The sequence below is a fragment of the Streptomyces anulatus genome (genome assembly GCF_000721175.1).
Lineage (GTDB): Bacteria > Actinomycetota > Actinomycetes > Streptomycetales > Streptomycetaceae > Streptomyces > Streptomyces anulatus_C.
The window spans coordinates 1-83,892 of the sequence record NZ_JOEZ01000042.1; the positions used below are offsets into that span (position 1 = coordinate 1).

General features: G+C 71.6%; 75 protein-coding genes and 6 pseudogenes. 27 read left to right on the forward strand and 54 right to left on the reverse strand.

Going from position 1 to position 83,892, the window contains the following annotated elements; translation table 11 throughout:
* Positions 1-124, forward strand: a pseudogene (locus IG90_RS46385) (IS630 family transposase); the annotation flags it as partial.
* A 61-nt stretch (positions 125-185) separates the two neighbouring features.
* Here the strand turns inward: IG90_RS46385 and IG90_RS0133950 are convergent.
* Complete coding sequence (locus IG90_RS0133950; protein WP_030593573.1) at positions 186-899, reverse strand: antibiotic biosynthesis monooxygenase; 714 nt, start codon at positions 897-899, stop codon at positions 186-188.
* Positions 900-1,064: 165 nt separating this feature from the next.
* On the opposite strand from IG90_RS0133950, the gene IG90_RS0133955 reads away from it, so the two are divergent.
* Positions 1,065-1,838: a phosphodiesterase gene (locus IG90_RS0133955; RefSeq protein WP_030593576.1), complete on the forward strand. Its 774-nt coding sequence runs from the start codon at positions 1,065-1,067 to the stop codon at positions 1,836-1,838.
* A gap of 27 nt (positions 1,839-1,865) precedes the next feature.
* On the opposite strand, the gene IG90_RS0133960 is transcribed toward IG90_RS0133955, so the two are convergent.
* Positions 1,866-2,513 carry a DUF4232 domain-containing protein gene (locus IG90_RS0133960; protein WP_233436165.1) on the reverse strand — a complete coding sequence of 216 codons (648 nt, stop codon included), beginning with the start codon at positions 2,511-2,513 and terminating at the stop codon, positions 1,866-1,868.
* 147 nt (positions 2,514-2,660) lie between these two features.
* Between IG90_RS0133960 and dapA the strand changes: the two genes are divergently transcribed.
* A complete protein-coding gene (gene dapA / locus IG90_RS0133965; protein ID WP_030593580.1) occupies positions 2,661-3,542 on the forward strand; it encodes a 4-hydroxy-tetrahydrodipicolinate synthase in 882 nt (293 codons plus the stop codon).
* A 300-nt stretch (positions 3,543-3,842) separates the two neighbouring features.
* Here the strand turns inward: dapA and dapD are convergent.
* The 3 genes and pseudogenes from dapD to IG90_RS0133980 all read right to left on the reverse strand — a co-directional run.
* Positions 3,843-4,718, reverse strand: a pseudogene (gene dapD, locus IG90_RS0133970) (2,3,4,5-tetrahydropyridine-2,6-dicarboxylate N-succinyltransferase); the annotation flags it as partial.
* Positions 4,719-4,908: 190 nt separating this feature from the next.
* Positions 4,909-5,406, reverse strand: a complete 498-nt coding sequence (locus IG90_RS0133975) for a TetR/AcrR family transcriptional regulator (RefSeq protein ID WP_245170743.1) — start codon at positions 5,404-5,406, stop codon at positions 4,909-4,911.
* Positions 5,406-5,732: a DMT family transporter gene (locus IG90_RS0133980; RefSeq protein WP_030593583.1), complete on the reverse strand. Its 327-nt coding sequence runs from the start codon at positions 5,730-5,732 to the stop codon at positions 5,406-5,408. The genes IG90_RS0133975 and IG90_RS0133980 overlap by 1 nt, the downstream gene beginning before the upstream one ends.
* Before the next feature lie 288 nt (positions 5,733-6,020).
* Between IG90_RS0133980 and IG90_RS0133985 the strand changes: the two genes are divergently transcribed.
* Positions 6,021-7,007: a DUF7847 domain-containing protein gene (locus IG90_RS0133985; protein ID WP_030593586.1), complete on the forward strand. Its 987-nt coding sequence runs from the start codon at positions 6,021-6,023 to the stop codon at positions 7,005-7,007.
* A gap of 25 nt (positions 7,008-7,032) precedes the next feature.
* Here IG90_RS0133985 and IG90_RS0133990 read toward each other — a convergent pair whose 3' ends face one another.
* The 9 genes from IG90_RS0133990 to IG90_RS0134030 form a co-directional block, all read right to left on the reverse strand.
* Positions 7,033-7,398, reverse strand: a complete 366-nt coding sequence (locus tag IG90_RS0133990) for a VOC family protein (protein WP_030593588.1) — start codon at positions 7,396-7,398, stop codon at positions 7,033-7,035.
* A 73-nt stretch (positions 7,399-7,471) separates the two neighbouring features.
* Positions 7,472-7,810: a metal-sulfur cluster assembly factor gene (locus IG90_RS0133995; protein ID WP_007448467.1), complete on the reverse strand. Its 339-nt coding sequence runs from the start codon at positions 7,808-7,810 to the stop codon at positions 7,472-7,474.
* Positions 7,807-8,262, reverse strand: a complete 456-nt coding sequence (gene sufU / locus IG90_RS0134000; protein WP_164493966.1) for a Fe-S cluster assembly sulfur transfer protein SufU — start codon at positions 8,260-8,262, stop codon at positions 7,807-7,809. The genes IG90_RS0133995 and sufU overlap by 4 nt, the downstream gene beginning before the upstream one ends.
* A gap of 10 nt (positions 8,263-8,272) precedes the next feature.
* Complete coding sequence (locus IG90_RS0134005; protein WP_030593592.1) at positions 8,273-9,541, reverse strand: cysteine desulfurase; 1,269 nt, start codon at positions 9,539-9,541, stop codon at positions 8,273-8,275.
* Positions 9,538-10,329, reverse strand: coding sequence for a Fe-S cluster assembly ATPase SufC (gene sufC, locus IG90_RS0134010; RefSeq protein WP_030593594.1), 792 nt, complete (start codon positions 10,327-10,329; stop codon positions 9,538-9,540). The genes IG90_RS0134005 and sufC overlap by 4 nt, the downstream gene beginning before the upstream one ends.
* A gap of 7 nt (positions 10,330-10,336) precedes the next feature.
* Entirely contained in the window at positions 10,337-10,654 is a 318-nt protein-coding gene (locus IG90_RS0134015; protein WP_014045252.1) for a bifunctional 3-phenylpropionate/cinnamic acid dioxygenase ferredoxin subunit, read from the reverse strand.
* Positions 10,654-11,835: a Fe-S cluster assembly protein SufD gene (sufD, locus tag IG90_RS0134020; protein ID WP_030593597.1), complete on the reverse strand. Its 1,182-nt coding sequence runs from the start codon at positions 11,833-11,835 to the stop codon at positions 10,654-10,656. Before sufD ends, IG90_RS0134015 begins: the two co-directional genes overlap by 1 nt.
* A gap of 99 nt (positions 11,836-11,934) precedes the next feature.
* Positions 11,935-13,356 (reverse strand): Fe-S cluster assembly protein SufB, encoded by a 1,422-nt coding sequence (gene sufB, locus IG90_RS0134025; RefSeq protein WP_030593600.1) that lies wholly within the window; start codon positions 13,354-13,356, stop codon positions 11,935-11,937.
* The gene (locus IG90_RS0134030) at positions 13,353-14,096 is read right to left on the reverse strand and encodes a helix-turn-helix transcriptional regulator (protein WP_030593603.1); all 744 of its coding nucleotides are present in this window, start codon (positions 14,094-14,096) and stop codon (positions 13,353-13,355) included. Before IG90_RS0134030 ends, sufB begins: the two co-directional genes overlap by 4 nt.
* Positions 14,097-14,232: 136 nt before the next feature.
* Between IG90_RS0134030 and IG90_RS0134035 the strand changes: the two genes are divergently transcribed.
* The 3 genes from IG90_RS0134035 (at position 14,233) to IG90_RS0134045 (ending at position 17,011) form a co-directional block, all read left to right on the forward strand.
* The gene (locus IG90_RS0134035) at positions 14,233-15,174 is read left to right on the forward strand and encodes an ABC transporter ATP-binding protein (protein ID WP_030593606.1); all 942 of its coding nucleotides are present in this window, start codon (positions 14,233-14,235) and stop codon (positions 15,172-15,174) included.
* Entirely contained in the window at positions 15,171-15,938 is a 768-nt protein-coding gene (locus IG90_RS0134040) for an ABC transporter permease (RefSeq protein ID WP_030593609.1), read from the forward strand. Before IG90_RS0134035 ends, IG90_RS0134040 begins: the two co-directional genes overlap by 4 nt.
* Positions 15,939-16,024: 86 nt before the next feature.
* Complete coding sequence (locus tag IG90_RS0134045) at positions 16,025-17,011, forward strand: COX15/CtaA family protein (RefSeq protein ID WP_030593612.1); 987 nt, start codon at positions 16,025-16,027, stop codon at positions 17,009-17,011.
* 268 nt (positions 17,012-17,279) lie between these two features.
* Here IG90_RS0134045 and IG90_RS42820 read toward each other — a convergent pair.
* The 3 genes and pseudogenes from IG90_RS42820 to IG90_RS0134055 all read right to left on the reverse strand — a co-directional run.
* Positions 17,280-17,515: pseudogene (locus IG90_RS42820) on the reverse strand (amidohydrolase); the annotation flags it as partial.
* Between the two features lie 86 nt (positions 17,516-17,601).
* A complete protein-coding gene (locus IG90_RS0134050) occupies positions 17,602-17,979 on the reverse strand; it encodes a hypothetical protein (RefSeq protein WP_030593615.1) in 378 nt (125 codons plus the stop codon).
* A 127-nt stretch (positions 17,980-18,106) separates the two neighbouring features.
* A complete protein-coding gene (locus IG90_RS0134055; protein WP_078841978.1) occupies positions 18,107-19,006 on the reverse strand; it encodes a heme o synthase in 900 nt (299 codons plus the stop codon).
* A gap of 286 nt (positions 19,007-19,292) precedes the next feature.
* Here IG90_RS0134055 and tkt point away from each other — a divergent pair, with 286 nt between their 5' ends.
* The 6 genes from tkt (at position 19,293) to IG90_RS0134085 (ending at position 26,313) form a co-directional block, all read left to right on the forward strand.
* On the forward strand, positions 19,293-21,380 hold the full coding sequence (gene tkt, locus IG90_RS0134060; RefSeq protein WP_030593620.1) for a transketolase: 2,088 nt from the start codon (positions 19,293-19,295) through the stop codon (positions 21,378-21,380).
* A 34-nt stretch (positions 21,381-21,414) separates the two neighbouring features.
* Entirely contained in the window at positions 21,415-22,533 is a 1,119-nt protein-coding gene (tal, locus tag IG90_RS0134065; protein ID WP_030593622.1) for a transaldolase, read from the forward strand.
* A gap of 5 nt (positions 22,534-22,538) precedes the next feature.
* Positions 22,539-24,071, forward strand: a complete 1,533-nt coding sequence (gene zwf, locus IG90_RS0134070; protein ID WP_030593624.1) for a glucose-6-phosphate dehydrogenase — start codon at positions 22,539-22,541, stop codon at positions 24,069-24,071.
* Positions 24,068-25,099, forward strand: coding sequence for a glucose-6-phosphate dehydrogenase assembly protein OpcA (gene opcA, locus IG90_RS0134075; protein WP_030593627.1), 1,032 nt, complete (start codon positions 24,068-24,070; stop codon positions 25,097-25,099). The genes zwf and opcA overlap by 4 nt, the downstream gene beginning before the upstream one ends.
* Positions 25,096-25,878, forward strand: coding sequence for a 6-phosphogluconolactonase (gene pgl / locus IG90_RS0134080; protein ID WP_030593630.1), 783 nt, complete (start codon positions 25,096-25,098; stop codon positions 25,876-25,878). Before opcA ends, pgl begins: the two co-directional genes overlap by 4 nt.
* Before the next feature lie 72 nt (positions 25,879-25,950).
* Positions 25,951-26,313 carry a VOC family protein gene (locus IG90_RS0134085; RefSeq protein ID WP_030593633.1) on the forward strand — a complete coding sequence of 121 codons (363 nt, stop codon included), beginning with the start codon at positions 25,951-25,953 and terminating at the stop codon, positions 26,311-26,313.
* A 45-nt stretch (positions 26,314-26,358) separates the two neighbouring features.
* Here the strand turns inward: IG90_RS0134085 and IG90_RS0134090 are convergent, their stop codons facing one another.
* From IG90_RS0134090 to uvrA, 16 genes and pseudogenes are all read right to left on the reverse strand, one after another.
* On the reverse strand, positions 26,359-26,883 hold the full coding sequence (locus tag IG90_RS0134090) for a hypothetical protein (RefSeq protein WP_030593635.1): 525 nt from the start codon (positions 26,881-26,883) through the stop codon (positions 26,359-26,361).
* Between the two features lie 123 nt (positions 26,884-27,006).
* A complete protein-coding gene (locus tag IG90_RS0134095; RefSeq protein ID WP_030593638.1) occupies positions 27,007-28,518 on the reverse strand; it encodes a PH domain-containing protein in 1,512 nt (503 codons plus the stop codon).
* Positions 28,515-29,021 carry a PH domain-containing protein gene (locus IG90_RS0134100; RefSeq protein ID WP_030593641.1) on the reverse strand — a complete coding sequence of 169 codons (507 nt, stop codon included), beginning with the start codon at positions 29,019-29,021 and terminating at the stop codon, positions 28,515-28,517. The genes IG90_RS0134095 and IG90_RS0134100 overlap by 4 nt, the downstream gene beginning before the upstream one ends.
* 4 nt (positions 29,022-29,025) lie before the next feature.
* Positions 29,026-30,690: a glucose-6-phosphate isomerase gene (pgi, locus tag IG90_RS0134105; protein ID WP_030593643.1), complete on the reverse strand. Its 1,665-nt coding sequence runs from the start codon at positions 30,688-30,690 to the stop codon at positions 29,026-29,028.
* A 420-nt stretch (positions 30,691-31,110) separates the two neighbouring features.
* Positions 31,111-31,285 (reverse strand): annotated as a pseudogene (locus tag IG90_RS42825) (RNA polymerase-binding protein RbpA); the annotation flags it as partial.
* A 157-nt stretch (positions 31,286-31,442) separates the two neighbouring features.
* Positions 31,443-31,679 (reverse strand): preprotein translocase subunit SecG, encoded by a 237-nt coding sequence (gene secG, locus IG90_RS0134110; RefSeq protein WP_030593646.1) that lies wholly within the window; start codon positions 31,677-31,679, stop codon positions 31,443-31,445.
* A 115-nt stretch (positions 31,680-31,794) separates the two neighbouring features.
* Complete coding sequence (tpiA, locus tag IG90_RS0134115) at positions 31,795-32,571, reverse strand: triose-phosphate isomerase (RefSeq protein ID WP_030593650.1); 777 nt, start codon at positions 32,569-32,571, stop codon at positions 31,795-31,797.
* Positions 32,572-32,577: 6 nt separating this feature from the next.
* Positions 32,578-33,789 carry a phosphoglycerate kinase gene (locus IG90_RS0134120; RefSeq protein WP_030593653.1) on the reverse strand — a complete coding sequence of 404 codons (1,212 nt, stop codon included), beginning with the start codon at positions 33,787-33,789 and terminating at the stop codon, positions 32,578-32,580.
* A 122-nt stretch (positions 33,790-33,911) separates the two neighbouring features.
* Positions 33,912-34,922, reverse strand: a complete 1,011-nt coding sequence (gene gap / locus IG90_RS0134125) for a type I glyceraldehyde-3-phosphate dehydrogenase (RefSeq protein WP_030593655.1) — start codon at positions 34,920-34,922, stop codon at positions 33,912-33,914.
* A gap of 271 nt (positions 34,923-35,193) precedes the next feature.
* Complete coding sequence (gene whiA, locus IG90_RS0134130; protein WP_003969868.1) at positions 35,194-36,183, reverse strand: DNA-binding protein WhiA; 990 nt, start codon at positions 36,181-36,183, stop codon at positions 35,194-35,196.
* Positions 36,174-37,208 carry a gluconeogenesis factor YvcK family protein gene (locus IG90_RS0134135; protein ID WP_030593657.1) on the reverse strand — a complete coding sequence of 345 codons (1,035 nt, stop codon included), beginning with the start codon at positions 37,206-37,208 and terminating at the stop codon, positions 36,174-36,176. The genes whiA and IG90_RS0134135 overlap by 10 nt, the downstream gene beginning before the upstream one ends.
* Positions 37,205-38,197: an RNase adapter RapZ gene (rapZ, locus tag IG90_RS0134140; protein WP_078585508.1), complete on the reverse strand. Its 993-nt coding sequence runs from the start codon at positions 38,195-38,197 to the stop codon at positions 37,205-37,207. Before rapZ ends, IG90_RS0134135 begins: the two co-directional genes overlap by 4 nt.
* Positions 38,194-40,236 carry an excinuclease ABC subunit UvrC gene (gene uvrC / locus IG90_RS0134145; RefSeq protein ID WP_030593663.1) on the reverse strand — a complete coding sequence of 681 codons (2,043 nt, stop codon included), beginning with the start codon at positions 40,234-40,236 and terminating at the stop codon, positions 38,194-38,196. Before uvrC ends, rapZ begins: the two co-directional genes overlap by 4 nt.
* A gap of 118 nt (positions 40,237-40,354) precedes the next feature.
* Positions 40,355-40,958 (reverse strand): annotated as a pseudogene (locus tag IG90_RS46390) (hypothetical protein); the annotation flags it as partial.
* 126 nt (positions 40,959-41,084) lie between these two features.
* A complete protein-coding gene (locus tag IG90_RS0134150) occupies positions 41,085-41,513 on the reverse strand; it encodes a Rieske (2Fe-2S) protein (RefSeq protein ID WP_030593666.1) in 429 nt (142 codons plus the stop codon).
* A gap of 237 nt (positions 41,514-41,750) precedes the next feature.
* Positions 41,751-44,792 carry an excinuclease ABC subunit UvrA gene (uvrA, locus tag IG90_RS0134155; RefSeq protein WP_030593668.1) on the reverse strand — a complete coding sequence of 1,014 codons (3,042 nt, stop codon included), beginning with the start codon at positions 44,790-44,792 and terminating at the stop codon, positions 41,751-41,753.
* 176 nt (positions 44,793-44,968) lie between these two features.
* On the opposite strand from uvrA, the gene IG90_RS0134160 reads away from it, so the two are divergent.
* The gene (locus IG90_RS0134160) at positions 44,969-45,658 is read left to right on the forward strand and encodes a maleylpyruvate isomerase family mycothiol-dependent enzyme (RefSeq protein ID WP_030593672.1); all 690 of its coding nucleotides are present in this window, start codon (positions 44,969-44,971) and stop codon (positions 45,656-45,658) included.
* A 10-nt stretch (positions 45,659-45,668) separates the two neighbouring features.
* Positions 45,669-46,325 carry an MBL fold metallo-hydrolase gene (locus IG90_RS0134165; RefSeq protein WP_030593674.1) on the forward strand — a complete coding sequence of 219 codons (657 nt, stop codon included), beginning with the start codon at positions 45,669-45,671 and terminating at the stop codon, positions 46,323-46,325.
* A 116-nt stretch (positions 46,326-46,441) separates the two neighbouring features.
* On the opposite strand, the gene IG90_RS0134170 is transcribed toward IG90_RS0134165, so the two are convergent.
* From IG90_RS0134170 to IG90_RS40025, 5 genes are all read right to left on the reverse strand, one after another.
* Positions 46,442-47,461, reverse strand: a complete 1,020-nt coding sequence (locus tag IG90_RS0134170; RefSeq protein ID WP_030593677.1) for a TerC family protein — start codon at positions 47,459-47,461, stop codon at positions 46,442-46,444.
* Between the two features lie 239 nt (positions 47,462-47,700).
* Positions 47,701-49,683 carry a TerD family protein gene (locus tag IG90_RS0134175; RefSeq protein ID WP_030593681.1) on the reverse strand — a complete coding sequence of 661 codons (1,983 nt, stop codon included), beginning with the start codon at positions 49,681-49,683 and terminating at the stop codon, positions 47,701-47,703.
* A gap of 360 nt (positions 49,684-50,043) precedes the next feature.
* Positions 50,044-50,622, reverse strand: a complete 579-nt coding sequence (locus tag IG90_RS0134180) for a TerD family protein (RefSeq protein WP_030593684.1) — start codon at positions 50,620-50,622, stop codon at positions 50,044-50,046.
* Positions 50,623-50,824: 202 nt separating this feature from the next.
* The gene (uvrB, locus tag IG90_RS0134185) at positions 50,825-52,954 is read right to left on the reverse strand and encodes an excinuclease ABC subunit UvrB (RefSeq protein ID WP_030593687.1); all 2,130 of its coding nucleotides are present in this window, start codon (positions 52,952-52,954) and stop codon (positions 50,825-50,827) included.
* A 39-nt stretch (positions 52,955-52,993) separates the two neighbouring features.
* A complete protein-coding gene (locus IG90_RS40025; protein ID WP_233436164.1) occupies positions 52,994-53,848 on the reverse strand; it encodes an MHYT domain-containing protein in 855 nt (284 codons plus the stop codon).
* A gap of 229 nt (positions 53,849-54,077) precedes the next feature.
* Between IG90_RS40025 and IG90_RS0134195 the strand changes: the two genes are divergently transcribed.
* From IG90_RS0134195 to IG90_RS0134205, 3 genes are all read left to right on the forward strand, one after another.
* On the forward strand, positions 54,078-54,950 hold the full coding sequence (locus tag IG90_RS0134195) for a glycerophosphodiester phosphodiesterase family protein (protein WP_030593690.1): 873 nt from the start codon (positions 54,078-54,080) through the stop codon (positions 54,948-54,950).
* Between the two features lie 108 nt (positions 54,951-55,058).
* On the forward strand, positions 55,059-55,616 hold the full coding sequence (locus tag IG90_RS0134200) for a methylated-DNA--[protein]-cysteine S-methyltransferase (RefSeq protein ID WP_030593692.1): 558 nt from the start codon (positions 55,059-55,061) through the stop codon (positions 55,614-55,616).
* A gap of 102 nt (positions 55,617-55,718) precedes the next feature.
* Positions 55,719-56,993 carry an MFS transporter gene (locus IG90_RS0134205; protein WP_030593695.1) on the forward strand — a complete coding sequence of 425 codons (1,275 nt, stop codon included), beginning with the start codon at positions 55,719-55,721 and terminating at the stop codon, positions 56,991-56,993.
* Between the two features lie 63 nt (positions 56,994-57,056).
* Here IG90_RS0134205 and IG90_RS0134210 read toward each other — a convergent pair whose 3' ends face one another.
* On the reverse strand, positions 57,057-57,419 hold the full coding sequence (locus IG90_RS0134210) for a cupin domain-containing protein (protein WP_030593696.1): 363 nt from the start codon (positions 57,417-57,419) through the stop codon (positions 57,057-57,059).
* A gap of 104 nt (positions 57,420-57,523) precedes the next feature.
* Here IG90_RS0134210 and IG90_RS0134215 point away from each other — a divergent pair, with 104 nt between their 5' ends.
* Both IG90_RS0134215 and IG90_RS0134220 read left to right on the forward strand, forming a co-directional pair.
* A complete protein-coding gene (locus IG90_RS0134215; RefSeq protein WP_030593698.1) occupies positions 57,524-58,459 on the forward strand; it encodes a pseudouridine-5'-phosphate glycosidase in 936 nt (311 codons plus the stop codon).
* The gene (locus IG90_RS0134220; protein ID WP_030593701.1) at positions 58,456-59,370 is read left to right on the forward strand and encodes a carbohydrate kinase family protein; all 915 of its coding nucleotides are present in this window, start codon (positions 58,456-58,458) and stop codon (positions 59,368-59,370) included. Before IG90_RS0134215 ends, IG90_RS0134220 begins: the two co-directional genes overlap by 4 nt.
* Before the next feature lie 103 nt (positions 59,371-59,473).
* Here the strand turns inward: IG90_RS0134220 and IG90_RS0134225 are convergent, their stop codons facing one another.
* Positions 59,474-60,121 (reverse strand): nucleoside/nucleotide kinase family protein, encoded by a 648-nt coding sequence (locus IG90_RS0134225; RefSeq protein ID WP_030593703.1) that lies wholly within the window; start codon positions 60,119-60,121, stop codon positions 59,474-59,476.
* 47 nt (positions 60,122-60,168) lie between these two features.
* Positions 60,169-60,861, reverse strand: a complete 693-nt coding sequence (locus IG90_RS0134230) for a winged helix-turn-helix transcriptional regulator (protein ID WP_030593705.1) — start codon at positions 60,859-60,861, stop codon at positions 60,169-60,171.
* A gap of 85 nt (positions 60,862-60,946) precedes the next feature.
* Here IG90_RS0134230 and IG90_RS0134235 point away from each other — a divergent pair, with 85 nt between their 5' ends.
* Positions 60,947-62,158 (forward strand): pyridoxal phosphate-dependent aminotransferase, encoded by a 1,212-nt coding sequence (locus tag IG90_RS0134235; RefSeq protein WP_030593707.1) that lies wholly within the window; start codon positions 60,947-60,949, stop codon positions 62,156-62,158.
* A 27-nt stretch (positions 62,159-62,185) separates the two neighbouring features.
* On the opposite strand, the pseudogene IG90_RS47210 reads toward IG90_RS0134235, so the two are convergent.
* The 5 genes and pseudogenes from IG90_RS47210 to IG90_RS0134260 form a co-directional block, all read right to left on the reverse strand.
* Positions 62,186-62,345 (reverse strand): annotated as a pseudogene (locus tag IG90_RS47210) (VWA domain-containing protein); the annotation flags it as partial.
* Positions 62,346-62,751: 406 nt separating this feature from the next.
* Positions 62,752-63,483 carry a DUF7873 family protein gene (locus IG90_RS0134245; protein ID WP_030593709.1) on the reverse strand — a complete coding sequence of 244 codons (732 nt, stop codon included), beginning with the start codon at positions 63,481-63,483 and terminating at the stop codon, positions 62,752-62,754.
* A 43-nt stretch (positions 63,484-63,526) separates the two neighbouring features.
* Positions 63,527-64,879 (reverse strand): SWIM zinc finger family protein, encoded by a 1,353-nt coding sequence (locus IG90_RS0134250; RefSeq protein ID WP_030593721.1) that lies wholly within the window; start codon positions 64,877-64,879, stop codon positions 63,527-63,529.
* Positions 64,876-67,899 carry a DEAD/DEAH box helicase gene (locus tag IG90_RS0134255; protein WP_030593724.1) on the reverse strand — a complete coding sequence of 1,008 codons (3,024 nt, stop codon included), beginning with the start codon at positions 67,897-67,899 and terminating at the stop codon, positions 64,876-64,878. The genes IG90_RS0134250 and IG90_RS0134255 overlap by 4 nt, the downstream gene beginning before the upstream one ends.
* A gap of 175 nt (positions 67,900-68,074) precedes the next feature.
* On the reverse strand, positions 68,075-68,953 hold the full coding sequence (locus IG90_RS0134260) for a slipin family protein (protein ID WP_030593726.1): 879 nt from the start codon (positions 68,951-68,953) through the stop codon (positions 68,075-68,077).
* A gap of 233 nt (positions 68,954-69,186) precedes the next feature.
* Between IG90_RS0134260 and IG90_RS0134265 the strand changes: the two genes are divergently transcribed.
* On the forward strand, positions 69,187-69,540 hold the full coding sequence (locus IG90_RS0134265) for a hypothetical protein (protein WP_030593728.1): 354 nt from the start codon (positions 69,187-69,189) through the stop codon (positions 69,538-69,540).
* Positions 69,541-69,571: 31 nt separating this feature from the next.
* Here the strand turns inward: IG90_RS0134265 and IG90_RS0134270 are convergent, their stop codons facing one another.
* A complete protein-coding gene (locus IG90_RS0134270) occupies positions 69,572-70,270 on the reverse strand; it encodes a class I SAM-dependent methyltransferase (RefSeq protein WP_030593731.1) in 699 nt (232 codons plus the stop codon).
* A gap of 128 nt (positions 70,271-70,398) precedes the next feature.
* On the opposite strand from IG90_RS0134270, the gene IG90_RS0134275 reads away from it, so the two are divergent.
* Entirely contained in the window at positions 70,399-70,755 is a 357-nt protein-coding gene (locus IG90_RS0134275) for a DUF6343 family protein (RefSeq protein ID WP_030593734.1), read from the forward strand.
* A 27-nt stretch (positions 70,756-70,782) separates the two neighbouring features.
* Here IG90_RS0134275 and IG90_RS0134280 read toward each other — a convergent pair whose 3' ends face one another.
* From IG90_RS0134280 to IG90_RS0134290, 3 genes are all read right to left on the reverse strand, one after another.
* Positions 70,783-71,151 carry a tetratricopeptide repeat protein gene (locus IG90_RS0134280; RefSeq protein WP_030593737.1) on the reverse strand — a complete coding sequence of 123 codons (369 nt, stop codon included), beginning with the start codon at positions 71,149-71,151 and terminating at the stop codon, positions 70,783-70,785.
* A 101-nt stretch (positions 71,152-71,252) separates the two neighbouring features.
* Entirely contained in the window at positions 71,253-71,855 is a 603-nt protein-coding gene (gene coaE, locus IG90_RS0134285; RefSeq protein ID WP_030593740.1) for a dephospho-CoA kinase, read from the reverse strand.
* A gap of 31 nt (positions 71,856-71,886) precedes the next feature.
* The gene (locus IG90_RS0134290; RefSeq protein WP_030593743.1) at positions 71,887-72,825 is read right to left on the reverse strand and encodes a PAC2 family protein; all 939 of its coding nucleotides are present in this window, start codon (positions 72,823-72,825) and stop codon (positions 71,887-71,889) included.
* Positions 72,826-73,183: 358 nt separating this feature from the next.
* On the opposite strand from IG90_RS0134290, the gene IG90_RS0134295 reads away from it, so the two are divergent.
* Positions 73,184-74,143, forward strand: coding sequence for a right-handed parallel beta-helix repeat-containing protein (locus IG90_RS0134295; RefSeq protein ID WP_030593746.1), 960 nt, complete (start codon positions 73,184-73,186; stop codon positions 74,141-74,143).
* Between the two features lie 103 nt (positions 74,144-74,246).
* On the opposite strand, the gene rpsA is transcribed toward IG90_RS0134295, so the two are convergent.
* On the reverse strand, positions 74,247-75,767 hold the full coding sequence (gene rpsA / locus IG90_RS0134300; RefSeq protein ID WP_030593748.1) for a 30S ribosomal protein S1: 1,521 nt from the start codon (positions 75,765-75,767) through the stop codon (positions 74,247-74,249).
* Positions 75,768-76,176: 409 nt separating this feature from the next.
* Here rpsA and IG90_RS0134305 point away from each other — a divergent pair, with 409 nt between their 5' ends.
* Together IG90_RS0134305 and hrpB are read left to right on the forward strand one after the other, a co-directional pair.
* Positions 76,177-77,016 (forward strand): class I SAM-dependent methyltransferase, encoded by an 840-nt coding sequence (locus IG90_RS0134305; RefSeq protein WP_030593750.1) that lies wholly within the window; start codon positions 76,177-76,179, stop codon positions 77,014-77,016.
* Positions 77,017-77,076: 60 nt separating this feature from the next.
* Positions 77,077-79,590, forward strand: a complete 2,514-nt coding sequence (hrpB, locus tag IG90_RS0134310) for an ATP-dependent helicase HrpB (RefSeq protein ID WP_030593753.1) — start codon at positions 77,077-77,079, stop codon at positions 79,588-79,590.
* Here hrpB and pgfA read toward each other — a convergent pair.
* From pgfA to IG90_RS0134325, 3 genes are all read right to left on the reverse strand, one after another.
* Positions 79,577-80,542 (reverse strand): cell envelope lipid trafficking protein PgfA, encoded by a 966-nt coding sequence (pgfA, locus tag IG90_RS0134315; RefSeq protein ID WP_030593756.1) that lies wholly within the window; start codon positions 80,540-80,542, stop codon positions 79,577-79,579. The two genes, hrpB and pgfA, sit on opposite strands and share 14 nt — an antisense overlap.
* Positions 80,543-80,569: 27 nt before the next feature.
* Positions 80,570-80,707 (reverse strand): SPW_0924 family protein, encoded by a 138-nt coding sequence (locus tag IG90_RS43990; RefSeq protein ID WP_106973016.1) that lies wholly within the window; start codon positions 80,705-80,707, stop codon positions 80,570-80,572.
* 157 nt (positions 80,708-80,864) lie between these two features.
* Positions 80,865-82,715 (reverse strand): lytic transglycosylase domain-containing protein, encoded by a 1,851-nt coding sequence (locus tag IG90_RS0134325; protein ID WP_030593759.1) that lies wholly within the window; start codon positions 82,713-82,715, stop codon positions 80,865-80,867.
* Positions 82,716-82,901: 186 nt separating this feature from the next.
* Here IG90_RS0134325 and IG90_RS0134330 point away from each other — a divergent pair, with 186 nt between their 5' ends.
* Positions 82,902-83,792, forward strand: a complete 891-nt coding sequence (locus tag IG90_RS0134330) for a DUF4184 family protein (protein WP_030593762.1) — start codon at positions 82,902-82,904, stop codon at positions 83,790-83,792.
* Positions 83,793-83,892 lie beyond the last annotated feature (100 nt).

The following is an 83,892-nucleotide window of genomic DNA, read 5'->3' on the forward strand; positions in this document are numbered from 1 at the left end:
CATCCGCAACTGGATCGCAGCCTGGAACACCGATCCGAAGCCCTACGTCTGGACCAAGACCGCCGACGAGATCCTCGAACGCCTCGCCTCATATCTGAACAGAATTCCTGACTCAGAAGACTAGGGCGTGTTTCGAAAGTCCCGCCTGCTCGGCCGGGCGGACGGCGCTCCTTTCGAAACACGCCCTACACGCCCGCGCCCGGTTCCATGCTGAGGGCGGGGGTGTAGCGGTTCACGCCACCTCCGGTCATGCCCGGGTACTTCTGGACGCGTTCCCAGAGCGGGGACGGGGATCCGACGCCCTCTCCGGGGGCGGCGAGGGCCGCGATGTGGTGTTCCGCGCTCTCCCACTCGGCGTAGTTGAGGACCCGGGTGCCGTCGGTGCTGATGTGGAAGTGCGCGGCGATGCCGCCCTCGGGCATGTCGACGTCGTCGCCGAGCGCCTCGAACACGGCGTCCACCCAGTCGCGTTGCCGGGCCGGATCGGGCCCGTCGAACTCGGCGTCGACGATGACGACGCAGCCGGGCCGGCGGGTGTCGCCCTCGGCCCGGAGTCCGGAGCGGTACAGCTCGTACGTGTGCAGTGCGATGCGTTCGATGCCGGGGACGGCGGCGTCGATCTCGGCGTTGCGGTCGTCGCGGTGCTCCCGTACGAAGTCCTGGTAGGCCTGTTCGCCGGTCCATTGGGAGTAGTGCAGCAGGGTCGCGCCGTCCTCCCCCGCGTGGACGCTGTAGGAGAGCAGCCCGGGGTGCGGCCATTCCCGGCTCTCCCAGGCCTTCCGGACGGCGTCGACGGCCTCTTGCTGCCGCTGCGGTGTACCGACGTCCCAGGTGCTGGCCTTGGCGATCGCGGCATCGCTGCGGGCCGGGTCGGGGCGGTCGGTGAAGTGCGTGGTCATGGCGGTGTTTCCCCTCTCACGCGCGCCGGTCGGTGCGTCGTGGTCACCACCGTGGCACCTCAAGTCCGGTCGAGGTCAAGGCCGTTCCGGCCGGCGCGCCCGCCGTCCCGTTCGCCCACGGCGTGGCGCGGGTGCGGCCGGAGGGAGCGGGGAAGGGTGAGGGACATGACTCCCTCCGTGGCGCACCCCAGCGACCCGCACCTCACCACCGGGCCCGGAGCGGCGGCCCCCGCGGCGGGGTTGCGGGCCGCCCTGCGCCGGGTGCTCGCCCTGGACCCGCTCCCGGACTGTGCCGTGATCACCGGCGATCTCACCGAGCGCGGGAGGCCCGACGAGTACGCGGCCCTGCGCGAGGTGGTCGGCGCGTTCCCGCTGCCGCTGCACCTGGTGGCGGGGAATCACGACGTGCCGGAGGCGCTCGTGGGTGTGTTCGGCGAGACGCGTTTCCTGGGCGGGGGGATGCTGACGTCGTACGTGGTGGAGCACCCGGGTCTCACGGTGGCGGTCCTGGACTCGCGGGTCGCCGGTGCGCCCGGCGGGCGGCTCGGTCCCGGTCAGTTGTCCCGGCTGGACCGGGCCCTCGCCCGGAGCCCCGGTGTACCGGCCCTCGTCTGCCTGCACCATCCTCCGGTGCATGTCGGCATTCCGTTCCTGGACGCCATGGGTCTGGCGGACGGGCCCGCGCTCGCAGAGGTGGTCGCCGCGCATCCCCGGGTCGCCCGGGTGCTGGCGGGCCATGTGCACCGCCCGGTCACGGCGTCGTTCGCGGGCAGCACGGTGGCCGTCGCGCCGAGCACGTACCGGCAGAGCGGGCTGGTGCTGCGGGAGGGCGTGCCCGGCTGTCCCGACGAGCCCGCCTCGTTTCTGCTGCACCTGATGCCGGAGGGGCCGCCCGGCACTGCCTGGGTCACCCACACGGTGCCGGTGGGCGGCGGGTGAAGGACCGGGCCGGCCCCGCCTGGGCGGTCACTCGGGCGGCTCCGCCCGCCAGGCCGTGGTGTTGAGTTCGTCCATCAGCCGGATGTCGTGGCCCTCCAGCGGGAAGACCCGCGCCGGGAGGCCGGGGGCGGCGGAGACCGCCAGGGCGTCGCCTTCGACGAGGTCGCCGCCCTCAGGGGTGGAGACCCAGGCGAGGATCGACTTCACGGTGAGGCCGGGGTCCAGCAGGAGCTTCTTCGGGCCCGGGTCGTTGCCGAAGTACGAGCCGTCCTCGTTGACCTTGACGGGGAGGGGGCGGCCGTCCTCGCCGAGGGCCCGGAGCCAGGGGTAGCCGTCGACGGCGTAGGGCTTGCGGCCGCAGTTGGTGAGGGTGAGCACGACGGCCCGGTGCATCATTCCGGTCTCCACCGGCCCCATGTCCACCACGACCCCGGAGGCGGGGCACTTCCCGGGCGGGGCGGAGGCCGGGGTGCGGGTCTGCGCGGGGGCACCCTGAGCCGGAGCGTCCCGCGCGGAAGCCTCCGCCCGGGGCGCGGAGGCGGACGGGGCTGGGTCCCGTTCGCCCTCGCCGGCCGGGACGAGGAAGCCGGAGCAGCCGGTCAGCGCCATCAGCATGGCCGTCGGCAGGACGACGGAGGCCTGTCTCCGCACCCGTATCCGTACCCGTACACCCATGTCCCCCACCCCTCGCCGCATCCTGCCGTCCGTGCGTTCGATCATGTCAGAATCCGCCGCCCCCTCCGGACCCTTCAGCATCCCTTGCCGGTTGCCCCAAGAAGATCTAAGTGGACCTACACGGTTCCGGGAGCCGACACTTCGGGCATGACCGCCACCGCACCGCGCCCCTTCGGCCGCACGCTCTGCGCCATGATCACGCCCTTCACCGCCACCGGGGCCCTGGACCCGGACGCCGCCCGTGCGCACGCCGCCCGCCTGGTGGCGGAGGGCTGCGACGGGATCGTCCTCAGCGGCACCACGGGCGAGTCCCCCACCACGACGGACGCCGAGAAGTCCGCTCTGCTGCGGGCCGTCCGGGCGGAGGTCGGCGACGGGGTGCCGCTGCTCTCCGGCGTCGGGGGCCCGGACACCGCGCACACCCTGCGTCTGGCGCGGGAGGCCGAGGAGGCGGGCGCGGACGGGCTGCTGGTGGTGAGCCCGTACTACAGCCGCCCCCCGCAGGCCGCCGTCGAGGCGTACTTCCTGCGGGTCGCGGACTCCACCGGCCTGCCGCTGATGCTGTACGACATCCCCGGCCGCACCGGCACCCGGATCGAGCCGGAGACCCTGCTGCGGCTGGCGGAGCACCCGCGGGTGGTGGCGGTGAAGGACTGTTCCTACGACCTGCTCGGCGCGACGAAGGTGATGGCCCGTACCTCGCTGGCGTACTACTCGGGCTGCGAGGAGCTGAACCTGCCGCTGTACGCGGTGGGCGGCGCGGGCTATGTCAGTACGGTCGCGAACGTGGCGCCGCGCCGGATGCGGGCGCCGCTGGACGCGTTCGACGCGGGCCGTACCGACGAGGCGGCCCGGCTCAACGGGCTCACGGTGCGCCTCACCGAACTGATGATGGCGAGCGGCCTCCCCGGAACCGTCACCGCGAAGGCGCTCCTGGACGCGGGACCGGTCCGGGAACCGCTGCAGCCCGCCGGGAGCGGGGCGGCCGACGGGCTGCGTGCGGCGTACGAGGAGCTCCTCGCGGCCTGAGGCCTTGCCGTACGACCAGTGCCGTGACGGGCGACGTTCGCCCCGTCACGACGCCCGGTGGCACGCACGCTCACCGCACCGCACGAAACCCGAGTACGTCCAGTACGAGGGCTTCCGGCCGGCACACCGGGAGCACGCACCGGACGCCACTCCTCGACGGGCGAACGTTTCCTGCCACGGCACTCGGGCGTGTTTCGAAGGAGCGCCGTCCGCCCGGAGGGCGGGCTCGGCGGCGTCTGGTGCGTGCGATCGCAAGGCGGAGGGTCGCCCCGATACCGGATGTGTCGGGGTGATCCCGACGGCCTTGACGACCTGGCCGTCCGGCAGCGTGACCCGCGTGCCGGCGGTGACGTACAGACCGGCCTCGACGACGCACTCGTCGCCGAGCGCGATCCCGACGCCCGCCTCCGCGCCGATCAGGCAGCGCTCGCCGATGACGATGCGGACGTTGCCGCCGCCGGAGAGGGTGCCCATGGTGGAGGCGCCGCCGCCGATGTCGGAGCCGTCGCCGACGACGACGCCCGCGGAGATCCGGCCCTCGACCATGGAGGTGCCGAGCGTGCCCGCGTTGAAGTTGACGAAGCCCTCGTGCATGACGGTGGTCCCGGCGGCGAGGTGGGCGCCGAGCCGGACCCGGTCGGCGTCGGCGATGCGTACGCCCTTGGGGGCGACGTAGTCCGTCATCCGCGGGAACTTGTCGACCGAGGTGACCTGGAGGTGCAGGCCCTCGGCGCGGGCGTTGAGCCGCACCCGCTCCAGGTCGTCGACGGCGACCGGGCCGAGCGAGGTCCAGGCGACGTTGGCGAGCAGCCCGAAGAGCCCGTCGAGGTTCTGGCCGTGCGGCTGGACGAGCCGGTGCGAGAGCAGGTGCAGGCGCAGGTAGGCGTCGTGCGCGTCGAGCGGCTTGTCGTCGAGCGAGGAGATGACCGTGGACACAGCGACGATCTCGACGCCGCGCCGGGCGTCCACGCCGATGGCCTTGGCGGCGCCTTCACCGAGCCGGTTGACGGCCTCGACCGGGCCGAGGCGCGTCGTACCGGACGGGCCGGGGTCCGAGGTCAGCTCGGGGGCGGGGAACCAGGTGTCGAGGACGGTGCCGTCACCGGCGACGGTGGCGAGGCCGGCGGCGACGGCGCCGGTGGTGCGGGCAGAACCCTGGGAAGTCGTGTCGGTCATGAACAGCAACCTAACCGGCCGGGGCCCGCTCGGGCGAACCGGTCTCGGCATGGGCCCCTTTCCCGTGAGCAGGCTCAAGCGGCTGACGCTGGTGGTGGACCGACTGAGAGCCTGTCGGGTGACCTCTGACCGGGCGGCCACGCCCTGGCACGCACGCTTCCGGTGTTGCCGAAATGCCCTGGCAGCTCCGCTACGAGGACCTCTCGGCGCCTTGGAACCGCACGCACCGGACCGCGTCCGCTTTCCGGTCGAAGGCCACCCGAGCCTCCTCGGTCCACTCGGCGGCGACGGGGCGCAGCGCGGGGCGGCGCAGGGCCGCGAGGTACAGCTCGTACTCCAGCTCGATCGCCCCGCGCTCGCCCGCGAACCACCGGTCCAGCAGCCGGGTCAGCTCCTCCGCGAGGCCGGCGGATGCGGCGGATCCGTCCGGTCCGGCGGATATGGGCCCCGGCGCGGCCAGGACCTCGCTGCCGCGCAGGGCCTGGACGAAGTTCTCGTTGCACCGGCGCAGGGCTGCGACCAGGAGTTCGTCGAGGGAGCCGAAGTGGTACGTGGTCGAGCCGAGCGGCACGTCGGCCTCGGCGGCCACGGTGCGATGGCTGAGCCCGGCCAGTCCGTCGGCCGCGATCACGCGCAGCGCCGCGTCGACGATCCTCGTCCGCCGCCCGGGGTCGTACCGCCGGGCCATCAGTGGGCCCCTCCCAGGTTGAGGACGACGACCCCGGCCACGATCAGGGCGATGCCCGCGATCTTGACGAAGCCGCTGGACTCCCCCAGGAACAGGATCCCGATGAGCGCGACGGCCGCGGTGCCGACGCCGGCCCAGATGGCGTACGCGGTGCCGACGGAGAGCGTCTTGAGGGTCTGGGCGAGCAGGGTGAAGGCGATGAGGTAGCCCACCGCGGTGCCGAGCGAGGGCCAGAGCCGGGTGAAGCCCTCGCTGTACTTCATGGCCGTCGTCCCGGCCACCTCCGCCGCGATGGCGGCGGCCAGCAGTCCGTATGCGTATCCCATGTGTACGACTGTACCCAACGTTGCGTACGGCCGTACATATCATCGGCCCGCTCCGGGGACGTTACGGTGTGCCGACCGACCACACGGCCCGCCGGTACGGGCCGACGACGCAACGGAGACGCAGTGGCGCAGGACGCAGGGTGGGGCGGCGGCCCGTACGGGGGCGCACCTCACGGTGGGGGGCCCTTCCACGGGGGCGCGCAGCGACCGGACGGCGGCTGGAACGGCGGGTGGGCCGCACCGCCCAAGCCCGGGGTGATACCCCTGGCGCCGCTGAGGATCTCGGACATGCTCAGCGGGGCCTTCTCGACGCTCGGGCGGTACTGGAAGCCGCTGATCGGCATGGCGCTGACGCTGTTCGGCGCGGCGACGCTCGTGATGATCGTCGCGCTGGTGGTCGCCGGCTCCGCCGTCGCGGGCCAGTGGGACGAGCTGACGTCCGACTCCTCGGGGTCCCCGGACGCGGCGGATCTGGTCCCGCTGGGCGTCGCGTTCGGCGTGCTGATGGTCATCGGCCTCATCGTCTACCTGCTGGCGTCGGCCGTGGTGCAGGCGGCGGTCCCCGTGGTCCTCCAGGAGGCCGTCCTGGGCCGCCCGATCCGCTTCGGCGCCGTCTGGAGCCGTGCCTGGTCGCGGGTCGGGTCCATCGTCGGCACGGTGTTCCTGACGGGGCTGATCGCGGTCATCCCGATGGCGCTCTTCACGACCGCCATCGCGGGGCTGACGATCTACACCGTCTCGCTGGGCGACGAGGACGGCTTCGTACCGCTGATCGTGGCCGGCCTCATCGGCACCCTGCTCGTCGCCCCCGTGGCGGTCTGGCTCTGGGTGCGGTTCTCCCTGGCCCCGACGGTCGTGGTCTTCGAGAACCAGCGCCCGGTCGCGGCCCTGCGCCGCTCGGCCCAACTGGTGCGCGACAGCTGGTGGCGGGTCTTCGGCGTCGGGCTGCTCGCCTACGCGCTGGCGTCCATGATCGGCTACATGATCCAGATGCCGTTCCAGATGATCGGCATGCTTCCCGGGCTGTTCGACCCCGCGGACGTCGACGCCGACCCGAGCGGCGGGGAGCTCATCGCGGTGCTCGGCGGCCTGATGCTGCTGTCGTTCATCAGCCAGATGGTCGCCCAGCTGTTCACGGCGGTCTTCCCGCCTCTGGTGGTCGGCCTGCTGTACGTCGACCGCCGGATGCGCACGGAGAACCTGGGCCCGGTCCTGGCCGAGGCGGCGGCGCAGACCCTGCCCGAGCAGTACGGCCCGCCGCCCGCCCGCGTCTGAGCGCGCGGTGGCCGGGCAGCCGGTCTCAGTCGGTCAGGGTCCGCTTGGGGCGCAGCACACAGAACTCGTTGCCCTCCGGATCGGCCATCACCACGAAGGTGGCGTCCGGCCCCTGCCCGACGTCCACCCGCCGGGCGCCGAGCGCGAGAATCCGCTCGACCTCGGCGTCCCGGTCGTCGGGGGTCAGGTCGATGTGCAGCCGGTTCTTGACGCTCTTCCCCTCCGGCACGGCGAGGAAGCACATGCCCGGAAGCGCGGTCTCGTGGGCGCCGATGACGATCTCCTCCTCGTCCTCGAAGAGCACCTGCCAGTCCAGCACCGCGCTCCAGAAGCGGGCGACCAGCGGCAGGTCGTGAGCGTCGACGGCGATGTGGTACATGGATACGGCCATGCCCGCCAGTGTGCCTGGCGGGCATGGCCTCTCTCCACTCCGGGGGACGTGTCAGAACCGACCGGAGGACGTGTCAGACGTTGAAGCCGAGCGCGCGGAGCTGCTCGCGTCCGTCGTCCGTGATCTTGTCCGGGCCCCACGGCGGCATCCAGACCCAGTTGATCCGGAGCTCGTTGACGATGCCGTCGGTGGCGGACTTCGCCTGGTCCTCGATGACGTCGGTCAGCGGGCAGGCCGCGGACGTCAGGGTCATGTCGAGGGTGGCGATGTTGGCGTCGTCGACGTGGATGCCGTAGATCAGGCCCAGGTTGACGACGTCGATGCCCAGCTCGGGGTCGACGACGTCGTACAGCGCCTCGCGGACCTCCTCCTCGGAGGCCGGCTTCATGGTCACGGTCTCGTTGTCGCTCATGCGGTCTTCCCTTCGGACAGCGCCTTGGCCGTCGCGTCCTTCCACGCCATCCAGCTCAGCAGCGCGCACTTGACCCGGGCGGGGTACTTGGAGACGCCGGCGAACGCGACGGCGTCCTCCAGCACCTCCTCCATCGCGTCGTCCGGCTCCAGCTGGCCCTTGGACTGCATCAGCTCCAGGAAGGTTTCCTGGATCTTCTGCGCCTGGGAGAGCTCCTTGCCGACGAGCAGCTCGTTCAGCACGGAGGCGCTGGCCTGGCTGATGGAGCAGCCCTGGCCCTCGTAGCTCACGTCGGCGATGGTCTCGCCGTCGTACTTCACCCGGAGCGTGATCTCGTCACCACACGTCGGATTGACGTGGTGCACCTCCGCGTCGCCGTCCCGCAGGCCGCGCCCGTGGGGGTGCTTGTAGTGGTCCAGGATCACTTCCTGGTACATGGATTCCAGCTTCACCAGTCAGCCCTCAGCCGAAGAAGTTCCGGACGTGCTCCAGACCGTCCACCAGGGCGTCGACCTCGGCGGGCGTGGAGTACAGATAGAACGACGCTCGCGTCGTCGCGGGAATTCCGTACCGCAGGCAGACCGGCCGCGCGCAGTGGTGGCCGACCCTGACGGCGATGCCCAGCTCGTCGAGGACCTGGCCCACGTCGTGCGGGTGGATGTCGCCGAGCGTGAAGGAGATCGCCGCCCCGCGGTCCTCGGCCGTCGCCGGACCGATGATCCGCAGGTCGGGGACGGCCAGGAGGCGCTTCACCGCGTACTCGGTGATCGCCTTCTCGTGCTGGTGGATCTTCTCCATGCCGATCGCCGAGAGGTAGTCCACGGCCGCGCCGAGGCCGACGGCCTGGGCGATCGGGGGCGTACCGGCCTCGAACTTGTGCGGCGCCGGAGCATACGTCGACGAGTGCATCGACACGGTCTCGATCATCTCGCCGCCGCCGAGGAACGGAGGCAGGTCCTCCAGGAGTTCCTGCCGTCCCCACAGCACGCCGATGCCCGTCGGGCCGACCATCTTGTGGCCGGTGAAGGCCACGAAGTCGGCCTGGAGCGCCTGCACGTCGAGCACCATGTGCGGGGCCGCCTGCGAGGCGTCGATGCAGACCAGCGCGCCGACCTGCTGGGCGCGGCGGATGATCTGCTCGACCGGGTTGACGGTGCCCAGGATGTTGGAGACCAGCGTGAAGGAGACGATCTTCGTCTTCTCGGTGATGATCTCGTCGATGTTCGACAGGTCGAGCCGGCCGTCGTCGGTGATGCCGAACCACTTCAGCTTCGCGCCGGTGCGCTGCGAGAGCAGCTGCCACGGCACGATGTTGGAGTGGTGCTCCATCTCCGTGGTGACGATCTCCGTGTCGCTGTCCACCCGATAGGGCTCGTCCGCCCAGCCGAGCATGTTCGCCACGAGGTTGAGCGACTCCGAGGCGTTCTTGGTGAAGATCACCTCGTCGCGGCTGGGTGCGTTGATGAAGGCGGCGACCTTGTCGCGGGCGCCCTCGTACAGCGCGGTGGCCTCCTCGGCGATCGTGTAGACGCCGCGGTGCACGTTCGCGTTGTGCCGCTCGTAGTACTCGTTGAGCGCGTCGAGGACCTGACGCGGCTTCTGCGAGGTCGCCGCGGAGTCCAGGTAAACGATCTTCTTTCCGTCGTGGACCGTGCGGTCCAGGATCGGGAAGTCCTTGCGGATCGCCTCGGTGTCGAGGAGGCCGGTGAGCCCCTGTCGGGCGTCAGTCACGCGGCTGCACCTCCTGAGTTCCCTCCGCTCACGGGGCCACCCTTCGTGTAGGCCTCGTAGCCCTCGTTCTCCAGCTGGTCGGCCAGCTCGGCACCGCCGGAGGCGGCGATGCGGCCGTTGGCGAAGACGTGCACGAAGTCGGGCTTGATGTACTTCAGGATGCGGGTGTAGTGCGTGATCAGCAGGGTGCCGACCTCGCCGCTCTCGCGGACCCGGTTGACGCCCTCGGAGACGGTCTTGAGCGCGTCGACGTCCAGACCGGAGTCGGTCTCGTCCAGGACGGCGATCTTCGGCTTGAGGAGCTCCAGCTGAAGGATCTCGTGGCGCTTCTTCTCACCGCCGGAGAAGCCCTCGTTGACGTTGCGCTCGGCGAAGGCCGGGTCCATCTGGAGGCCGGCCATCGTCTCCTTGACCTCCTTGACCCACGTACGCAGCTTGGGGGCCTCGCCGCGGATGGCGGTGGCGGAGGTGCGCAGGAAGTTGGAGACCGAGACACCGGGGATCTCGACCGGGTACTGCATGGCGAGGAACAGGCCGGCGCGGGCCCGCTCGTCGACGGACATCTCCAGGACGTCCTCGCCGTCCAGGGTGACCGTGCCACCGGTGACCGTGTACTTGGGGTGACCCGCCAGCGAGTACGCGAGGGTGGACTTGCCGGACCCGTTGGGGCCCATGATGGCGTGGGTCTCACCCTGCTTCACGGTCAGGTCGACGCCCTTGAGGATTTCCTTCGTGGCGTTGTCGGCCTCGACGGTGACGTGCAGATCGCGGATTTCAAGCGTTGCCATGGGTGACTCAGGACTCCTGGGTGACGGAGACGAGCACATCGTCCCCTTCGATCTTTACGGGGTATACGGGGACGGGGCGCGTCGCGGGAAGACCGGACGGCTTGCCGGTGCGGAGGTCGAACGACGAGCCGTGCAGCCAGCACTCGATCGAACAGTCCTCCACCTCGCCCTCCGAGAGGGAGACGTTCGCGTGCGAGCAGATGTCGTTGATCGCGAACACCTCGCCCTCGGTGCGGACGACGGAGACCGGTGTTCCGTCGAGCTCCACCCGTTTCGGGGTGTCGTCCTCCAGCTCACTCAGCGCACAGGCTCTGACGAAGGCCATCAGACGGACGCCTTCAGCTCGGTCTCGATCTTTTCGATGAGACGCGCTTCCAGGTCCGGCAGGCCGATCTGCTGGACCAGTTCGGCGAAGAAGCCGCGCACGACGAGACGGCGGGCCTCCTCGGCCGGGATGCCGCGGGACTGGAGGTAGAAGAGCTGCTCGTCGTCGAAGCGGCCGGTCGCCGAGGCGTGGCCGGCGCCGACGATCTCGCCGGTCTCGATCTCCAGGTTGGGCACGGAGTCGACCCGGGCGCCGTCGGTGAGGACGAGGTTCCGGTTCATCTCGTAGGTGTCGGTGCCCTCGGCCGCGGCCTGGATGAGGACGTCGCCGATCCAGACGGCGTGCGCGCCGTCGCCCTGGAGGGCGCCCTTGTACACCGCGTTGGACTTGCAGTGCGGGGTGTTGTGGTCGACCAGGAGGCGGTGCTCCTGGTGCTGGCCCTTGTCGGTGAAGTACAGGCCGAAGAGCTCCGCCTCGCCGCCGGTGGCCGCGTACGCCACCCGGGGGTGCAGGCGCACGAGGTCGCCGCCGAGGGTGACGACGATCGACTTGAAGGAGGCGTCCCGGCCGATCAGCGCGTTGTGCTGGCCGACGTGGACGGCCGTGTCGTCCCAGTCCTGGACGGAGACGACGGTCAGCTTCGCGCCGTCGCCCAGCACGTAGTCGACGTTGGCGGCGAGCACCGCGTCACCGGTGTGGTCGATGACGACGACGGCCTCGGCGAAGGCACCGAGTTCGATGAGCTGGTGGCCGTAGGCGACGCCGCCCTCGCCGTGCACGGCGATCCGGATCGGCTCGGTGAGCACGGCTTCCTTGGCGACCGTCACGACCGAGGCCTGCTCGAAGGAGCTGTACGCCTGGGCGGCGACCCGGTCCACCGGGGTGCCGGCCTTGCCGAGCCGGGAGTCGTCGCGGCCGACGGTCTCGACCGTGACGCCCTCGGGCGCCTCGATGGCGACCTTCACGCCTCCGCCGTTCGCGACGGCGGTGCCGTCGTGCAGTCCGCGCAGTCGCTCCAGCGGCGTGAAGCGCCACTCCTCCTCGCGGCCGTGCGGGACGGGGAAGTCCGCGACGTCGAAGGACGGGGGTGCGCTCATGCGGGTGGCGACGGTCGACTCGGCGGCCACCGCGATGGAGCCGGCGGTGGTGGAGCCCGCCGGAGTGTTCTGAGCCTCAGCCATGGCTGTCGTAGTGCTCGCTTTCTTAAGTCAAGAACTCGGGGGATTCGGTGGGTCGGGGACGGCCGCGAGGGGCCGTCCCGGCGGTCCTCGGGTGAGGACCTAGCCGACCGAACCCTCCATCTGCAGCTCGATCAGCCGGTTGAGCTCCAGGGCGTACTCCATGGGCAGCTCCTTGGCGATCGGCTCGACGAAGCCGCGCACGATCATCGCCATGGCCTCGAACTCGGTGAGTCCGCGGCTCATGAGGTAGAAGAGCTGGTCCTCGGAGACCTTGGAGACGGTCGCCTCGTGGCCCATCGACACGTCGTCCTCGCGGACGTCGACGTAGGGGTAGGTGTCCGAGCGGGAGATCGTGTCGACGAGCAGAGCGTCGCAGAGGACGTTGGACTTCGCGCCCGGCGCGCCCTCGCCGATCTCGATCAGTCCGCGGTAGGACGTCCGGCCACCGCCTCGCGCCACCGACTTGGAGACGATGTTGGAGGAGGTGTTCGGGGCCATGTGGACCATCTTGGCGCCGGCGTCCTGGTGCTGGCCCTCGCCCGCGAAGGCGATGGACAGGGTCTCGCCCTTGGCGTGCTCGCCCATCAGGTAGACCGCCGGGTACTTCATGGTCACCTTGGAGCCGATGTTGCCGTCGACCCACTCCATGGTCGCGCCCTCGTAGGCCACGGCCCGCTTGGTGACCAGGTTGTAGACGTTGTTCGACCAGTTCTGGATGGTCGTGTAGCGGCAGCGGCCGCCCTTCTTCACGATGATCTCCACCACGGCGCTGTGCAGCGAGTCCGAGGAGTAGATCGGGGCGGTGCAGCCCTCGACGTAGTGGACGTAGGCGTCCTCGTCGACGATGATCAGCGTCCGCTCGAACTGGCCCATGTTCTCCGTGTTGATACGGAAGTAGGCCTGGAGCGGGATGTCCACGTGGACGCCCTTGGGCACGTAGATGAACGAGCCGCCGGACCACACCGCGGAGTTCAGCGAGGCGAACTTGTTGTCACCGACGGGGATGACGGTGCCGAAGTACTCCTTGAAGAGTTCCGGGTGCTCCTTCAGCGCGGTGTCGGTGTCCATGAAGATGACACCCTGCGCCTCCAGCTCCTCGTTGATCTGGTGGTAGACGACCTCGGACTCGTACTGCGCGGCGACGCCGGCGACGAGGCGCTGCTTCTCCGCCTCGGGGATGCCGAGCTTGTCGTACGTGTTCTTGATGTCCTCGGGCAGGTCCTCCCAGGAGGCCGCCTGCTTCTCCGTGGACCGCACGAAGTACTTGATGTTGTCGAAGTCGATGCCCGACAGGTCGGAGCCCCAGTTCGGCATGGGCTTCTTGCCGAAGAGCTTGAGGCCCTTGAGCCGCAGCTTCAGCATCCACTCGGGCTCGTTCTTCTTGTCCGAGATGTCGCGGACGACAGCCTCGGACAGACCGCGCTTCGCCGCCGCGCCTGCCGCGTCGGAGTCGGCCCAGCCGAATTCGTACGTACCCAGACCCTCGAGCTCAGGGTGGGCAGTCTCCGTGGGGAGCGTCATGCGGGGTTCCTCCCGGCCGTGCTTGCAGATGCTGAATGGGTGGTCTGTGGGGGTGCCGCGTGGCCACTGCGTGGCACGTAGGTCGTGCACACACCGTCGCCGTGGGCGAGGGTGGCCAGACGCTGCACATGGGTCCCGAGGAGGCTGGAGAAGAACTCCGTCTCCGCCTCGCACAGCTGTGGGAACTGCTCGGCGACATGCGCCACCGGGCAGTGGTGCTGGCACAGCTGCTCGCCCTGCTGCGGGCCCGGCGCGCTTCGCGCCATAGCAGCGTACCCGTCGGCCGACAGGGCCTTGGCCAAGGCCTCGGTGCGCCCTTCGGGGTCCGCGGCCTCGACCGCGGCGCGGTACGCATCGCCCGTCGCGGCCATCCGGGCGCGGGCGAAGGCGAGGACCGCCTCGTCACCCCCGGACTCGGCGATGAAGCGCAGGGCGTCGGCGGCCAGCTTGTCGTAGGACTGGTCGAAGGCGTCCCTGCCGCAGTCCGTCAGGGCGAACACCTTGGCGGGCCTGCCGCGGGTCCGCGCCCCGTAGACCCGCTGTTCACGGGCTTCGACGACATCGTCGGAGACGAGGGCGTCCAGGTGGCGGCGGACGGCGGCCTGGGTGAGGCCTACACGCTTGGCGAGATCGGCGACGGTGGAGGGGCCGTGGTCCAGGATGGAGCGCGCGACCCGGTTGCGCGTCGAGCGCTCACCGGTCGCGAGTTCCTCCTGAGGAGCCCGTCCGCCGTATTTCACAACACCATTGTTGCGTAATTCATTCGCCCCTGACAACCACGGTCCGGAATGATCTACGGTGCGGTTCGTCACTTAGGGTTACCTAATCTGGCCCCGGGAGACGCCTGCTCCGGGACCCTGCCTAGACTTACGCGCCATGGAGAACGAGCCCGTCGTACAGGTCAAGGGCCTGGTGAAGCGGTACGGCGCGAAGACCGCGGTGAACGGCCTCGATCTGGTGGTCGCGACCGGCGCGGTGACCGCCGTCCTCGGCCCGAACGGTGCCGGGAAGACCACCACCGTCGAGACCTGCGAGGGCTACCGCCGCCCCGACGCCGGCACCGTACGGGTCCTCGGCCTCGACCCGGTCGCCGACGCGGAGCGGCTGCGCCCGCGGATCGGGGTGATGCTCCAGTCCGGCGGCGTCTACTCCGGCGCACGCGCCGACGAGATGCTCCGCCACATGGCGAAGCTGCACGCCCACCCCCTCGACGTGGACGCCCTGACCGAACGCCTCGGCCTCGGCGACTGCGGCCGCACCGCCTACCGCCGGCTCTCCGGCGGCCAGCAGCAGCGCCTCTCGCTGGCCATGGCGGTCGTCGGCCGGCCCGAGCTGGTCTTCCTGGACGAGCCGACCGCCGGTCTCGACCCGCAGGCCCGCCGCTCCACCTGGGACCTGGTGCGCGAGCTGCGCGCCGACGGGGTGTCCGTGGTGCTGACCACCCACTTCATGGACGAGGCCGAGGCACTCGCCGACGACGTGGCGATCATCGACGCGGGCCGGGTCATCGCCCAGGGCAGCCCGGAGCAGCTCTGCCGGGGCGGCGCGGAGAACACCCTGCGCTTCACCGGACGCACCGGGCTCGACCTCGGCTCCCTCGTCAAGGCGCTGCCCGACGGCTCCGAGGCCGCCGAGCCGCTGCCGGGGACGTACCGGATCACCGGGACCATCGACCCGCAGTTGCTGGCCACGGTGACCTCCTGGTGCGCCCAGCACGGGGTGATGCCCGAGGGCATCTCGGTGGAGCGGCACACCCTGGAGGACGTCTTCCTCGAACTGACCGGCAAAAAGCTGACCGGCAAGGAGCTGCGCGCATGAGCGCCGGTACGTACACCCCGCGCCCCGGCGCCGCCCCGCTCCCCCGGATGATCGCCGCGCAGACCGCGCTGGAGACCCGGATGCTGCTGCGCAACGGCGAGCAGCTGCTGCTGACGGTGATCATCCCGGCGCTGCTGCTGGTGCTGTTCAGCGCGGTCGACATCGTCGACACCGGCTCGGGCGCGTCGGTCGACTTCCTGGCCCCGGGCATCCTGGCGCTCGCCGTGATGTCCACCGCCTTCACCGGCCAGGCCATCGCCACCGGCTTCGAACGCCGTTACGGGGTCCTCAAGCGGCTCGGGGCCTCCCCGCTGCCCCGCTGGGCCCTGATGACCGCGAAGACGCTGTCGGTGCTGGTCACCGAGGTGCTCCAGATCGTGCTGCTGACGGCGATCGCCTTCGCCCTCGGCTGGTCGCCGCAAGGCAATCCGCTCTCGGTGCTGCTGCTGCTCGTCCTCGGGACCGCCGCGTTCTCCGGGCTCGGGCTGCTGATGGCCGGAACGCTGAAGGCGGAGGCGACGCTCGCCGCAGCCAACCTGGTCTTCCTGCTGCTGCTGGTCGGCGGCGGGGTCATCGTGCCGCTGGACAAGTTCCCGGACGCGGTGCAGTCGGTGCTGGGGCTGCTGCCCGTGTCGGCGCTCTCCGGGGGCCTGCGGGACGTCCTGCAGCACGGTGCGTCGATGCCGTGGGCCGAGGCCGGAGTCCTCGCGGTGTGGGCGGTGCTGGGGCTCGGCGCCGCGGCCAAGTTCTTTCGCTGGGAGTAGGCCGACCGGGGCATGTCCGGGGATGTTCACGGGCAACCGGGTACGAACCCACCCCTAGTGAAAACGTGCACAAGGCCCGTCCTACGATGGTCCGCGTGGAAACCCCCATCTCCCTCATCGCCAAGCGCTGGACGCCGTCCACCCGGATGGTGAAGCGCGCCGCGCTCTCCGCCGTCGTGATGAGCGTCTTCATCATCGTCACGGGCGGGGCCGTCCGGCTCACCGGCTCGGGCCTCGGCTGCGACACCTGGCCCAAGTGCACCGACGACAGCCTGTTCGCGACGCCCGAGCAGGGGCTGCACGGCGCGATCGAGTTCGGCAACCGGATGCTGACCTATGTGCTGTCGGCCGCCGTCGGCTGGGCGATCGTCGCCGTCAGCTCGGTCAAGCCGCGCCGCCGCAAGGTGACCCGGCTGGCCTGGTCCCAGTTCTGGATCGTGCTGGGCAACGCCGTCCTCGGCGGGATCACGGTCTGGGCGGGCCTCAACCCGTGGACGGTGGCCGGGCACTTCCTGCTGGCCAACGCGCTCCTCGCGGTCACCGTGATCACCTGGGTGCGGGTCGGCGAGGGCGACGGTCCGCCGCGCCCGCGGACCCCGCTGCCGGTGCGGCGCCTCGCATGGGCCATCGTGGCGACCACGGTGGTCCTGATCGTGCTGGGCACCTCGGTGACCGGTTCCGGCAAGCACGCCGGCGACAGCAGCGACGTGCCGCGCATGCCGTGGGACTGGTCGGCCGCCGCCCATGTGCACGCCATCGCCGCCTGGGCGGTCTGCGCCCTGGCCATCGCGATGTGGCTGGCCCTGCGGGCGGTCGACGCGCCCGCCGACACCCGGGCCCGCGCCCGCGACCTGCTGTTCGTGCTGCTCGCCCAGGGCGCGATCGGGTACGTCCAGTACTTCAGCGACGTCCCCGAGCTCCTGGTCGGGGTCCACATGTTCGGCTCGGCCATCATGTGGATCGCCGTGATCCGGCTGGTGCTGAGCATGCGCGAGCGCGGCGACGACGTGCCCGCACCGCTGCCCGGCCCGTCCGCCCAGCAGCAGGAGACGGCGCGGGCGACGACCGCCTGACGGACCGACGTACGACGGGTGAGGGGCGGCGGGCCGGTGGGCCCGCCGCCCCTCCCGTACGTCCCGGCCCCTCCCCCACGTAACCGGGCCATCACCCCAGCCGGTACACCCCGGCGCGCGTCGCCCGACCCGTGGTCCAGCAGCTCCGGCCCGACGGGCGCCCCGCCGCGCCCTGGTCCCCCGCGCCCGGGCGGCACGGTTCTCCGCCTCCCGCCGGGCCGGCCGGCCACCGCCCGCACCCGGACCGGCCCCGGCGGCTCGGGGCGCGCTCCCGGCGCCGGGCCGGACAGCGGGCGGGCGGTGCGCTTCGAGCCCGAGAAGAGGCGGGCACCAGCGGCGCACGGCGAAGCCGGTCCGGGTGTCGAAGAAGGTGGTGCCGGGGGCGGCCGGAGCGCCGTCGGCGGCGGTGAGCCGGGCCTCGAAGGGGCCGAGGCCCAGCTCGGTGCGCAGGACGCCGTGGCAGTTCTGGCCGACCAGGTCGGCCACGGGCACGGTGTCGGCCATCCGGGGCTCCCTGGGACGGCGTGCGTATGCACGGCCGGACGGGTGAGCCCCGGGTCGGGTTGCCCGACGGAGTGGAAAGAGCCGCCTCAGCGGTCGTTGGAGGGGCCGCCGACCTGGATCCCGGCCATTCGGGACCACTCGTACGGGCCGGTGCGGACCTTGAGCGCGAAATCGCCGTCGAACTCCTCGTGCATCGTGATGCCGGACTTCGCGGCCGCGCTCTCGGCCACCGCGTAGGTCGGGGCCACGAGGTCGCCCCAGGCGCCGTCCTCGCCGACCAGGACGATGCGGGCGCCGGCCTCGCCGATGTAGGCGAGCTGTCCCTCCGCACCGCCGTGCTCCTTGGCGAAGGCGCCGATCTGGCGGACGAGCTTCGCCGCCCTGCGTTCGGCGCGCGCCGCCTTCCTGGCCTCCGTCCGTGAGGTCTGCCCGGTGTCGCTCGTGTCTGCTGCCGTCTCTGCCATGAACAGGATGCTACCGACGGGTAGATGAACTGGCGACGGGCGGGTCGCGTGGCCTGTGCCACGCGACCCGCCCGTCGAAGAAGTCCTGAGGGCTGTCCCGCAATTCCCGGTGGATCAGCGCGCGGCGTCAGATGCGGTGCATCGCAAGGCGGAGGGGCATCCGCATACTGGATGTATGTGGATGTTCCCGGTTCTGCAGGCCGTGGGCCTCCCAGAGCCAGGCGCCGCCGGACAGCAGCGCCACCGCGGTGTAGAACCAGCCGGTGTAGCCGAGCGGGGTGAGCAGCAGCGAGACCGCGACCATCACCCAGCTGTAGAGGACGATCTGCTTGGCGACCACCCGGTTGGAGGCGACGACCGGAAGCATCGGGACGCCGACCCGGGCGTAGTCGTCCTTGACCTTCATCGACAGCGGCCAGTAGTGCGGCGGCGTCCAGAAGAAGATGACGGCGAAGAGGATGACGGCGGCCCAGGAGAGCGAGTTCGTCACGGCGGACCAGCCGATGAGGACCGGCATGCAGCCCGCGATGCCGCCCCAGACGATGTTCTGGGAGGTGCGGCGCTTCAGCAGCATCGTGTAGACGACGACGTAGAAGAGCAGCGCGCCGAGGGCGAGGGCGGCCGAGAGCCAGTTGACGAGCAGCCCGAACCAGACCGTGGAGACCACCGCGAGGGCGATGCCGAAGGCCAGGCATTCGCGGGGGCTGACCATGCCGGTGACCAGCGGGCGCTGGGACGTACGGTCCATCAGCGCGTCGATGTCCCGGTCGATGTACATGTTGAGCGCGTTGGCACCGCCGGCGGAGAGATATCCACCGATGGTGGTCGTGAGGACGAGCCACAGGTCGGGTACGCCCTGGGCGGCGAGGAACATCACCGGAACGGTGGTGATGAGCAACAGCTCGATGATCCGTGGCTTGGTAAGCGCCACGAATGCCTTGACGCGGGCCCCGAACGGGCGATGGCCCCCCGGGCTGGGAGTCAAGGCGACCCCTGCGGGTCGGGACTCGACGGCCGTCACGCACACCCCTGACAGAGAAATCCCAGCAAGCTCCGGGCGAGGAGGCCCGGTGAAGACTTGCGCGAACCCGTTCACTCTAGACGTTGCGGATACGCCGCCCTTCGCGGGGGTGGGGTCGTGTTGGGGGTGACTGTTCACCGGCGTACGCATTCCGCCGGGAGGCGAACTCCACAGGTCGCCCACACCCTGGAAAGCGCCCGGAAAGTGTGCCTGTCAACGGGGGTAGGCTCGACAGCGCCCGGTGCGGTAACAGTCACCGGTTTACGACAGTGGAGAGGAGCCCTGACTCAGGGTGAGCATCAAGCCGACCACCACAGACCTCCAGTGGACCGATTTGGACCAGCGGGCCGTGGACACCGCCCGCGTCCTCGCCGCGGACGCCGTACAGAAAGTCGGAAACGGCCACCCGGGCACGGCGATGAGCCTGGCTCCTGCCGCGTACACCCTCTTCCAGAAGGTGATGCGGCACGACCCCGCGGACGCGGAGTGGACCGGTCGTGACCGGTTCGTCCTGTCCGCCGGCCACTCCAGCCTGACGCTCTACATCCAGCTCTACCTCGCCGGTTACGGCCTGGAGCTGGACGACCTCAAGGCCTTCCGCACCTGGGGCTCGAAGACCCCCGGACACCCGGAGTACGGACACACGACCGGTGTCGAGACGACGACCGGGCCGCTGGGCCAGGGTGTCGCCAACGCGGTGGGCATGGCGATGGCCGCCCGCTACGAGCGCGGTCTCTTCGACCCCGAGGCGGCCCCGGGCACCTCCCCGTTCGACCACATGGTCTGGGTCGTCGCGGGTGACGGCTGCCTCCAGGAGGGCATCTCGGCCGAGGCGTCCTCGCTGGCCGGGCACCAGAAGCTGGGCAACCTGGTCCTGCTCTGGGACGACAACCACATCTCCATCGAGGGCGACACGGAGACCGCGGTCTCCGAGGACACCATCAAGCGGTACGAGGCGTACGGCTGGCACGTCCAGCGCGTCGACCAGCTCCCCAGCGGCGACCTGGACCCGGCGGGTCTGTACGCGGCGCTGCAGGCGGCCAAGGCCGAGACCGGGCGTCCGTCGTTCATCGCGGCCCGCTCGATCATCGCCTGGCCCGCCCCGAACGCGCAGAACACCGAGGCCGCGCACGGCTCGGCGCTCGGCGACGACGAAATCGCGGCGACCAAGCGGGTCCTCGGCTTCGACCCGGAGCAGACCTTCGAGGTCTCCGACGCGGTCATCGGCCACACCCGCGAGGCCCTGGACCGCGGCCGCGAGGCCCGCGCCGAGTGGGACAAGTCGTTCGCCGCGTGGCGCACGGCCAACCCGGAGCGCGCCGCCTCCTTCGACCGGATCGCCGCGGGCGAGCTGCCCGAGGGCTGGGAGGAGAAGCTCCCCGTCTTCGAGCCCGGCAAGGGCCTGGCCACCCGTGCCGCGTCCGGCAAGGTGCTCCAGGCGCTCGGCGAGATCGTGCCCGAGCTGTGGGGCGGCTCCGCCGACCTCGCGGGCTCGAACAACACCACGATCGACAAGACGTCGTCGTTCCTCCCGGCGGGCAACCCGCTGCCGGAGGCCGACCCGTACGGCCGCACGATCCACTTCGGGATCCGCGAGCACGCGATGGCCGCCGCCATGAACGGCATCGCGCTGCACGGCACCACCCGTGTCTACGGCGGCACCTTCCTGGTGTTCTCCGACTACATGCGCAACGCGGTGCGGCTCTCCGCTCTGATGCACCTGCCGGTGACGTACGTGTGGACGCACGACTCGATCGGCCTCGGCGAGGACGGACCGACCCACCAGCCGGTCGAGCACCTGGCCGCGCTGCGCGCCATCCCGGGCCTGAACATCGTGCGCCCGGCCGACGCGAACGAGACCGCCATCGCCTGGCGCGAGATCCTGCGCCGCTACACCAAGGTGTTCGGCAAGGGTGCGCCGCACGGTCTGGCGCTGACCCGGCAGGGCGTGCCGACGTACGAGGCGAACGAGGGCGCGGCCAAGGGCGGCTACGTCCTGTTCGAGGCCGAGGGCGGCGAGCCGCAGGTACTGCTCATCGCGACCGGCTCCGAGGTTCACGTCGCCGTCGAGGCGCGCGAGCAGCTCCAGGCGGCCGGGGTGCCGACCCGGGTGGTCTCGATGCCCTCCGTCGAGTGGTTCGAGGAGCAGGACCAGGCGTACAAGGACAGCGTGCTGCCGCCGTCGGTGAAGGCGCGCGTCGCGGTCGAGGCGGGCATCGGCCTGACCTGGCACCGGTACGTGGGCGACGCCGGCCGGATCATCTCGCTGGAGCACTTCGGGGCCTCGGCCGACGCGAAGGTGCTCTTCCGCGAGTTCGGGTTCACGCCCGAGAACGTGGCCGCCGCCGCGCGGGAATCCCTCGAAGCCGCAGCACGCTGACGCCGGTAGATACGACTAGTAGGAGATGCAACTCATGACAGACGCACTCAAGCGCCTCTCCGACGAGGGCGTGGCGATCTGGCTCGACGACCTGTCGCGCAAGCGGATCACGTCCGGCAACCTGGCCGAGCTGATCGACCAGAGCCACGTCGTCGGCGTCACCACCAACCCGTCGATCTTCCAGAAGGCGATCTCCTCGGGCGACGGTTACGAGCAGCAGCTCACCGACCTCGCCGCCCGCAGGGTCACCGTCGAGGAAGCCCTCCGCATGATCACGACGGCGGACGTCCGCGACGCCGCCGACATCCTGCGCCCGGTCTTCGACGCCACCGGCGGTCAGGACGGCCGGGTCTCCATCGAGGTGGACCCGCGCCTGGCGCACAACACCACGGCCACCGTCGCCGAGGCCAAGCAGCTGGCGTGGCTGGTCGACCGGCCGAACACGCTCATCAAGATCCCGGCGACCAAGGCCGGTCTGCCGGCGATCACCGAGACGATCGGCCGGGGCATCAGCGTCAATGTGACGCTGATCTTCTCGCTGGAGCGCTACCGCGCGGTCATGGACGCCTACCTGGCGGGCCTGGAGAAGGCGAAGGCCGCGGGCCTGGACCTCTCCGAGATCCACTCGGTGGCGTCCTTCTTCGTGTCCCGCGTGGACACCGAGATCGACAAGCGGCTGGACGCCATCGGCTCCGACGAGGCGAAGGCCGCCAAGGGCAAGTCCGCCCTGGCCAACGCCCGGCTGGCGTACGAGGCGTACGAGGAGGTCTTCGCGAGCGACCGCTGGGCCCCCCTGGACAAGGCGCAGGCCAACAAGCAGCGTCCGCTGTGGGCCTCCACCGGCGTCAAGGACCCGTCGCTCAAGGACACCCTGTACGTCGACGACCTGGTCGCCCCCAACACGGTGAACACCATGCCGGAGGCGACCCTGGAGGCCGTGGCCGACCACGGCGAGATCACCGGCAACACGGTCGCCGGCGGCTACGAGCAGGCCCGCGCCGACCTCGACGCGATCAAGAAGCTCGGCATCTCGTACGACGACGTCGTGCAGGTGCTGGAGGACGAGGGCGTCGAGAAGTTCGAAGCGTCCTGGACCGACCTGCTCAAGTCGACCGAGGCGGAGCTCCAGCGCCTCGCCCCCTCGGAGGGCTGACCACTTTGTCTGTTGTTCCCGGAGCCAACCCGCTCCGTGACGCACAGGACCGACGGCTCCCGCGTATCGCGGGGCCGTCGGGCCTGGTCATCTTTGGCGTCACGGGCGATTTGTCCCGTAAAAAGCTGATGCCCGCCGTCTACGACCTGGCCAACCGCGGCCTGCTGCCGCCGGGCTTCTCGCTCATCGGCTTCGCGCGCCGCGACTGGGAGGACGAGGACTTCGCCCAGGTCGTCCACGACGCCGTCAAGGAGCACGCCCGTACGCCGTTCCGCGAGGAGGTCTGGCAGCAGCTCATCCAGGGGATGCGCTTCGTCCAGGGCAACTTCGACGACGACGAGGCGTTCGAGACGCTGAAGGCGACCATCCAGGAGCTCGACCAGGCGCAGGGCACCGGGGGCAACTTCGCCTTCTACCTGTCCGTGCCGCCGAAGTTCTTCCCCAAGGTCGTGCAGCAGCTGAAGAAGCACGGTCTGGCCGACCAGAAGGAGGGCTCCTGGCGGCGTGCCGTCATCGAGAAGCCCTTCGGCCACGACCTGGCCAGCGCGCAGGAGCTCAACCAGCTCGTGCACGACGTCTTCCCGCCCAACGAGGTCTTCCGGATCGACCACTACCTGGGCAAGGAGACGGTCCAGAACATCCTGGCGCTGCGGTTCGCCAACACGATGTTCGAGCCGATCTGGAACCGGTCCTACGTCGACCACGTACAGATCACGATGGCCGAGGACATCGGCATCGGCGGCCGGGCCGGCTACTACGACGGCATCGGCGCCGCCCGTGACGTCATCCAGAACCACCTGCTCCAGCTGCTGGCGCTGACCGCGATGGAGGAGCCCGGCTCCTTCCACCCGAAGGCCCTGGTCGCCGAGAAGCTCAAGGTGCTCACCGCCGTCGAGCTGCCCGAGGACCTCGGCCTGCACACCGTGCGCGCCCAGTACGAGCACGCCTGGCAGGGCGGCCAGGAGGCCCTCGGCTACTGCGAGGAGGAGGGAATCGACCCCAAGTCGACGACCGACACCTACGCGGCGATCAAGCTGACGATCAACAACCGCCGCTGGGCGGGCGTGCCGTTCTACCTCCGTACCGGAAAGCGGCTCGGCCGCCGGGTCACGGAGATCGCGGTCGTCTTCAAGCGCGCGCCGTACCTGCCCTTCGAGTCCGGTGCGACCGAGGAGCTGGGCGGCAACGCCCTGGTCATCCGGGTCCAGCCGGACGAGGGCGTCACCGTGCGCTTCGGCTCCAAGGTGCCCGGCACCTCGATGGAGGTCCGGGACGTCACGATGGACTTCGCGTACGGCGAGTCGTTCACCGAGTCCAGCCCGGAGGCGTACGAGCGGCTCCTCCTGGACGTCCTGCTCGGCGACGCCAACCTCTTCCCGCGCCACCAGGAGGTCGAACTCTCCTGGACCATCCTCGACCCGATCGAGGAGTACTGGGGCAAGCACGGGAAGCCCGCGAAGTACGCGGCCGGCACCTGGGGTCCGGCCGAGGCCGACGAGATGCTCGCACGTGACGGACGGAGCTGGAGGCGGCCATGAAGATCGATCTCACGGAAACCACGTCCAGCAAGATCAACCAGGCGCTGGTCTCGGCCCGCCGGGCCATCGGCACCCCCGCCATCGGCATGGTGCTCACGCTGGTCATCGTCACCGACGAGGAGAACGCGTACGACGCGCTCAAGTCGGCCGGTGACGCCTCCCGCGAACACCCCTCGCGGATCATCGCGGTGATCAAGCGGGTCAGCCGCTCGCCGCGGGCCCGCCGCGACGCCCGCCTCGACGCCGAGGTCCGGGTCGGTTCCGACGCGGGCACCGGCGAGACCGTCGTGCTGCGGCTCCACGGCGAACTGGCCAACCACGCCCAGTCCGTGGTCCTTCCGCTGCTGCTGCCGGACGCCCCGGTCGTGGTGTGGTGGCCCGAGGGCGCGCCCGCCGACCCGGCGAAGGACCCGCTCGGGGCCCTCGCCCAGCGCCGGATCACCGACACCTACTCGGCCGAGCTCCCGCTCGACGAGCTGGCGGTGCGGGCGGCGGCGTACAGCCCAGGCGACACCGACCTGGCCTGGACCCGGATCACGCCGTGGCGTTCGATGCTGGCCGCCGCGCTGGACCAGCAGCCGGCCCAGGTCGTCGGCGCGACCGTCGAGGGCGAGAGCGACAACCCGAGCTGCGAGCTGCTCGCGATGTGGCTCGCCGACCGGCTCGGCGTCCCGGTGGAGCGCACGCTCTCCGGAGGGCCCGGTCTCACCGCGGTCCGGATGGAGACGAAGAACGGCGTCATCGTCCTGGACCGGGCCGACGGCACGCTGGCCACGCTCTCCATGCAGAACCAGCCGGACCGCGGGGTGGCGCTCAAGCGGCGCGACACCGCCGAGCTGCTCGCCGAGGAGCTGCGACGGCTCGACCCGGACAACACCTACGCGTCCGCGGTCAAGTTCGGTGTCGACCGGCTGCACGCGGGCGGCGAGGTCAAGGCGGCCGCGGCCGAGAGCGCCGGGGAGAAGGCCGCCGAGACCAAGGCGCCCGCCGCGAAGAAGGCCCCGGCCAAGAAGGCGGCCTCCAAGTGACGCCCCCTCAACTGGTCGTGCACCGCGACAAGGAGCTGATGGCGCAGGCCGCGGCGGCCCGGCTGATCACCAGGATCGTGGACGCCCAGGCCTCCCGGGGCCACGCCTCGGTGGTGCTGACCGGCGGGCGCAACGGCAACGGCGTCCTGGCCGCGCTCGCCACCGCGCCCGCCCGGGACGCGGTCGACTGGGCACGCCTGGACCTGTGGTGGGGCGACGAGCGCTACCTGCCCGAGGGCGATCCGGAGCGCAATGTCACCCAGGCCCGTGAGGCGCTGCTCGACGCGGTGCCGCTGGACCCGGCCCGGGTGCACGCGATGCCCGCGTCCGACGGCCCGTACGGCAAGGACGTGGACGAGGCGGCAGCCGGTTACGCCGCCGAACTGGCCGCCGCCGCAGGCCCCGAGGACCACGGCCCGGTGCCCACGTTCGACGTGCTGATGCTGGGCGTCGGCCCGGACACCCATGTGGCCTCGCTCTTCCCGGAGCTTCCAGCGGTACGGGAGACCGAGCGCACCGTCGTCGGTGTGCACGGGGCTCCCAAGCCGCCGCCGGTCCGCGTCTCGCTCACGCTGCCCGCGATCCGCGCGGCACGCGAGGTGTGGCTGCTGGCGGCCGGCGAGGACAAGGCCGAGGCCGCTGCCATCGCCCTGTCCGGGGCCGGGGAGATCCAGGCCCCGGCGGCGGGCGCGTACGGCCGCGGTCGCACGCTGTGGCTGCTGGACGCCGCGGCGGCCTCGCGGCTGCCGCGCGCGCTGTATCCGCCGGCCTCTGCCTGAGCCGCGTGAGCCCGCGCAGGCCCGGACCGCTCTTCCGAGCGGTCCGGGCCTGCTGCGTGAAAGGCTCACCCCATGGTGCATATCGGAACCGTGGTGATGGGCGCGAGCGACGTGAGGCGGGCCGCCGCCTTCTGGAAGGCGGCGCTCACGTACACCGAGCGCGAGCCGGGAACGGACGACTGGGTGGTCCTGGTCCCGGCCGAAGGGCCCGGCGTCGGCGTGGCGTTGGGGCGCTCCACCTCCCCCGTGCAGGAGGTCCCCCGGGTCCACCTCGACCTCTGCTCCGACACCCAGGAGGCCGAGGTGGAGCGGCTGATCGGGCTCGGTGCCGAAAGGGTCGCGTGGGAGCTGTACCCCCCGGACCCGGACTTCGTGGTGCTCGCCGACCCCGAGGGCAACCGCTTCTGCGTCATCGACACGACGCACGGCGGCTGAGCCTGAGAGCCTGTCGGGTGGCCTTCGAGCGTCTCCTGGAGCTCCTCAGCGCTCCACGCCGCAGCGTCGGGCGATTCCCTCAAGTCGTTCGAGCTCCCGGCGCGCCGCCGGCAGGTGGCCGAGATCGAGGGCCATCCCGGCGCGGGCCGATACGTAGAGGATGTCCTCGCGGGTGGCGGCGTCGAGGCCGGAAGCGGCCCCGAGGCGACGGCGCGTGACCCTCAGGTAGATCGCGACGCTGTCGAGATCCTCGCGCAGAGCCACGGAAAGCACCTGCCGCAGCTCGTCCTTGGCGTAGTCGCGGGCCTCCCGGTCCGCGGCGCGGGGGCCGGACGACACGGGAGCCCAGGGGAGGCCGGCGTCCCGGGCGTCGTCGTACATCTCCGCCACCAGGGCACGTGCGCGCGCGGACTCGCCCTCGGCGGCGGCCGTACGGGCCGACAGCAACGTGTCGCGCAGTCGTGCGCGGACCTGAGGGTCCTCGCCGGTCCGGGCGTTCAGATAGCCGGACCACACGTCGAACGCTCTGCTCAACTCGGCGTCCAGCATGATCCCGTACACGTCCGGCACTCCGCCGCCCCTCCGTAGGAGCCGTCCCGGCATGGACGGCGGCGGACAGAACAGGACGGGCGGCGGGCCGAACGCCTGCGATTCTCCCGATGTGGCCTGCGGGAGCGCGCCCATCGGCCGATCTCACGGGCCGGTGTGCTCGACGCGCTCCAGGAAGGGCTCCAGCAGCCCTGGTACGGCCTCGGCGGCGAAGGTGAGGCCCTCGGAAGCGTCGGTGTCGTACGCCGTGTACGCGCCCCCGCCGGCGGCCGTGGTGGCCGTGATGCTCAGCAGGCCGGCCCGCCGCTGGAAGACCGACTGCCTGACCGTCCAGCCGATCACCCCGGCCCGCTCCAGGGCGGCGGTGGAGCGGCGGACCGTACCGGAGCGGGTGACCAGGTAGCGCCCGGAGAGCGCGTGTCCGAGCCCCCGGTACGCGTCCAGGGCGAGCGCCACCGCGACGGGGACGAGGACCACCGTGCAGCCGAGCGCGATCCACAGCAGCACGGGGGTGAGCAGCGCCCCGAGGACGGTCAGGACGAGGACCGGGCCCAGGACCGCGGCGAGCGACCAGCGCACTCTGCGGCCCCGGGCGGCGCGCGGGTGAGGGGTGAGCGCGGCGCCGGTCGGGGTGGCCGTCTCGCGCAGGACATCGGCGGCGACGGCGTCGGCCCGGGTCCGGGGCGCGGCCGGGAGCAGGGTGTTGTGGTCGGCGTTCTTCGCCTCGTGGTCCTTGGCGAGGCCGGTGGTGATGGCGTCGAGGCGGGCCGCGCCGACCAGCCGCACGCCCAGCGGTTCGACCAGGTCGACGCCGCGCAGCCGGGCCTCCTCGACGGAGATGGACCGCGAGGTGAACAGTCCGCGCCGGACCCGCAGGGTGCCGCCCGGCTCGCGCTCCAGGCGGTAGTTCCACCACATCTCGATCCAGAGGCCGAGCGCTCCGACGACGCCCGCGACCAAGGCGGCCAGGACCAGGGCGATGACCACCCAGAGCAGCGGGGTCTCCCGGAAGCGGTCGCCGACCCACTCGATGACCTCGCCCTGGGCGCCGACCCAGTCGCTGACCTGGAGCACGGCGCCGACGGCGGCGCCGCCGAGCATCGGGGCGACGAAGGAGACCGGGGCGTAACGGATCCAGCGGGGGTCCAGGACGGCCAGTTCTCCCTCGCGGTGGATGCCGGGCGGTGCGGTGTGCTCCAGGAGGAGGCGGCGTAGCCGCTCGCCCTCGGTGCGGGTGACCGGGTCCAGTTCGAGGGTGGAGTCGTGGCCCTGTTCGCCGGTGCCGATCCTGACGGTGACCAGGCCGAGGAGGCGCAGCATCAGGTTGGCGGTGAGGTCGACCGTGCGGATGCGGGTCCGGGCCAGGGAGCGGCGCTTGACGAGAAGGAGGCCGGTGTGGAGTTCGACGCGCTCCTCGCCGACGCGGTAGCGGGTGCGGTGCCAGCGGACGCGGTCGGCGCCCGCCGCGGCCCCGATGACCAGGACGGCTCCGGCGAGCACCTGGAGCACGGCGGCCGGGAGGCCGAACCATCGGGTGAGCCCGAGCGTGACCGGGATCGCGGCGCCCGCGACGACGCCCGCCACGACGAGTGCGGTGACCAGGACCGTACGGGGGTCGAGGCGGCGCCAGTCGGCGGGCGGGGCGGCGGTGCTCATGTGGCGTCGCCGGGGGTGTCGCGGGTGATGCGGGTGAGCTGCTGGGCGAGGTCGGCGGCGACCTCGTGGTCGAGTCCCTGGATCCGGACCGCGCCCTTGGCGGAGGCGGTGGTGACCGTGACGGTGGCGAGCCGGTAGAGCTGCTCCAGCGGGCCGCGCACGGTGTCCACGGTCTGGATCCGGGACATCGGGGCGATCCGCCACTCCTGCCAGAAGAACCCGGTGCGGACGTACACCGCGTCCTCGGTGATCTCCCAGCGGTGCGTACGGAACCACCACAGGGGGAAGAGGACGGTGGCCGCCGCCCCCGCCACGGCCAGGACCGCGGCGGACAGCAGCAGCCAGAACCGGGCCGACCCGATCAGCGCGCCCAGCACCGCGAGCGGCAGGACGTGCACGGCCGTCATCAACAGCCACTGGACCCGCCACCAGCCGACGGCGCGCTCGTTCAGCGTGTTGCGCGGCGGCCGCAGCACTACCGCCGTCCCCTCCCCCTGTGGCATCGGCTCAGCGCCCGCGCAGGGTGCGGTAGGCGTCGACCAGGGCGGCTGTGGAGCTGTCCAGCTGCCCGGCGTCCGCGCCTTCGCTCCCGTCACCGGTCAGGAGCGGTTCGATCTTCTTGGCGAGGACCTTGCCGAGCTCGACGCCCCACTGGTCGAAGGAGTCGACGTTCCAGATGGCGCCCTGGACGAAGACCTTGTGCTCGTAGAGCGCGATGAGCTGGCCGAGGACCGAGGGGGTCAGCCTGTCGGCGAGGATCGTCGTCGTGGGGTGGTTGCCCCGGAACGTCTTGTGCGGGACGAGCTCCTCGGGCACGCCCTCCGCCCGGACCTCCTCCGGCGTCTTGCCGAAGGCGAGGGCCTGGGTCTGGGCGAAGAAGTTGGCCATCAGCAGGTCGTGCTGGCCGATCAGCCCGGGCAGCAGGTCGTGGACCGGGGCGGCGAAGCCGATGAAGTCCGCCGGGATCAGCTTGGTGCCCTGGTGGATCAACTGGTAGTACGCGTGCTGCCCGTTGGTGCCGGGCGTGCCCCAGACGACCGGTCCGGTCTGCCAGTCCACGGGGTTGCCGTCGCGGTCGACGGACTTGCCGTTGGACTCCATGTCGAGCTGCTGGAGGTACGCGGTGAACCGGGACAGGTAGTGGCTGTAGGGCAGCACCGCGTGTGACTGGGCGTCGAAGAAGTTGCCGTACCAGACGCCGAGGAGGCCGAGGAGGAGCGGGGCGTTCTCCTCGGGCGGGGCGGTGCGGAAGTGCTCGTCGACGAGGTGGAAACCGTCGAGCATCTCGCGGAAGCGGTCCGGGCCGATGGCGGCCATCAGCGAGAGGCCGATCGCCGAGTCGAAGGAATAGCGGCCGCCGACCCAGTCCCAGAACTCGAACATGTTGGCCGTGTCGATGCCGAACTCCTCGACCTTCCCGGCGTTGGTCGACAGCGCCACGAAGTGCCGGGCGACGGCGTCCTGACCGGCCTTCAGCTCGGTCAGCAGCCAGTCCCGGGCGGAGGTGGCGTTGGTGATGGTCTCGATCGTCGTGAACGTCTTCGAGGCGATGACGAACAGCGTCTCGGCCGGGTCGAGGTCGCGGACCGCCTCGTGCAGGTCGGCGCCGTCCACGTTGGAGACGAAGCGGACGGTGATCGCGCGGTCCGTGAAGGAGCGCAGCACCTCGTACGCCATGGCGGGTCCGAGGTCGGAGCCGCCGATGCCGATGTTGACGATGTTCTTGACGGGCTTTCCGGTGTGGCCGGTCCACTGCCCGGACCGGACCTTCTCGGCGAAACCGGCCATCTTGTCCAGGACGGCGTGCACGGCGGGTACGACGTTCTCGCCGTCGACCTCGACGACCGCGTCGCGCGGGGCGCGGAGCGCGGTGTGCAGGACCGCCCGGTCCTCGGTGGTGTTGATCTTCTCGCCGCGGAACATCGCGTCCCGCAGCTCCGCGACCCCGGTGGCGGCGGCGAGCTCGCGCAGCAGGCGCAGCGTCTCGTCGGTGACCAGGTGCTTGGAGTAGTCGAGGTGGAGGTCGCCGACCCGCAGGGTGTAGGCGGTGCCGCGGTCCTGCTGCCGCGCGAACAGCTCGCGCAGCTGGGGAGCGCCGAGCTCCTCACGGTGCTCCGCGAGAGCCGTCCACTCGGACGTCTGGTTGAGCTTGGTTCGGCTTGCTGCGTTCATCCCGGATATCAGCCCACTTCTTCTCGTCACTCAGCATCCCCGCTGCCCCTCCAACCTAATTGATCGAGGTGGCGGGCGGCGCGGAGGAGGGTGGTGGCGCGGGAACGCGATACGGCCGGACACCCGTGGGGTGCCCGGCCGGTGAACGACTGGGTGGTCCGTGCAGCTGTTACGAGGGGGAGGCGGCTGGTGCCGTGGCAGGCGCCGTTCGCCCGTCAAGGAGTGGCGTCCGGTGCGGGCTCTCGGTGTACTGGACGTACTTGGGGTTCGGCCGGTGCAGCGGAGGTGCGTGCCGGGCGTTCGCGACGGGGCGAACGTTGCCTGTCACGGCACTAGGGCGTGTTTCGAAAGGAGCGCCGTCCGCCCGGAGGGCGGGCTCGGCGGCGTCTGGTGCGTGCGATCGCAAGGCGGAGGGTCGCCCCGATACTGGAGGGCTGTCCTTGTCCTGGCCGGCCGGGAAGCCGCAGCGCGGGCAGTCCCAGATGTCCGGCACCTGCGCGTCATGGGCGAAGCTCGGCTGCGTCTCGTGCCCGTTCGAGCACCAGAAGGAGATGCGGGCGCGCGGCGCGGACTCGCCCCGCTCCGCCTCCCCCATCGGCCCCGCTCCGACCCGGCTTCCCCGGATCGCGTTGCCACTTGCCACGGTCGTAACTCCCTGCGTGATGGTGCTCGAGGATGCCCCAGTCTACGTAAGGCCCAACGCGCGTCCAGTGGAAGGAGTTACACCCTCACCGGGAATCGCGGACGACGGGTCAGCTGTCCAGCTTGATGAGCAGACCGAGGACGACAATGCACGCGAACCAGACCAGACCGACCACCACGGTGATCCGGTCGAGGTTACGTTCGGCGACCGAGGAGCCACCGACGGAGGACTGCATTCCGCCACCGAACATGTCGGAGAGACCGCCGCCCTTGCCCTTGTGCATGAGCACCAGCAGCATCAGCAGCAGGCTGAAGACGATCAGGGCGATCTGGAACGCCAGAATCACGGCTGGTCCCTACTTTCCGGATTTCTCGATTACTGCCTGTGCGTACAGCGGGGGCCGGAGGGTGACAACCCCCTCGGCCCCCGCAAGGGTACGACGGATCGGCGCTACCGCATACTCACTGGTCGCGGAAGCGGACGATCTTGACGAACTCGTCGGCGTCCAGTGCGGCGCCGCCGATGAGGGCGCCGTCCACGTCGGGCTGCGCCATGATGGCCGCGACGTTGCCGGACTTCACGGAGCCGCCGTACTGGATGCGGACGGCGTCGGCCAGCTCCTGCGAGTACAGCTCGGCCAGCCGGCGGCGGATCGCACCGCAGACCTCCTGGGCGTCCTCGGGGGTGGCGACCTCGCCGGTCCCGATGGCCCAGACCGGCTCGTAGGCGATGACGATGGACTCGGCCTGCTCGGCCGGGATGTCCTTGAGGGCGCCGTCGAGTTGCGCGAGCGTGTAGGAGACCTGGTCACCGGCCTTGCGGATGTCCAGGCCCTCGCCGACGCAGAGGATCGGGGTCAGGCCGTGCTGGTAGGCGGCCTTCACCTTGGCGTTGCAGATCTCGTCGTTCTCGCCGTGGTACTGGCGGCGCTCGCTGTGGCCGACGGCCACGTACGTGCAGCGCAGCTTGGCGAGCATCGAGCCGGAGATCTCACCGGTGTACGCGCCGGAGTCGTGCGCCGAGATGTCCTGGGCGCCGTACTTGATCTTCAGCTTGTCGCCGTCGACCAGGGTCTGCACGGAGCGCAGGTCGGTGAAGGGCGGGAGGACGGCGACCTCGACGTCCTCGTAGTCCTTGTCGGCCAGCGCGAAGGAGAGCTTCTGGACGTGGGCGATGGCCTCGAGGTGGTTGAGGTTCATCTTCCAGTTGCCCGCCATCAGCGGGGTGCGGGTGGTCATGAAAGGTCAGTCCTCCAGTGCGGCGAGGCCGGGAAGCGTCTTGCCCTCGAGGTACTCGAGACTCGCGCCGCCACCGGTCGAAATATGTCCGAAAGCATTCTCGTCGAAGCCCAGGATGCGAACGGCCGCGGCGGAGTCGCCACCGCCGACGACGCTGAAGGCCGACGAGTCGACGAGCGCCTGGGCGACCGCGCGGGTGCCGTCGGCGAAGTCGGGGTGTTCGAAGACGCCCATCGGGCCGTTCCAGAAGACGGTGGCCGCGTCGGCGAGCTTCGATGCGTAGAGCTTGTTGGTCTCGGGGCCGTTGTCCAGCCCCATCTGGCCGGCCGGAATGGCGTCGGCGGCGACGGTGCTGGGGTTGGCCGGGGCCTTGGTCTTCAGGTCAGGGAAGGCGGGGGCGACCACGACGTCGACGGGGAGGACGAACTCCACGCCCTTCGCCTCGGCGCGCCGCAGGTACTCCTGTACGGCCGGGATCTGGTCCTCCTGGAGCAGCGAGCTGCCGACCTCGTGGCCCTGGGCCTTGAGGAAGGTGTACGCCATGCCGCCGCCGATCAGGATGCGGTCGGCCCGCTCCAGCAGGTGGTCGATCACGCCGAGCTTGTCGGAGACCTTGGCGCCGCCGAGGACGACCGCGTACGGCCGCTTCACGTCGGTGGTGAGCTTCTTCAGGACACCGACCTCGGTGGCGATGAGGTAGCCCGCGTAGTGCGGGAGCCGCGCCGGGAGGTCGAAGACCGAGGCGTGCTTGCGGTGCACCGCACCGAAGCCGTCGCCCACGTAGACGTCGGCGAGCTCGGCCAGCTGATCGGCGAAGGCGCCGCGCTCGGCATCGTCCTTGGACGTCTCGCCGGCGTTGAAGCGGAGGTTCTCGATGACGGCGACCTCACCGTCGGTGAGGCCGGCGACCGTGGCGCGGGCGGACTCGCCGACCGTGTCGGCGGCGAAGGCGACCTCGGCGCCGAGGAGTTCACCCAGGCGTGCGGCGGCGGGCGCCAGCGAGTAGGCGGGGTCGGGGGCGCCCTTGGGGCGGCCGAGGTGCGAGGCGACGACGACGCGCGCGCCGGCCTCGGCGAGCTTGGCGACCGTCGGGACGACGGCGCGGATCCGGCCGTCGTCGGTGATCGTGGTGCCGTCCAGCGGCACGTTGAGGTCGGCGCGGACGAATACCCGCTTGCCCGCGACCCCTTCGGCGAGAAGTTCGTCGATCGTCTTCATCTGTTCCGTTCACTCCTTGGAAGGACCGATGAGCATGCTAGGGCGTGTCGGCAAAGGGGCTCGACCGGCGCGTCGTTGCACCGGTCGAGCCCCTTACATCGATGTGCCTGCCGATCCGAGGATCAGAGCTGCTCGCCGACGAAGACCGTGAGGTCGACGAGGCGGTTGGAGTAGCCCCACTCGTTGTCGTACCAGCCGAGGATCTTCACCGTGCTGCCCTCCTGGACCATGGTCAGGGAGGAGTCGAAGGTGCAGGACGACGGGTCGCCGACGATGTCCGAGGAGACGATCGGGTCCTCGGTGTACGTCAGGAAGCCCTTGAGGGACCCGTCGTCGGAGGCCTTCTTGAACGCGGCGTTGACCTCGTCCTTGGTGACCTCGCGCTGGAGGGTGACGACCAGGTCGGTGGCGGAGCCGGTCGGGACCGGGACACGCATCGCGATACCGTCGAGCTTGCCCTTGAGCTGCGGGAGGACCAGGGCCGTGGCCTTGGCGGCGCCGGTGGTGGTCGGGATGATGTTCTCGGCGGCGGCGCGGGCGCGACGCAGGTCCGAGTGCGGGAAGTCCAGGATCCGCTGGTCGTTGGTGTACGCGTGGACCGTCGTCATCAGACCCTTGACGATGCCGAAGTTCTCGTCGAGGACCTTGGCCATCGGCGCCACGCAGTTGGTGGTGCAGGAGGCGTTGGAGATGACGTTGTGGTTGGCCGCGTCGTACTGGTCCTGGTTGACGCCCATCACGATGGTGATGTCCTCGTCCTTGGCCGGAGCCGAGATGAGGACCTTCTTGGCGCCGCCCGCGATGTGCTCCTCGGCGTCGGCCTTCTTGGTGAAGATGCCGGTCGACTCGATGACGATGTCGACGCCCAGCTCACCCCAGGGGATGTCGGCCGGGTTGCGCTCGGAGAGCACCTTGACGGTGTGACCATCGACGGTGATGGTGTCGGCGGTGTGGCTGACCTCTGCCTTGAGGCGACCCAGAATGGTGTCGTACTTCAGCAGGTGGGCCGTGGTCGCAGTGTCACCCAGGTCGTTGACAGCCACGATCTCGATGTCCGCACCCTGCTCGAGCAGCGCGCGGAAGTAGTTGCGACCGATGCGGCCGAAGCCGTTGATGCCTACGCGGATCGTCACGAACCGATCTCCTCGTTAGGTACGCCGGTTTTCGACGCCGGCGAGTTGTATAGGGATGTCCCCGACCGCTTCCGACCCTACCTCTCCAAGGCCCCGGGAGTGACATCGAGAGGGCCCCTGTGCGCCACCGGCCAACGGCCGGAGGTCCGTACTCGCCAGTAGGAGTACGGACCTCCGTCACGCCCGTCGGGGCCTGGGTCGTGGTGGTGCGGGACCCGGGTCCCTGCGGGTCCGGGACCAACGCCCCCCGGCCGCCGCCGAGTCGGCCTCGTCAGCCGACCAGGCCGTCGGCGAGCTCCTCGCTGAGGGTCGACTCGGTCCCCGGGATGCCCAGATCCTGGGCCCGCTTGTCGGCCATCGCCAGCAGCCGGCGGATCCGGCCGGCGACCGCGTCCTTGGTCAGCGGCGGGTCGGCGAGCGCGCCCAGCTCCTCCAGGGATGCCTGCTTGTGCTCCATGCGCAGCCGTCCCGCTGCGGCGAGGTGCTCGGGGACCTCCTCGCCGAGGATCTCCAGCGCGCGCCCCACCCGGGCCCCGGCGGCGACCGCAGCGCGGGCCGAGCGACGCAGGTTCGCGTCGTCGAAATTGGCGAGCCGGTTGGCCGTGGCGCGGACCTCTCGCCGCATCCGGCGCTCCTCCCAGGCGAGGACCGCGTCATGGGCGCCGAGCCGGGTCAGCAGGGCGCCGATCGCGTCGCCGTCGCGGACCACGACGCGGTCCACGCCGCGCACCTCGCGGGCCTTGGCGGCGATGGAGAGCCGGCGCGCCGCCCCGACCAGGGCGAGGGCCGCCTCCGGTCCCGGGCAGGTGACCTCCAGCGAGGAGGAGCGGCCGGGCTCGGTGAGCGAGCCGTGGGCGAGGAAGGCACCGCGCCAGGCCGCCTCGGCGTCGCAGGTGGCCCCCGAGACCACCTGCGGGGGCAGCCCCCGGATCGGACGGCCGCGGCCGTCGACCAGACCGGTCTGGCGGGCCAGCTGGTCGCCGCCCGCCACCACCCGTACGACGAAGCGCGAGCCGCGCCGCAGTCCGCCGGGGGCCATCACGATCAGCTCCGAGCTGTGCCCGAAGATCTCCAGGATGTCGCGCTTGAGCCGGCGAGCCGCGTTCCCGGTGTCGAGCTCCGCCTCGATCACAATCCGGCCGCTCACCAGGTGCAGCCCGCCCGCGAACCGAAGAATCGCCGAGACCTCTGCTTTCCTGCAGCAGGTCCGGGTGACGGGAAGATGAGAGATTTCGTTCTTCACCGCTGGCGTCATCGCCATGGGCCGATCCTTCCATGCATCCGAAAAATACGGTCGTACGCGGCGGCCAACAGCTCCTGATCATGGACCGGAACGCCGTCGGGCGATGCCACCGGCGCCAGCTCGACCGCGGCTCCGAGCCGCCTGGCGGCATCGACGAGGGACTCACGGTCGGGCACGGCGGCCTCATCGGCCAGCACCACGTCCAAGGCGAGTTTAGGGGCGTGTCGCCCCAAAACCTCCAAATGACGCTGCGGTGAGAAGCCTTCTGTTTCACCGGGCTGGGGTGCGAGGTTCAACGAGAGGACCTTGCGGGCCTTCGTGGTGACCAGGGCGTCGAGCAGTTCCGGTACGAGCAGATGCGGGATCACGGAGGAGAACCAAGAGCCGGGACCGAGCACCACCCAGTCGGCGTCCAGGACCGCTTCCACGGCTTCCGGGACGGCCGGCGGGTCGGGCGGGACGACGTGCACCGACTGCACCTCGCCGGGTGTGAGCGCCACCGTGGCCTGGCCGCGCACGGTGACGATCGCGTCGGGCAGGTCGGGGTCGTGGCCCTTGACCAGCGCCTGGAGCTCCAGCGGGACGGCCGACATCGGCAGCACCCGCCCGTGCGCGCCGAGCAGCCTGCCGACCAGGTCGAGCGCCTGGACAGGGTCGCCGAGCTGCTCCCAGAGGGCCACGATCAGCAGATTGCCGACCGCGTGCTCGTGGAGGTCGCCCTTGGACTCGAAACGGTGCTGGATGACCCGGGACCAGGTGCGGCCCCAGTCGTCGTCGCCGCACAGCGCGGCGAGCGCCTTGCGCAGGTCGCCGGGGGGCAGGACGCCCAGCTCCTCGCGCAGCCGGCCGCTGGAGCCGCCGTCGTCGGCGACGGTGACCACGGCCGTGAGATCGCCGGTGATCCGGCGCAGCGCCGTCAGGGACGCCGAGAGACCCATGCCGCCGCCGAGCGCGACGACCTTGGGCTGAGCACCGCGCTTGCGGCCGGAGAGCGCCGAGGTGGCGCGGCTCAGGCGCCGCATCCGCAGATTGCGTCCGGTCACTCTCGCCCCATGTCCCGGTGCACGAGGACGGTCTCGACGCCTTCGGAGGCGAGGCGGGCCGAGAGCTTCTCCGACATGGCGACGGAGCGGTGCTTGCCGCCGGTGCAGCCGACCGCGATGGTGACGTACCGCTTGCCCTCGCGGCGGTAGCCCGCGGCGATCAGCTGGAGCAGCTCCGTGTACTGGTTGAGGAACTCCTTGGCGCCCGGCTGGTCGAAGACGTAGTCGGACACCTCCTCGTTGACGCCGGTGAAGGGGCGCAGCTCGGGGACCCAGTGCGGGTTGGGCAGGAAGCGGCAGTCGACGACCAGGTCGGCGTCGACGGGCAGGCCGTACTTGTAGCCGAAGGACATCACCGTGGCCCGCAGCTCCGGCTCCGAGTCGCCCGCGAACTGGGCGTCCATCTTGGCCCGCAGCTCGTGCACGTTGAGGCTGGAGGTGTCGATGACCAGGTCGGCGTCGCCGCGCAGCTCGCGCAGCAGGTCGCGCTCGGCCGCGATGCCGTCGACGATGCGGCCGTCGCCCTGGAGGGGGTGGGGGCGGCGGACGGACTCGAAGCGGCGCACGAGGGCGTCGTCGGAGGACTCCAGGAAGACGATCCGCCGGGTGACGTGCTTGGCCTCCAGGTCCGCGAGGGATTCGCGGAGGTTGTCGAAGAAGCGCCGGCCGCGCACGTCGACCACGACGGCGATGCGTGCCACGTTGCCCTGGGAGCGGGCGCCGAGCTCCACCATGGTGGGGATCAGCGCGGGCGGCAGGTTGTCGACGACGAACCAGCCGAGGTCCTCCAGACACTTGGCGGCGGTGCTGCGGCCGGCGCCCGACATCCCGGAGATGATCACCAGCTCGGGGATGGCCGCGTCACCCGTCTCGTTCGGGGTGTTCGTACTCACGTCTGCTGCTCCGTCTGCTCGGTCTGCGGTGTCTGCTGGTCCTGCGGTGTTCCGGTCGGCGTTGTTCCGCGCGGTCTCGTGGCTGTTCCCGGTCATGAGCTGCCCCCGTCGTCCTCTTCGATGATCTCTCCTGTGGCCGTGTTCACGGCCGGTGCCGCGGGAGCGGTCGAGGCGAGGGCCGCGGCCACCGATTCCGCCGTCCTCCGCCCTATCCCGGGGACCTCGCGGATCTCGTCGATTGTCGCTTGCCGGAGCTTCTTCACCGAGCCGAAATGCTTGATCAGCGCCTGCTTCCGGGTCTCGCCGAGGCCGGCCACGTCGTCAAGAGGGCTGGAGCGGATGCGCTTGGCGCGTTTGGCGCGCTGGTAGGTGATGGCGAAGCGGTGGGCCTCGTCCCGGACGCGCTGGAGGAGGTAGAGGCCCTCGCTGGAGCGGGGCAGGACCACGGGATCGTCGTCGTCGGGGAGCCAGACCTCTTCGAGGCGCTTGGCGAGGCCGCAGACGGCGATGTCGTCGATGCCCAGCTCGTCCAGGGCGCGCTTGGCGGCGGCGACCTGGGGCTGCCCGCCGTCGACGACGACGAGCTGCGGCGGGTAGGCGAACCGCTTGGGCCGGCCGTCGTCCTCCCGGGGCTCGCCGTCGTCGGCGGCCGGGACGACCGCGGGGACGGGGCCGGTGGCGGCGGGCCCGGCGGCCGGGGCGGCCGCCGGCTGCTCCTCCCACTCCCCCATGCGCTCCTTGTCCTGCAGGTAGCGCTTGAACCGCCGGCCGATCACCTCGTGCATCGAGCGGACGTCGTCCTGGCCCTCGAAGCCCTTGATCTGGAAGCGGCGGTACTCGCTCTTGCGGGCGAGGCCGTCCTCGAAGACCACCATGGAGGCCACCACGTCGTCGCCCTGGAGGTGGGAGATGTCGTAGCACTCGATGCGCAGCGGGGCGGTGTCCAGACCCAGCGCCTGGGCGATCTCCTCCAGGGCGCGGGAGCGGGTGGTCAGATCGGAGGCGCGCTTGGTCTTGTGCAGCCCGAGCGCCTGCTGGGCGTTGCGCTGGACCGTGGCCATGAGGTCCTTCTTGTCGCCGCGCTGCGGGATGCGCAGGCTGACCTGGGAGCCCCGGCGCTCGGCGAGCCACTGGGAGACCGCTTCGGTGTCCTCGGGCAGGGCGGGGACCAGGACCTCCTTGGGGACGGCGTCGCCGCGCTCCTCGCCGTACAGCTGCTGGAGGGCGTGCTCGACGAGGCCGGAGGTGTCGACCGCCTCGACCTTGTCGGTGACCCAGCCGCGCTGGCCGCGCACCCGGCCGCCGCGGACGTGGAAGATCTGGAGGGCGGCCTCCAGCTCGTCCTCGGCGACGGCGATCAGGTCGGCGTCGGTGGCGTCGGCGAGGACGACGGCGCTCTTCTCCATGGCCCGCTTGAGGGCCTCGGCGTCGTCGCGGAGGCGGGCGGCCCGCTCGTACTCCATCTCCTCGGCCGCCTGCATCATGTCCTTCTCCAGACGGCGGATGTAGGTGCCCGTGCGACCGGCCATGAAGTCGCAGAAGTCCTCGGCCAGCTCCCGGTGTTCCTCGGGGGTGACCCGGCCGACGCAGGGGGCCGAGCACTTGCCGATGTAGCCCAGCAGGCAGGGGCGGCCGGTGCGCGCGGCGTTCTTGAAGACCCCGGCGGAGCAGGTGCGGACGGGGAAGACCCGCAGCATCAGGTCGACCGTCTCGCGGATCGCCCAGGCGTGGCCGTAGGGACCGAAGTAGCGCACGCCCTTCTTCTTGGCGCCGCGCATGACCTGGACGCGGGGGAAGTCCTCGTTGAACGTGACCGCGAGGTAGGGATAGCTCTTGTCGTCGCGGTACTTGACGTTGAACCGGGGGTCGAACTCCTTGATCCAGGAGTATTCCAGCTGGAGCGCCTCGACCTCGGTGGAGACGACCGTCCACTCGACGGAGGCGGCGGTGGTGACCATCGTGCGCGTACGCGGATGGAGGCCGGCGAGGTCCTGGAAGTAGTTGGCCACGCGCTGGCGCAGGTTCTTGGCCTTCCCGACGTAGATCACCCGGCGGTGCTCGTCGCGGAATTTGTAGACCCCCGGGGAGTCGGGGATCTGTCCCGGCTTGGGGCGGTAGCTGGAGGGGTCTGCCATGTCTCACACCCTACTTGCGGGCAGTGACAGCGCGTCGTCCTCGGGTGTGCCGCGCTTCCGGGGTGCCGCGGGGTGTTCGCACCCCGGAGCGCGGTCCTGCGGGCCGGTGGGCCGCCGCTCAGGCGTCCGTGGCCGGGGATCGCCCGGTGCGGTTGTTGCGGCGTACGGCGGCGGCCCCGCGGAGGGCCAGGGCGAGCAGCGCCCCGGCCCCGGCGGTGGTGGAGACGGCGGTCGGGGCCGTGTCCGGCGAACCGGACGCCGTACCGGCGAGCGCGAAGCTCCCGACGGTGTCCGGGGCCCGGCCGGCCGCCGGGCCCCGGACCGGGGGCGGCCTGCGGGGCTCCCCCGCTGCCGGTGGCGGCCTCGGGGCCGTAGCCGCCCGCCTTGCCGGAGCGGGCGTATCCGGAGCCCGGCAGTTTGTCGCCGTACGCCTCCTGGACCCGCATCCGGTAGGCGCTGAGCGCGGTGCCCCTCGCTCCCACGGCGGCCTTCGCGTCCTCGTCCAGCGGGAGCACCCGGGAGTCGACGTGGGCGTACCAGGCGTCTATGTGCGGTTCGCGGAACACGGTGCCGCCGGGGAGCGCGCGGGCCCCCTGTGCGGTGTAGCGGGCCTCGTCGTCGCCGGTGGCGATGTTCACCACCTGCCACCGATCGCCCCCGTCCGCCCCGGGGACGGTCCACAGGGAGGCCTTCTGGCCGTCTGAGGAGACGGGGGGCGGCGCGCTGGGCTCGGGGGGGATCTCACGCTGACCGGTCGGCACCGGACCGTACACCTGGTGGAGGAGGGTGTGCGGCCGGGGCTGATCGGGATCGACTGGGGCTGGGAGTGAGAGCTTCGGCGGGGGCGCTCAGGCGTCGGGGCCCGCGACGAGCTTTCCGCCCTCGGCGGTGACCGGGACGGCGGGCAGCGGCACGGTGGCCGGGCCCTTCACCGGCTGGCCGGTGGTCATGTCGAAGAGGCTGCCGTGGCAGGGGCAGTGGCCCTCGGTGCCCTCGACCTTGTCCAGGACGCAGCCGCCGTGGGTGCACTGGGCGCTGAACGCCTTGTACTCGCCCTTCGCCGGGCAGACGACGACCAGGCGCTGCTCGCGGTAGAGCTTGGCTCCGCCGACGGGCACCTCGGACGCGGCCCCGAGGTCGACGGGCGCGGTGGGGGTGGGGTTCTTGGCGTGGCCGAGCTTGGAATCGGTGGAGCAGGCGGCCGCTCCCAGCCCGGCGGCACCAGCGAGCGCGGCACCCTTCAGGACGGTACGGCGGGCGGCGGGCAGACCGGGCATGCGGGCTCCACGGGTCGTTGTTCGGGGTGGATCACGGTGGATCGGGGCCGCCGGGCAGGGTGGTGCGACGACGGCGGCCCTGCGTGCGGTGACAGAACCGACGATACCGGCGGGGATCGGAAGCCCTGCGACCGGGCCGGAACGCGCCCCTTCGACGGGCGACGGCGGCCCCCATCTTGCTGAGGGGACCGCCGTCGGCGGCATAGGCGGTTCGACGAGAGGCCCGAGGGCCCTCGCTCAGGCCTTGCGGGCGCGGGTGGCCTTCTTCGCCGCGGCCGTCCTGGTCGTACCGGCCTTGGCCCCCGTGGCGTTCTTCGCCTTGGCCGTCGTGGCCTTCTTGGCCGCGGCGGCCGTCTTCTTCGCCGGGGCGGCCTTACGGGCGGCCGGCTTGCGGGCCGTCCCTCGCCCGGAGGGGACCGCGGCCTCGCTGACCCGGTCCGCGTCCAGGATGGACTGGAGGAACTTCCCGGTGTGGCTGGCGGGGACCGAGGCGACCTGCTCCGGCGTTCCCTCGGCGACGACCAGGCCACCGCCGTTGCCGCCCTCGGGGCCCATGTCGACGACCCAGTCGGCGGTCTTGATCACGTCGAGGTTGTGCTCGATGACGATCACCGTGTTGCCCTTGTCCACCAGGCCGGAGAGCACGGTGATCAGCTTGCTGATGTCCTCGAAGTGCAGACCGGTGGTCGGCTCGTCCAGGACGTAGACCGTGCGCCCGGTGGAGCGCTTCTGGAGCTCGCTCGCCAGCTTGACGCGCTGCGCCTCACCACCGGAAAGGGTCGGCGCGGACTGGCCCAGCCGCACGTATCCGAGGCCGACCTCGTTGAGCGTACGGAGGTGGCGGGCGATCGTCGGGACGGCCTCGAAGAACTCCAGGCCCTCCTCGATCGGCATGTCCAGCACCTCGGCGATGGACTTGCCCTTGTAGTGGACCTCCAGGGTCTCCCGGTTGTAGCGCGCTCCGTGGCAGACCTCGCACGGGACGTACACGTCGGGCAGGAAGTTCATCTCGATCTTGATGGTGCCGTCACCGGAGCAGTTCTCGCAGCGGCCGCCCTTGACGTTGAAGGAGAAGCGGCCCGGCAGATAGCCACGCACCTTCGCCTCCATCGTCTCGGCGAAGAGCCTGCGGACGTGGTCGAAGACTCCGGTGTAGGTCGCCGGGTTGGACCGGGGGGTCCGGCCGATCGGCGACTGGTCGACGTGCACCACCTTGTCGACGAGGTCGTCGCCGTCGACCCGGGTGTGCCGGCCGGGGACCGACTTGGCGCCGTTCAGCTCGCGGGCCAGGTGGGTGTAGAGGATGTCGTTGACCAGGGTCGACTTCCCGGAGCCGGAGACGCCGGTGACGGCGGTGAGGACGCCGAGCGGGAAGGAGACGTCGATGTCCTGGAGGTTGTTCTCCCGGGCGCCGTGCACGGTGAGTCTGCGGGCCGGGTCGACCGGGCGGCGGATGTCCGGGGTCGGGATGGCCCGCTTGCCGGACAGGTACTGGCCGGTGATCGAGTCCTTGTTGGCCAGCAGCTCCTTGAGCGAGCCGGAGTGGACGACCTTGCCGCCGTGCTCACCGGCGCCGGGGCCGATGTCGACGACCCAGTCGGCGACCTTGATGGTGTCCTCGTCGTGCTCGACGACGATGAGTGTGTTGCCCATGTCGCGGAGCCGGACCAGGGTCTCGATGAGCCGGTGGTTGTCGCGCTGGTGCAGGCCGATGGACGGCTCGTCCAGGACGTACAGCACGCCGACCAGGCCGGAGCCGATCTGGGTGGCCAGCCGGATGCGCTGGGCCTCGCCGCCGGACAGGGTGCCGGCCGCGCGGTTCAGCGAGAGGTAGTCGAGGCCGACGTCGACGAGGAACTTCAGCCGCTCGTTGACCTCCTTGAGCACCCGCTCGGCGATCTTCTTGTCGCGGGCGTTCAGCTTGAGGCGGCCGAGGAACTCGGCGCACTCGCTGATCGACATCGCGGCGACCTCGGCGATGGACTTCTCCATCACCGTCACCGCGAGCACGATCGGCTTGAGCCGGGTGCCCTCACAGGTCGGGCAGTGCACCTCGCGCATGTAGCCCTCGAAGCGCTCCCGGCTGGAGTCGCTCTCGGCCTCGGTGTGCCGCCGCTTGACGAACTGCACCGCGCCCTCGAAGGCGGGGGTGGTGTAGGCGCGCTCGCGCCCGTAGCGGTTGCGGTAGCGGACCTCGGTCTGGATCTTGTGGCCGAAGAGCAGGGCCTTCTTCGCCCGCTGCGGCAGCCCGGCCCAGGGGATGTCCGTACGGAAGCCGAGGGCTTCGGAGAGCGCGCCGATCAGGCGGCCGAAGTACTCCTTGGTGTGGCCGTGGGACCAGGGGTGGATCGCGCCCTCGTCGAGGGACTTCTCCTCGTCCGGGACGATCAGCTCCGGGTCGACCTCCATGCGCGTGCCGATGCCGGTGCAGTCGGGGCAGGCGCCGAAGGGCGAGTTGAAGGAGAAGGAGCGCGGCTCCAGCTCCTCGAAGGAGAGGTCGTCGTACGGGCAGTAGAGGTGCTCGGAGAACATCCGCTCGCGCTCGGGGTCGTCCTCGGGCAGGTCGACGAAGTCGAGCACGACCATGCCGCCGGAGAGGCCGAGCGCGGTCTCGACGGAGTCGGTCAGCCGGCGCTTGGCGCCGTCCTTGACGGTGAGGCGGTCGACGACCACCTCGATGGTGTGCTTCTCCTGCTTCTTGAGCGTGGGCGGCTCGGCGAGCTGGATCGTGGCGCCGTCCACCCTGGCCCGGCTGTAGCCCTTGGTCTGGAGGTCGGCGAAGAGGTCGACGAACTCGCCCTTGCGCTCGCGCACCAGCGGCGAGAGGACCTGGAAGCGGCTGCCCTCGGGCAGGCCGAGGACCTTGTCGACGATGGCCTGCGGCGACTGGCGGGAGATGGGGCGGTGGCACTCGGGGCAGTGCGGCTTGCCGATGCGGGCGAAGAGCAGCCGGAGGTAGTCGTAGACCTCGGTGATGGTGCCGACCGTCGAGCGCGGGTTGCGCGAGGTCGACTTCTGGTCGATGGAGACCGCCGGGGAGAGGCCTTCGATGAAGTCGACGTCCGGCTTGTCCATCTGGCCGAGGAACTGCCGGGCGTACGAGGAGAGCGACTCCACGTAGCGGCGCTGCCCCTCGGCGAAGATCGTGTCGAACGCGAGCGACGACTTGCCCGACCCGGAGAGCCCGGTGAAGACGATGAGGGAGTCACGGGGCAGGTCGAGCGAGACGTTCTTCAGGTTGTGCTCGCGCGCGCCACGGACGATGAGACGGTCGGCCACGCCGGTCCGCACCTTTCTAGAGAGAAGCGGGGGAACTGAGCCCCTCTCCCAGGGTATGGGGGGCGCCACAGCGGTGTAGGAAAGCTTTCGATTCCGAGCGTATAGCACGCACATTCGATTTACGGCCGACCTTCGCCTCCTTCACCCGAATGAGTGGCAGAGCTAGGCTCGGTCGCATGATTGATCATGCGCACGACCTGGGAGCTGTACGCGGGGCGACCGAACGGCTGCTCGACGCAGCCGGCGAACTGGACAACGCCTCGGTCGCCGAGGCGTCACGGTTGCCCGGATGGAGTCGGGGCCACGTACTGGCCCACTTGTCACGTAACGCCGACGCGCTCGGAAATGTTCTCCGGGGCCTCCCGATGTACGCGAGCAGCGAAACCCGGGACGCCGACATCGCCGACGGCGCCCCCCGCCCGGCGGCCGAGCAGCTGACCGACCTGCGGGAGAGCGCGGACGGCTTCCTCGCGGTCGCCGCCGAACCCGCCGACTGGTCCCGTACGGTCACCCTGCGCAACGGCGTGACGGACTCCGCGGCCCGGGTCCCGTTCCGGCGCTGGGTCGAGCTGGAGCTGCACCACGTCGACCTGGACATCGGCTACGAGCTGGAGGACCTGCCGGCGGAATTCGTGTCGCGGGAGATCGCCTTCCTGACCGACCGCTTCTCCGGCAACCAGGACGTGCCCGCCACCGCGCTGACCGACCGGGACGGCCGCACCTGGAGCACGGGCGGCGGCCCGCCGAGCGCCCTGGTGACGGTGCAGGGGCCCGCCGTCGAACTGCTGGGCTGGCTCTGCGGCCGTCGTGACGGCTCCGCCCTGACCGTGGCCGGAGGCCCCCTGCCCACGCTGCCCCCGCTATAGGCTGGGCCGCATGACGTACAGCGGAGCGGTGAAGGTCGGCGGACCGGCGAGCGTGCACGAACTGACGGATCTGATGATCTCCAAGGTGGCCGTCGGCGCGATGAACAACAACGCCTATCTGCTGCGCTGCCGGGCGACAGGCGAGCAGCTGCTGATCGACGCGGCCGCCGAGCCGGAGACCCTGCTCGCGCTGATCGGTGACGACGGCATCGCGTCCGTCGTCACCACGCATCAGCACGGGGACCACTGGCAGGCGCTGGCCCAGGTGGTCGGGGCGACCGGTGCCCGGACGTACGCGGGCCGCTACGACGCCGAGGGCATCCCGGTTCCGACCGACGTCCTGGTCGAGGACGGCGACACGATCACCGTCGGCCGGGTCGGGCTGACCGCCCGCCATCTGGCCGGTCACACCCCGGGCTCCATCGCCCTGGTCTACGACGACCCGCACGGCGCCCCGCACCTGTTCACCGGGGACTGCCTCTTCCCCGGCGGGGTCGGGAACACGAACCAGGATCCGAAGGCGTTCGCGAGCCTCCTGCGCGACGTCGAGACGAAGCTGTTCGACCGGCTGCCCGACGAGACGTGGGTCTACCCGGGCCACGGGCACGACACGACGCTCGGCGACGAGCGGCCCCAGCTGCCCGAGTGGCGCGCCCGCGGCTGGTAGCCCGCGCACACCACCCGTGCCCGTACGCACGCGAAAGCGGCCGGGGTGGACGGCCTTCGCCGTTACCACCCCGGCCGCTGCCGGTGTGTCCCTGTGCCGCTCGGGGCGGCCCCGGGTCAGCTGCTGACGCTCTTGCTCTCCTCGTCGGCCGGGCCGGCGGCCTCCGCCTTCGCGGTCTCCTCCGCCTCGGCCGCCGCCCGCTTCTTGTTGGCGATCAGGCTGGTGATCGTGGTGATCACCAGGACGCCGCAGATGACGGAGAGCGAGAACGGGATGGAGATCTCGGGCACGTGCACCCCGGACTCGTGCAGGGCGTGCAGCACCAGCTTGACGCCGATGAAGCCGAGGATCACCGACAGGCCGTAGCTGAGGTGGACCAGCTTCTTCAGCAGGCCGCCGATGAGGAAGTACAGCTGGCGCAGCCCCATCAGCGCGAACGCGTTGGCCGTGAAGACGATGTACGGGTCCTGGGTCAGGCCGAAGATCGCCGGGATGGAGTCCAGCGCGAACAGCACGTCCGTCATACCGATGGCGAGCATGACCACCATCAGCGGGGTCAGGACACGCTTGCCGTTGTTCTGGATGAAGAGCTTGGTGCCGTGGTACTTGTCGGCGACGCCGTAGCGGTGCTCGATCGACTTCAGGAGGCGGTTCTCCTCGAACTCCTCGTCCTCCTCGTCGGCACGCGCCTCCTGGATGAGCTTCCAGGCGGTGTAGATCAGGAACGCGCCGAAGATGTAGAACACCCACGAGAAGTTCGCGATCACGGCGGCGCCGGCGGCGATGAAGATCGCCCGGAGCACCAGGGCGATGAGCACACCGATGAGCAGCACGCGCTGCTGGAGGTGTGAGGGCACCGAGAACTTCGCCATGATCAGGACGAAGACGAAGAGGTTGTCGACGCTCAGCGACTTCTCGGTGATGAATCCCGCGAAGAACTCGCCGGAGGCCTGGGTCTCACCGAAGACCGCGAGACCGGCTCCGAAGAGGATTGCCAGCACGATCCAGACGATCGTCCAGATTCCGGCTTCCTTGGTCGACACGTCATGAGGCTTGCGCCCGATGAAGAAGTCGACGGCGATCAAGGCCGACAGACCAAAGATGGTCAGGGCCCAAAGGGTCCACGAAACGTCCACTGCGCCTCCGGCAGTTGCTACGGCTACTGATCAGCGTCGTCGCTGCCGGAGGTCTCTTCCATCCCTGCGCGCGGTGTGCGCGCCTGGACCGGCGCCCCGGGACCGAGAACGGTCCGTATTGACGGGACGTCGCGTAAGGAGTACTCCCCTCCGTCCCCCGAACAGTACAGGCATCACCAAGAAAAGGTAAAGAGAACGGTAAAGGAATCGTCAAAACCACAGGTCAGATAGATGTCGCATCAACGGCCAGCGGCCCGGCGGGCGGCAGCCACCGCCGCGAGCACCTCTTCCAGGACGCGGCTGCCCGGCGGGATCGCCAACGGCTCGTAGGTCCAGGCGTGCCCGACCCAGGGGTCGGCGAGGTGGCTGTCGGCGACCGGGGTGATCCGCAACAGCGAACGCCACAGCGGGTCGAGAACCGGCCCGTAGGCACTGGCCTCCTCCCGGTCCGCGACCATCAGCAGGTGCACCCCGGCCGAGGGGCCCTCGTCGGCGAGATAGCGGAGCTGGGTGACGGCCCGGTCGTCGAAGCCGTGCGGGAAGTCGTTGACCACCAGGAGCTGCTCGCCGGTGTCCAGGTCGGGCGGCAGCGAGTCGGCCGCCCCGGCCCGCACCGCCATCTGCACCAGGTCCACCCGCCGGATGAGGTGGGCCAGGACCGAGGCCACTCCCCCGGGCCCGGCGGCGGGCGGCCCGGCGAGGACGCCCGCGGCGACCAGCGGCGCGAGCGGACCGGCCGCCGAACCCGCCGGATCGATGACGTGCACCGCGAACTCCCCGGGCGGATACACCGCGAGCAGCCGCGCCGCGTGGGCGACCGCGGTCTCCACGGCCAGCTGACGCAGCCGGTCCGCGTCCATCAGGGCGGCCGCCTCGGACGCGGTCCGGCCGCTGTCCACCCAGATCCCCCGCTCCAGCGGCAGACGGACCAGGAGCGGGATGCGCAGGTCGGTGCGCTCGGGAAGGTGGAGGTCACCGATGCGCAGGGCCATCGGTATCTCCATGGGGACGCGGTGGGCGTGCCAGACGGGGTTGCCCCACCCGGCGTACGCGGCCGGGAGCGCGGGCTCGACGACGGCGGACTCGGCGGCCAACTGGGCCAGATCGCGGTCGAGGGCCTCCCGGGCCCGGGAGGCCAGCTCGTCGCGCTTGGCGCGGGCCTCCTCGCGGGCGCGGTCGCCGGCACCGCCGATCCGGTTGCGCGGGTCGGACAGGGCCCGGTCGAGCTCCTGGTCCATCCGGGACCCGGCGAAGTCGACGGCGCTGCGGTAGGCGGCGACGGCGCGGGCCAGATCCTCGAACATGCCCCAGATCTGGTTGTAGAGGCGCTCGTCCATCGACCAGCCGGTGGCGTCGCCCGCGACCGGCTGAGCGGCCTGTCCCGACGGGGCGGGAGGCGCGGTGGGCGGGGGCGACGGGGGTGCGGCGTGCTGCCGTCGCGGGTGCGCGTAGTTGACGGGCCCCTCGGCGGGGGTCCCCGCCGCGGCCGGTCCCGGGGCGGCGTGCGGCTGGGGAGTGTGCGCCGGTCCTGTGGTCGCCGCGTCGGTCAGCGGCTCGGGGGGCTCCGGGGCCGGGGGCAACGTCGGCGGGCGATGGCCCGCGGAGCCAGTCGCGTGCCGTACGCGGTCGCCTTCCGGAGTACGGGGCGGCGGCGGGGGCGCCGAGCGGGCCAGGCCCCGGGTGACGGCCTCCTGAATGGATCCGGCCAGCCCGGCGGACTCGGCCAGGCCTTGGTCGGCGAGCATCTCGGCGAGCCCGCCGGCATACCCCTGTCCGACGGCGCGGACCTTCCAGGCGTCCTGGCGGCGGTAGAGCTCCAGGGCGCTGACCGCGGACTCGGCGTCCAGGCCGGTGAGCGTGAAGGTGGCGATCTCGGTGCCGTCGAGCCCGGTGACAGAGACGAAGGGGGCGGGGACCGCGCCGAACCGCGCCGGGCCGCCGACCCCGACGGGGAGGGCGAGCAGCACGGTGACCCGGTGGGCACCGGCGGGCAGGGCCTCCAGGTCGACGGCGAGCCGGTGGTCGGCCGCCGCCTGCTGGGAGACCTCGAGCCCGGGGAGCTGGGGCGAGCCGGGGTGGGCGATCCACTCGACGCCGCGCACCGTGCCCCGCTCGTCGCCGAGGGTGGCTCCGGCGACGACGGGCGTGCCCGCGGATACCCGGATCTCCAGACGGGTCTGGGGCAAGGTGTGGTTCTGCCCCCGGACCAGTTCGGCCGTCAATGCCCTGTCCCCCTCGACCATGGCCCGCGCGCCCGTGGGCGCGGTGCCGTGCGATGCCGCGTTCGTGCTGTGCCGTGCGTGGCTGTGTACGTCAGTGCCGTGCGTGGGACAGCTCCCGGCGGCGGGTGCCGCCGGGAGCTGCTCCTGCCCGTCTCGATGCCGGGCCGTGCCGGCCGGTCCGGGTCCAGGGCGTGTTTCGAAAGTCCCGCCTGCTCGGCGACGCCTGGCACGCACGCTCGCCGCGTTGTCGGGATCACCCCGATACTCCAGTATCGGGGCGACCCTCCGCCTTGCGATCGCACGCACCAGACGCCGCCGAGCCCGCCCTCCGGGCGGACGGCGCTACCTTCGAAACACGCCCTAGAGGTGCGGGAGGATCGACGGCATCAGGTCCTGGAAGGTGCGGCCGTTGGCCGGGTTCCCGAGGGCCGTCATCTGCCATCCGCTGCCCGCGCGGTGCACCTTCGCCATGATCTGGGCGGTGTACTGGCCGCCGCCGTCGAGCGTGTACCGGGCGAGCTCCTGGCCGTTGGTCTCGTCGACGATGCGGCAGAAGGCGTGTCGGACCTCCTGGAACGTCTGCCCGGTGAAGGAGTTCACCGTGAAGACGATCTGGTCGATGTGGACCGGAACGCGCTGGAGGTCGACGAGGATCGCCTCGTCGTCGCCGCCGGAGCCCGCGCCGCCGACCAGGTTGTCACCGGTGTGCTTGACCGAGCCGTCATCGCTGACGAGGTGACGGAAGAACACGACGTCGACCGGCTGCTTGTCGGCGAAGAGCACCGCCGAGGCGTCCAGGTCGACCTCGCGGGTGCGCGAGCCGAACAGGCCGCGGCGCGGAGCCGCCTGCCAGCCGAGCCCCATCCGTACCGCGGTCAGGGTCCCCCCGTCGCCCTTCTGCAGGCTGATGGCCTGACCCTTGGTCATATTGACCGTCACGCGCTGTCCCCTCTCGGCATTGCCCCGCAACCATCCGTGTGCGGTTTCCCCGCACCCTACGCATTCCACCCCGGGCGGCAGCAGGCTCGGTCCGCTTTTGTGTCGGTCTTGCAACACACCCGGCGTGGCACGCCCGGTGCGGCGGACCCGGGTGCCGAGCCCGGTGCCGGAGACGGCGGCGAGGCCGGCCGCGGCGCCGGGATCAGGCGAGGCCCGCCTCCTTCATCTGACGCAGTTCCTTCTTCAGTTCACCGACCTCGTCGCGCAGCCGGGCGGCCACCTCGAACTGCAGGTCCGCCGCGGCGGCCCGCATCCGCTCGGTCATCTCCTCGATGATCCCGGCCAGTTCGGTCGCGGGCCGGTCACTGAGCACCGCGCCGGGCGAGGCCGCCCTGCCCTTCGCGCCGCCCTTGGCTGCCTTGCCGCCGAGCGCGGGCACCGGGGTCTTGGCCTCCTTGCCCTGTCGGTAGCCGGTGCCGAGGAGCTGCTCGGTGTCGACCTCCTCGCGGGCGATGGTCGCGACGATGTCGTTGATCTTCTTGCGCAGCGGCTGCGGGTCGAGGCCACGCTCGGTGTTGTAGGCGATCTGCTTCTCGCGGCGGCGGTTCGTCTCGTCGATCGCCTGCGCCATCGCCGGGGTGATCTTGTCGGCGTACATGTGGACCTGGCCGGAGACGTTACGGGCGGCGCGGCCGATGGTCTGGATGAGCGAGGTGCCGGAGCGCAGGAAGCCCTGCTTGTCGGCGTCGAGGATCGCCACGAGGGACACCTCGGGAAGGTCGAGGCCCTCGCGCAGGAGGTTGATGCCGACGAGCACGTCGTACTCGCCGGAGCGCAGCTCGCGCAGCAGCTCGATGCGGCGCAGGGTGTCGACGTCGCTGTGCAGGTAGCGGACCTGGATGCCGAGCTCCAGGAAGTAGTCGGTGAGGTCCTCCGACATCTTCTTGGTGAGCGTCGTGACCAGGACCCTCTCGTCGCGCTCGGTGCGCTTGCGGATCTCGTGGACCAGGTCGTCGATCTGGCCCTCGGTGGGCTTGACCACGACCTCGGGGTCGACGAGGCCGGTGGGACGGATGATCTGCTCGACGAACCCGTCGCCGCGCGAGAGCTCGTACTTCCCCGGGGTGGCGGAGAGATACACCGTCTGGTCGGTCCGCTTCAGGAACTCCTCCCACTTCAGCGGCCGGTTGTCCATCGCGGACGGCAGCCGGAAGCCGTGGTCGACGAGGGTCCGCTTGCGAGAGGCGTCCCCCTCGTACATCGCGCCGATCTGCGGGACCGTGACGTGGGACTCGTCCAGGACGAGGAGGAAGTCGTCCGGGAAGTAGTCGAGGAGGGTGTTGGGGGCGGTGCCGGGCGCACGGTCGTCGAAGTGCATCGAGTAGTTCTCGACGCCGGAGCAGGTGCCGATCTGGCGGAGCATCTCGATGTCGTACGTGGTGCGCATGCGCAGCCGCTGGGCCTCCAGCATCTTGCCCTGCTTCTCCAGCTCGGCCAGGCGCTGCTCCAGCTCCCGCTCGATGCCGCCGACGGCCTTCTCCATGCGCTCGGGCCCGGCGACGTAGTGGCTGGCGGGGAAGACGTGGACCGTGGGGTCCTCGCTGATGATCTCGCCGGTCAGCGGGTGGAGCGTGGACAGGGCCTCGATCTCGTCGCCGAACATCTCGATGCGGACGGCGAGCTCCTCGTAGACCGGGAAGATCTCGATGGTGTCGCCCCGGACCCGGAAGGTGCCGCGGGTGAAGGCCAGGTCGTTGCGGCTGTACTGCATCTCGACGAAGCGGCGCAGCAGCTGGTCGCGGTCGATCTCCTCGCCGACCTTGAGCTGGACCATGCGGTCCACGTACTCCTGGGGCGTGCCGAGGCCGTAGATGCAGGAGACGGAGGCGACCACCACGACGTCGCGCCGGGTGAGCAGCGAGTTCGTCGCCGAGTGGCGCAGCCGTTCGACCTCCTCGTTGATGGAGGAGTCCTTCTCGATGTAGGTGTCCGACTGCGGGACGTACGCCTCGGGCTGGTAGTAGTCGTAGTACGAGACGAAATACTCCACCGCGTTGTTCGGGAGGAGCTCACGGAACTCGTTGGCCAGCTGGGCTGCGAGGGTCTTGTTCGGTGCCATCACCAGGGTGGGGCGCTGCAGCTTCTCGATCATCCAGGCGGTGGTCGCCGACTTGCCGGTGCCGGTCGCGCCGAGCAGGACGACGTCCTTCTCATCTGCGCGGATACGCCGCTCCAGCTCGGCGATGGCCGCCGGCTGGTCACCGCTGGGCTGGTAGGGACTGACGACCTCGAAGGGCGCCACCGAACGTTCGATCTTGGAAACGGGCCGCATGCAACCACCGTACGGCTCGCCACTGACAACGGCCCCGGATCACCACCGACGACGGCCCCGGATCAGCGGTACCGGACCCCTCCCGCGCCTTCGCGGGCGGTTCTCCGCGGGTGCCCCCCCGGTCCGCGGGTCCGGGCCGGGTCCGCCCGTCACCGCCCTCGGGTCGAACATCAGCACCACCGCGGCGAGGAGCAGGAAACAGGCGGGGCCGGCCAGCATCGGGCCGATCATCTCGGTGGGCCGGTCGCCGGGCAGGACGTCGGCCAGGTCCGCCGGCAGGGTGGGCGGCAGGTGCAGGTGCACATCGAGCGCGGCCATGCCCGTGTAGTGCATCCCGGTCACCGCGACGGCCATCAGGATGCTCGCGCCGAGGCCGGAGAGGGCTCCTCGGAGGGTGACGGTCGCCCACAGCGCGCCCGTGGCGGCGCACCCGGCGATCAGCACCGAGAGGACGACGAGGGGCGTGTCGTACGCGAACCGCGCGTCCATGCGCATGCCCGCCATCCCGAGATAGTGCATGGAGGCGATGCCGAGGCCGGTGATCGTGCCGCCCGTGATCAACGCCATGCGGGTCGCGCCCCGGTACCCGACAATGAAGATGCCGATGCCGACCATCACCACGGCCACGGCCAGGCCGGCGAAGGTGAGGGGCTTGTCGTAGGAGATCGGAGCCTCCTGGACGGTGAAGCCCGTCATCGCGACGAAGTGCATGGTCCACACCCCGGAGCCGATGGACAGCGAGCCCAGCGCCAGCCAGCCGGCCCGGTGGGAGCGTGCGGTGTGGAGGGACCGGGTGGTGCAGCGGAGCCCGAGGGCGGCTCCCAGGGCGGCCATGAGGAATGCCGCGACCGGAGTCACCAGGCCGTGGGTGAATCCGTCGATCGTTCCCTGCATACGCGCACGCCCTTCGAGAAGGCCCGGGGTCGAGGAGGGTCCCCAAGGGGCGAGTCCCGGCGGGCAGACAAAGAAAGCCCATTTTATCGGCACGACCTCGTGCCCTGCTCCCGCGGTGGCCCCGGGACCGAAGGTTCCGTTCATTCCTCGGCCATCGCAGCCCCGCCGGGCGTTGGCGGGCCGCTGTCACTCTCTGCGTGTCCGCACACTCCCGACGTGAGGGGTCCCCGTGTTCGTCCGCACCGCAACCGCTTCCACCGCGGCCGCCGCCCTGCTCGGCGCCGGCGCCCTGCTCCCCGCCGACCGGCCCGAGGCTCCGGAGCGGCAGACGGCCCCGGTCGTCGTGGCCCACCGGGGGGCATCGGGCTACGCGCCGGAGAACACCCTCGCCGCCGCCGACGCCGCGGACGCCCTCGGCATCGACTGGGTCGAGAACGACGTCCACCGCACCCGCGACGGCGAGCTCGTCGTGCTGCACGACACCAACCTGAAGCGCACGACGGACGTCGAGCAGGTCTTCCCCGACCGGGCGCCGTGGGCGGTCAAGGACTTCACCGCGGCGGAGCTGGCGAAGCTCGACGCGGGCAGCTGGTTCGGAACGCAGTTCACCGGGGCCCGGGTGCCGACGCTCACCCAGTTCCTGCACCGCCTGGAGCGCAACCGGCAGAAGCTGCTCCTGGAGATCAAGAGCCCGGCGACCTACCCGGGCATCGAGCGGGACATCATCCGGGTGCTGGGGCGGTCGGGGTGGCTGGACCGCTCCCACGTGCGGAACCGGCTGGTCATCCAGAGCTTCGGCGCCGAAAGCGTGAAGAAGGTGCACGCCCTGCGCCCCGACATCACGACCGGCTTCCTGGGCACCCCGGCGGTGGCCGACCTGCCCTCGTACGCGGCGTTCACCGATCAGATCAACCCCTCGTACGCGACGATCGGCGCCGACTACGTGGCGGCCGTCCACCGGCTCAAGGGCCCGCACGGCAAGCGGCTGCGGGTGAACACGTGGACGGTCAACAAGGCGGCGGACGCGGTGAAGGCCCGTGACTACGGGGTCGACGGCATCATCACCAACTTCCCCGACGTGGTGCGCGACGCGACGAGCTGACGCGGCGCACCGCGTCGTGTCGGCGGTCCCGTCGGTCTTCCGCCGGTGGGACCGCCGCTGTCGCCGACGGGACCACCGCTGTCAGTGGCCGGTCGTACGGTGGTCGGCATGAAGAACTACGGGACCGGCGGCGAGCCGGCTGTCGAGTGGACCGTCGTGGACAGCGACATCGGCCCGCTGCTGCTCGCCGCGACCGGGGCGGGACTGGTGAGCGTGTCCTTCCACGCCCGTCCCGGCGTACGGGACGCGATGCTCGACCGGTTGCGGGCCCGGTTCGGCACGGAGCCGGTGGAGGCGCCCGGCTCGGCGCGGCTCGCCGAGCCCATACGCAGGCTCGCGGCGTATTTCGCCGGCGAGCGGGAGGACTTCGACCTCGATCTGGACTGGTCGCTGACCGCGGGGTTCCACCGTGAGGTGCTCCGCGAGCTGGCGTCCGGGGTGCCCTACGGCACGGTCGTCGGGTACGGGGAACTGGCCGCGCGGGTCGGCCGGCCGGAGGGGGCGCAGGCGGTGGGGGCGGCCATGGGGGCCAACCCGCTGCCGGTGGTGGTGCCGTGTCACCGGGTGGTGGAGAGCGACGGCGGCCTGGGCGGGTTCGGCGGCGGTCCGGAGACCAAGCGGCAGTTGCTGGCGCTGGAGGGGGTCCTGCCGCAGCCGCTGTTCTAGGGAAGGGCCGGACACCTCCCCGGAGCGTCCGGTCGGACATCGCCGGAGTCCGTTCACCCGCCCGGGTGAACGGCGGCCGCCGAGCGGTGGCACACTGCGCCGGTGACGACCCCTCTCCCCTCCCCTCAGGTCACGGCCGCCGGGCTGCCCGCTCTTCAGCGCCGGACGTCGGCCGTGCTCATCGTCAGCCAGATACTCGGCGGCCTCGGTGTGGCCGTCGGCATCGCCCTGGCCCCGATACTGGCCGCCGAGGTGAGCGGTTCCGAGGCGCTGTCCGGGCTGGCGCCGACCGCGTCCGTCGTCGGCACGGCGCTGCTGTCGCTGCCGCTGGCCGCCCTGATGACCTCCCGGGGCCGCCGGTCCGGCCTGGTGCTCGCCTATCTGATCGGTGCGCTGGGCGGTGGCCTGGTGGTCCTCGCCACGATGCTGCCCAGCTTCCCGCTGCTGCTGCTCGGCATGGCCGCGTTCGGCGCGGGGTCCCTGGCCGGTCTCCAGGCCCGGTTCGCGGCGGCCGACCTGGTGGGGCCGGAGCGGCGGGCGCGGGCGATCTCCACCGTCGTCTGGGCCACCACGATCGGCTCGGTGCTGGGCCCCAACATCTCGGCCCCGGCGAGCCGGCTGTTCCGCGGTACGCGGGTGCCCGAGGCGGCCGGGCCGTATCTGTGCTCGGCCGCCGTTTTCCTGCTCGCCGGGCTCGTCGTGGCGCTCGCGCTGCGCCCGGATCCGCTTCTCACCGCCCGCTCCCTGATCCCGGAGGGCCCGGCGGGGCCGCCGAAGCGATCCCTGCGCGCCGGGATCGAGGCGGTCCGGGAGTCGCCGATGGCGCGGCTGGCCCTGGTGACGGTCACCGTGTCGCACACCGCCATGGTGTCGATCATGGTCATGACCCCGGTCGACCTGGGCCGGCACGGCGCCGGTCTCCAGCTGATCGGGCTCGTCATCAGCGGACACATCGCGGGCATGTACGCGTTCTCGCCGGTGATGGGATGGCTGGCCGACCGGTTCGGCCGACTGGCCGTGATCGGCCTGGCCGTCGGACTGCTGAGCTTCGCCGCGCTGCTCGCGGGCACCGCCGGTCCCCGGCACGGGCAGACCGCCTTGGGCCTGTTCGTGCTGGGCCTCGGCTGGTCGGCGGGGATGATCGCCGGCTCGGCGCTGCTCACCGACGCGGTGCCGCAGTCCGCCCAGGCGGCGGTGCAGGGGCTGTCGGACCTGACGATGAACGCGGCGGCGGGCGTCGGCGGGGCGGCGGCCGGGGTGATCGTCGCCCAGTGGGGGTACGGCCCCCTGAACGCGATCGGTGCCGCTCTGCTGCTGCCGGTGGCCGCGCTCGCCCTGCGCCGGGGCCTGCGGCGGCCGGGCCCGGTCAGCGGCTGACCCGCCGCCGGACCGCCCCCGCGGCAGACTTCACAGAGCCAGAACCAGAACCAGCAACAGCCGTCAGAGGCTGATGTGGTACGCCTTGCGGAGCGTCTCGTGAACGGTCCAGGTCGTCCTGTCGCCCTCGCGCAGGACGCAGGCGTCCCCCGGGCCGATCTCCAGCGTCGCCCCGCCCTCGACCGCGACCGTCGCCCGGCCGCTGACGACCACGAACAGCTCGTTCGCCTCGGTGTCGGTGACCTCGCCGGGCGTGATCTGCCAGATCCCCCGGATCTGCTTGCCGTCGGCCGATTCCCACAGCACCTTGCCCGTCACCACGGGGTCGCCCGAGACGATCTGCGCCGGATCGAGGGGTTCCGGAACGAGCTCGGCGTCCGGGATGTGTACGGCGAAGGAGGCGGGGACCTGGTCGTTTGTCGTCATGGCCGGTCACCTTAGCGACCGCTTCCGGCCACACCGCGGCCAGGACCCACCACAGGAGGTCCGTCCGTGGTTTGCGCCCCTCCCGCCCGCGACAGGGATGGGGCATGCCTCAGAAATCACCGGAACCCTACGAGCCCGTGCTCCCGTCGGAGGTGCGCGCCGCCCTGAGCGCCGGACTGCCTGTCGTGGCGCTGGAGTCGACGATCATCGCGCACGGTCTGCCGCGCCCACGCAACCTGGCCGTGGCCCTGGAACTGGAGGGGCTCGTCCGGTCCGCCGGCGCTGTTCCGGCGACCGTCGCCGTTCTGGACGGGCGGGCCCATGTCGGCCTGAGCACGGAGCAGTTGGAGCGGGTAGCCGGTGATCAGGCGGTACGCAAGCTGGGGCACCGCGATCTGGCTCCGGCGCTCGCCTCCGGGGCGAGCGGGGCGACGACGGTGTCCGCGACGGCGTTCCTGGCGGCGCGGGCGGGCGTCGGCGTCTTCGCGACGGGCGGGCTGGGCGGCGTACACCGGGGATGGACCGACGACCAGGACGAGTCGGCCGATCTGCGGCTGCTCGCCCGCACCGGGATCACCGTGGTCTGCGCGGGGGTGAAGTCGATCCTCGACGTCCCGGCGACCCTCCAGCGGCTGGAGACCCTCGGCGTCGGCATCGTCGGCTACGGCACGGAGCTCTTCCCCGGCTTCTACCTGAGCAGCTCCGGCGAACCCGTCGACTGGACGGTGCACAGCCCCGAGGAGGTGGTGGAGGTGATCCGGGCGAAGGAGGCGCTGGGCGGCCCGGCGGCCGCGCTGATCGTCGCCAACCCCGTACCGGAGCGGGATCAGTTGGATCCGGCGCTGCACGACCGGGTGCTGGCGGAGGCGCTGGAGGTGTGCCGGGAGCGGGGCATCTCGGGGCAGGGCGTCACGCCGTTCCTGCTGGACCGGCTGATGCGGCGGACCGAGGGCGCGTCGCTGGAGGCGAACCTCGCGGCCGTACGCGGAAACGTGGCGCTGGCGGCGCGGATCGCCGTCGCGGCGGCGGGTGCCCGGTGAGTGGTCCTGCGGCGGGCGGCGGGCTGTTGGTGGTGGGGGACGTGGTCACGGACGTGGTGGCGCGTCATGGACCGGCGCTCGCGCACGGTACGGACACGGCGGCCCGGATCCGCACCCTGCCGGGCGGCGCGGGGGCCAATGTCGCCTGCTGGGCGGTGCGTTCGGGCTGCCCGGACGCCCGGCTGCTGGCCAGGGCGGGGGCGGAGTCCGCCGACTGGCACCGTCAGGCGCTGGAGCGGGCGGGGGTGCGGGCGTTCCTCGCGGTGGACGACGCGTTTCCGACGGCGACCGTCATCGCCCTGGTCGACGCGGCGGCCGAGCGCACCTTCCTGACGGACGGCGGGGCGGTGCTGCGGCTCGCCGCCGAGGACTTCGCGCCCTCGATGCTCGACGGTGCCGGGCGGCTGCATCTGTCCGGCTACCTCCTGTTCGCCGCGACGAGCCGGGCCGCCGCGCTCCTCGCCCTGCGCACCGCCGTGGAGCGGGGCGTTCCGGTGAGCGTGGATCCGGCGTCGGCCGGGTTCCTCGGCGAGCTGGGGCCGAAGCGGTTCCTGGAGTTCGCGGAGGGGGCGGAGCTGCTGCTGCCGAACGCGGACGAGGCCCGGCTCCTCACCGGGCTGCCCGGGCCGGAACCGGCGGCGGCCGCGTTGAGCCGGTGGTTCCCGCGCGTCGTCGTCACCCTGGGCGCGCGGGGAGCCGTGGTGGCCGCCGGGGGCGAGGTCGTCGGCCGCGTCCCCGCCCCTCCGGTGCGCGAGCCGGTCGACTCGACGGGGGCGGGCGACGCGTTCACCGGCGGGTTCCTCGCGGCGCTGCTGGCCGGGGCGGACGACCTGGCCGCGGCCGCCCAGGGCTGCCGGGCGGGGGCGGAGGCCGTGGCCACGGTGGGCGGGCGGCCGCCGCCCGGCAGGTGACGTCGGGCCACGCCCGTCGGCCGCGGGGCCGCACCGCGCGTCCGGTGACGACCGGTGACGCGCCGCCCGCCCGGTGATGAGGGGTGCGGCGCCCGTGCGCGGTTCACCCGCTCCCAGGCAGCCCCGACCAGGCCGGGTGCGAGGGGTCGTCCGCCCGGACCACCACGTCCGCCCGCTCCGTGGGCGACACCTCGTCCTCGTACCGGACGAAGGCGGGCAGGGTCCAGCGTTCCGACTCTTCCGTACGCCGTCGCAACGCCCCCGGGGACAGCCGCAGATGGACGCTCAGCGCGAACGGGAACCAGTGCCCCAGCAGGAACGGGCCGTGCACGACGACGACCCCGCCCTCGGGCAGCGAGTGGTACGGGGTGCGGGTCGCCCGGTCGGTCACCGGGTCCCACAGATCGGGCAGCACCCGGCCGGAGCCGCCCGCCTCCAGCGGCCGGAACACCTCGCGCCACAGCGCCCCGGTGTCGAACCAGCTGTCGGCGTACGCGTCCGGGTCCCGCTTCCCGTACTCGAAGCGCAGACTCGCCGGGCGCAGGAAGCCCTCGGTGGAGACCACGAGGACCGAGCGGCCGAGCAGCCGCAGCTCCTGGGCGAGGCGCTCGGCCGTCTCGCCGGTGCGGGCGGCCGGGGCGCCGTCGATGCCGAACGCGAGCCAGGGCCCGCCGTCGGCGGCGGACAGCCCGTCGCCGTACCTGGCCAGTTCGCCGGCCAGCCGTTGCCAGGTGATCGCTTCGAGTCGCACGGCTCCATCATCGCCGGACCGGCGGGCGGGCGCTTTTGTGCGGGGGTTCAGGCGCCCCGCAGTCCGGCGGCGAGCGGGCCCTCGCCGAGCACCTCGACTCGGCCGTCCTTCACCGCCTCCGCGAGGGTCACCCCACCCCGCGCGAGCTCCAGGCACACCCCGGCGTCGAGGACGATCCGGGCGTCGGGACGGTCGGCGGGGCCGTATCCGTACACCGGGCCGTACGCCTCGGCACCCGGGAGCACGGCCCCCGCTCCCCCGCCGACATGGAGGTGGAACTCGCCCTCTTCCAGGCGGACTTCGAGGACGCCCTCCTGGGTGAGTCCGGTGAGGGCGCCGAGCAGCGGCAGCGCGAACCAGTGGGCCCGCACCGCGTCGGTGGGCCGGCGCTCGGCGAGGGCGGGTGCTCCCCACTCGGCGAGGGCGGCGAGGACGGGCAGCAGGGCGTGTCCGCGCCCGGTCAGCTCGTAGACCGACGCGGCCGACGGGGGCGGCAGTCTGCGGCGCAGGGCGAGCCCGGTCTGTTCCATGTCCTTGAGCCGGGAGGCCAGCACATCCGTGCTGACGCCGGGCAGATCGGCGTGCAGGTCCGTGTACCGGCGGGGCCCGCCCAGCAGTTCACGCACGATCAGCAGCGTCCACCGGTCGCCGACGGAGTCGAGGGCGCGGGCGGTGGCGCAGAACTGGTCGTAGCTCCGGCGACGGACGGTGCGTGCTGCTGGCTGCTGCTGACGTGGCATGCGACGCAGTCTAGACATGTTGTTGGACTTTCCAAGCTGAAGCTTGGTAAAACCAAGTATCGCAATTCGGCTCGGGAGGCAGCGCATGGAGTTCCGGCAGTCCAGCAAGCTCAACGAGGTCTGCTACGAGATCCGGGGCCCGGTCATCGAGCACGCCAACGCCCTGGAGGAGGCGGGCCACAGCGTGCTCCGGCTCAACACGGGCAACCCGGCGCTCTTCGGCTTCGAGGCTCCCGAGGAGATCGTCCAGGACATGATCCGGATGCTGCCACAGGCGCACGGCTACACCGATTCACGCGGCATCCTCTCGGCCCGGCGCGCGGTGGTCCAGCGCTACCAGGCCATGGGGCTGACCGAGGTAGGCGTGGACGACGTGTTCCTCGGCAACGGGGTCTCCGAGCTGATCTCCATGGCCGTGCAGGCACTGCTGGAGGACGGCGACGAGGTGCTGATCCCGGCTCCGGACTTCCCGCTGTGGACGGCGGTGACCACGCTCGCGGGCGGCAAGGCCGTGCACTACGTCTGCGACGAGGAGTCCGACTGGAATCCGGATCTCGCCGACATGGCCGCCAAGATCACCGCCCGGACCAAGGCCGTCGTGATCATCAACCCGAACAACCCCACCGGCGCGGTCTATCCGCGCGAGATCCTCGAAGGAATTCTGGACCTGGCCCGGCAGCACGGGCTGATGGTGTTCGCCGACGAGATCTACGACCAGATCCTGTACGACGGGGCCGTGCACCACAGTGCGGCGGTCCTCGCCCCGGACCTGGTCTGCCTCACCTTCAGCGGCCTGTCGAAGACGTACCGGGTGGCGGGCTTCCGTTCCGGCTGGATGGTGGTGTCAGGACCGCGCCAGCACGCCCGCAACTACCTGGAGGGCCTCACCATGCTGGCCTCCATGCGGCTGTGCCCCAACGCCCCGGCGCAGTACGCCATTCAGGCCGCGCTCGGCGGGCGGCAGTCCATCCGGGAACTGGTCGCGCCGGGCGGCAGGCTGCACGAGCAGCGGGACCGGGCCTGGGAGCGGCTGAACGAGATCCCCGGCGTCTCGTGCGTGAAGCCGAAGGGCGCGCTGTACGCCTTCCCGCGCATCGATCCGAAGGTGCACCCGATCGTCGACGACGAGAAGTTCGTGCTGGACCTGCTGCTGCGGGAGAAGATCCAGGTGGTGCAGGGAACGGGCTTCAGCTGGCCGCGCCCGGACCACTTCCGCATTCTCACCCTCCCGTACGCCGATGACCTCGACGCGGCGATCAGCCGCATCGGCCGCTTCCTGAACGGGTACCGCCAGTGACCCGCCCGCCGTGTGCGGTCCCGGTCGGATGAGGCGGAAGAGGCCGGCGGCGGCGTGGACGTCGGTGAGGTCCCCGATGGAGCGCAGGTTGTCGCACAGGGCGTCCAGGACCGAGCCCGCGCCGGCGGCGCGGGAGGGCCCCGACGGCCGGGCCGAAGACGCGGAAGCCCAGCCGGCGCCGGGCATCCTCCCGAACGGGAGCGGGCCCGGAGGCGTAGCCGGCCTCCGGGCCCTGAGAGTGCCGCCCATCTGGCACGCCGGCACGTTTAAGGGTCCGGGTCAGTCATGATGTCGTCGCGTCCTGCCTTTGGACCACCGCAGATCGGAGCTCTGCGGGCCGGACTTGAACCGGCATCTCGACGCGCGCGGGCCCGGGCCCGTTCGATCCGGCGATCGGCGGCGAATGCTGAGTCTGGAGCAAGAGTCTGAGATTGACGGCGGCTGCCTCTGCCTGCTTGGGCTACTCCGGCCCGTGCCGGAGGGAGGAGTCGAACCTCCACTGGAACCGCGCCTTCACGACAAGCTTCAGTTTCAGCCTGCGCTCCTCGCGCACCCCGGCCGCCTTGAGCGGCGCCCGGGGAATCCATGGTCGGTCACCCGAAGAGGTAACCGAATACCGCATCACCCACCCGCTGGTCGGTGACCTCCGTGCCGTTGGCCTCCTCGCGGGCGAACTTCACGGCCTGCTGGAGCTTCTCGATCCGGTCCAGCAGTTCGTTGACGCGCCGCGCGGGCAGCGCCCCGGAGAACTTCACGGTCGTCCAGTAACCGATCGGGATGTCCTCGTAGTACACCTCGACCTGCGCCGGGTGCTTGTCGGTGGCCTCCGCCTTGACGTGGTTGCGGGGCACCTTCTTCGTGCGGAGCGTGCGGACCGGCTCGGTCTTCCAGGAGTCGGTCGACGGGTCCTGCACCCAGGCCTCGGCGGCGTCCAGCACGGGCAGCTTGCGGACGAAGGTGTTGAGGTCGGTCAGCTGCTTCTCCAGGAAGAGCAGGTACGACACCGGCACCTCGCTCACCAGCACCCGGCCGTCGACCTTCACATCAGCCCTGGCCGAGCAGTTCGCCCAGTCCTTCGTGGCGGTCACGTCGAAGAGCCGGGTCAGCGTGGCCGCGGTCTCCCGCAGCACGTCCTCGGCCTTGACCTGGACCAGCGTCGACTCGGGCGGAAGCTGCTCGCCCTCCTCGTCCTTGGGCTGGTAGGTCCGGGAGATGCCGGCCAGCAGTCCGGTCTTCTGGAGGCCGTGATGTGCCGCCGTCAGGTCCTGGTGTGCCTTGGACTTGACGCCCTTCTCCACTGCGATGATCTGATTGAGTTTCGCCACGTCGAGGACGCTAACAGGGACAACTCTCCTGCGGCCAAAGGTTTTACCGCACGTAGTGAGGGTCGGCCCCGGAGTCGTCCGGGACGGAGTCACCGGCCAGCAGCGCTTCGAGCCCGGACACCGGGTCGGGGTCGGGGGCGGCGCGCGGCCACCAGTCGTCGGCGCCGGGGTCGGATTCGTAGCCGTACCAGCGGTGGTCCCGGCCGAAGCGGAGCTGGAGCGAACCGGCCGGGTGGGTGAGGTGGTTGCGCCACGGCGTGAAGCGCGGGAAGCCGGCGGCGGCGAGCGCGGGCCTGGCCCGGTCGAAGGGGCCGGCCGGCGGATCCCAGGGCGTCTCCAGGACCGCGAGGCCCTCCACATCGCCCTGGCGCCAGGCGGCGACGGCGCGGGCGAGGTCGGTCGTGGTGCGGCCGGTGGCGTACGCCAGCTCCCGGTAGAGCGCGCGGGTCGTGGCGGTGAGCCCCGCGGTCGGGCGCGCGGCGGCCAGGCGGACGGCGTCCTGCCACGCGGTGAGCCCGGCCAGCGGATCGCGGCCCGTGGTCAGCAGGGCGTGGGCGCGGGCCGCGGCATCGGTGGCGAGGTGGTCCAGGCCCAGCGGATCGCGGGCGCCGGGCAGGTCCGGGTACGACGGTGGCTGGCCGGGGTGCGGCGGGACGGGGAGGGGCGCCGGGAGCGGGGGCAGGAAGCGTCCGGCGAAGGCCTCCTGCGCCCCGACCGACGGGACGGCAGGGGCGGCGGGGCGCTCGCGGGCGGAGTGCTCGGCGTTGCGCCGGCCCAGCTCGTCCAGCAGCTCGCGCTCACCCCGGCCCCGCATCAGCAGCAGGACGAACGGGTCGCTGTCGAGCAGCAGGGCCGTCTGGAAGCAGAGGGCGGCGACGTGTTTGCAGGGCCTCCCGTGGTCGGGGCAGGTGCAGCTGGGGTCGAGGTCGTCGGCGGCGGGCAGCAGCCGGACACCGGCCTCCTCGGCGGTGTGGGCCAGGGAGTGCGGCATCTCCTTGGCCAGCAGCGCGGACAGATGGCCGGGGTGGGCGGCGACCGCGTCGAGCAGGGTCTCCCAGCCGGGGTCGGTGAAGGTACGCAGTCGCAGTTCGGCGCGGTAGGGGCGGGCCCGGCTGCCGTGCACATAGGCGACGACGCGGCCGGGGGTGACGGTGATCGCCGCGACCTGGCCGTCGTCGGCGTACGCCCGGCCGCGGGCGAGCCGGGCCTCGTCCATCGACAGCGACTCCAGCGCGTCCACCCAGGCCCGGCCCCACCAGCTGGCCGCGAAGGGCTCGCCCTCGGCGGAGGCGCGGGCGGGCACCGCCTCGAAGGTGCGCCGCAGATCGTCCGGGCCGGGACGGGCACGGGGGGCCGGTCTCCGGGCGGCCGGGCCGGTGGTCGGGCGCGGGCTCATGCGGGCCTCCGCAGCGATACGAGGTCGGCGAGGTCACGGTCGCTGAGCTCGGTCAGGGCGCTCTCGCCGGTGCCGAGCACCGCGTCCGCCAAGGCCCGCTTGGACTCCAGCAGCTCACCGATCCGGTCCTCCACCGTGCCCTCGGCGATGATCCGGTGGACCTGGACGGGCTGGGTCTGGCCGATACGGTACGCCCGGTCGGTGGCCTGTTCCTCCACGGCGGGGTTCCACCAGCGGTCGAAGTGGACGACATGGGCGGCGCGGGTCAGGTTCAGTCCGGTGCCGGCCGCCTTGAGGGAGAGCAGGAAGACGGGGACCTCGGCGGACTGGAAGCGGTCCACCATCCTCTCCCGCTCGGGCACCGGCGTACCGCCGTGCAGGAGTTGGGAGGGGATCGCGCGGGCGGCCAGGTGGGCTGAGAGGAGCTTCGCCATCGTCACGTACTGGGTGAAGATCAGGACCGAGCCGTCCTCGGACAGGATCGTGTCGAGCAGTTCGTCGAGGAGGGCGAGCTTGCCGGAGCGGCCCGTGAGCCGGGTGGGCTCCTCCTTCAGATACTGGGCGGGGTGGTTGCAGATCTGCTTGAGCGAAGTCAGCAGCTTCATGACCAGTCCCCGGCGGGCGATGCCCTCCGCCGCCTCGATCTGCGCCATCGTCTCGCGGACGGCCGCCTCGTAGAGCGTGGCCTGCTCGCGGGTGAGCGAGACGGGGTGGTCGGTCTCCGTCTTGGGCGGCAGCTCGGGGGCGATGCCGGGGTCGGACTTCTTGCGCCGCAGGAGGAAGGGCCGCACCAGCCGGGACAGCCGCTCCACCGCCTCCTCGTTGCCCAGGCCCGCGGCGGTGCCGGTGTTCTCCACGATCCGGGCGTGCCGGGCCCGGAACGCCTTGAGCGGGCCGAGCAGTCCGGGAGTGGTCCAGTCGAGGAGCGCCCAGAGCTCGGAGAGGTTGTTCTCGACGGGGGTGCCGGTGAGGGCGACCCGGGCCGGGGCGGGGATGGTGCGCAGCGCCTTGGCCGTGGAGGAGTGCGGGTTCTTGACGTGCTGCGCCTCGTCGGCGACGACCAGGCCCCAGCTCTGCTCGGCCAGCTGGGCCGCACTGGAGCGCATGGTCCCGTAGGTGGTGAGGACGAAGCCGCCGTCCGGATCGCTCAGGGTGCGGTCGGTGCCGTGGAAGCGGCGCACGGGGACGCCGGGGGCGAAGCGGTTGATCTCCCGGTGCCAGTTGCCGAGGAGGGAGGCGGGGCAGACCACCAGGGTGGGCGAGGGGTGCGCCCGGTGCAGATGGAGGGCGATGAGGGTGATCGTCTTGCCGAGGCCCATGTCGTCGGCGAGGCAGCCGCCGAGCCCGAGCGAGGTCATCCGGTCCAGCCAGGCCAGGCCGCGCAGTTGGTAGTCGCGCAGGGTCGCGTCCAGGCCGGGCGGCGGCGCGATCGTCAGGTCCTGGCTGAGGATCCTCGTGCGGAGGGCGGCGAGCGCCCCGGCGGGGACGGCGTCCACCCGCTCGCCGTCCACCTCCGCACTGCCGGTGAGGGCGACGGCCAGCGCGTCCACCGGATCCAGGAGTCCCAGCTCCCGCTTGCGCGCCTTGCGTACGAGGGCGGGGTCGACGACCACCCACTGGTCGCGCAGCCGCACCACCGGGCGGTGGGCCTCGGCCAGGGTGTCCATCTCGGCCTCGGTCAGCCGCTCGTCCCCCAGGGACAGCTGCCAGTCGAAGGCGAAGAGGTGCTCGGCGTCGAAGAAGGACGTGCCGTCGGTGGCCGATCCGGGCGCGGGCCGCACGACGGCGGCCGCTGTGAGCGAACGGGCCAGCTCGCGCGGCCAGTGCACCCCGACCCCGGCGGCGGCCAGCCGGGATCCGGCGTCGCTCAGCAGCTCGTACAGCTCGTCCTCGGTGATCGCGAGCACATCGGGGACGGGCTGCCCCAGGAGTCGTTCCAGCGGGGCCCAGACGCGGGCGGCGCGGCGCAGGGCCAGCACCGCGTCGACCCGGGAGCGCGGCCCGAACGGCTCGCCCGCCGCGCCGTTCCACAGGGCGGCCGCGTCCACCACGTAGGTCGGGTCGGCGAGGCTGTGGACCTGTACGACGGCCGCGGCGGCATGGCGGACCGCCGGATCGTCCGTGTGGACCGCCGGTGCGGATCCGTCGGCGGCCTCCGCCTCCTCGCGGGCGGCCGTGACCGCGTAGGTGTCTGCGGTGTCGAACAGCTCGTACGCGGAGAGGTCCAGGCGCAGCGAGACCCGCACGCCCGCGTCCAGGCCCGAGGCCACCTCGACGGCCCAGGCGGCGGCGTGGGGCAGATGCTGGGCTTCTCGGGCGGCGAACGGGGCGCCCATCGCGAAAGCGGCGGCGGGCGTGCGCGGCAGCGTGTCGGCGACGGCGTCCAGGAACGACCCGGTCAACGCCTCGGGGTCGGGGAGCCGGGGCGGCTCCGAGGCGGGCACCGGCACCGCGTGCCCCTCGGGCGGCAGGGCGGCGGCGACCGCCCGCAGGTGCGCGACGTCCTCGGCGTCCCTCGGACCGGCCCGCCAGGCGTCGTGACCGTCCGCCGTGAGTCCGGGGAGGAGCCTGCCGCGTGCGACGAGCTGAAGGGCGTGCAGCGCGGCCGCGCCCCAGCAGCGGGTGGCGGGGTGGGCGGACGCCTGATGACGGGCCCGGACGAGCAGGGGCAGCGCGTCGGCCACGGACAGCACTGCCGCGGGCGCCTCGGTGGTGCGGACCCGCCCGGGGCCCGCCGCCGGGTCCGGCCGGACGACCGTGAGCCGGGCGTCGGTGTACGGGACGGGGTCGGGGCGCCCGGTGGCGTCCGCGTACGCGAAGGACGTGCCGCTCCGTGCCTGCGCACCGTCGTTGTGCCACGGGTCGCCGTCCGCGTGCGGGTCCCAGAAGGCGATGCGGCCGTCCCTGGGCACCGCGCCGGGCAGGAAGACCGCCGCGCAGCGCAGAAGGCGGCCGATGTCGGCGGTCCGGGGCGCGCTCTCGGTGTCCCGCGCCTCGCCCTCACTGGTCCGTGCCGTCATGTCCGCCACCCCCCTCCGCCTGATCCTGGTCCACGGCCTCCGCCGGCACGGAATGTGCTGACTCCGCGAGTCTAGGCGGGAGGTCTGACACTCCGGACTCCTGCCGCATCACCCCAGCTCAGCGACGGAGGGACGGGTCCGCCGCGGGTCCGGTTCCACGAGTGGAGCCGGACGCTCAGTGATGGGCGAACGGCTGCTCCGAGGAGGACGGCGCGGTCGGGCCGGGCGCGGCGGCAGGTTCGGTCGGGGCGGGGGGTGCGGCCGGTTCTCCGTCTTGTCCCGTCTCCGCGGCCGGCTGCTGCGCGCGCTCCAGGAAGCGGAGCAGCTCCACAGGGAAGGGCAGCACCAGTGTGGAGTTCTTCTCCGCCGCGACGGCGACCACGGTCTGCAACAGCCTCAGCTGGAGCGCCGCGGGCTGGGCGGACATCTCGCCGGCCGCCTGGGCCAGCTTCTTCGAGGCCTGGAGCTCCGCGTCGGCGTTGATCACCCTGGCACGCCGCTCCCGGTCGGCCTCGGCCTGCCGGGCCATGGACCGCTTCATGGTCTCCGGCAGAGAGACGTCCTTGATCTCCACCCGGTCGATCTGCACGCCCCAGCTGACGGCCGGGCTGTCGATCATGACCTCCAGCCCCTGGTTCAGCTTCTCGCGGTTGGACAGCAGATCGTCCAGGTCGCTCTTGCCGATGATCGACCGGAGCGAGGTCTGGGCCATCTGCGAGACGGCGAACCGGTAGTCCTCCACCGCGATGACGGCGTTCGTCGGGTCGACCACCTTGAAGTAGATGACCGCGTCCACGCGGACGGTGACGTTGTCCCGGGTGATGCCGTCCTGCGCCGGCACCGGCATGGTGACGATCTGCAGGTTCACCTTGCGCAGCCGGTCGATCCCCGGCACGACCATCGTGAAGCCCGGCCGCCGCACCTCGTCCCGCAGCCTGCCGAGCCGCAGCACGACACCCCTCTCGTACTGCCGGATCACCCGCGCCGCCAAGGCCACGTACAGCGCCGCGGCGCACAGCACCGCCACCGACGCGATCACTAGCTCCTGAGCCATCACGGCCCCCTGAGAGGAAGGGGAGCGGACAAACACGCACCCACATAGCACTTTTTGTAATTTTATGCCCTATTCGAGCGCATGGTGAACCCCCGTCGAACGGCGGCTCGCCCGGTCGGCTGCGCACGGGATGCCGGGGCGGCCCCGGGCGGGCAGGGTGGCCAGCGCCAGCACGTCTTCCCGACGTACCGATTCGCCGGACGAGCACCGGACGAGCAGACGAGGACCCGCCCATGTCCGTGACCGCCACCGTTCACCGCCGACGCCACCTCGGGATCGCCGCCGGAGTCACGCTCCTCGCCCTCGCCGTCTCGGGCTGCTCCGGGCTCGGCCGTACCGCGGTGGGCCCGGTGACGTACACCACGGAGCGCGAAGCGGTGCTGCAGGTGAACAGCCCGTCGGTACGCGGCTGCCACCGGATCGCCCCGGCGGGAGCCCACGAGGTGGAGAACGGGACGCTGGTCGACGTCATCATGTACCGCACACGTGACTGCACGGGCGGCCGGACGACCTATGTGCCGACCCGGTTCAGCGATGTGACGGCGCCGGGCAGCGGGCCGTGGCGCAGTTACAGCTTCGTGCACTGAGGTCCGCGGATACCGGCTTCGTGCACCGAGGTCAGAGCGCGGGGCGGGCCAGCAGCCAGGTGCCGTCGTCGGTGAGGGTGCGGTCCACCGTGAGCCCGGCCGTCGCGAGATGCCGGGCGAGGTCCTCGTCGGACAGCTCCCGCGACAGGAAGGTCTGCGTCCACCGGGCGTCGTCGAAGTGGTACTCCGCGCGCACGGAGCGCACGCCGTCGCCCACCGGATCCGCGGAGACGATCCGGATCAGGCCGCCCGACGGGTCGGTCCGCTCCCACGGCAGCTCCGAGCGGTGCGCCACGCCCTCGCGCTGGACGAGGACGATCCCGTCGTCCCGCACATGGGCCCGGCAGACGCGCAGCATCCCGTCGCGCACCCGGTGCTCGCCCGCGTGGACCAGGAAGGAGCCGAGCAGCACCACGTCGAACCGCTCACCGCCCAGGTCCAGCGACTCGATGGGGCTGCGCACCGTGCGTGCCCCGACGATCTGCTCCAGCATCTCCGGCGACTCGTCCACCGCCGTCACGCGGAACCCTTGCCGCACCAGCGGGTGTGTCACCCGGCCCGCCCCGCAGCCCAGTTCGAGGATGCTCGCCCCGGCGGGAGCAACGCCCGAGATCACGTCCGGCTCCTCGCCGGCGGACAGCCGTCGATAGAGCTCCACCGCGCACCCGTCCGGCGTGATGGCTCCGGGACCGGTCCCCTCGTACCCCTCGCGTACCAGTGATTCGCTCATGAAGGACGAACGAGCCGCCGCCGGAGGCGGTTCCCTGCCCGTCACGCCAGGTCAGCGCCGAGGGCCGCAGCGTAGCGCCCCCCTCTCCGCCCGGCCGCTCCCTGTTCCGTCCGCCGCCGGGCGGGTCCATGCTGGTGAGTGAGGTGATCGCCATGCGTACCGGCAGTGAACCCGCGACCGCCCGCAGTCCGCTGCGGATGCGGCTCTGGCTGAGCCTGTGGGGGATCTTCTGGACCCTCTTCGGCGTGGTGGCGTTCTCCCTGACCGGGCGGCCTGGCTGGGCGGCGGCCTGCGCGGTGGTGCTGCTGCTCGCGGTGGTGGACCTGGGCGTGATCACGTACCGCATGCGTCAGGGCCCGCACTACCAGCCGGGCCGTGACGTCCCGCCGTACGAGCCGGACCACGGCGACGGCCGTCCGCGACGGCCGGGGCCCGGCACGGACGGCGGCTGGAGGAACGGCGGACGGGCGGGCCCCACACCCTAGGTGTGTCGTCCACGCCGGTCCGGTCCGTCAGGCCCGCTCGTCGAACTTCGCGGCGCGGAGGTACTCCGGCTTCGGGTCGAGCGCCGCCGCCAGCCGGAAGTGCCGGGTCGCCTGCTCCGGGCGGCCGGCCCGCTCGAAGGTGCGGGCCAGGGCGAAGTGGGCGAAGGCGTTGTCCGGCTCGCGCTCCAGCACCAGCTCGAATTCCAGCTCGGCTGGGCGCAGTTGGGCGGCGGCGAAGAAGGCGCGGGCCCGCAGCAGCCGGGCGGCGGTGTTCTCCGGGTGGGCGGCGATCACCGAGTCGAGGAGCTTGACGGCACCCCGGGGGTCCCGGGCGTCGAGCAGATGCTCGGCCGCACGGTAGTCGATGACGTGGGTCTCCGGATTCCTCTCGGGCACGGTCGCATCCTTCCCTTCCCTCACGCGTTCCCCAACGCCCGCCCCGGCTCCGGTATTCCGGCCGGGGCGTTCGTGGGCGCGGACCGGCGGACCCGGCGGCCTCAGCGGGCGGCGGCCCTGCGGACCAACTCGTCCCAGAGCGTGCGGACCTGCGGTTCCAGCGCCTCCAGCGGCCCGTCGTTGTCCACGATCAGGTCGGCGATGGCCCGGCGCTGTTCGCGGGTGGCCTGGGCGGCCATCCTGGCACGGGCGTCGGACTCGGTCATCCCGCGCAGCGTCACGAGCCGGTGGAGCTGGGTCTCGGCGGATGCGTCCACCACCACGACCAGGTCGTAGAAGGGGGCGAGCCCGTTCTCGGCGAGGAGGGGGACGTCGTGGATGACGACGGCGTCCTGGGGAGCCGCCCGTTCCAGCTCGGCCGCGCGGGCGCCGACCAGGGGGTGGACGATCGCGTTGAGCGCGGCCCGCCGTTCGGCGTCGGCGAAGACGAGTGCGCCGAGCGCCGGACGGTCCAGGGTGCCTTCGGCGGTCAGGACGTCCGGCCCGAACTCCTCGACGACGGCAGCGAGTCCGGGCGTCCCGGGTTCGACGACCTCGCGGGAGATCCGGTCGGAGTCGATCAGGACGGCGCCGTACTCGACGAGCAGCCGCGACACTTCGCTCTTGCCGGCGCCGATGCCGCCGGTCAGGCCCACTTTCAGCATGGGCCGCAGCCTACGGGCCGGGCGGGGGCGCTCAGCCCTCGCCCTCCCGCTCGGCGAGGAAGCGCTCGAACTCGCGGCCGATCTCGTCGGCGGACGGCAGGTCGACCGGCTCGGCCACCAGGTTGCCGCGCGTCTCGGAACCGGCGACGGCGTCGTACTGGTGCTCAAGGCCCTCGACGAGGGAGACGAGCTCCTCGTCGCCCTGGCGGATCTGCCGGTCGATCTCGCTCTGTGTGCGGTGCGCCTCGGTGCGCAGGGTGTGCGCGAGGGCGGGCAGCACCAGACCGGTCGCCGCGGTGATCGCCTCCAGCGCGGTCAATGCCGCGTCCGGGTAGGAGGACCGGGCGACATAGTGCGGAACGTGGGTGGCGACCCCGAGGACGTCGTGGCCGGACTCCATCAGCCGGTATTCGACGAGTGCCTCGGCCGAACCGGGCACCTGGGCCTCGTCGAAGGGGCTGCGGTGGCCCGGCATCAGGTCGGTGCGGTTGCCGTGCGGGGTGATGCCGACGGGGCGGGTGTGCGGGACGCCCATCGGGATGCCGTGGAAGTTCACCGCGAGCCGGACGCCGAGGCGCTCGACGATCTGCTCGACGGCGGCAGCGAACCGCTCCCACTCCACGTCCGGCTCCGGGCCGGACAGCAGCAGGAAGGGCGCTCCGGTGGCGTCCTGGACCACCCGGACCTCCAGGGCCGGGGCCTCGAAGGACGTCCAGCGGTCGCGCCGGAAGGTGAGCAGGGGGCGCCGCGCGCGGTAGTCGACGAGCCGGTCGTGGTCGAAGCGCGCGACGACCTGGTGGGGCAGCGTTTCGAGCAGGCCGTCGACGATCTGCTCGCCGGTCTCGCCCGCGTCGATGTAGCCGTCGAAGTGGTAGAGCATGACCAGGCCGGCGGACTCCTGCGCCAGCGCCATGTCGACGACGGCCAGGCCCTTCGGCTCCCATTCGTACAAACTCTGCGGATCAGGCACGGTTACCGCTCCTCCTCGTGTTCCCTGGAAGAACACGACCGGCGGCACGAGCATTCCCCGCACCCGGACCTTTCCCCGGCGAGGACGGGTCACGGCCCGTCAGCTGCCCGTGCCGCGCGAGTGCTTCAGCGCGCCCGGCATCGCCCGCCGATCCTGGTCCAGACCTTGACGCGCCCTGCCGCCGTCCCTACCGTCACTGGACAGCACATTCAGACACACGTCTCGCATTCACGTACGGGAACGGACGGAATCTCTACGTCCGAACCCCTCCGTCCGGACCTCCACGTCTGGACTGCACAGTCCGGTCCCCCACGTCCGGACTGCTACGTCCGGACCCATACGACGGGAAGGCACCCCCATGCGCACCCGCTCCCCCCTCACCGTCCTGCTCGCCGCCGCCCTGGCCTCCGGCGGCCTCACCCTGGCCGGCGCCGGTCCCGCGAACGCCGCGGTCATCGACGTGAGCACTGCCGCCCAGCTCAAGTCGGCACTCACCACCGTCTCCCCCGGCGGCACGATCCGGCTCGCCGACGGCACGTACACCGGGAACTTCAAGGCCACCCGGCCCGGCACCGCCGGGGCGCGGATCACCCTCACCGGCTCCAGCAGGGCGGTCCTGACCGCGGGCGGCGGCTACGGGCTGCATCTGAACGGCGCCTCGTACTGGACGGTCCAGGGGGTCACGATCAAGGGCGGACAGAAGGGCATCATGACCGACGCGGCGAACGGTGTCGTGATCGACTCGGTGACCGTGCACGACCTGGACATGGAAGGCGTCCACTTCCGTAAGTCCAGCAAGGACGGCGTCCTGAAGAACTCCCGGATCTACGACACCGGGCAGAACGGGCGGGGCATGGGCGAGGGCGTGTACGTCGGTTCGGCGGGCGATCTCTCCGACCGCAGCGACAACGCGCAGATCCTGAACAACACCATCGGCCCCGATGTCGGCGGCGAGAGCATCGACATCAAGGAAGGCACGACCGGCGCGAGGATCATCGGCAACGCCTTCGACGGCCACGGGCTGACGGGCGCCAACTACGACGACTCCTGGGTCGACGTGAAGGGCAACAACGTCCTGGTCGAGGGCAACAAAGGGTCCCGCACCACCAACAACGGCTACGAGACCCACACCCAGCAGAGCGGCTGGGGCTGCGCCACCGTCTTCCGCGGCAACGCCTCGAACCTCTCCGGGGCCACCGGCGACAAGCGGCTCGCCATCAACGTCACCAACCACAGCTCCGGTTGCCGCACCACCGTGCACGCGAGCAACACCGTCACCGGCGGCAAGGGACTGACCAACATCGCCGTCACCCCGTAACCCCCGCCCCCGCACACGCACGTGAGGCCCGCCCCCCGAAGGGGACGGGCCTCACTCAACGCTCTACAGCTACTGCAGCCGATGAGCCGCCGGGGTCAGAGCGTCAGCTCTGGCCGCCCGCGAGCTTCTCGCGCAGCGCGGCAAGGGCCTCGTCCGACGCCAGGGCGCCGGAGTTGTCCGCCGACTCCGAGGAGTAGGAGCCGCCGCCGCCACCACCGCTGCCGCCGGAGGCGGCCGGAGCAGCGCCGGCCGGGGCAGCAGCGCCCTCGGCCGCAGCAGCCTCGTCGGCCTCGCGGGACTTGATGACCTGGGCCTGGTGCTGCTCGAAGCGCTGCTGCGCCTCGGCGTACTGGGTCTCCCAGACCTCGCGCTGCGCCTCGAAGCCCTCGAGCCAGTCGTTGGTCTCGGGGTCGAAGCCCTCGGGGTAGATGTAGTTCCCCTGGTCGTCGTACGACGCGGCCATGCCGTACAGCGTCGGGTCGAACTCGACCGAGGCCGGGTCGCCACCGAAGGACTCGTTGGCCTGCTTCAGCGAGAGGCTGATGCGGCGGCGCTCGAGGTCGATGTCGATGACCTTGACGAAGATCTCGTCGTTGACCTGGACGACCTGCTCCGGGATCTCCACGTGGCGCTCGGCCAGCTCGGAGATGTGGACCAGACCCTCGATGCCCTCGTCGACGCGCACGAACGCACCGAAGGGAACGAGCTTGGTGACCTTACCCGGGACGACCTGACCGATCTGGTGCGTCCGGGCGAACTGCTGCCACGGGTCTTCCTGCGTCGCCTTGAGCGACAGCGAGACGCGCTCGCGGTCCATGTCGACGTCGAGGACCTCGACGGTGACTTCCTGGCCGACCTCGACAACCTCGGAGGGGTGGTCGATGTGCTTCCAGGACAGCTCGGAGACGTGCACGAGACCGTCGACGCCACCCAGGTCCACGAAGGCACCGAAGTTGACGATCGAGGAGACGACGCCGGAGCGGACCTGGCCCTTCTGCAGGGTCGTGAGGAACGTCTGGCGAACCTCGGACTGGGTCTGCTCGAGCCAGGCGCGGCGGGACAGGACCACGTTGTTGCGGTTCTTGTCCAGCTCGATGATCTTCGCCTCGAGCTCCTTGCCCACGTAGGGCTGGAGGTCGCGGACACGACGCATCTCGACGAGCGACGCCGGGAGGAAGCCGCGGAGGCCGATGTCGAGGATGAGACCACCCTTGACGACCTCGATGACGGTACCGGTGACGATGCCGTCCTCTTCCTTGATCTTCTCGATGGTGCCCCAAGCACGCTCGTACTGAGCGCGCTTCTTCGAGAGAATCAGGCGGCCTTCCTTGTCCTCCTTCTGGAGAACCAGGGCCTCGATCTCGTCGCCGACCTTGACGACCTCGTTCGGGTCGACGTCGTGCTTGATCGAGAGCTCGCGGCTCGGGATGACACCTTCGGTCTTGTAACCGATGTCGAGGAGAACCTCGTCCCGGTCAACCTTGACGATGACACCGTCAACGATGTCGCCGTCGTTGAAGTACTTGATCGTCTCGTCGATCGCCGCGAGGAACGCGTCCGCGTCGCCGATGTCGTTGACCGCAACCTGCGGAGTGGTGGCGGTGGTCTCGGTGCTGCTCGTCATGTGGGAAAGGGCTCCGGTACGGACAGAGAGTCGTAGGTACTGCTACGCCGAAAGCCCGTATCGCCTCTGCAGAAGCCGGACAGCCTGGAAAGCGCGCAATCCGTTTCCGGAGAGGCACCTCGACAACCGAGGGGACATGCAACAGACGCGAGCGCGGCCTGCTAGGTCTGAGGCGCGCAGGCTCGCAGCGCAACTTGTAGCATACGGGGGCAGCCGGACAGGGTCAATGCGCGAAGGCGCACACCCGGGGCACATGGCCCCAAACCCGGCACAACTCGTGTTCGCCGAGGCCACATCGGCCCGGGAACACTACGGCACGGCGCCGCGGACGCGCGTCCGTACCCCCGGGGTACGCCCCCTGGTACGTAGCGCTCGCGGCGGGTGAAGGCAAACTACAACGACGGGCACGATGAGCCAAGAGATCCACGGGACCTACTCCTCAGGACCCGCAGAAACCGCGGAGCCCGAGGCCACCCGCCGCGCCGCGGACGAGGCGGAGAGCAGCCGGGCCAGCCGCGGCTGGTGGGACCGGAACGCGGACGAGTACCAGTCGGACCACGGCGGCTTCCTGGGGGACGACCGCTTCGTCTGGGGTCCGGAGGGGCTGGACGAGGCGGAGGCCGCGCTGCTGGGGCCCGCCTCCTCCCTCAAGGACCTCGACGTCCTGGAGATCGGGGCCGGGGCCGCCCAGTGCTCGCGCTGGCTGGCCGGCCAGGGCGCGCGCCCGGTCGCGCTCGACCTCTCCCACCGCCAGCTCCAGCACGCCCTGCGGATCGGCGAGGACGTCCCGCTGGTCGAGGCGGACGCGGGCCGGCTCCCGTTCCGCGACGGCTCCTTCGACCTGGCCTGCTCCGCGTACGGGGCGGTCCCGTTCGTCGCCGACCCCGTCCAGGTCTTCCGCGAGGTCCACCGGGTGCTGCGGCCCGGCGGGCGCTGGGTGTTCTCCGTGACGCACCCGATCCGGTGGGCGTTCCCGGACGAGCCCGGGCCCGAGGGCCTGTCCGTCGCCGCCTCCTACTTCGACCGTGTCCCCTATGTGGAGCAGGACGAGAACGGCGACGCCGTCTATGTGGAACACCACCGCACCCTGGGCGACCGGGTCCGGGACGTGGTGGCGGGCGGTTTCCGGCTGGTCGACCTGGTCGAACCGGAATGGCCCGCCTGGAACAACCAGGAGTGGGGCGGCTGGTCCCCGCTGCGCGGCAACCTGATCCCGGGCACGGCGATCTTCGTCTGCGAGCGGAGCTGACGGTCTTCGCCGGCGGGGCTGACGGACCGGCGTTTCCCCCTCCCGTACGACACTGGGGGCGTGATCCGTACCGAGGCCCTGGACCGTCTGCCCGTCCGCACCGCCGTGCCCGCCCTGGAGCGCGCGCTCGACGACCGGGGCGTCGCCGTCCTGTGCGCCCCTCCCGGCACCGGCAAGACGACGCTCGTCCCGCTGGTCCTGGCCGGGCTGACCGGCGAGGGCCCGGTGCGCCGGGTCGTGGTCGCCGAGCCGCGGCGGATCGCCGCGCGGGCGGCGGCGCGGCGGATGGCGTGGCTGCTGGGCGAGCAGCCGGGCGGCCGGATCGGCTTCACTGTCCGCGGCGAGCGCGTGGTGGGGCGGGAGACGGTGGTGGAGGTCGTGACCACCGGGGTGCTGCTCCAGCGGCTCCAGCGGGACCAGGAGCTGGCCGGGGTCGATGTGGTGATCATCGACGAATGCCACGAGCGGCATCTGGACGCCGACACGGTCGCCGCGTTCCTCCTGGACGTACGCGAGGCGATCCGGCCCGATCTGCGGCTGGTGGCGGCGTCCGCGACGACGGACGCGGAGGGCTGGGCGCGGCTGCTCGGCGACGCCCCCGTGGTCGAGGCGCAGGGCGTGTCGCACCCGGTGGAGGTGGTCTGGGCGCCGCCCGCCCGTCCGGTGAAGCCGCCGCACGGGATGCGCGTGGATCCGGCGCTGCTGACGCATGTGGCCGCGACCGTGCGCCGGGCGCTCGCGGAGCGGGAGGGGGACGTGCTCTGCTTCCTGCCCGGCGTCGGGGAGATCTCGCGGGTGGCCGGGCAGCTCGCCGGAGTGGCCGCCGAGGTGCTCCAGGTGCACGGGCGGGCTCCTGCCGCCGTGCAGGACGCGGTACTGGCCGGCTCTTCCGAGGGACGGCGGGTGGTCCTGGCGACCGCGGTGGCGGAGTCGTCCCTGACGGTGCCGGGTGTGCGGGTCGTCGTCGACTCGGGTCTCGCACGGGAACCCCGTACCGACCATGCCCGGGGCCTGAGCGCCCTGACGACCGTACGGGCGTCCCAGGCGGCCGGGCGGCAGCGTGCCGGGCGGGCGGGGCGGGAGGCTCCGGGGGCGGTGTACCGGTGCTGGGACCAGGCCGAGGACGGACGGCTCGCGCGCTTCCCGTCGCCGGAGATCAAGGTCGCCGACCTCGCGGCGTTCGCGTTGCAGGCGGCGTGCTGGGGCGATCCGGGCGCGTCCTCGCTCGCGCTGCTGGACCCGCCGCCCGCCGGGGCGATGGGCGCGGCCCGGGAGGTGCTGGACGCGATCGGCGCCGTGGACGGCGAGGGCCGGGTGACCGACCGGGGCGTACGGATGTCCCGGCTCGGGCTGCATCCGCGGCTGGCGCGGGCCCTGCTGGACGGCGCGCGGGAGGTCGGGGCGCGGCGGGCCGCGGAGGTGGTGGCCCTGCTGAGCGAGGAGCCGCCGAGGGAGTACGGGGACGATCTCGCGGCGGCGCTGCGGACCGCCCGCCGGGGCCAGGACGGGTACGCGGCGCGCTGGAAGCAGGAGGTGCGCCGGCTGTCGTCGTCGCTGGGGAGCGGTGCCGGTTCCGGCGGCGGGAAGGGCGGTGGTTCCGACGACGCGGCCGTGGGGCTCGTCGCCGCGCTGGCGTTTCCGGAGCGGGTGGCGCGGGCCCGGGGCGACGGGGCCTTCCTGATGGCGTCGGGCACGGGCGCGGAACTGCGGGACGGATCGCGGCTGCGCAGCGCGCCCTGGCTGGCCGTGGCGGTCGCGGACCGGCCCTCCCACGCGGCTTCGGCGCGGGTGCGGCTGGCGGCGGTCGTCGACGAGTCCACCGCGCTGCTGGCCGCCGGGCATCTGCGGGTGCGGGGCGAGGAGGTCCGCTGGGTGGACGGTGAGGTGGTGGCCAGGTCCGTGGACCGGCTGGGGGCGGTCGAGCTGGCGGTACGGCCGCTGAGGCAGCCCGATCCGGATCTGGTGCGCGGGGCCCTGGTCGAGGGCCTGCGGCGGGAGGGGCTCGGGCTGCTGCGGTGGACCCGGGACAGTGAGCAGCTGCGGCTGCGGCTGGCGTTCCTGCACCGGGTGCTGGGGGCGCCGTGGCCGGACGTCTCGGACGGGGCGCTGCTCGCGGAGACCGGGGCGTGGCTGGAGCCGGAGCTGTCGCGGGCCCGGCGCCGTTCTGATCTGGGCCGGATCGACGCCGGCCAGGCGTTGCGGCGGCTGCTGCCCTGGGCGACCGGGGAAGGCGCCCGGCTGGACGAGCTGGCGCCGGAGCGGATCGAGGTGCCGAGCGGTTCGCGGATCCGGGTGGAGTACGGCGGGGAGCAGCCCGTGCTGGCGGTGAAGCTCCAGGAGCTGTTCGGGCTGGGCGAGACGCCCCAGGTGGCCGGGGTGCCGGTCCTGGTCCACCTGCTCTCCCCCGCCGGGCGGCCCGCGGCCGTCACGGCGGACCTGGCGTCGTTCTGGCAGGAGGGCTACAAGGCGGTGCGGGCGGAGCTGCGCGGCCGCTACCCGAAGCATCCGTGGCCGGAGGACCCCGCGACCGTACCGGCGACGCGGTTCACCTCGGCCCGGCTCAAGCGCTCGTAGGGCCTTCAGTTGTTCGGGACCGGGCCTCCAGCCACAGGGCGAGCGCGAACAGCGCGATGCCGAGGCCGAGGAGGCCCCAGGGCAGGTACGAGGTGAGCAGGAGGACCAGGACGCGCTGGGACTTCACCAGGTCGACGGTGTCCACGATGTAGTCCTCGCGCATCTTCACATGGCCGGAGAACGCGGTGACGGTGTCCTCGGACATGCCCATCTTCTTGGCGTTGCGCAGCTCTTCCTGGTGGATCTCCTCGCCGTTGACGGGGGCTCCGGTGACCGGGTCGACCCAGAACATGCGCTTCGTCGTGTACCAGCGGGTCATGCCGGTCTGCGCGATCTGCTCGGCGGTGACGCCCTTGATGGGCATCTTCCTGGGCATCGGGACCTTGGTCCACGGAATGGTCTGCTCGAAGTAGTAGACCTCCAGGCCACGGAAGGTGCGGGTGCCCTGGTAGTGGATGGGGGCGGTGGTGCGGCTCTGGGCGTCGAAGTACTCGTAGTCCCGCTTCTCGGTGAGGAAGGGCCACTTGAACTCGATGCCCGTGCGCCGGACCGGGTCGCCGTCGACCATCTCGCCGGTGGCGTTGACGGGGGCCTGGGTGTGGGCGTCGAAGATGTAGCGCTCGGGGATCTCGGAGACCATCTTGCCGTCGGGGCCCTGGATGTAGGAGAGCGCGTCCCAGACGACGACGTCGCGTCCGGCGCTGCGTTCGATCTTCTCGGACTCCTCCACGTTGCCCTTGAGCGTCTGGACGATGGTGACCTTCTCGACCTTCTTCGCCTTGAGGGTGGTGTAGTCGAGGAGGGTCGCGGGGGACGCCTCCAGGACGACCTCCTGGTACTGGCCCGGCGGGACCTTGGCCAGGCGTGGGAAGGCGTACCAGCGCATCAGCGGCGACATGGCGGCGAAGAACACGGCGAAGGCCAGGAGGACGAGACCGGCTCGGCGGCGCATGGTGGTGACCTCTTCCCTCTGCGGCGGCTATCTCTTCGGGCCCGGGACGGTGGTCAGCAGGGGTTCGGGCGAGGTCTCCCCGGCCGGGGAGCCGACGGCGGAGATGGTGAACACGAGCGCGAGGGCGGCGGCCAGTCCGATGGCGGCGGCGACGAGGGCACGCATGCTCGGCCTCCCGGGGCGGTGATCCGACGACGGCGACCTGATGGGCCGTCAGTGCTGGGGCACCGTAGCAACCGGGGCGCGAGATGAGAACACGGCGGACAGCCCCTCGGCCGGGTGGCCAAGGGGCTGTCCGCCACAGCTGTGCGCTGCCGCGGGGTCAGGCTTCGGGGGTTGCCGTCTTCCCCGGGGCCGTCTCCTCCGAGGCGGGCCCCTCGGGAGCCGTCTCCTCGGGAGCCGTCTCCTCCGGGGCCGTCTCCTCGGGAGCCGTCTCCTCCGGGGCCGTCTCCTCCGGGGCCGTCTCCTCCGGGGCCTGGATGGTGAGCTCGATGACGACCGAGGCGCCGCCCTCGGTGGTGAGGCGCAGCAGATACGTGCCCTCGGTGTCGTCGGCGAAGATCTCCGGGAGCCGGAGCACGCCGTCGGCGTCCGTCGTCAGGGTGGTGAGGGTGCGGACCGGCTTGCCGTCCGCGTCCTTGAAGTAAGGGCCCTCGTCGTTGTCGATGAGCCCCAGGGGGTCCTTGACCATCGTGGCGGTGACGGCCACTCCGGCCGCGGCGGCGTCCTTGTACGTGGCCTTGACGGTGACGGCGTCCGCGAACTTCTCGCCGGGGGCGGCGACGAGCGCCTTCTCATCGGTCCGGGCGATCGCGTCGGCCTGGCGGGCGGTGACGGTCGCCGCGTAGGTCAGGGTGCGCGGCCTGCCGGTGCCGGCGACGGCGGTGACCGTGAACTTCCCGGCCTCCTCGCCGGCCTGGAGCGCCGGCGCGGTGGCGGTGCCGTCGGCCCCGGTGGTCACCGTGACGGTCTTCCTGCCGCCGGTGAAGAGCGTGCCGGTGCTCCCGGTGACGGTGAAGGTGACGGGCACCTTGGCGAGCGGGGCGCCCAGCGCGTTGCGGGCACGGACGGAGACCCGCTCGTCGAACGTCTGGCCCGCGGTGGCGCGCAGCGGGCCGGTGCCCGCGTTCTCCAGGGAGCCGAAGGTCTCGGACGGCGGCGTCGGCTCGGGCGTGGGCGGCTTCGGCTTCGGGCTGGTGGAGCCGTCGCCACCGGGCTTCGAGGGGCCCGGACTCGGCTTTCCGCCCGGCTTGTGCGGGGAGGGCTTCGGGCTGGGGGTTCCGGTCGGGCCGGTGCTGGTGCCCGGACGCGGGCTCGGGGAGGGGGTGCTCGGGGAGGGGGTGCTTGGGGAGGTGGGCAGCGTTCCGGTGCCGTCGGGGATCTCGTGCGTACCGCGCTGGTAGTAGGAGAACCACGAGCGGACCGTGCGCAGATACTCCGTCGAGCGGTTGTAGCTCAGCACGGCCTTGTCCAGGTCGGCGGCGAGCGCCAGATCCCGGTCGTTGGCGCAGAGGTAGCGGCCGGCGGCGAGCGCCGCGTCGAAGATGTTGTTGGGATCCTTGCGGCCGTCGCTGTTGGCGTCCTGGCCCCAGGAGGCCCAGGTCGACGGGATGAACTGCATCGGGCCGACCGCGCGGTCGTGGACCGCGTCACTGTCGTACGCCCCGCCGTCGGTGTCCTTGATCAGCGCGAAACCCTGGCCGTTGAGGGCCGGGCCGAGGATCGGGGAGGTGGTGGTGCCGTCGGCGTCGACCCGCCCGCCGCGGGCCTGGCCGGACTCGACCTTGCCGATCGCCGCGAGGAGCTGCCAGGGCAGCCGGCAGTTCGGGTCGGTGGCCGCGACGGTCCGCTCGGCCTGCTTGTACGCGGCCAGGATCGACGCCGGAATGCCCGCTTCCGCACTACCGGTGGCCGGCAGATTGCTGGAGGATCCGGGCTTGTCTGGTGTGACCAGGGGCGGAAGGTCCGTGTAGTAGGGCGAGTTGCCGGTCGCGGCGCCGTCGTCCCCGGCACTCGCGGTGTCCTCACCGGCCGCCTTCGGGTCACCGCCGGCGGTTCCTTCGGTCAGGGTCGCCGCGGGCGCCTGCGAGGCTGCGAGCGCCGCCACGGCGGCTGCCGCCACCGCGGTGGTCGTGGCCCCCTTGCGCAGACGTCGGCGAATGTGCGCTGCCATACGTTCCGGTCCCTCCCCCTCGAAGGCTTCGCGCTCCCCAGCGCGAGGACTCCAGCGACCCTACGGCAACTTGTGTCGCCCGGACACCGAGCCCTGACCGCTTCTTACTGTTTTCTCACCTTCCCGCGCGCACCTTGTCCGGTCGGCCACGGAAGGGTGCCCTGACGGTCCCGCATACTTGCCGCCATGCCGTTCACGCTCAGTCATGCCGCCGCCGTGCTCCCGGCGATCCGCCGGGACGGGACCGCCCGGTGGCCGCTGTTCCCCTCGGCGCTCGTCGCCGGTTCGTTCGCACCCGACATCACCTACTTCGCGGATACCGTGATCCCCGGGGCGATGGAGTTCGGTTCGTTCACGCACACCTTCCTCGGGGTGGTCACGGTGAACCTGGCCATCGCCGCCATGCTGGTGGCGGTGTGGGCCCTGCTGCGGGAGCCGCTGGTGGCGCTGTTGCCGGTACGCGTACGGGGCCGCGTCCACGCCTTCGTCCGGGGGCAGCGGTGGACGCGCGCCTCCTTCGGGCCGTCCGCCTGGCTGTGGTTCGCCGTCTCCGGCGCGCTGGGCGCGGCCACCCACGTGGTGTGGGACGCGTTCACCCACCACAGCCGGTGGGGGACGGAGCTGCTGCCGGTGCTCAGCCGCAGCGTCGCCGGCTTCCCGGTGTTCCAGCTCGTCCAGTACGGCAGTTCGGCCCTCGCCCTCATGGCCGTCTGCTGGTTCGCCGCCACCGGGCTGCGGCGCACCGCGCCGGCCCCCGCGCCTGATGGGGTACCCGTGCTCGGCCGCCGGGAACGGTGGGGCGCGATCTGCCTGCTGGCCCTGTGCGTGCTGATCGGCGTCGTCCACCGGTGCGCCCGCTGGTACGCCCACTTCGGCCGGGTGGAGAGCCCGCTCGACATCATCCCCACGGCCTGCTTCGGCGCGGGCGCCGGGCTGGCCGCCGGACTCCTGCTGTACGGGGTGTGGACGCGCCTGTTGCGGAGGCGGCGGCCGGGGCCGGAGGGCCCGGGGCATACCGTGTCCGTACCGGAGAAGGCCGGGTCCCGCACGGGCGTGCCCGCCGGCCGGGAGCACTAGGTGTATTGCCCCGGGAGGTTGTGGACGGGTGATGCAGCTCTCGGCTGAGGGATCTTGAACGGGTGAGGGCCTTCCGGGTTCGGTGTGGATTGCGACGTCT

Coding starts and splice junctions, on each gene's coding strand:
- tpiA (WP_030593650.1), bottom strand. CDS start 32,571: ATGACCACCCGCACCCCGCTGATGGCGGGCAACTGGAAGATGAACCTC.
- pgfA (WP_030593756.1), bottom strand. CDS start 80,542: ATGCGCCGCCGAGCCGGTCTCGTCCTCCTGGCCTTCGCCGTGTTCTTC.
- opcA (WP_030593627.1), top strand. CDS start 24,068: ATGAAGATCGATCTCACGGAAACCACGTCCAGCAAGATCAACCAGGCG.
- IG90_RS0133975 (WP_245170743.1), bottom strand. CDS start 5,406: ATGGCCCGGCGGTACGACCCCGGGCGGCGGACGAGGATCGTCGACGCG.
- dapA (WP_030593580.1), top strand. CDS start 2,661: ATGACCGCCACCGCACCGCGCCCCTTCGGCCGCACGCTCTGCGCCATG.
- IG90_RS0134260 (WP_030593726.1), bottom strand. CDS start 68,953: ATGGCTCAGGAGCTAGTGATCGCGTCGGTGGCGGTGCTGTGCGCCGCG.
- IG90_RS0133990 (WP_030593588.1), bottom strand. CDS start 7,398: ATGGCCGTATCCATGTACCACATCGCCGTCGACGCTCACGACCTGCCG.
- IG90_RS0134120 (WP_030593653.1), bottom strand. CDS start 33,789: ATGAAGACGATCGACGAACTTCTCGCCGAAGGGGTCGCGGGCAAGCGG.
- sufB (WP_030593600.1), bottom strand. CDS start 13,356: ATGACGCTCCCCACGGAGACTGCCCACCCTGAGCTCGAGGGTCTGGGT.
- IG90_RS0134250 (WP_030593721.1), bottom strand. CDS start 64,879: ATGAGCCCGCGCCCGACCACCGGCCCGGCCGCCCGGAGACCGGCCCCC.
- sufD (WP_030593597.1), bottom strand. CDS start 11,835: ATGGCTGAGGCTCAGAACACTCCGGCGGGCTCCACCACCGCCGGCTCC.
- IG90_RS43990 (WP_106973016.1), bottom strand. CDS start 80,707: ATGCGTGCCCTCGTCGCCGCCGCCATCGGACTGGCCGCCGCCCTCGCG.
- rpsA (WP_030593748.1), bottom strand. CDS start 75,767: ATGACGAGCAGCACCGAGACCACCGCCACCACTCCGCAGGTTGCGGTC.
- IG90_RS0134100 (WP_030593641.1), bottom strand. CDS start 29,021: ATGCCACAGGGGGAGGGGACGGCGGTAGTGCTGCGGCCGCCGCGCAAC.
- coaE (WP_030593740.1), bottom strand. CDS start 71,855: ATGCTGAAAGTGGGCCTGACCGGCGGCATCGGCGCCGGCAAGAGCGAA.
- tal (WP_030593622.1), top strand. CDS start 21,415: ATGACAGACGCACTCAAGCGCCTCTCCGACGAGGGCGTGGCGATCTGG.
- IG90_RS0134200 (WP_030593692.1), top strand. CDS start 55,059: ATGAAGAACTACGGGACCGGCGGCGAGCCGGCTGTCGAGTGGACCGTC.
- IG90_RS0133950 (WP_030593573.1), bottom strand. CDS start 899: ATGACCACGCACTTCACCGACCGCCCCGACCCGGCCCGCAGCGATGCC.
- IG90_RS0134085 (WP_030593633.1), top strand. CDS start 25,951: ATGGTGCATATCGGAACCGTGGTGATGGGCGCGAGCGACGTGAGGCGG.
- IG90_RS0134295 (WP_030593746.1), top strand. CDS start 73,184: ATGCGCACCCGCTCCCCCCTCACCGTCCTGCTCGCCGCCGCCCTGGCC.
- IG90_RS0134330 (WP_030593762.1), top strand. CDS start 82,902: ATGCCGTTCACGCTCAGTCATGCCGCCGCCGTGCTCCCGGCGATCCGC.
- uvrB (WP_030593687.1), bottom strand. CDS start 52,954: ATGCGGCCCGTTTCCAAGATCGAACGTTCGGTGGCGCCCTTCGAGGTC.
- IG90_RS40025 (WP_233436164.1), bottom strand. CDS start 53,848: ATGCAGGGAACGATCGACGGATTCACCCACGGCCTGGTGACTCCGGTC.
- rapZ (WP_078585508.1), bottom strand. CDS start 38,197: ATGACCGGGAACAGCCACGAGACCGCGCGGAACAACGCCGACCGGAAC.
- uvrC (WP_030593663.1), bottom strand. CDS start 40,236: ATGGCAGACCCCTCCAGCTACCGCCCCAAGCCGGGACAGATCCCCGAC.
- IG90_RS0134035 (WP_030593606.1), top strand. CDS start 14,233: ATGGAGAACGAGCCCGTCGTACAGGTCAAGGGCCTGGTGAAGCGGTAC.
- IG90_RS0134165 (WP_030593674.1), top strand. CDS start 45,669: ATGACGTACAGCGGAGCGGTGAAGGTCGGCGGACCGGCGAGCGTGCAC.
- IG90_RS0134305 (WP_030593750.1), top strand. CDS start 76,177: ATGAGCCAAGAGATCCACGGGACCTACTCCTCAGGACCCGCAGAAACC.
- pgi (WP_030593643.1), bottom strand. CDS start 30,690: ATGAACGCAGCAAGCCGAACCAAGCTCAACCAGACGTCCGAGTGGACG.
- IG90_RS0134235 (WP_030593707.1), top strand. CDS start 60,947: ATGGAGTTCCGGCAGTCCAGCAAGCTCAACGAGGTCTGCTACGAGATC.
- sufC (WP_030593594.1), bottom strand. CDS start 10,329: ATGGCAACGCTTGAAATCCGCGATCTGCACGTCACCGTCGAGGCCGAC.
- IG90_RS0134050 (WP_030593615.1), bottom strand. CDS start 17,979: ATGGCAGAGACGGCAGCAGACACGAGCGACACCGGGCAGACCTCACGG.
- IG90_RS0134230 (WP_030593705.1), bottom strand. CDS start 60,861: ATGCCACGTCAGCAGCAGCCAGCAGCACGCACCGTCCGTCGCCGGAGC.
- IG90_RS0134215 (WP_030593698.1), top strand. CDS start 57,524: ATGCCTCAGAAATCACCGGAACCCTACGAGCCCGTGCTCCCGTCGGAG.
- IG90_RS0133985 (WP_030593586.1), top strand. CDS start 6,021: ATGCTCAGCGGGGCCTTCTCGACGCTCGGGCGGTACTGGAAGCCGCTG.
- IG90_RS0134160 (WP_030593672.1), top strand. CDS start 44,969: ATGATTGATCATGCGCACGACCTGGGAGCTGTACGCGGGGCGACCGAA.
- whiA (WP_003969868.1), bottom strand. CDS start 36,183: ATGGCGATGACGCCAGCGGTGAAGAACGAAATCTCTCATCTTCCCGTC.
- IG90_RS0134040 (WP_030593609.1), top strand. CDS start 15,171: ATGAGCGCCGGTACGTACACCCCGCGCCCCGGCGCCGCCCCGCTCCCC.
- IG90_RS0134150 (WP_030593666.1), bottom strand. CDS start 41,513: ATGCCCGGTCTGCCCGCCGCCCGCCGTACCGTCCTGAAGGGTGCCGCG.
- IG90_RS0134255 (WP_030593724.1), bottom strand. CDS start 67,899: ATGACGGCACGGACCAGTGAGGGCGAGGCGCGGGACACCGAGAGCGCG.
- IG90_RS0133955 (WP_030593576.1), top strand. CDS start 1,065: ATGACTCCCTCCGTGGCGCACCCCAGCGACCCGCACCTCACCACCGGG.
- IG90_RS0134270 (WP_030593731.1), bottom strand. CDS start 70,270: ATGAGCGAATCACTGGTACGCGAGGGGTACGAGGGGACCGGTCCCGGA.
- IG90_RS0134265 (WP_030593728.1), top strand. CDS start 69,187: ATGTCCGTGACCGCCACCGTTCACCGCCGACGCCACCTCGGGATCGCC.
- IG90_RS0134045 (WP_030593612.1), top strand. CDS start 16,025: ATGGTCCGCGTGGAAACCCCCATCTCCCTCATCGCCAAGCGCTGGACG.
- IG90_RS0133980 (WP_030593583.1), bottom strand. CDS start 5,732: ATGGGATACGCATACGGACTGCTGGCCGCCGCCATCGCGGCGGAGGTG.
- IG90_RS0133960 (WP_233436165.1), bottom strand. CDS start 2,513: ATGGGTGTACGGGTACGGATACGGGTGCGGAGACAGGCCTCCGTCGTC.
- IG90_RS0133995 (WP_007448467.1), bottom strand. CDS start 7,810: ATGAGCGACAACGAGACCGTGACCATGAAGCCGGCCTCCGAGGAGGAG.
- IG90_RS0134325 (WP_030593759.1), bottom strand. CDS start 82,715: ATGGCAGCGCACATTCGCCGACGTCTGCGCAAGGGGGCCACGACCACC.
- IG90_RS0134210 (WP_030593696.1), bottom strand. CDS start 57,419: ATGACGACAAACGACCAGGTCCCCGCCTCCTTCGCCGTACACATCCCG.
- IG90_RS0134275 (WP_030593734.1), top strand. CDS start 70,399: ATGCTGGTGAGTGAGGTGATCGCCATGCGTACCGGCAGTGAACCCGCG.
- IG90_RS0134095 (WP_030593638.1), bottom strand. CDS start 28,518: ATGAGCACCGCCGCCCCGCCCGCCGACTGGCGCCGCCTCGACCCCCGT.
- IG90_RS0134015 (WP_014045252.1), bottom strand. CDS start 10,654: ATGGCCTTCGTCAGAGCCTGTGCGCTGAGTGAGCTGGAGGACGACACC.